This is a genomic window from Mesonia algae, from assembly GCF_003253545.1.
In the GTDB taxonomy this organism is placed as follows: domain Bacteria; phylum Bacteroidota; class Bacteroidia; order Flavobacteriales; family Flavobacteriaceae; genus Mesonia; species Mesonia algae.
The window spans coordinates 1-115,343 of record NZ_QKYV01000007.1 but is presented as its reverse complement, the minus strand read 5'-3'; the positions used below and the strand labels follow the sequence as shown (position 1 = coordinate 115,343).

Annotated in this window: 105 protein-coding genes, 2 tRNA genes, 1 other RNA gene and 1 pseudogene (1 of these 109 running past the window's edge); 49 read left to right on the top strand and 60 right to left on the bottom strand. The window is 33.1% G+C overall.

Going from position 1 to position 115,343, the window contains the following annotated elements:
- The 4 genes from LX95_RS12430 to LX95_RS12415 all read right to left on the bottom strand — a co-directional run.
- A protein-coding gene (locus LX95_RS12430; RefSeq protein WP_111541781.1) for an amino acid carrier protein crosses the window boundary here: on the bottom strand, positions 1–115 show its start. 1,988 nt of this gene lie to the left of the window's left edge; the window shows 115 of its 2,103 coding nt (coding positions 1–115); it begins with the start codon at positions 113–115; its stop codon lies off the left edge, out of view.
- A gap of 69 nt (positions 116–184) precedes the next feature.
- Complete coding sequence (locus tag LX95_RS12425; RefSeq protein WP_111541780.1) at positions 185–1,165, bottom strand: PLP-dependent cysteine synthase family protein; 981 nt, start codon at positions 1,163–1,165, stop codon at positions 185–187.
- A gap of 249 nt (positions 1,166–1,414) precedes the next feature.
- On the bottom strand, positions 1,415–1,798 hold the full coding sequence (locus LX95_RS12420; RefSeq protein WP_111541779.1) for an acyl-CoA thioesterase: 384 nt from the start codon (positions 1,796–1,798) through the stop codon (positions 1,415–1,417).
- Between the two features lie 10 nt (positions 1,799–1,808).
- On the bottom strand, positions 1,809–3,050 hold the full coding sequence (locus LX95_RS12415; protein ID WP_111541828.1) for an ABC transporter permease: 1,242 nt from the start codon (positions 3,048–3,050) through the stop codon (positions 1,809–1,811).
- A 7-nt stretch (positions 3,051–3,057) separates the two neighbouring features.
- Between LX95_RS12415 and LX95_RS12410 the strand changes: the two genes are divergently transcribed.
- Positions 3,058–4,299 carry an exo-beta-N-acetylmuramidase NamZ family protein gene (locus LX95_RS12410; protein ID WP_111541778.1) on the top strand — a complete coding sequence of 414 codons (1,242 nt, stop codon included), beginning with the start codon at positions 3,058–3,060 and terminating at the stop codon, positions 4,297–4,299.
- On the opposite strand, the gene LX95_RS12405 is transcribed toward LX95_RS12410, so the two are convergent.
- Positions 4,296–4,787, bottom strand: coding sequence for a YkgJ family cysteine cluster protein (locus LX95_RS12405; protein ID WP_111541827.1), 492 nt, complete (start codon positions 4,785–4,787; stop codon positions 4,296–4,298). The two genes, LX95_RS12410 and LX95_RS12405, sit on opposite strands and share 4 nt — an antisense overlap.
- Before the next feature lie 33 nt (positions 4,788–4,820).
- Here LX95_RS12405 and LX95_RS12400 point away from each other — a divergent pair, with 33 nt between their 5' ends.
- Positions 4,821–5,528, top strand: coding sequence for a class I SAM-dependent methyltransferase (locus LX95_RS12400; RefSeq protein WP_317047036.1), 708 nt, complete (start codon positions 4,821–4,823; stop codon positions 5,526–5,528).
- Between the two features lie 56 nt (positions 5,529–5,584).
- Positions 5,585–6,358 carry a hypothetical protein gene (locus tag LX95_RS12395; protein WP_111541777.1) on the top strand — a complete coding sequence of 258 codons (774 nt, stop codon included), beginning with the start codon at positions 5,585–5,587 and terminating at the stop codon, positions 6,356–6,358.
- A gap of 128 nt (positions 6,359–6,486) precedes the next feature.
- On the opposite strand, the gene LX95_RS12390 is transcribed toward LX95_RS12395, so the two are convergent.
- Together LX95_RS12390 and LX95_RS12385 are read right to left on the bottom strand one after the other, a co-directional pair.
- Positions 6,487–8,106: an amidohydrolase gene (locus tag LX95_RS12390; RefSeq protein ID WP_111541776.1), complete on the bottom strand. Its 1,620-nt coding sequence runs from the start codon at positions 8,104–8,106 to the stop codon at positions 6,487–6,489.
- A 74-nt stretch (positions 8,107–8,180) separates the two neighbouring features.
- The gene (locus LX95_RS12385) at positions 8,181–12,425 is read right to left on the bottom strand and encodes a BspA family leucine-rich repeat surface protein (protein WP_111541775.1); all 4,245 of its coding nucleotides are present in this window, start codon (positions 12,423–12,425) and stop codon (positions 8,181–8,183) included.
- Between the two features lie 153 nt (positions 12,426–12,578).
- Between LX95_RS12385 and LX95_RS12380 the strand changes: the two genes are divergently transcribed.
- The gene (locus tag LX95_RS12380; protein WP_111541774.1) at positions 12,579–14,507 is read left to right on the top strand and encodes a T9SS type A sorting domain-containing protein; all 1,929 of its coding nucleotides are present in this window, start codon (positions 12,579–12,581) and stop codon (positions 14,505–14,507) included.
- 75 nt (positions 14,508–14,582) lie between these two features.
- Here the strand turns inward: LX95_RS12380 and LX95_RS12375 are convergent, their stop codons facing one another.
- Both LX95_RS12375 and LX95_RS12370 read right to left on the bottom strand, forming a co-directional pair.
- Positions 14,583–16,331 carry a TonB-dependent receptor gene (locus LX95_RS12375; protein WP_111541773.1) on the bottom strand — a complete coding sequence of 583 codons (1,749 nt, stop codon included), beginning with the start codon at positions 16,329–16,331 and terminating at the stop codon, positions 14,583–14,585.
- Positions 16,332–16,358: 27 nt separating this feature from the next.
- Positions 16,359–19,388 carry a tetratricopeptide repeat protein gene (locus LX95_RS12370; protein WP_111541772.1) on the bottom strand — a complete coding sequence of 1,010 codons (3,030 nt, stop codon included), beginning with the start codon at positions 19,386–19,388 and terminating at the stop codon, positions 16,359–16,361.
- Positions 19,389–19,562: 174 nt separating this feature from the next.
- Between LX95_RS12370 and LX95_RS12365 the strand changes: the two genes are divergently transcribed.
- Genes LX95_RS12365 through LX95_RS12355 form a run of 3 tightly spaced genes read left to right on the top strand, consistent with a single transcriptional unit; the run spans position 19,563 to position 22,515 of the window.
- On the top strand, positions 19,563–20,246 hold the full coding sequence (locus tag LX95_RS12365) for a cell division ATP-binding protein FtsE (protein WP_111541771.1): 684 nt from the start codon (positions 19,563–19,565) through the stop codon (positions 20,244–20,246).
- A gap of 6 nt (positions 20,247–20,252) precedes the next feature.
- Positions 20,253–21,572, top strand: a complete 1,320-nt coding sequence (locus LX95_RS12360) for a capsular polysaccharide export protein, LipB/KpsS family (protein WP_111541770.1) — start codon at positions 20,253–20,255, stop codon at positions 21,570–21,572.
- 7 nt (positions 21,573–21,579) lie between these two features.
- Positions 21,580–22,515, top strand: coding sequence for a glycosyltransferase family 2 protein (locus tag LX95_RS12355; RefSeq protein ID WP_111541769.1), 936 nt, complete (start codon positions 21,580–21,582; stop codon positions 22,513–22,515).
- On the opposite strand, the gene LX95_RS12350 is transcribed toward LX95_RS12355, so the two are convergent.
- The 7 genes from LX95_RS12350 to typA all read right to left on the bottom strand — a co-directional run bounded on the left by LX95_RS12350 (position 22,508) and on the right by typA (position 32,509).
- The gene (locus tag LX95_RS12350; protein ID WP_170116616.1) at positions 22,508–23,359 is read right to left on the bottom strand and encodes a glycosyltransferase family A protein; all 852 of its coding nucleotides are present in this window, start codon (positions 23,357–23,359) and stop codon (positions 22,508–22,510) included. The genes LX95_RS12355 and LX95_RS12350 overlap by 8 nt on opposite strands.
- Complete coding sequence (locus LX95_RS12345) at positions 23,349–24,815, bottom strand: sulfatase-like hydrolase/transferase (protein ID WP_170116615.1); 1,467 nt, start codon at positions 24,813–24,815, stop codon at positions 23,349–23,351. The genes LX95_RS12350 and LX95_RS12345 overlap by 11 nt, the downstream gene beginning before the upstream one ends.
- Positions 24,816–24,964: 149 nt before the next feature.
- Positions 24,965–26,254 carry an O-antigen translocase gene (locus LX95_RS12340; protein ID WP_111541766.1) on the bottom strand — a complete coding sequence of 430 codons (1,290 nt, stop codon included), beginning with the start codon at positions 26,252–26,254 and terminating at the stop codon, positions 24,965–24,967.
- 50 nt (positions 26,255–26,304) lie between these two features.
- Positions 26,305–27,624: a hypothetical protein gene (locus LX95_RS12335; protein ID WP_111541765.1), complete on the bottom strand. Its 1,320-nt coding sequence runs from the start codon at positions 27,622–27,624 to the stop codon at positions 26,305–26,307.
- Positions 27,605–28,339, bottom strand: a complete 735-nt coding sequence (locus LX95_RS12330; RefSeq protein ID WP_111541764.1) for a glycosyltransferase — start codon at positions 28,337–28,339, stop codon at positions 27,605–27,607. The genes LX95_RS12335 and LX95_RS12330 overlap by 20 nt, the downstream gene beginning before the upstream one ends.
- 99 nt (positions 28,340–28,438) lie before the next feature.
- Complete coding sequence (locus LX95_RS12325) at positions 28,439–30,598, bottom strand: metallopeptidase domain-containing protein (protein WP_111541763.1); 2,160 nt, start codon at positions 30,596–30,598, stop codon at positions 28,439–28,441.
- A gap of 111 nt (positions 30,599–30,709) precedes the next feature.
- Positions 30,710–32,509 carry a translational GTPase TypA gene (gene typA, locus LX95_RS12320; protein ID WP_111541762.1) on the bottom strand — a complete coding sequence of 600 codons (1,800 nt, stop codon included), beginning with the start codon at positions 32,507–32,509 and terminating at the stop codon, positions 30,710–30,712.
- A 409-nt stretch (positions 32,510–32,918) separates the two neighbouring features.
- Between typA and LX95_RS12315 the strand changes: the two genes are divergently transcribed.
- The 4 genes from LX95_RS12315 to kdsA all read left to right on the top strand — a co-directional run bounded on the left by LX95_RS12315 (position 32,919) and on the right by kdsA (position 37,503).
- Positions 32,919–34,079: a hypothetical protein gene (locus tag LX95_RS12315; protein ID WP_245924776.1), complete on the top strand. Its 1,161-nt coding sequence runs from the start codon at positions 32,919–32,921 to the stop codon at positions 34,077–34,079.
- A 12-nt stretch (positions 34,080–34,091) separates the two neighbouring features.
- The gene (locus LX95_RS12310) at positions 34,092–35,705 is read left to right on the top strand and encodes a BCCT family transporter (protein ID WP_111541761.1); all 1,614 of its coding nucleotides are present in this window, start codon (positions 34,092–34,094) and stop codon (positions 35,703–35,705) included.
- Positions 35,705–36,562, top strand: coding sequence for a universal stress protein (locus LX95_RS12305; RefSeq protein WP_111541760.1), 858 nt, complete (start codon positions 35,705–35,707; stop codon positions 36,560–36,562). The genes LX95_RS12310 and LX95_RS12305 overlap by 1 nt, the downstream gene beginning before the upstream one ends.
- Before the next feature lie 122 nt (positions 36,563–36,684).
- On the top strand, positions 36,685–37,503 hold the full coding sequence (gene kdsA, locus LX95_RS12300; RefSeq protein WP_111541824.1) for a 3-deoxy-8-phosphooctulonate synthase: 819 nt from the start codon (positions 36,685–36,687) through the stop codon (positions 37,501–37,503).
- Between the two features lie 74 nt (positions 37,504–37,577).
- Here kdsA and LX95_RS12295 read toward each other — a convergent pair whose 3' ends face one another.
- Both LX95_RS12295 and LX95_RS12290 read right to left on the bottom strand, forming a co-directional pair.
- A complete protein-coding gene (locus tag LX95_RS12295) occupies positions 37,578–38,432 on the bottom strand; it encodes an endonuclease/exonuclease/phosphatase family protein (RefSeq protein WP_111541759.1) in 855 nt (284 codons plus the stop codon).
- Positions 38,422–39,624: an NAD(P)-dependent oxidoreductase gene (locus tag LX95_RS12290; protein ID WP_111541758.1), complete on the bottom strand. Its 1,203-nt coding sequence runs from the start codon at positions 39,622–39,624 to the stop codon at positions 38,422–38,424. Before LX95_RS12290 ends, LX95_RS12295 begins: the two co-directional genes overlap by 11 nt.
- A gap of 260 nt (positions 39,625–39,884) precedes the next feature.
- On the opposite strand from LX95_RS12290, the gene ssrA reads away from it, so the two are divergent.
- From ssrA to LX95_RS12275, 3 genes are all read left to right on the top strand, one after another.
- Positions 39,885–40,284, top strand: a transfer-messenger RNA (tmRNA) gene (gene ssrA, locus LX95_RS12285).
- Between the two features lie 136 nt (positions 40,285–40,420).
- On the top strand, positions 40,421–41,599 hold the full coding sequence (locus LX95_RS12280) for a glycosyltransferase family protein (protein WP_111541757.1): 1,179 nt from the start codon (positions 40,421–40,423) through the stop codon (positions 41,597–41,599).
- On the top strand, positions 41,571–42,311 hold the full coding sequence (locus tag LX95_RS12275; RefSeq protein WP_111541756.1) for a tetratricopeptide repeat protein: 741 nt from the start codon (positions 41,571–41,573) through the stop codon (positions 42,309–42,311). Before LX95_RS12280 ends, LX95_RS12275 begins: the two co-directional genes overlap by 29 nt.
- Before the next feature lie 2 nt (positions 42,312–42,313).
- Here the strand turns inward: LX95_RS12275 and LX95_RS12270 are convergent, their stop codons facing one another.
- A complete protein-coding gene (locus tag LX95_RS12270) occupies positions 42,314–43,075 on the bottom strand; it encodes an XRE family transcriptional regulator (RefSeq protein ID WP_111541755.1) in 762 nt (253 codons plus the stop codon).
- Positions 43,076–43,172: 97 nt separating this feature from the next.
- Between LX95_RS12270 and LX95_RS12265 the strand changes: the two genes are divergently transcribed.
- From LX95_RS12265 to LX95_RS14815, 3 genes are all read left to right on the top strand, one after another.
- A complete protein-coding gene (locus LX95_RS12265) occupies positions 43,173–44,435 on the top strand; it encodes a putative DNA modification/repair radical SAM protein (protein ID WP_111541754.1) in 1,263 nt (420 codons plus the stop codon).
- A 3-nt stretch (positions 44,436–44,438) separates the two neighbouring features.
- Entirely contained in the window at positions 44,439–45,203 is a 765-nt protein-coding gene (locus tag LX95_RS12260) for a TIGR03915 family putative DNA repair protein (protein WP_111541753.1), read from the top strand.
- A 102-nt stretch (positions 45,204–45,305) separates the two neighbouring features.
- On the top strand, positions 45,306–45,437 hold the full coding sequence (locus tag LX95_RS14815; RefSeq protein ID WP_262509669.1) for a hypothetical protein: 132 nt from the start codon (positions 45,306–45,308) through the stop codon (positions 45,435–45,437).
- Between the two features lie 53 nt (positions 45,438–45,490).
- On the opposite strand, the gene LX95_RS12255 is transcribed toward LX95_RS14815, so the two are convergent.
- The 6 genes from LX95_RS12255 to LX95_RS12230 form a co-directional block, all read right to left on the bottom strand.
- The gene (locus LX95_RS12255) at positions 45,491–45,766 is read right to left on the bottom strand and encodes an ATP-dependent Clp protease adaptor ClpS (protein ID WP_111541752.1); all 276 of its coding nucleotides are present in this window, start codon (positions 45,764–45,766) and stop codon (positions 45,491–45,493) included.
- A 53-nt stretch (positions 45,767–45,819) separates the two neighbouring features.
- Positions 45,820–46,653, bottom strand: a complete 834-nt coding sequence (gene prmA, locus LX95_RS12250) for a 50S ribosomal protein L11 methyltransferase (protein WP_111541751.1) — start codon at positions 46,651–46,653, stop codon at positions 45,820–45,822.
- A gap of 1 nt (position 46,654) precedes the next feature.
- Positions 46,655–47,404, bottom strand: a complete 750-nt coding sequence (tpiA, locus tag LX95_RS12245) for a triose-phosphate isomerase (protein ID WP_111541750.1) — start codon at positions 47,402–47,404, stop codon at positions 46,655–46,657.
- A 10-nt stretch (positions 47,405–47,414) separates the two neighbouring features.
- A complete protein-coding gene (locus LX95_RS12240) occupies positions 47,415–48,491 on the bottom strand; it encodes an ABC transporter permease (RefSeq protein WP_111541749.1) in 1,077 nt (358 codons plus the stop codon).
- A gap of 161 nt (positions 48,492–48,652) precedes the next feature.
- Complete coding sequence (locus LX95_RS12235; protein WP_111541748.1) at positions 48,653–49,750, bottom strand: BT_3928 family protein; 1,098 nt, start codon at positions 49,748–49,750, stop codon at positions 48,653–48,655.
- 15 nt (positions 49,751–49,765) lie between these two features.
- Complete coding sequence (locus LX95_RS12230) at positions 49,766–50,311, bottom strand: DUF1599 domain-containing protein (protein ID WP_111541747.1); 546 nt, start codon at positions 50,309–50,311, stop codon at positions 49,766–49,768.
- A gap of 67 nt (positions 50,312–50,378) precedes the next feature.
- On the opposite strand from LX95_RS12230, the gene folP reads away from it, so the two are divergent.
- Both folP and cdaA read left to right on the top strand, forming a co-directional pair.
- Positions 50,379–51,197, top strand: coding sequence for a dihydropteroate synthase (gene folP, locus LX95_RS12225; protein ID WP_111541746.1), 819 nt, complete (start codon positions 50,379–50,381; stop codon positions 51,195–51,197).
- Between the two features lie 33 nt (positions 51,198–51,230).
- On the top strand, positions 51,231–52,016 hold the full coding sequence (gene cdaA / locus LX95_RS12220; RefSeq protein ID WP_111541745.1) for a diadenylate cyclase CdaA: 786 nt from the start codon (positions 51,231–51,233) through the stop codon (positions 52,014–52,016).
- Between the two features lie 4 nt (positions 52,017–52,020).
- Here the strand turns inward: cdaA and LX95_RS12215 are convergent, their stop codons facing one another.
- Both LX95_RS12215 and truA read right to left on the bottom strand, forming a co-directional pair.
- The gene (locus LX95_RS12215; protein WP_111541744.1) at positions 52,021–53,790 is read right to left on the bottom strand and encodes an ABC transporter ATP-binding protein; all 1,770 of its coding nucleotides are present in this window, start codon (positions 53,788–53,790) and stop codon (positions 52,021–52,023) included.
- A complete protein-coding gene (truA, locus tag LX95_RS12210) occupies positions 53,780–54,535 on the bottom strand; it encodes a tRNA pseudouridine(38-40) synthase TruA (RefSeq protein ID WP_111541743.1) in 756 nt (251 codons plus the stop codon). Before truA ends, LX95_RS12215 begins: the two co-directional genes overlap by 11 nt.
- Before the next feature lie 73 nt (positions 54,536–54,608).
- Here truA and LX95_RS12205 point away from each other — a divergent pair, with 73 nt between their 5' ends.
- Positions 54,609–55,103: a metallophosphoesterase family protein gene (locus LX95_RS12205; protein ID WP_111541742.1), complete on the top strand. Its 495-nt coding sequence runs from the start codon at positions 54,609–54,611 to the stop codon at positions 55,101–55,103.
- Between the two features lie 164 nt (positions 55,104–55,267).
- Here the strand turns inward: LX95_RS12205 and LX95_RS12200 are convergent, their stop codons facing one another.
- A complete protein-coding gene (locus LX95_RS12200; RefSeq protein ID WP_111541741.1) occupies positions 55,268–55,678 on the bottom strand; it encodes a DUF4293 domain-containing protein in 411 nt (136 codons plus the stop codon).
- Positions 55,679–55,886: 208 nt separating this feature from the next.
- Between LX95_RS12200 and rho the strand changes: the two genes are divergently transcribed.
- The gene (gene rho / locus LX95_RS12195; RefSeq protein ID WP_111541740.1) at positions 55,887–57,500 is read left to right on the top strand and encodes a transcription termination factor Rho; all 1,614 of its coding nucleotides are present in this window, start codon (positions 55,887–55,889) and stop codon (positions 57,498–57,500) included.
- A gap of 184 nt (positions 57,501–57,684) precedes the next feature.
- Here the strand turns inward: rho and rpsT are convergent, their stop codons facing one another.
- From rpsT to proS, 4 genes are all read right to left on the bottom strand, one after another.
- Positions 57,685–57,933, bottom strand: a complete 249-nt coding sequence (rpsT, locus tag LX95_RS12190) for a 30S ribosomal protein S20 (RefSeq protein WP_111541739.1) — start codon at positions 57,931–57,933, stop codon at positions 57,685–57,687.
- A 28-nt stretch (positions 57,934–57,961) separates the two neighbouring features.
- A tRNA-Glu gene (locus tag LX95_RS12185) sits at positions 57,962–58,033 on the bottom strand.
- A gap of 43 nt (positions 58,034–58,076) precedes the next feature.
- Positions 58,077–58,148 (bottom strand) — tRNA-Glu (locus LX95_RS12180).
- 80 nt (positions 58,149–58,228) lie between these two features.
- Positions 58,229–59,707 (bottom strand): proline--tRNA ligase, encoded by a 1,479-nt coding sequence (gene proS / locus LX95_RS12175; protein ID WP_111541738.1) that lies wholly within the window; start codon positions 59,705–59,707, stop codon positions 58,229–58,231.
- A gap of 99 nt (positions 59,708–59,806) precedes the next feature.
- Here proS and LX95_RS14550 point away from each other — a divergent pair, with 99 nt between their 5' ends.
- Complete coding sequence (locus tag LX95_RS14550; protein ID WP_146240789.1) at positions 59,807–60,907, top strand: hypothetical protein; 1,101 nt, start codon at positions 59,807–59,809, stop codon at positions 60,905–60,907.
- Between the two features lie 29 nt (positions 60,908–60,936).
- Positions 60,937–62,454: an OmpP1/FadL family transporter gene (locus LX95_RS12160; protein ID WP_111541735.1), complete on the top strand. Its 1,518-nt coding sequence runs from the start codon at positions 60,937–60,939 to the stop codon at positions 62,452–62,454.
- A 6-nt stretch (positions 62,455–62,460) separates the two neighbouring features.
- On the opposite strand, the gene LX95_RS12155 is transcribed toward LX95_RS12160, so the two are convergent.
- Both LX95_RS12155 and LX95_RS12150 read right to left on the bottom strand, forming a co-directional pair.
- Positions 62,461–63,462, bottom strand: a complete 1,002-nt coding sequence (locus LX95_RS12155; RefSeq protein WP_111541734.1) for an FAD:protein FMN transferase — start codon at positions 63,460–63,462, stop codon at positions 62,461–62,463.
- Positions 63,462–63,821 carry a Na(+)-translocating NADH-quinone reductase subunit F gene (locus tag LX95_RS12150; RefSeq protein ID WP_111541733.1) on the bottom strand — a complete coding sequence of 120 codons (360 nt, stop codon included), beginning with the start codon at positions 63,819–63,821 and terminating at the stop codon, positions 63,462–63,464. Before LX95_RS12150 ends, LX95_RS12155 begins: the two co-directional genes overlap by 1 nt.
- 400 nt (positions 63,822–64,221) lie before the next feature.
- Here LX95_RS12150 and LX95_RS14785 point away from each other — a divergent pair, with 400 nt between their 5' ends.
- A complete protein-coding gene (locus LX95_RS14785; protein ID WP_245924775.1) occupies positions 64,222–64,404 on the top strand; it encodes a hypothetical protein in 183 nt (60 codons plus the stop codon).
- A 72-nt stretch (positions 64,405–64,476) separates the two neighbouring features.
- Here LX95_RS14785 and nqrF read toward each other — a convergent pair whose 3' ends face one another.
- The 6 genes from nqrF to LX95_RS12115 are packed head-to-tail and all read right to left on the bottom strand — an operon-like array spanning position 64,477 to position 70,538.
- The gene (gene nqrF / locus LX95_RS12140) at positions 64,477–65,784 is read right to left on the bottom strand and encodes an NADH:ubiquinone reductase (Na(+)-transporting) subunit F (RefSeq protein WP_111541731.1); all 1,308 of its coding nucleotides are present in this window, start codon (positions 65,782–65,784) and stop codon (positions 64,477–64,479) included.
- A gap of 1 nt (position 65,785) precedes the next feature.
- Positions 65,786–66,532 (bottom strand): NADH:ubiquinone reductase (Na(+)-transporting) subunit E, encoded by a 747-nt coding sequence (gene nqrE, locus LX95_RS12135; protein WP_111541730.1) that lies wholly within the window; start codon positions 66,530–66,532, stop codon positions 65,786–65,788.
- Positions 66,533–66,560: 28 nt separating this feature from the next.
- Positions 66,561–67,208, bottom strand: a complete 648-nt coding sequence (locus LX95_RS12130) for an NADH:ubiquinone reductase (Na(+)-transporting) subunit D (protein WP_111541729.1) — start codon at positions 67,206–67,208, stop codon at positions 66,561–66,563.
- A gap of 3 nt (positions 67,209–67,211) precedes the next feature.
- A complete protein-coding gene (locus LX95_RS12125; protein WP_111541728.1) occupies positions 67,212–67,961 on the bottom strand; it encodes a Na(+)-translocating NADH-quinone reductase subunit C in 750 nt (249 codons plus the stop codon).
- Between the two features lie 2 nt (positions 67,962–67,963).
- Complete coding sequence (locus LX95_RS12120) at positions 67,964–69,181, bottom strand: NADH:ubiquinone reductase (Na(+)-transporting) subunit B (RefSeq protein WP_111541727.1); 1,218 nt, start codon at positions 69,179–69,181, stop codon at positions 67,964–67,966.
- Between the two features lie 4 nt (positions 69,182–69,185).
- Positions 69,186–70,538: a Na(+)-translocating NADH-quinone reductase subunit A gene (locus tag LX95_RS12115; RefSeq protein ID WP_111541823.1), complete on the bottom strand. Its 1,353-nt coding sequence runs from the start codon at positions 70,536–70,538 to the stop codon at positions 69,186–69,188.
- A gap of 182 nt (positions 70,539–70,720) precedes the next feature.
- Between LX95_RS12115 and LX95_RS12110 the strand changes: the two genes are divergently transcribed.
- Genes LX95_RS12110 through apaG form a run of 3 tightly spaced genes read left to right on the top strand, consistent with a single transcriptional unit; the run spans position 70,721 to position 73,389 of the window.
- On the top strand, positions 70,721–71,971 hold the full coding sequence (locus LX95_RS12110) for a type IX secretion system plug protein (protein ID WP_111541726.1): 1,251 nt from the start codon (positions 70,721–70,723) through the stop codon (positions 71,969–71,971).
- A gap of 20 nt (positions 71,972–71,991) precedes the next feature.
- A complete protein-coding gene (locus LX95_RS12105; protein ID WP_111541725.1) occupies positions 71,992–72,999 on the top strand; it encodes a DUF3667 domain-containing protein in 1,008 nt (335 codons plus the stop codon).
- A gap of 3 nt (positions 73,000–73,002) precedes the next feature.
- Entirely contained in the window at positions 73,003–73,389 is a 387-nt protein-coding gene (gene apaG, locus LX95_RS12100) for a Co2+/Mg2+ efflux protein ApaG (protein WP_111541724.1), read from the top strand.
- Here apaG and LX95_RS12095 read toward each other — a convergent pair.
- A complete protein-coding gene (locus LX95_RS12095; RefSeq protein WP_111541723.1) occupies positions 73,382–74,080 on the bottom strand; it encodes an NRDE family protein in 699 nt (232 codons plus the stop codon). The two genes, apaG and LX95_RS12095, sit on opposite strands and share 8 nt — an antisense overlap.
- Before the next feature lie 129 nt (positions 74,081–74,209).
- Between LX95_RS12095 and pruA the strand changes: the two genes are divergently transcribed.
- A complete protein-coding gene (gene pruA / locus LX95_RS12090) occupies positions 74,210–75,838 on the top strand; it encodes an L-glutamate gamma-semialdehyde dehydrogenase (RefSeq protein ID WP_111541822.1) in 1,629 nt (542 codons plus the stop codon).
- A 108-nt stretch (positions 75,839–75,946) separates the two neighbouring features.
- On the opposite strand, the gene rsmG is transcribed toward pruA, so the two are convergent.
- Positions 75,947–76,576, bottom strand: a complete 630-nt coding sequence (gene rsmG, locus LX95_RS12085; protein ID WP_111541722.1) for a 16S rRNA (guanine(527)-N(7))-methyltransferase RsmG — start codon at positions 76,574–76,576, stop codon at positions 75,947–75,949.
- 56 nt (positions 76,577–76,632) lie between these two features.
- Positions 76,633–77,361 carry a TrkA C-terminal domain-containing protein gene (locus LX95_RS12080; RefSeq protein ID WP_111541721.1) on the bottom strand — a complete coding sequence of 243 codons (729 nt, stop codon included), beginning with the start codon at positions 77,359–77,361 and terminating at the stop codon, positions 76,633–76,635.
- Positions 77,362–77,550: 189 nt separating this feature from the next.
- Here LX95_RS12080 and LX95_RS12075 point away from each other — a divergent pair, with 189 nt between their 5' ends.
- Both LX95_RS12075 and LX95_RS12070 read left to right on the top strand, forming a co-directional pair.
- Entirely contained in the window at positions 77,551–78,651 is a 1,101-nt protein-coding gene (locus LX95_RS12075; protein WP_111541720.1) for a fatty acid desaturase family protein, read from the top strand.
- Between the two features lie 14 nt (positions 78,652–78,665).
- A complete protein-coding gene (locus LX95_RS12070; RefSeq protein WP_111541719.1) occupies positions 78,666–79,853 on the top strand; it encodes a pyridoxal phosphate-dependent aminotransferase in 1,188 nt (395 codons plus the stop codon).
- A gap of 80 nt (positions 79,854–79,933) precedes the next feature.
- Here LX95_RS12070 and LX95_RS12065 read toward each other — a convergent pair whose 3' ends face one another.
- From LX95_RS12065 to trkA, 3 genes are all read right to left on the bottom strand, one after another.
- Positions 79,934–80,896, bottom strand: a complete 963-nt coding sequence (locus tag LX95_RS12065; RefSeq protein WP_111541718.1) for a T9SS type A sorting domain-containing protein — start codon at positions 80,894–80,896, stop codon at positions 79,934–79,936.
- 88 nt (positions 80,897–80,984) lie between these two features.
- On the bottom strand, positions 80,985–82,481 hold the full coding sequence (locus LX95_RS12060) for a TrkH family potassium uptake protein (protein ID WP_111541717.1): 1,497 nt from the start codon (positions 82,479–82,481) through the stop codon (positions 80,985–80,987).
- Positions 82,481–83,830: a Trk system potassium transporter TrkA gene (gene trkA, locus LX95_RS12055; RefSeq protein WP_111541716.1), complete on the bottom strand. Its 1,350-nt coding sequence runs from the start codon at positions 83,828–83,830 to the stop codon at positions 82,481–82,483. The genes LX95_RS12060 and trkA overlap by 1 nt, the downstream gene beginning before the upstream one ends.
- Positions 83,831–83,959: 129 nt before the next feature.
- Here trkA and ubiE point away from each other — a divergent pair, with 129 nt between their 5' ends.
- The 3 genes from ubiE (at position 83,960) to LX95_RS12040 (ending at position 86,210) form a co-directional block, all read left to right on the top strand.
- Positions 83,960–84,688: a bifunctional demethylmenaquinone methyltransferase/2-methoxy-6-polyprenyl-1,4-benzoquinol methylase UbiE gene (gene ubiE / locus LX95_RS12050; RefSeq protein ID WP_111541715.1), complete on the top strand. Its 729-nt coding sequence runs from the start codon at positions 83,960–83,962 to the stop codon at positions 84,686–84,688.
- 4 nt (positions 84,689–84,692) lie between these two features.
- A complete protein-coding gene (gene porT, locus LX95_RS12045; RefSeq protein WP_111541714.1) occupies positions 84,693–85,385 on the top strand; it encodes a type IX secretion/gliding motility protein PorT/SprT in 693 nt (230 codons plus the stop codon).
- Between the two features lie 66 nt (positions 85,386–85,451).
- Positions 85,452–86,210, top strand: a complete 759-nt coding sequence (locus LX95_RS12040) for a carboxypeptidase-like regulatory domain-containing protein (RefSeq protein ID WP_146240788.1) — start codon at positions 85,452–85,454, stop codon at positions 86,208–86,210.
- A gap of 14 nt (positions 86,211–86,224) precedes the next feature.
- On the opposite strand, the gene LX95_RS12035 is transcribed toward LX95_RS12040, so the two are convergent.
- Positions 86,225–86,947, bottom strand: coding sequence for a TrmH family RNA methyltransferase (locus LX95_RS12035; RefSeq protein ID WP_111541821.1), 723 nt, complete (start codon positions 86,945–86,947; stop codon positions 86,225–86,227).
- A 34-nt stretch (positions 86,948–86,981) separates the two neighbouring features.
- Between LX95_RS12035 and tamL the strand changes: the two genes are divergently transcribed.
- The 3 genes from tamL to accD are packed head-to-tail and all read left to right on the top strand — an operon-like array spanning position 86,982 to position 91,568.
- Positions 86,982–89,549 (top strand): translocation and assembly module lipoprotein TamL, encoded by a 2,568-nt coding sequence (gene tamL / locus LX95_RS12030; protein ID WP_111541712.1) that lies wholly within the window; start codon positions 86,982–86,984, stop codon positions 89,547–89,549.
- A 54-nt stretch (positions 89,550–89,603) separates the two neighbouring features.
- Complete coding sequence (gene fbaA, locus LX95_RS12025) at positions 89,604–90,677, top strand: class II fructose-bisphosphate aldolase (RefSeq protein WP_111541711.1); 1,074 nt, start codon at positions 89,604–89,606, stop codon at positions 90,675–90,677.
- Positions 90,678–90,710: 33 nt separating this feature from the next.
- Positions 90,711–91,568, top strand: a complete 858-nt coding sequence (accD, locus tag LX95_RS12020) for an acetyl-CoA carboxylase, carboxyltransferase subunit beta (RefSeq protein WP_111541710.1) — start codon at positions 90,711–90,713, stop codon at positions 91,566–91,568.
- 57 nt (positions 91,569–91,625) lie between these two features.
- On the opposite strand, the gene LX95_RS12015 is transcribed toward accD, so the two are convergent.
- The 3 genes from LX95_RS12015 to LX95_RS12005 all read right to left on the bottom strand — a co-directional run bounded on the left by LX95_RS12015 (position 91,626) and on the right by LX95_RS12005 (position 94,862).
- Positions 91,626–91,991, bottom strand: a complete 366-nt coding sequence (locus tag LX95_RS12015; RefSeq protein WP_111541709.1) for a heavy-metal-associated domain-containing protein — start codon at positions 91,989–91,991, stop codon at positions 91,626–91,628.
- Positions 91,992–92,011: 20 nt separating this feature from the next.
- Positions 92,012–94,258: a TonB-dependent receptor gene (locus tag LX95_RS12010; protein ID WP_111541708.1), complete on the bottom strand. Its 2,247-nt coding sequence runs from the start codon at positions 94,256–94,258 to the stop codon at positions 92,012–92,014.
- A gap of 184 nt (positions 94,259–94,442) precedes the next feature.
- A complete protein-coding gene (locus tag LX95_RS12005) occupies positions 94,443–94,862 on the bottom strand; it encodes an HYC_CC_PP family protein (protein ID WP_245924774.1) in 420 nt (139 codons plus the stop codon).
- Positions 94,863–94,981: 119 nt separating this feature from the next.
- On the opposite strand from LX95_RS12005, the gene LX95_RS12000 reads away from it, so the two are divergent.
- The 8 genes from LX95_RS12000 (at position 94,982) to LX95_RS11965 (ending at position 103,705) form a co-directional block, all read left to right on the top strand.
- Positions 94,982–95,950: a LamG-like jellyroll fold domain-containing protein gene (locus LX95_RS12000; RefSeq protein WP_111541707.1), complete on the top strand. Its 969-nt coding sequence runs from the start codon at positions 94,982–94,984 to the stop codon at positions 95,948–95,950.
- Between the two features lie 84 nt (positions 95,951–96,034).
- On the top strand, positions 96,035–96,304 hold the full coding sequence (gene rpsO, locus LX95_RS11995) for a 30S ribosomal protein S15 (protein WP_111541706.1): 270 nt from the start codon (positions 96,035–96,037) through the stop codon (positions 96,302–96,304).
- Between the two features lie 175 nt (positions 96,305–96,479).
- Positions 96,480–98,645, top strand: coding sequence for a polyribonucleotide nucleotidyltransferase (locus tag LX95_RS11990; protein ID WP_111541705.1), 2,166 nt, complete (start codon positions 96,480–96,482; stop codon positions 98,643–98,645).
- A gap of 164 nt (positions 98,646–98,809) precedes the next feature.
- A complete protein-coding gene (locus LX95_RS11985; protein ID WP_111541704.1) occupies positions 98,810–99,520 on the top strand; it encodes a VWA domain-containing protein in 711 nt (236 codons plus the stop codon).
- A gap of 309 nt (positions 99,521–99,829) precedes the next feature.
- Entirely contained in the window at positions 99,830–100,639 is an 810-nt protein-coding gene (proC, locus tag LX95_RS11980) for a pyrroline-5-carboxylate reductase (protein ID WP_111541703.1), read from the top strand.
- A gap of 19 nt (positions 100,640–100,658) precedes the next feature.
- The gene (gene proB / locus LX95_RS11975) at positions 100,659–101,438 is read left to right on the top strand and encodes a glutamate 5-kinase (protein WP_111541702.1); all 780 of its coding nucleotides are present in this window, start codon (positions 100,659–100,661) and stop codon (positions 101,436–101,438) included.
- Positions 101,439–101,483: 45 nt separating this feature from the next.
- Positions 101,484–102,683: a glutamate-5-semialdehyde dehydrogenase gene (locus LX95_RS11970; protein WP_111541701.1), complete on the top strand. Its 1,200-nt coding sequence runs from the start codon at positions 101,484–101,486 to the stop codon at positions 102,681–102,683.
- 158 nt (positions 102,684–102,841) lie between these two features.
- Entirely contained in the window at positions 102,842–103,705 is an 864-nt protein-coding gene (locus tag LX95_RS11965) for a sigma-70 family RNA polymerase sigma factor (protein ID WP_111541700.1), read from the top strand.
- An 89-nt stretch (positions 103,706–103,794) separates the two neighbouring features.
- On the opposite strand, the gene LX95_RS11960 is transcribed toward LX95_RS11965, so the two are convergent.
- Positions 103,795–104,838, bottom strand: coding sequence for a lipoate--protein ligase (locus tag LX95_RS11960; protein ID WP_317047034.1), 1,044 nt, complete (start codon positions 104,836–104,838; stop codon positions 103,795–103,797).
- 103 nt (positions 104,839–104,941) lie between these two features.
- On the opposite strand from LX95_RS11960, the gene rpe reads away from it, so the two are divergent.
- Genes rpe through LX95_RS11945 form a run of 3 tightly spaced genes read left to right on the top strand, consistent with a single transcriptional unit; the run spans position 104,942 to position 107,339 of the window.
- On the top strand, positions 104,942–105,607 hold the full coding sequence (gene rpe / locus LX95_RS11955) for a ribulose-phosphate 3-epimerase (protein WP_111541699.1): 666 nt from the start codon (positions 104,942–104,944) through the stop codon (positions 105,605–105,607).
- 1 nt (position 105,608) lies between these two features.
- Entirely contained in the window at positions 105,609–106,580 is a 972-nt protein-coding gene (locus LX95_RS11950; protein ID WP_111541698.1) for a YpdA family putative bacillithiol disulfide reductase, read from the top strand.
- 30 nt (positions 106,581–106,610) lie between these two features.
- Positions 106,611–107,339, top strand: coding sequence for an NYN domain-containing protein (locus tag LX95_RS11945; RefSeq protein WP_111541697.1), 729 nt, complete (start codon positions 106,611–106,613; stop codon positions 107,337–107,339).
- A gap of 105 nt (positions 107,340–107,444) precedes the next feature.
- Here the strand turns inward: LX95_RS11945 and LX95_RS11940 are convergent, their stop codons facing one another.
- The gene (locus LX95_RS11940) at positions 107,445–108,188 is read right to left on the bottom strand and encodes a zinc-dependent peptidase (RefSeq protein WP_245924773.1); all 744 of its coding nucleotides are present in this window, start codon (positions 108,186–108,188) and stop codon (positions 107,445–107,447) included.
- A gap of 288 nt (positions 108,189–108,476) precedes the next feature.
- Between LX95_RS11940 and LX95_RS11935 the strand changes: the two genes are divergently transcribed.
- On the top strand, positions 108,477–109,517 hold the full coding sequence (locus LX95_RS11935; protein WP_111541696.1) for a flavin-containing monooxygenase: 1,041 nt from the start codon (positions 108,477–108,479) through the stop codon (positions 109,515–109,517).
- A 4-nt stretch (positions 109,518–109,521) separates the two neighbouring features.
- On the opposite strand, the gene LX95_RS11930 is transcribed toward LX95_RS11935, so the two are convergent.
- The 7 genes from LX95_RS11930 to LX95_RS11900 all read right to left on the bottom strand — a co-directional run bounded on the left by LX95_RS11930 (position 109,522) and on the right by LX95_RS11900 (position 114,381).
- The gene (locus LX95_RS11930) at positions 109,522–109,935 is read right to left on the bottom strand and encodes a DoxX family protein (RefSeq protein WP_111541695.1); all 414 of its coding nucleotides are present in this window, start codon (positions 109,933–109,935) and stop codon (positions 109,522–109,524) included.
- Between the two features lie 34 nt (positions 109,936–109,969).
- Complete coding sequence (locus LX95_RS11925) at positions 109,970–110,413, bottom strand: hypothetical protein (RefSeq protein ID WP_111541694.1); 444 nt, start codon at positions 110,411–110,413, stop codon at positions 109,970–109,972.
- Positions 110,414–110,454: 41 nt separating this feature from the next.
- Positions 110,455–111,801: an alpha/beta hydrolase family protein gene (locus LX95_RS11920; protein WP_111541693.1), complete on the bottom strand. Its 1,347-nt coding sequence runs from the start codon at positions 111,799–111,801 to the stop codon at positions 110,455–110,457.
- Between the two features lie 5 nt (positions 111,802–111,806).
- Positions 111,807–112,385, bottom strand: a complete 579-nt coding sequence (locus LX95_RS11915) for a hypothetical protein (RefSeq protein WP_111541692.1) — start codon at positions 112,383–112,385, stop codon at positions 111,807–111,809.
- Positions 112,375–112,650, bottom strand: coding sequence for a DUF2089 family protein (locus LX95_RS11910; protein WP_111541691.1), 276 nt, complete (start codon positions 112,648–112,650; stop codon positions 112,375–112,377). The genes LX95_RS11915 and LX95_RS11910 overlap by 11 nt, the downstream gene beginning before the upstream one ends.
- A gap of 72 nt (positions 112,651–112,722) precedes the next feature.
- Positions 112,723–113,415, bottom strand: coding sequence for a nitroreductase family protein (locus LX95_RS11905; RefSeq protein WP_111541690.1), 693 nt, complete (start codon positions 113,413–113,415; stop codon positions 112,723–112,725).
- Positions 113,416–113,430: 15 nt separating this feature from the next.
- Positions 113,431–114,381 (bottom strand): endonuclease/exonuclease/phosphatase family protein, encoded by a 951-nt coding sequence (locus tag LX95_RS11900; RefSeq protein ID WP_111541689.1) that lies wholly within the window; start codon positions 114,379–114,381, stop codon positions 113,431–113,433.
- Between the two features lie 174 nt (positions 114,382–114,555).
- Here LX95_RS11900 and LX95_RS11895 point away from each other — a divergent pair, with 174 nt between their 5' ends.
- Entirely contained in the window at positions 114,556–115,047 is a 492-nt protein-coding gene (locus LX95_RS11895) for a hypothetical protein (protein ID WP_146240787.1), read from the top strand.
- A 124-nt stretch (positions 115,048–115,171) separates the two neighbouring features.
- On the opposite strand, the pseudogene LX95_RS14780 reads toward LX95_RS11895, so the two are convergent.
- Positions 115,172–115,343 (bottom strand): annotated as a pseudogene (locus LX95_RS14780) (IS110 family transposase); the annotation flags it as partial.

Genomic DNA, 115,343 nt, shown 5'->3' with positions numbered 1-115,343 from the left:
TATTTAATTCTATCTCTATGCGTAAATCCTTAGAGGTTGACGAATCATTATTTTGAGCATTAACAGATATTGAAAACCCTATTAAACAACAGATAACAAGTAATATATTTCTCATATAAATTTTATTTCTTTTAATATATAGCAAAAAAAATCCTGCTTTAAGAGCAGGATTTTTATATTTTTTTTAGTCTATGAAACCTTGAGATTTCATCCAATCATCATTATACATTTTACCAACATAGCGACTTCCATGATCATGAAACAACACCACCACTACATCATCTTTTGTAAAGTGCTCTTTTAATTGCAAGAGACCTTTCATTGCGGCTCCAGCAGAATTCCCTAAAAACATACCTTCTTCTTTAGAGAGTTTTTGAGTATATACTGCAGCATCTTTATCTGTTACTTTGGTAAAACCATCAATGATACTAAAATCTACATTTTTAGGTAAAATATCTTCTCCAATTCCTTCTGTAATATAAGGATAAATTTCTTTTTCATCAAATTCTCCTGTCTCGTGATATTTTTTAAATACCGAACCGTAGGTATCAATTCCCCAAACTTTCACATCTGGATTTTGTTCTTTTAAATATTTCCCTACCCCAGAAATAGTTCCTCCTGTACCTACTCCTACAACAAAGTGAGTAACTTTACCATCTGTTTGTTTCCAAATTTCTGGACCAGTACTTTCATAATGCGCTTTAGCATTAGAAGGATTATCATATTGATTAACATACCAAGAGTTTGGTGTTTCTTCAGCTAATCGTTTAGAAGTGGAGTAATAAGAACGAGGATCTTCTGGCTCAACATCTGTTGGGCAAACCACTACTTCACTTCCTACTGCTCTAAGAATATCTATTTTTTCCTTACTCTGCTTATCGGCGATAACGCAAACCATTTTGTAACCTTTCACAATTGCTGCTAAAGCAAGTCCCATTCCTGTATTCCCTGAAGTTCCTTCAATAATTGTTCCTCCTGGTTTTATTAACCCTTGCTCTTCTGCATCTTCCAACATTTTCACCGCCATTCTATCTTTAACAGAATTTCCCGGATTAAAAGTTTCGTATTTAGCTAAAACCAAGGCAGGAATTTCTTCGGCTAACTTATTTATTTTAACCAATGGGGTGTTCCCAATTGTTCCTAATATATTTTCCTTATAATCCATTTTCTATTTTTTTAATGCGCAAAGGTAAGAAAGAATTTTACACTACTAAAATTGAATAATTATAGAAAATATACCTTAAATTGGGTATTGATAATCAGATGAGTAAAATTTAATTTAGTTTTCTTAATCAAGTATTTTCAATGACTAAAAGGAATAAACACCAATCTATTTATTCACTTTCATAAGAGTTTCTTTTTTCTAAAACAACTCTTTTTATCTGAAGAGATAAGAGTAATAAAAATTAAACACCTATAAAATTTGAGTGGGTTTTTTATTTTCATCTATTGCTACAAATGTAAACTCCCCCGAAACAGCTTTCTCACGCCTATCTTCATACATTTGTTCAATAAATATATCTACGCGTACTTTAATACTTGTATTGCCTAAGTAAGTTACACGACCAGCCAACTCTACAATTGTTCCTGCGGGAATTGGCTTTTTAAAGTCTATACGATCACTGCTAACCGTTACCATTGGCTGCCTACTAAATCTTGTTGCAGTAATGAATGCTGTTTCATCCATCAATTGCATTGCAGTACCACCAAACAGAGTATCATAATGATTGGTTGTATTAGGAAAAACAGCTTTAAAAATAGTTGTTTTAGAGTTATTTATTTTTTCTTCTAATGTCATCTTTTAGGTTTTACTCAAACTTAATTGCTCTACTAGGGTTAATTCTTGTAATTAAATATGATGGAACCAATAGCATCAATAAACATAAAGCTAAAGTTCCTATATTTATTAAAAGCACATATTCCCAATTAATATTCACTGGTGCTTCGGTCACATAATATGTCTCTGGATTTAGCTTCATGATCTTTCCATATTTTTGCAGAAACAATAAGCCTAGACCTATTAAATTCCCCCAGAATAGTCCTTTTATAATAAGATATGCTCCATTATACAAGAATATTTTTCTTACACTCCAATCGTTACTTCCCAAAGCTTTTAACATCCCTATCATAGGGGTTCTTTCTAAAATAAGAACCAATAAAGCTGTAATCATATTAATCCCTGAAACAATTATCATAATACCTATGATCAAGGCTACATTAAAATCAAACAACGACAACCATTCAAATATAGAATTATAAGATTGCTGTATAGTTTTGGCCTCTAAGAATGTATTGATATGTTCATTTACTTCTCCTCCTTTTTCTTCAATTTGATTAAAATCATCTACAAAAACCTCAAAGTTTCCTATTTGATCTTCTCCCCATTTATTTAAACGCTGAACTTGAGTGATATCGGCTATTAAAAAAGTTTCATCAAACTCTTGAAAACCCGAATCGTAAATTCCAACAATTTCAAAAGCAGTAAGTCTTGCTCTTTCTTGATTAGCATCATTCAAAAAATAGATCACCACCTGATCATTTAGCTCAAATCCTAATCGGTTAGCCATATAAGCAGATAGTAAGATCTCTTTACTGTATTTTTTTTCTTTCGTATAGGTAGGTATTCTTCCTTCGACCAAATACTCTTTTAGATAATCCCAACGATAATCTACACCTACACCTTTTACAACAATACCTTCAAAATCGGTTTCGGTTCTAATCACTCCGTATTTTGTAGCTACTACCTGTATATGATCAATGCCTTCTACCTCATCAAAATCTGGATAAAAATCTTGTTGTGAAGAAATGGGTTTAATCGAAATTTGAGAATTATTATTATTTAAATTCCCAATCGTAATATGGCCATTAAAAGCTGCAATTTTATCTCTAATTTTTTGTTGTAAACCTGTGCTTGTCGCCACCGAAACCAACATCATAATCACTCCAATAGCAATAGCTGCCACCGCAATTTTTATAATTGGTGCCGATATGCTACTTTTATAATCTTTAGCGCTTATTAAACGTTTAGAAATAAAGAATTCAAAATTCAAGCCTCGTATGTTTTTACATTTTTTCAAAAATACATTTTTTATCGGTGTCATTGCTATTGTTTCTTGCATTAGTCCATCATCAAAAAAATCTCCTGTTCACGCTTCCGCGGAAGCAAAAACAACTAATCCTCTTAATAAAGAACAAAAATTGGTTATAGGAGCCAATCAAACCGAAGCTTACTTACCACTTTTAAAAGGAAAAAAAGTAGGCATTGTAGGCAACCAAACATCGGTAGTATTTAAAGGTAATGGAGGTTACACGCATTTGGTAGATTCTTTAGTTTCCTTAAATATTGATGTCGTAAAAGCTTTTTCTCCCGAACATGGGTTTAGAGGAAAAGCCGATGCTGGCGAAAAAGTGGTGGATGGAGTAGACGAAAAAACGGGAATCTCTATCGTTTCTCTTTACGGAAGCAATAAAAAACCAACTCAAAAGCAGTTGGAAGGTTTAGACATTTTAGTCTTTGATATTCAAGATGTAGGCGTTCGATTTTACACCTATATTTCTACCTTACATTATGTAATGGAAGCTGCTGCAGAAAAAGGTTTAACGGTTTTAATTTTAGATCGTCCCAACCCAAACGGACATTATATAGACGGACCTATTTTAGAAAAGGAGCACCAGAGTTTTGTGGGCATGCATCCTATTCCCATCGTCCACGGAATGACGATTGGAGAATATGCTCAAATGATCAATGGGGAAAAATGGTTACAAAACAATCTCATTTGTGATCTTATGGTCATTAAAATGAAAAACTACTCTAAAAAAGATCATTATTCATTGCCTATAAAACCATCACCTAACCTACCCAACGATAAATCTATTAACCTCTATCCTAGTTTATGTTTTTTTGAGGGCACTCCCGTAAATGCAGGACGTGGAACTTCTAAACAGTTTCAAGTTTTTGGATCTCCAGCCTTAGACTCCAATTATTTTGATTATAAATATACTCCGCAACCCAACGACGGAGCCAAACATCCAAAGAATCAAGGAAAAATCTGCTACGGTAAAGATTTAAGTGGAGAACCTCTACTTTCAACCATTGAATTAAAATGGTTGTTAGAAGCTTATGAAAAATCAGAAAACAAGAATGATTTCTTCACTCCGTTTTTTAGCAAACTAGCAGGAACCAAAAAATTACAACAACAAATTGAACAAGGTTGGGATTCCTATAAAATTAAAGCGAGTTGGAAAAAAGGTATAGAAAATTATAGCAGAATGAGACAGCCTTATCTATTATACCATTAAGGTAGTCGCTTTTTCATTTCTTCTACAATATTATAAGCCGCAGGACAAATTGCTACATTTTTTAAGGTTAAATGGGCAATTTGCTGAAATTTCCTGCGATCGGTATGAGGAAATTCCGCGCAAGCTTTAGGTCTCACATCGTAAATAGAACACATATTATCAGCTCCTAAAAATGTACAAGGCACTTGTTGTAACACATAATCATTTTCTTCATCTACCCTTAAATAAGCGTCTATAAACGCCTGTGGTTTCATTTTAAAAAACTTAGAAATACGCTCCACATCCTTATTGGTAAATAAAGGACCTGTAGTTTTACAACAATTTGCACACGTAAGACAATCTGTTTTTTCAAACTCATCATCGTGTAATTCTTGCATTAAAAGATCTAAATGCTTTGGTGGCTTTTTTTTAAGTTTAGCAAAAAGCTTTTTATTCTCCTTATGTTTATCTTTGGCTTGCTTTGGCAAGTTTTTTAAAACCTCATCCATAGCTGCAAATATAAACATCTAAAAATATTACTTTTGATTGTACCAGACATTTTTGGCCAAGCTGTATTAGACCATTATCATCATAATGATTCAGAAAACATTAAAGTTCTCTCTGAAGATTTTGACGAAGACGAAATCCCAACCGATTATCTTTTTAGAGAACTAAAAGAAATGCCCCCCATAGAACAAAAGGCATTACAATTGACTAAAGGAAAAACTTTAGATGTGGGTTGTTGTGCGGGAAGTCACGCCTTAGCATTGCAAGGAAAAGGAATAGAAGTTAAAGCAATAGATATTTCTCAAGGCGCCATAAAAGTTGCTCGCTTACGCGGAATTAAAAATGCTGTGGTACAAGATTTCTTCCAAGAAAGAGAAAAGTTTGATACCATTTTAATGCTGATGAATGGGATAGGTATTGTTGGTAAACTTAAAAATCTCACTCAATTTTTTCAGCACTTAAAAACCATTTTAAACCCTGATGGTAAAGTTTTGTTAGACTCATCAGATCTACAATATTTATTCGATAAAGAAGAAAATGGTTCTATTTGGGTAGACCCTACTCAATATTACGGTGAACTTCACTACCAAATCAAATATAAGAATGAAATTTCTGCAATTTTTGATTGGCTCTATGTAGACTTTAATTCTTTGCAATTAGCTGCAGAAAGCAACGGATTCTCTTGTAAATTGATTCAAGAAGGCGAACATTATGATTATTTAGCAGAATTAAAATTATCTTAAAGCCTCTGTAATTTGAAGAAGAGCTACTTATATTTCAAAAAAATAAATATCTATTTATGAAGAAAATTAGCGTATTCTCCTTATTGTTTACATTATTATTTATTGTTGGCTGTAGCAAAGATGATTCTAAAGATAACGGAGATTCTCCTTCTAGTATTCCTGGTAATAACCTTAACCTTGGAGCTTCTGCAGAAGATTTATTAGGAAATGATATTTTTCAGAATTTAGAAGTTGAGGTGGTTTACCCAGATGGTTTTCAGCCACAAGCCCAAAGTTTAGAAAATTTAAAAAGTTTTATACAAGCAAGAACTTTCAAAACCAAGGTAAGCATTACTCAAAGGGAAATCCCCGCTCCAAATAGCGCTCCTTTCTCTATTGAAGAAATAAGAGAGATCGAAGAAAATAACCGAACTGCATTTAATGATGAGACTACGATCAAAATTTTTGTGTTCTTTGCTAACGGTAATAGTGCTAATGACGAAGGAAATCAATTCACATTAGGTACTGCTTATCAAAATACTTCGGCGGTTATCTATCAAAAAACTATTCAAGAAACCACATCTGGTCTAACGGCACCAAATATTGTAGATGTAGAAACTACCGTTTTAAAACATGAATTTGCTCATTTATTAGGTCTTGTAGATGTGGGGACACCGCTACAAAGCGACCATAAAGATCCAGAATCTGACGGGCATTGTATTACAGAAAATTGTTTAATGCGAGCTCAAGCGGAATTTGCTTCGGGAATGATTGGAATGTTAGAGCAAGGAGAAACACCTAACTTAGGTGCCGCTTGCAATGCCGATTTACAAGCAAATGGCGGCAGGTAAATTTTAAAACCAACTTATTTATCACATTAATCGGCAAACTTGAGAAACTCATTCTGGCGGAATGCCGGTAGTTTAAAAATTTTCAAACCGTATTATTCTCAACTCCGCTCCAATTGATATTCAAACAATTATTTTACTCGTTCTCCTCCCACAAATGTAGCCATTACCTTTGTTTTAGGTATTAATTTTGAATCTACTTGCATTATATCTTGATCCAACACAATAAAATCGGCTACTTTTCCCTTTTCTATACTTCCTTTTTCTTTTTCCTCAAAGTTAGCGTAAGCCGCCCAAATGGTCATACCTCGTAAGGTCTCTTCTCTAGATAAAGCATTTTCTTTTTGAAATCCTCCTTTGGGATATTGGTGAACATCTTGTCTAGCTACTGCTGCATAAAAAGTTAAAAACGGACTTACTTTTTCAACAGGAAAATCGGTTCCCAAAGCAATTTTTCCGGTTTGCTCCAAAAGCTTTTTATAAGCATAAGCATTTTTTAATCGTTTCTCTCCTATTCGTTCTTTAGCCCAATACATGTCACTCGTCGCGTGTGTAGGTTGAACTGATGGTAAAATATTTCCGCCAAAGTATTTAAAATCTTTTTCGTCTATAATCTGGGCGTGTTCTACTCTCCAGCGCTTATTATTTTCGTGTTTTAAAATAGAATCATAAGTTCTTAATACAACAACATTGGCAGAATCTCCAATGGCGTGCGTATTCATTTGATATTCGGTATTACTTATTTTAGCCGCCAGTTTTTTAAACTCATCTATACCAATCACCATAGCTCCAAAATGTTTTTTCTTATCGGAATATGGTTTTTTCAAGGCTGCTCCTCGTGATCCTAAGGCTCCATCGGCATAAACTTTGACAGATCTAACGTGAAGCCTATCTGTTTTCATAATTCCTTTATTCAGAAAATAATCTACGTCCTCTTCTTGATTTTGAACCATAGCATAGAGACGCATTTTTAAATCTCCAGATTTTTGTAAACTATCGATAAGCATTATACTTTCTCTATTTAAACCTGCATCATCTATAGTTGTAAGCCCCAAATTGAAAGCAATTTTTTGAGCTTCTAATAAGCCTTTGATTGCTTGTTCTTTGCTGACTTTTGGAATAATATTATCAACCAAGCTCATAGGGTTATCTATTAAAATTCCTGTCAGTTTTCCTCGCTTTAATTCTACTTCTCCACCTTCTACTTTAGTGTATCTATTAATCCCTGCTAGTTCTAAAGCTTTTTTATTCACTAACATCGCATGACCGTCAATTCGGGTAACTGCAATAGGAATGTTAGGAAATAATTTATCTAAGGTATCTCTTGTGGGGAAATTTTTATCCTCCCAATCGTTTTGATCCCATCCTCTTCCCGTGATAAAACTAACTTGATTCTTTTCTTGAAATTTTATAATACGTTCTACAACCTCATCATAACTTTTAGTATTGGTTAAATCTACTTTTTGAAGTTGTAAACCTAGACCGTAAAAATGTGCATGGGCATCTATAAACCCAGGATAAACCGTACGTCCTTTAGCATCATAAACCTCTTTCCCTTTATATTTTAATTGTAATTCTTCTGCATCGGCTACTTCTATAATTTTCCCATTATTTACAGCAAAACCTTTGGCAATATTAAATTTTCCATCTACAGTGTAGACTTTTGCATTTCTAACAATTAAATCTACTTGTTGCTTCTTTTGACAAGCTTGTAGACTTATTAATACAAAGAGGAATAATATTTTCTTCATGGAAGTTTTTTTTTACAAAAATAAAAAGCGTTTGTCAATGACAAACGCTTTTTAAATCAATATATTCTATTTAACTATTTTTTAATGATTTTATAGGTATCTTCTAAACCATTACCAATTACCCTTACAAAATAAACCCCCGAAGAAAGACTTGAAACATTTAAACTGACCTTTCTTTTTTTATTCCCCTCAACATTGGAAGAAATTAGAGTTTTCCCTTGAAGATTATATACATTTACTTGATTTAAGGGAAGATTAGAATCAATATATAGCTTAGCATCTGTAGGGTTAGGATAAATATTCAATTGAACAATTGTAACATCTTCCTCAACAATCATCTCACAATCATTGTGGAAGCTGTCTCCCATAATTGTCCAGCCTAAATTGTTGGTAAGTTCGTTATGCGCAATTTCATCACAATAAAACAGTTCGTGAGCCCCTAAAACTTTATTGGTAATCCCCAATTGAACAAAGCGCTGCAATACTGCATCGTAATTTTGGATATTTAAACCGCTATTACTAAAGGTTTCACCAAAGTGATCTATATTACTGTTAAAATTCCAAGAAGAAATATCTTGGTTAAAAGAAACTGCTCCCCCAAACATTACCATCATATCTAAAACATTTGAAACATTCCAGTTATCAAGGGGTTGGTTAAAGCTAATTGCTCCTGCAAACATCTCATACATATCGGTTACGTTAGAAACGTTCCAAGTATCAATGGGTTGATTAAATGAATCTGCTCCAGTAAACATATTTGCCATGTTGGTAACGTTGGAAACATCCCAATTGTTGAGGGGGTGGTTAAAAGAACCTGTTCCGGCAAACATACCTCCCATATTCGATACATTTGAAACACCCCAATTAGTTAAGGATTGATTAAACGAGTCTGCTCCCATAAATAATCCTTGCATATTCATTACACTCGAAACGTCCCAACTGTTTAGCGATTGATTAAATGCATCTGCTAAACTAAACATACGACTCATATTGATAACATTCGAAACATCCCAATTATTAAGTGGCTGATTAAAAGTAGTAACACCATCAAACAGAGAGGACATGTTGGTAACGTTGGAAACATCCCAGTGGTTAAGCGGTTGATTAAGGTTTTCGCACTGTGAGAACATCCTGCTCATATCGGTTACCTGGCTTAAATCGGGGACATCAGTTGCGTTAATGATCAGTGGCGCACATCCGTTAAATGCATTTTCCATCGACTGCCATTCAATAATTCCCCATTGCTCAATAGTTTTTAATTTTTCTTCCATACCCGAATTGTAAAAATGTATTCTCGGAAAATCTCCTGTAATACGAACCGTATATGTACCGGGATTCATATACGTGTGGTTGGCATCACCGGTTTGATTACCTAAAGCTGTTCCGTCACCAAAGTCTATGGCATATTGATAACCTGTTCCTGTTGTTGGAATGCTAATATTGAGACCAATGGCATTATCAACTTCCCAAGTGGTAATAAAAGCATCAGGACTAAACAAATTACAATCTACAAATAGTGAATCATCCTCAATTGTCCAGTTTAAATTGGTAATCAATTGATTTCGGGTATTGGTATCGCAATACTCCATTCCATCGGCTCCTAAACTTTTATTAGTTAGGTTTAACGAAACGAATTGTGCTAATAATGAATCATAATTGTAAGTATCTAATCCGCAGCTATCAAGAAAGCCGAGATCATAGGAATTGAACAGTACATTTTGATTGAAATTCCATGAAGATAAGTCTTGATTAAAATCTGTTGCATACCTAAACATGGCTCGCATCAGTTCAACATTAGAAACATCCCAATTATTTATAGCTTGATTAAAAGAAGAAGCCCCATAGAACATCTTATTCATATGAGTTACACTAGAAACATTCCAAGTGTTTAAAGGTTGATTAAAAATATTAGCTCCGTGAAACATATCGCTCATATCGCTAACGCTAGAAACATTCCAATTATCAATGGTTTGGTTAAAAGCGTTTGCATTCTTAAACATAGTAGACATGTTGGTCACACTGGAAACATCCCAATTGCTTAAGGCTTGATTAAAAGAATGTGCTTCCTCAAACATAGCCTGTACATCTGTAACATTAGAAACATCCCAGTTGTTTAAAGCTTGATCAAATAGATATGCTTCTTTAAAAAGTTGGCTCATGTTGGTAATCGTGGAAACATCCCAGCTGTTAAGGTTACCACTATTAAAGCCCGATGCTTCAGCAAACATTCTGGTCATATCGGTAACCAGGCTTAAATCTGGAGTGTCAGTAGCATTTAGAAATAGATAACCACAACCTTTAAATGCCCCTGCCATGGAATGCCATTGAATATCACCCCATTGTTCTACGCTTCTAAGTTTTGCTTGCATACCGAAATTACTGGAAAAATTGATTCGTGGGAAATCACCGGTAATGCTTACGGTGTACGTACCGGGGTTAGCGTATGTATGGCTGGCATCGCTAGTTTGGTTGGTTAGTACGGTGCTATCGCCAAAATCAACTTTATAGTTATAATAGCCACTGCTGTTATTTGTAGGAATGGTGATGCTTAAATCTCCTGCGGTAACTTCCCAGGTAGTAATAAAGGGATCTATTGGAGTGGTGCAGCCTGCGGATGGTGTATCTCCGTTAATAACCCAACCTAAATTGGTAATCAATTGATTTCTTGAAGTAGTATCGCAATATTCCAAGCCATCTGCTCCTAATGCTTTATCATTTAGGTTTAAGGATGCAAATTGTGCTAAGAGCAAATCGTAGTTTTGTACGTCTAAGCCGCTATTTTCAAGAAAACCGACATCATTATAAACATCAAATGAGAGATTTGTATGAAATACCCATGTAGAAATATCTTGATTAAATGCGGAAGCATCGGCAAACATTCCGCCCATAAATTCTACATTGACCACATCCCAACCGGAAATATCCTGGTTAAACGCCGTAGCTTCCAAAAACATTCTGGTCATGTCGGTAACGCTGGAAACATCCCAATTGAATAAACTTTGATTAAAAGCAGGATTCCCACCAAACATATTGCTCATGTTGGTAACGTTGGAAACGTCCCAGATATTTATAGGTTGATTAAAACTTATGGCTAAATTGAACATTCTAGTCATGGTTGTAGCGCTGGAAACATCCCAACTGGATAGGTCTTGATTAAATGCATCAGCGGAAGCGAACATAGATCCAAAATTTTGAACATTAGAAACATCCCAACCAGATATATCTTGATTAAAAACTTCAGCATGCTCAAACATTCCCCCATCACCTACAAAAATTGAATTACCACCCATTTTTACAATGCTCGATACATCCCAATTATTAAGTGGCTGATTAAATGATTGTGTCATGGAAAACATACCCGACATGTCAGTAACGTTTGAAACATCCCAATTATTTATATTTTGATTAAAGCTATATGCTGAAGAAAACATACTCTTCATATTGGTAACACCAGAAACATCCCAGTTATTAAGTGGTTGGTCGAAATCTGTTACATATTCAAACATAAATTCCATATTAATTACATTAGAGACATCCCAATTATTAAGTGGTTGATTAAATAACGATAATTGGCGAAACATAGAACTCATATCGGTAACATTAGAAACATCCCAATTATTAAGCGGCTGGTTAAAATTAGAAGGATAAAATAAACTAGCAAACATAGAACTCATATTAGTAACATTAGAAACATCCCAATTATTAATATTTTGGTTAAAATCGTTAGCATCACGAAACATAGTACTCATATTAGTAACATTAGAAACATCCCAGTTATTTAAAGGCTGATTAAAATCCCATGCACCATCAAACATAGAAGTCATATTGATAATATTAGAAACATCCCAATGGTTGATAGATTGATTAAAAATTCTGCATCCCGCGAACATTTCACTCAAATTTATCACTTGGCTTAAATCGGGAGCATCTGTTGCATTTATCATAAGACTTGGACAATATGAGAACGCAGATTCCATCGATTGCCATTGTATATCTCCCCATTGTTCTACACTTGCAAGTTTTTGACCACTACCATAATTATTGAAAAAATAAATTCTTGGAAAGTCTCCTGTAATACTTACCGTATAAATACCAGCAGTATTGTAAGTGTGAGCTGCATCTCCTGTTTGGTTGTTTAAAACGGTACCATCACCAAAGTCTACGGTATAATTATAATCGAGAGTTACTGATTGATATACTGGAATAGTAATTTCTAAGTCATTGTTAGTTACCTCCCAAGTGGTAATAAAAGCTTGGTTTTGGGCACTTACAAAAGAAACTGAAAGTAATAGAAATAGTGTGATGTAAAAATATTTCATAAACAGATAAGTTAAATGACTGAGATTGAGATAGCAATATAACTATATTTTCTATATTGTATTTAATTAACATAAATCATATTAGATTTGTTAAAACCGGACTAGTACAAAATTTACTTATTTTAATTTTAGATACTTACCAAAATTTCAACTATGAAGACTTCAAAAATTTTCAATAAACTTATATCCCTTTTAGTGGTAGTTATTTTTATTCCTGAACAAGTCTCTGCTCAGCAAAACGATTATGACTGGTCATGGGCAGTACGTGGCGGAGGAAAGCGAGATATGGCTCCCAACAACGGGAACAGTTTTAGTTTTGATAATTCTCAAAAAGTAAGACATATCGCCATAGATAAGGACAATAATTATTATTTTGTTGCCGATGTAGGCAGTGAGACCACTCCGGGAAGCGAACCTACCTTTGGGAACATACCCAATGACACCATCCCTATTGCCACGTACAATGAATCCAATGGAATGTTATCGAGTTACAATGCTAGGGATACTTATTTGGTTTCCACTACCTGCGATGGAACCTTTAGGTGGCAAAAAACCATTGGAGGAGGTGGACAAATATTTGCAAATGGCTTGGCCACCGACGAAGAAGGAGGCGTTTATATTGCTGGGTATATTTTACAGCCACCAAGTGCTACTGTACCTATCCATTATGATCAAGATAGTATAAAAACATCGGTTAACCTTGACAAGCATGTGTACTTAATGAAATATGATACCCAAGGAAATTTTCAATGGCTTAAGGAACCACAACCCGATCCAACAGATCCCACATGGGGAGCTGTTTCGGGAGGAGAACTTGAGGTTGAGGATGACGGTACCATCCATTGGAGAATTACATTAGATCCTGGGGCATCGTTTGAAAATGGAAGTATTATTGCGGAAGACCATTATTTTGCTCCCTTGAATATGCAAGTGGGAGATACAGGAGTGGTACGTTATGATAAAAATGGAACTTTTCTTGGTTATACCCGTTTTGATGCAAAGGGATTTTTACATTTCGGTTGGGTTCAATCTAGTAGAACAAGATTTGCTTATGATCCTTCCAATAACAGATATTATATGGTGGCTCGTGGTTGGGCGGGGTCATCCCCCGTACATCCCATTATAATCAATGGAGTGGAGCTAACTGGAGCGTATTATATCGCTGCTTTTGATGCAACCGATGGTAGTTCCATTTGGTGGCACGAATATAGTGCAAACTCTGGTGGAACTTGGCTCAGGATAAGTGATGTAGCATTAGATGATCAAGGTAATGTTTATTTAACAGGAACTTTTAGGGGTGCCATGTTTAACGACCCAGACCATTCTTTCGCAGGATATGTTTTTAGTAATTTGTTGTCAGAGCCATATTGTATGAAACTAGACAGTAACGGTCAACATGTATGGACGAGTATGCCCGACGGCGCTGCACGGGCACCAGACCGTGTAATCGTTAGTGGAGATGAGGTTTTTTTAGGTCAAGGCTATGTTTCCTTTGGAGGTGGTGGTCACTACTGGGATAATGCTTATTTTGAGCGTCCTTCGGGACATGGTACCGATCCCGTGGTTATTCGTTTAGATAAAACCACAGGAGAGGGAATAGAAATCCACGATATTATGAGTTCTGGTTTTGGGCACGATGACGTAATAACAGCCCTTGAAGTAGATAAATTGGGAAATATTGTAGTAGGTGGTTATATGCAAAGTGACTGGCTCTTTGATGCTCATCCTACCGTGCCACGAATGTATAAGAAAAATGGCAACGATCATGACTTCTTTCTCGCGCAACTGGCCAAAGATGGTGTAAACTGTAGTGATTTTGTATTAAACACAGCGGTAAACGTATTGCCTAAGGTAGAATTATGGCCTAATCCAACTACAGGAAGGGTTCATTTAAAATCAAGAGAAGGTTTTGAAAATATAAAAGTATTTGATGTATTGGGGCGTTTAGCTCTCCCCAACAATAGCCTTACAAAAAACCAAAAATCGATAAGCCTAGATTTAAATTCTTTACCTACTGGAGTTTATTTTATACAGGTTTCTATGAAAGGACAAAGGCAAACTTTTAAAGTGATTAAGAAATAATTTTCTTTCAATATGAAATAACAACCCCTGAAGTTTTAGACTTCAGGGGTTGTCACAGACCTTAAAATACTTCTCCTACCAATCAAATTGATAACTAGCTCCTGCCATAACTTGTAAACCTTGTGTTGGGTAACCTAACCAAGGTCTGTAGTTTTCGGTTAATAAGTTATTCCCACGAGCAAATAAAGAAAGTCGGTCGTTTAATTTGTAGCCTACTCGCAAGTTGGCATCTAAGTAAGCATCCATTGTTCCTTTGGTTTGGTAAGTGCTTTGTAAACCTTGAAAGTCTAAATAAACATTACGTTCTCCTACGGCAAACATACTCGCACCTGCAAACCACTTTTCGGTAATTTGATAATCTAAAGCTAACGAACCTTCAAACTCAGGTAAATTCCAAACCTCATCTTGTGTATCTGCGCTATAGTTATTATAAGTTCCGTTAAGTCTCACATTAAAATCATCACTTAATGCAAATTGCAGTTCTCCAAAAAAGGAAACCGTCGTGACGTCATCATAAACCACTCCGAATGAATTGAAATTTTCGTAACCTTCCTTTGGAGTATTTCCTGTTGCTACATAAGGATTGTGAATAAACATAGGTTTATTGACTTCAGACTTATAGCTTCCGCGGATGTTATAACTTATTTGATCTGTAAATTTCCCTTTTCCTCCAAGGTAAATATCATATTGCTTATCGGTTGGGGCTACTAGTAAGGTTGGAGAAACAAACGGATTTTCTTGTACGAATTCATAATATGTATTTTGCTTTAATTCTCCTTCCGCTCCAGCGTAAGCGATAAAATAATCTCCCGCTACACGGTAACTCCCTGTCACTTTTGGATACAAATACAGGTTATTGTCTTCATTTTCTATATCCATAGAATACACCAACTGAGCTCCTAAGTTTACAGAAAGGTCTTCATTTTGTATTTGAATGCTTGGTGCTACACCTAAATTAAAGAAACCGTATTGATTGCTTACGGGAAGGTTTTCATAGCTTTCATCAAAGTTTCCATTTACAAAGTCAAAAGAAAGCTCTGTCCCAATAAGTTGTTCTACAACCGGAAATTCTAACTTCGGAGTCCATTTTACATGGTTTTCACCGCTTCCAAAATTATCACCAAATCTTCTGTATTTAAACTTAGCTTCATCAAAAATCCCTTGTTCCATATCTATATTTGCGCCAAATGTCGCAGCATAATAAGAATGTTGAGGATCGATTCCTGCTAATTCAATCTCTGTGGGTTGGAAATAATCTGGAATTCCATACCAGTTATAAACTTGGTGCTGAAAACCAGCATCTACTCCCCAAGTAAAATTACGTTGTTGAGCTTTATAACCTATTTCTAAGCCAGTATCATAAAACTTATCATCTAGACGAGCTTCATCTATTCCTCCTTGAGAAGAGTTATGCACCAAACCAATAGAAACTTCTTTTCCTCTATCTAAGTTAATGGTGCTGTAAAACTCTGCCGCAATGTTAGAGTAATTACCAAAGCCTAAAGAAGCATAATTATCATAGAGTCGTGGCATAGATTTTCTAGTGACTCCAGCAGCTGTACCTTTTGCAGGTGTAAAAGTTGAAGCTACAGGGAACGAAAAAATATCGTAAGAAACTTGTTTCTTTTTGTTTTCTGTAGAGTCATTTATTACTGGAGTTTGCTTTACCTTAAACGCGTCACTTACGGTAGGCGAATACGGTTTTACAATAATGAGCCTTTCGGTATCGATATCGCCTTCCTCATCTTCTTGAGCAAAAACTACTCCTGTGAATAAAAAAGTGATACTGTATAAAAATACTTTACTTAATGAAATGCGTTGCATATAAGAAAGATTAGTTTGTGTTTAAAATTAGTTTTGCTCTGTTTCTGTTTCTACAGAAGAATTGGTTTTAGCTTCTTCGGTTTTAATACGAATCAATTCTGCTTTAGCTTCTTCTACCACTTCTGGAAAAGCTTCAAAATTATTGATAACATTTTCTAAAATATAGGTGGCTTGATAAGCATCTTCAAGATCATAAAAGTTTTTAGCCATAATTACTAGACCTTTTGCTCCATACATTTTATAGCCTGAAAAATCTTTTGCCAACACCTGAACGGCAGCATTTGATTCTTTAAATTTAGAATCTTTTCTTAAGAAATAAGCCTCGTAATATTGTGCTTCGGCTGCTAGTTCACCTTTGGCAATTTTTTGAACTTCTTGGTAAGCGCTTTTAGCTCGAGTTTCATCTCCCGTCTTAATCGCAGATCTTGCAATAAACACTTGCGCATCACTTTTTACTTGATTTTCTATCTTTCCATTTTGTAAAACACGCTCTGCATATACAATGGTTTGTGCATAATCTTCTTGTTGATAGTAAGATTTCATTAGATTAGATTGTGCAAATGTGATGTTTTGAGGAAAATCTGCCTCAGTTTCTAAACGTTTTAAAACTGGAATTGCTTTTTGATAATTTTTTTGCTCTAAATAAATCTGTGATAATCTTGCCAAAGCTTGCTCTGTAAACTCACTTCTTGGTTGCTGAATCACATAATTGTAATGCGGCGCAGCTTCTGCTTTCTTATCGGTTTTAAATTGCAATTGAGCTAAGTAAAAGTTGGCCGAAGTTGCGTGAAGTCCGTTAGGGAATTCTTGTAAATACTTATCAAAACCTTTTATGGCAGGATTAGTATTGTTTTGAATAAACTGTTGCTCTGCCGCCTCGTAAGTAGCATTATCGATATCAGAATCGGCTACCTCAACAAAATCTAAATTCTGCACCCAACTAGCATATTCATCGGTTCTACCTAAGTCTACATAAATACCTCGCGCCGTTTTTACCGCTTGTACCGCTTCATTGGTGTTTGGATAATCTGCAACTACTTTTTTGAATTTAGTTAAGGCTTTATCGCTTTCATTTCCGTTATAGAAAATTAATCCTTGTTTCAATAATGATTTAGAAACAAAAGAACTAGATGGGGTTTCACTTTGTAATCTATCGTACGCTTTTAACGCTGCCGCGGAATTTTCTTCAGCCACGTAGGTGTTTCCTAATTCGTAAAGAGCGTCATCTTTGTAAATACTCTTTGGATATTTTGAAACAAAGCTTTCTAGATCTCTAATTTTATCTTGGTTTTTATTTACAAAACCATAACTGATGGCTTTTTGGAAATAAGCATAGTCAGAATCAATTCCTTTTAAAGCAATCGATTTGTTGTAAGCTTCCATCGCTGGCCAATAATTACTCGTTACAAAATGACTGTCTCCCAATCTTAGGTAAGCATCATTTTTTTGAGTTAACGGAATATTGTTTTTTTCCGCGTAAGCGTTAAAATGACTAATCGCATTCGCATATTCTTTCTTTTTAAAATACACATACCCAATGTTATAATCTATAGCTTTAAACTCTTCAGTTGGTTTGGCTGCGGTCATTCCCATAAACTCCTTGTAGCCAATTAATGCCGACTGGTAATTTTCTAAATTATAATCACTTTCTGCTTTCCAATAGGTGGCTTTTGCCGTAAAAGCGGCATCGTTTCTTTCTTTAAGCGATTTATTAAAATGTACTAAAGCCGCCGAATAATTTCCTTCATTATACAACTCTGTTCCTCTATAATAAGCTACTTTTTGATAAACCAACTTGTCGTTATACTTGTTACTTCCTTCTAAAATGCTAAGTGCTTTTTGGTAGTTTTTAGAAGTGATGTAAGAATCTATTAATAGTTTTTCTATTTCCGTCGTAGCGGAATTATTAGGGTATTTTTCTAAAAAAGCGGTAAGTACTTCTGGAATACTTTTGTAGTTATTCCCAATCTCGTAGCTCAATTTAGCATAATTTAAAGCAGCATCTTCCTGAATTTTTTCATCAAAATTCATTTCCGAAGCATTCTTAAACGCATTTAATGCTTGTTGCTTTTGGTTTAACTCTACATAAGATTCTGCTAGATGGTAATAGGCGTTTTGTGCCACGTGATTTTGGCCATCAATAATTTTATTAAACTCATTGATCGCATTTTGATATTCTCCTTGTTTATAATAAGCATACCCTAATTGGTAATAATCGGTATTATTCCATTTACCGCGCTTACCTTGATATTCTTTTAAATAAGGAATAGCCTGGTCGTATTGTTCTAAATTAAAATAACTTTCTCCAATAATTTTATTAAGTTCAGATTTTTCTTGACGGTTAGAACGATCTAATTGAGCTTTCCCTAATTCTATCGCTTTCTCGAATTTTCCTAGCTTAAAGTTCATATCACTCTGAAAGTAAGAAAGAGATTTATCTAACCTCCCATCCCCTTTTACCTCCTCAAACATATCGTTTGCCTCTTGGTAATCGTCGCCTTCATAAGCAATAAACCCAAGGTAATATTTAGCTTGAGAACCATATTCCTTACTGTCTCTTACTCTATTAAAGTACGTCTTAGCTTCTTTTTTTCTCCCTGCTTTAAAATAAGCATAACCGTTATTAAAATTAAATTCTTGCTGCTCTGCTCTAGAAAGACCTGCAGTATCTACTTTTTCATACCATTGTCTTGCTCTATTATAATCGCCATTATTAAAATAATAATTTGCTACATTTATATAAGCAGAATTACGCTTGGTGCTCGTAGGATGTTCATTTACAAAATCCTCCATCAAAGCATCGGCATTAGATTGGTTTAATCTTACGGCACAAATAGCAACGTAATAAGCACAATCGGCTTTGAGCTCTAAGCTACTTACTTCTTGCTCTACTTTTTGAAATAAAGTTTGAGCTGCTTTGTACTGGTTGTTTTCAAAAAGCACCATAGCTCTATTGTAATCTGCAAAATCGTTCGTGTATATGGCGGTTTGCTGACTCATTACTGGTACCGAAACACTTGCCGTTAAGGCCAAACAAAGACTTATTTTCTTTAACATGCAGCTAAATTTAATTATTATTTAATGGATCAAATATAGTGGAATTGCTATTTTGATAACGAAACTTTGTTGTGATAATTATGTTAATGTTAAACAAATCTTCTTAGATAGATTTTTAAGCCTTGTTTTTTCTTTACAAATATTCAATTACCTTTAAGCCTTAAAACTTTTAGTATGTCAAACCCTATTTTAGAACTCAAGAATGCTGCGGTTTACCAAAGAGAAAACCTTATTCTTTCTGATGTGAACGTAGAAATTAATAAAGGTGATTTTGTTTACCTTATCGGAAAAACAGGTACTGGTAAAAGTAGTTTTATGAAAACGCTTTACGGAGATATTCCGCTAAAAGAGGGAGAAGGGAGTATCGTAGGCTTTGATTTAAGACAACTAAAAGAAAAAAACATTCCGTTTTTAAGAAGAAAATTGGGTGTAGTCTTTCAAGATTTCAAATTATTGAATGATCGCACGATTAAAGACAATCTTATGTTTGTTTTAAAAGCTACGGGTTGGAAGGAGAAAAAAGCGATGGAAAGCAAAATCGATCAGGTTTTAGATAAAGTGGGAATGAAAACTAAAAACTTTAAATACCCTTATCAGCTTTCTGGTGGTGAGCAACAACGTATTGCCATAGCGCGTGCGTTATTAAATGACCCTGAGTTAATTTTAGCCGATGAGCCTACAGGAAATTTAGATCCGCAAACTTCTGTTGAAGTCATGGAAGTTTTACAAGAAATTAACCGTAACGGTAACACCATACTTATGGCTACACACGATTATGCACTTCTCTTGAAATACCCATCAAAAACATTGAAATGCGACGGACAAAAAGTATTTGAAGTAGTACAGAAAACTGCATAATTTATAATGAAAGTTTTATGTATAAGCTATTATGATAAATTTTCTCGTTTTTTTATAGGCATAGAAAAAGAGTTAAAAAAAACAACTCCATCTACTCAGTTTGAAATATTAAGCCTTTACCCTAGTGGGTATTTTTACAGTTTATTTAGAGGAGTTACCTCTACACTAGCTTCTTTTAAATGTTGGCTTAGTGCTCATAAAAACAGAAGAAAATATGCTTCAATACTTTCGCAAAAAAAACCAGTTTATAGAGAATTTGATTTAGATAGGTTAATCGAATATCAAATTAAATTAAACAAGAATATAAAAAGAGAATCACTTCTCCTGCAGGCGATAGAATATATTAATTTTATTGATAAAAAAACAACTACCTCCCCAGATGTAATTCTTCTTATAGGTGATTCTAGATTACTTATAGACATTACCAAAATCATTGCCAAAAGAAAAGACATCAAGACTTACTTTATAGAACAAGGTCCGTACAAGACTACTTTTTTTGATACTAAAGGCGTTAATGCAAATGCTTCAATTGCTGGTTACCAGCCTGAAATTACAGAAAATCGTAGTTTTAAGAAGGAAAAAATAAATCAGTTTATAAATAGAATAAAAGATAAAAAGTACAACCGGCTCCCATTCTACAGAGGATTAGATCATATATTAGAGTTTTTGATTCAACATACCGTTTTATTGCCTCCAGACTTAAAAAATCCTACGACAAAAACATATAAAAAAGCACATTTATTAAAAGACCTCAAACTTGTTGAGAAAGAAAAAAATGTATTTCTATTAATTTGTCAAGTTCCTTTTGATGTTAACCTTACGCACCACAGTCCGTTTTACAGCAGTCACACTCAAATTTTAAAAGACGTTTATACACATCTCCCTGAAGACAGTGTTTTGATAGTTAGGGAGCATCCTTTATATAAGAAAAAATATGCAAAAGAGTTTTATGAATTCATATCTACGAGATCTGGTATTTATATTGACACCAACAAAAGTTTTGACGAAGTTTTAGAAAAAACCCATGCGGTTATTGTAAATAATTCAACTGTAGGATTAGAAGCTATAATAAAAGGTAAACCTGTACTTGCCTTGGGAAACTCTTATTACGATCGAAGCGGAATGTGTTTAAAGCTTCAACATAAAAATGAATTAAAAGAATTATTAAAAGAAGTACTTCACTTTTCCGCAGAAGAAAACAAAATAGATAATTATCTTTATGAACTCTTTACGAATCACTTAATTAAAGGACATATTATTGATAAAAACCTAAATGCAGCAAAGCAAATTGCTCATCAATTAAAAACTTTAACCCTTTCTAAATAAATTAAGTATGGCTTTTTTCTCTGTCGTTATTCCTTTATATAATAAAGAAGATCAAGTCAAAAAAACTTTGGAAAGTGTTCTATCTCAAAATTTTGAAGATTTCGAAGTGATTATTGTGGATGACGGTTCTACAGATGCTAGCTTCTCTGTAGTTAAAAGCTTCACTGACCCAAGAATTAAGTTATTTCAGCAAAAAAACAACGGGGCATCTTCAGCGAGAAATTTTGGAATTAGTAAATCTAATAGCGAATATATTGCACTAATTGACGCTGATGATACTTGGAATAATAATCATTTAGAAGAGTTCTATAAAAGTATAAAGCTATTTCCTCAAGCTTCATTTTTTTGTAATGCATATCAGTTAAAATTACGAGAAAATTACACACATAACGCCACATATAATTTACAAGAACAACATAAAATCCAAATTGTTGAAGATTACTTTAAAGCAAGTATAATTCATCCGTTGGCAATGACTTCGGGCGTAGCTTTCACAAAACAATCTTTCTTAGATATTGGTAGTTTTAATACCACGATTTCTTCTGGACAAGATATTGATTTGTGGATTAGATTTGCTTTGCAAAAGACGATAGTTTTTAATCCTGCTGTTACAGCATGTTATGATAAAACGGTACCTAACAGCCTATCTAAAAAACAGCTAAGAAAGGTTAAGTATGAATTTCTAAATTCATATAAAGAAGCTGAACACACAAATGCTTCTTTTAAAAAATACCTAGACCTAAATCGATATGCTGTAGCAATACATTGTAAATATCATAATGATACTGAGGTTTTAAATAAGTTTTTAAAAGTAATTGACCCCGAATCTCTCAACGCCAAACAACGTTTCTTATTAAAGCTTCCTAATTTTACATTAATAGGCTTAAAAAAGTTTCAATTATTACTTATTAGAAAAGGTATTTATTTAACAGCTTTTAGGTAGAAGAATTACTCATTTTCTTAACATCGATAATTGCCTGATATCCTAACCTATATTTTTCAATTATAGAAGAGGCTTTAATATGTTTTTTTCTAATCAAAAAAAATAAAAATTTTAGCATCCAAAGTAAACTCAAATTACCGTATTCGACATATTTCGCAGCAGCACGTGCACGTATAAATCGGTTAGATGCGGGGTTTGATGTTGAGCTTTCATCAGCATGACTTACTATGAATTTTGGAATGTGAAAAGCTATAATTTGTTTTGACAGGAGTTCTTTTAAAAACAAATCTTCTTCTCCAGATTCAAAATAAGAACCTAAACCAAACAGTTCATTAAAAAAAATTGTGTTCTCCACTATAATTTCTCTTTTTAATGTAACTTCTATGGAAGAAAGTGGTGTTTCTTTTCTCTTTTTAATAATTTCTCTTTCTTGGTTATTATAGGTCTTGTAAGGTTTGTCACTAAAATTTTTTGCTTGAAAAGAAATTAAACCTGCTGCAGGGTATTTACAATGACCTTGGGCTACAGTATTAACAAAACCTTTTAAATAAACCACGTCATCATCTGCTATAACACAAATTGGTTTTATAGCATTTTTTATAGCAAGGTTTCTACTTTTTGATAAACCTTTTTCCTCACTATTTATAACTCGTATATTAGAAAGATTAGAGGTTAATTGATGGTGAGCATCGGTTTGGTTAATAATTAAAATATGAAGTTTGCTAATATCATTATTAATAAACATAGCTTCTAAAAAACTAAATGAAGTTCTTTTCATGGTAGAAACTAAAACTTCTACATCATCTACATTATATGTAGATATTTTTATTGAATTATTCCTCATTACTTTCCCAATCATAATTATCAAAATCTAAATTCTCACCTATAATTCTTGTTTTGGGTATAAATTTTTCAGAAAAAATACTTTTGTCATTTTTTTTTCCTGTGAAATCTATTTGAGATAAATCTGCCAAACTATGAATAAAGTCATCTAACACATAAGGTCTTTTCAAATCTATATGCAATTTATTCTCTGCTTTAAATTTATCTGATTGCCATAATAAAAATGGAATTTCAAACATTCCTTTTGTAGGATTGTCATCTAAATGCCCTGCAAAATCTCTTACTTCATACATTTCTTCCCCATGGTCAGCAAAGTAAAAAACATAACTTGATTCATTCTTTTGTTCTACCTTTTTTATTACTTGTTCTATAATATAATCATTGTATAAAATAGCATTATCATAATCATTTCTTCTAGATAAAGCTAAAGCGGAATTAAACTTACTCTTAGGTTTTTTGGTGAATTTTTTAAATTTTTCGGGAAAGCGATCTTTATATTTTAAGTGCGTTCCAAGAATATGCAATACAACAAATTTTTTGGGTGCTGGGTCCCTTAGAGCTTTCTCTAAATATGGCAATAACACTTCGTCATAAGGTGTTGTAGAACCCGAAATAGCAGAATTTGTATAGTTATAAACGTTTGAAGCTTTAGAAATTTTTGTAACTAAGCTCTCAAAAGGACCAATTGGTCGTTGATTAGATAACCAAAATGTTTTAAAGCCTGCTTGATTCATCAATTGTATTATTGAAGCTTCTTCTTGTTTTTTAAAATTATTTAGGGTCAATGCTTCTTTTAAAGAACCTATAGTATAAGCGTGGGAACTTATAACATTATCATAAATTAATATATCTTTTCTTCGTTTCTCTATATTAGGGGTGGTTTGACGATAGTATCCGTAGACTCCTAAGTGATTTTTATTCGTAGATTCCCCAATTATCAATACATAAGTTGCCTGTTTATTTTTTGTTTTATGTTCTACATTAACAAAACTACCTACTGGTTTATCTATATGAAAAGCCTGCATTTTTTTTTGCTCATCATAGTATTCGTAAGAAGCTTTAAATAATAAATATGGGAAATTTGGCACAATAAGTTTAGTCACTTTTAAAGTGACCAGAATAACAATGAAAAACCCTCCAGCTAAAAATTTCTTCTTTTTACTTAAAAGGATTAAATTGAAAAAACTAGACTTATTTCTAAAAAATAGAAATAAGCAACACGTTAAACTTCCAAAAAATAAAATTATTGGAGTGTCTATATAAAATTGTAAAAACTCTTTAGCTTCAGCAATATTCGTTTCTAAAGCAATAAAAATAGCTGATGCACTGAATTGAGTTTTAAAAAGGCTATAAAATGCAGTTTCAAAAAAAAGACATATCAGGAAGACTACATAATAAATAGACTGTAATATATATTGAATTTTTACTGAGTTAAACCATAATACTGTCAGTAGCATAGCAATTGCGAACAGAATATTTTCAAAAAAATTTTCTAGTCTTGAAAAATTAAATTCAGTAAAAAAAAATTCATAAAAAAATGTAATCAAAACAGGAAGTAACCAAATGATTATAAACCGATATTTTGTATTCCTTAGATTCATTTTCATTATTTTGATTGGTTAAAAAGTGGTTTTCTAAAGATAAATAAAACGAGTAAAAAGTATAAAAAATTGATAGATGCATGTGCATACATCACCCCTTTTAATCCAAAAATATCTAATAAGTAAATACTAAATACATACAAACCTATAGCTAAAAATAAATCGGTTACAAGAAACCTTTTTACTTGTCTTTTGGCGTGCATTTGATAGGTCATGACCAATGCCAAAATATAAAAAAAATCTCCTATTAACTGACCTAAAAACAAACCTTGAATAGGTAAAAATTCTTGAGAATAGACTATTCTTATGATATAATATCTCAGCGCATAAATAATAATTAAACCTACTCCATAAAATGGAATAATTAATTTATAAAATTCTAATACTGTTTCTTTAAAGCTATTTTGATTATTTGCAGAAGATAATTTGGGTAATACGTATAAGTTAATTATAGAAACCATAAGGAGTATATAGTGAGAGGATAATCTACTCATGGCTTCCCAATAACCAGCATCAGTATTGGACAATCCTACCATAATTTCTCTTCTAATACCTAAGTAAACTAATGGAAACGTAATACTAGAAATTAAAGTCATTAACCCATATTTAGACAAGCTAAAAACTATCTTTTTAGGAAAATAAAAAAGCTTTAAATTTCTAAAAAGGTAATAATAAGGTTTAGCGTAATAAAGTGTGATTATAAATTGAATAGTTGATAGTAAAATAACGGTTACAAACGCACCTTCTAATTCTAAAAAATATAATAATACAGAGAATAAAGCTAAATTAAAAATACTCGTAATTATATTAATAGAAATCACTTTTTTAAAGTCTGATAGACCTTGAAGTATAGATAAAATAAAAAGGTTAAGTGTATTTATAGGAAGACTAAATGCTATTAGATTTATTATCCAGATATACGAATTGGTTTGAAAGATGTAGAACGAAACCTCATTACTAAATAATAATAAAAATACACTAACAACTACACTCACTAATAAACCTAAACTAAAAAAAGTATTGGTTAGAATTTGCAATAGCTTCTTCTTTTCTTTTCCGTTCGCAGTAAGGCTTACAACTCCTTTTTGGATTCCTGAAGAAGCTATAGTGTTAATTACACTTTGACCATTTCTTAAGTTTCCTATGAGTGCAATACCTACTGGTCCTAAAAAATAGGCTGTAAGCTTAGAGATGATTAAACCTGTAATCATTTTAACTAAAATAGCTCCACTATTTAGTGAAGTCACTTTTAGTAAAGGATTTTCTTTTATAAAGTTTATAAACTTTGGGTACATCTAACTAAATTAAGACGCTTATCAACATCAGTTAAATAAAGGTTATTAGACTATCTATAATTTACTATTTTATCTTTTAAAACCGTAAACCAAGAAAAATGCCTAGCAAAAAAATAAGTAACACTAATAAGCATAATAAATTCAAAAGGGAAGCTATATCTACTATTTGAGCCATAAGTTACCATAGCCTGAAGCACAGAAGCTGAAAAAACTACAAAAAACAATAGAGTACCTTTTTTTACTTTCTTATCTACAATAAACTTATATATGTAATAAGGTATTAGACCAATAAAGATAATTCTATAAAAATACAGAACAGATTTTTGTACATACCATAGTATTAGAAAAAATTTCTTTCCAAATTGTATTTCATCATATTTCCAAAAAATACCTGGTTCCCAAAAGTTTAACCAAGAGGTAAAAACTACCTGCTTTAAATAATCTCCTGGGTTATTAAAAATTGTTGCTTTAGCATATTTCCCAAACTCATTAGATAAATCAGGAAAACTCAAGTTTGTATCTTTAAACGCACCTTGATGATATGCATACCAAATAGACATAGCTACATCTCTATTCTCTTCTATTGATTTTTCACGATACTCTACATAAGGCTCAATAATCCAGTTATATTCTTTGGGGCCCTTTTCTGCAAAATAAACACAATTTTGAGCCATATTTAACCCTAAAAATGTAGTAGAAACAAAATAACCAGTATGTAGTTTATTAGCATAAGACCAACCAAAATAAACGAACAATGGTAATATAAAAACAAGTAATAGTTTTACTATATTTTTTCTCCCCTGAAAACCTTTAAGCAACCACATCCCAAAAATTAAAAACGGTAAATAGATATAAAAAGGTTTTATAGCCACTAATATTGCTAATACAGCACTTAAATAAAGTCCTGTTACAAAGGTTAACTTATACATTGAATATTTACTGAGTAAATACACTACCCAAGATAAAAAAAACAAGGTTATAGATTCTGTTAAAATAGCCGATTCATAAAATATAACGTGAAGAAAAGTTGTCATTAAAAGAGTAGTATAAAAACTAATCTTTCTAGGTACTTTCAAATTAATTAAGGTTTTATACCACAGTGCAAGAGCGATAATCCCAAGTATATTTTGAAAAACAATAATCCACCTTAATTTTCCTCCTCCTAACAAAAGAAACAAAGAATACCCAGGACTTCTCCATCCGTTATATCCTTCTAAACTAAATTTCTGAATATGTTCTGCAAGAATATAATAATCTGAACTATCAGGATATTCTGCAATATGATTATAAAATAAAGTGAATATAATCAATCTAAGCAGTACTCCTAATGCTACTATATAGTATATATTTCTATCTTTGATAGTTAACATATAATTTTATTATTTGAAAAGGAATCAAAAAGAAATCATATGCTTTAATTTTTGAGTTTCCTTTTTCTTCCCAAACATTTAAAGGAATTTCCACAATTTTATTAGCAAATTGGATATCTTTTTTTTGAAAACGAAGTAAAAGTTCTACATCAAATAGCCATTTAGTATAAAAAGGATCTTTAAATAATTTTTTAGCTAAATCCACTTCTAATATTTTTGCCCCGCACTGAGTATCGTAAACTGGAGTCTTTAAGACAATTTGACTTACAATAGTAGCGAAAATCCTCCCAAAATAATGTCTCGATAACGAGCGATTTACCTTATTCCCTATAAGTTTTATACGTGCTCCCATTACGATTTTTTTATGGGGATTCTCCGTTGCATAATTTAAAAGCCTTACCATTTCTTTAAAAGGAGTAGCTAAATCTGCGTCTAAATATCCTACATAAATATAAGTATCAGATAAAAATTCTAAAACTCCTTTTCTTATGCTTTCTGCTTTCCCTTTATTAATATTATTTTTTATACAAAATACATTTGGATATACATTTGCTAAACCTTCAATAATTTCTTGCGTTTTATCAGTACTGGCATCGTTTATAAAAACGAAGTCAATATTTTTATAGAAAACAAAAGCTTGTTGATAAGCCCCTACCGCAATTCTCTTTGCTTCGTTGTATACAGGAATAATAAATAAAACTTTCTGTTGAGGCATAAGGTAAATTTATACCCAAAGATACATGAGCATGGTATAAGTGTAAGCAAAAAGTATTAATTTTTAAATTATAACGGTATAATTATAATAAAACTGCGGTCATATTTTTATAAGATTACGAATGCTGTCTGGTATATCTATAAATCCATCAAATATTGAAATTTCAACTTTCTTATCAATATCAAAAAGAACACCTTCTTCTATTTTTAAAGTTGCTCCGTTTTTCACAATAATTTTTACTCCTTTTTCTAAAATAAGGTGACTTCCTTTCTTAAAAATTAAAGAAGAATTTTCATTTAAAATAATGGTTGATTTTTTATTAAATTGAAAAGTACCTTCATTTTCTACTAAAAAATTTGTGTTTTTTATAAAACTTCCATTTATAGATTTTGAAGAATTATAAGTTTTACTCTTATTTATTTTAAGTTTCTTTTTTTTCTCTAGGATAATTTTTACACCAGCAGGGAGAACAATATTACCAGTCATCCTAAAATCATTATCTATTTTTCCATCTTCATAATTTATTGAAATTCGGTAAATTCCGTTGTTCATTTTCTTAGGATGTATAGATAATGAATGTAAAATGACAGGAGCCATTTTGTCTTTACGCCAGTCAAACTTTTGAAAATTTGTTAATGGTGGATTACTAAATGCGCTCAGTTTTTTGTTAGGCAGAGTTAAATTTGGACCTACATATCCCCAAATAGGCTTTCCATCTACTTCTATAATATTATACCCATCAATATAATTTCCCCTTGCTCCATTTGCAGATTTAGCATGTTCTATTTTATCATTGTCATTAAAATCATATCTAAAAAAACTAGCCTCATGTTGTCCTCCGTAAGCGTTTACATCTTCTTTTTTAACATCTAAAATCTCTGAACCCCAGGCATAAGCTTCTTCTTTTAATTCTTTAAAAGTATAGTCATAATTTCCCTTCCCATATATAATCTTAATTCCGTTAGTTCCTCTCGAAAAAGGATACAGCTCTTCTCTGCTCGGCGCAATTTTTTCAATAAACCCAACTAATCCTTTTTGTTTTGTTATAATAGAATCGCCAAATGCATCTACTAGTAAATCTGGTCTTTTGTAATAAGGATTATTTAATTGATGATTTTCTAACCAAATATATTCATTTTCCGTATTTGGTAGTTTTATACGCATAGTTTGTCCAAATTCTAAATAATCTTTTAATAGGTATTGTTTCTTTTTTACGTAATTTTTTTCGTTAATATCATGGGTTATATTTATCCATCCGGCGTACCAACGTTCCCACGAATTTGCTAGTGGCATAAAATTGCTAAAAGAATCCATTAATCCCCAACCGTAATTATAGTAGTAATAATCACCTGAAGCTTTGTTGGCCATAACAGTATGTGGATTATTCATAAAAGTATGAGCCATTTCGTGAATAATAAGTTCAATTCTTTCATAGATTTTCCCTTGAGAAAAAAATATTCTTATTCCACTTTTTCCTCCAATTTTTATATCCCCGCGACTATTTCTTCCAATTGTTTTTTCGATTCCTGCTCCTGCAATTGCCTTAGGCCAATTTGATTTTATTTGTCCGTTTGGATGTGGTGACCAACGATTATCATTTCTGAAATTTAGAATAACATAATCAATTTTGTTATCAGGTTGAGGATTATCGAAGCTTACTGAACTATTAAATTCAAAACTTGGATTGTTTTGAATATTATCGAATCTTGACCAATCATAATCCTGTGGGAAAATTTCAGCAATTTTATGATATACTTTTTCCACAATTTCACCATAACTCGTAATTCCTTTTGGATTTATATTTATATCAATAGGCTTATTGGTTATAGGGTCTTTTAGAACCTCAGCATAGAAACGAAATTTCCCCTGAGACATAGCATAGTAGAATTCTGAAAGATTTAAGTAAATATCGTTATTGAAATAAGTTTTAGTTTGGAAATCTGAGGGATCTTGATGAGCCCATATAAGTTTTCCTGTTCTTTCATCAACTACAGATTTCCCATAATAAACAGGAAATTTAGAACCAATTGGCCAGTGGGTCATTTCATGTCTTTCTGAATTTAAAGCTGGTTCTTTAAAATTTACATAAATTACAAGAGCTCTTAAATCGCCTTTTGGCGTAAAAGAATCGCCATATATAGAAGATTTATTATTATTAAAATCAGTCTGTTGAGCAAAAAAAAAGGCAGGAAATGAAAGAAATAAAAGTGCAATTATATATTTAATAAGGGGATAAATAAATTCGTCTATTTTTTCCACAAAAACACTTTTTAGCAAAGTTAATATTATTTAAACTTTATAAAGATACTATTTTAGATTAACTGAACTAAAAAAAAATGGCTGTCGAAAAGACAGCCATTTTTTAAATTTTTATATAATCTTATTACGTTTACGCTCATTTTCCGTTAAGTAAATTTTTCTTAACCTTAAGTGGTTAGGCGTTACCTCTACGTATTCATCTTTTTGTATGTATTCTAATGCTTCTTCTAAGCTAAACTTAATTGCAGGAACAATTTTCGCTTTATCATCTGCTCCAGAAGAACGTACGTTAGAAAGTTTCTTAGTTTTAGTAATATTCACTGCCATATCATCTTGGCGAGAGTTTTCACCAATAACCTGACCTTCATAAATATCTTCACCTGGATCTACAAAGAACTTCCCTCTATCTTGTAACTTATCAATAGAATAAGGAATTGCCGAACCTTTTTCCATAGAAACCAAAGAACCATTTAAACGTTCTGGAATTCCTCCTTTTAAAGGTTGGTATTCTTTATAACGGTGAGCCATAATAGCTTCTCCAGCAGTAGCGGTTAATAATTGGTTACGTAAGCCAATAATCCCTCTTGACGGAATAATAAATTCACAAACCATACGTTCACCTTTAGCTTCCATGCTCAACATCTCTCCTTTTCTCATGGTCACCATCTCTACAGCTTTACCTGAAACAGATTCTGGTAAATCTATAGTCAACTCTTCAACTGGTTCACACTTTACACCATCAATTTCCTTGATGATTACTTGTGGCTGACCAATTTGAAGTTCATAACCTTCTCTTCTCATCGTTTCAATTAAAACTGATAAGTGAAGTACTCCACGACCGTAAACTAAAAATTTATCGGCACTATCTGTTTCGTTTACACGAAGTGCTAAATTCTTTTCTAATTCTTTATTTAAACGGTCTTTAATATGTCTAGAAGTAACAAACTTTCCATCTTTTCCGAAGAAAGGTGAATCGTTAATAGTAAATAACATACTCATTGTAGGCTCATCGATCGCAATGGTCTTTAGAGCTTCAGGATTTTCAATATCGGCAACAGTATCACCAATCTCAAAACCTTCTAATCCTACAATTGCACAAATATCACCTGCTTGTACTTCTTCTACTTTTCTTCTTCCTAGACCTTCAAAAGTATGAAGTTCTTTAATTTTAGTTTTTACAATGCTTCCATCTCTTTTCACCAAAGAAACTTGCATTCCTTCTTTTAAACTTCCTCTTTGTAAACGTCCAATAGCAATTCTACCCGTAAATGAAGAGAAATCTAAAGAAGTAATTAACATTTGAGTCGTACCTTCTTCAATTTTAGGAGAAGGAATATGATCCATTACCATATCAAGTAAAGGCTCAATATTTTCTGTTTCATTTCTCCAATCATCACTCATCCAATTATTTTTAGCTGAACCGTAAACTGATGGGAAATCTAACTGCCATTCTTCTGCTCCTAACTCAAACATTAAGTCAAAAACTTTTTCATGTACCTCGTCTGGAGTACAGTTTTCTTTATCAACTTTATTGATAACCACACAAGGCTTAAGACCTAAGTCAATCGCTTTTTGCAATACAAAACGAGTTTGTGGCATAGGACCTTCAAAAGCATCTACTAACAATAGAACACCATCGGCCATATTTAAAACACGCTCTACCTCTCCACCAAAATCGGCGTGACCAGGAGTATCAATAATATTAATTTTTGTATCCTTATATACTACAGATACGTTTTTAGAGGTAATAGTAATACCACGTTCTCTTTCAAGATCATTATTATCTAAAATAAGATCGCCTGTATTCTCGTTTTCACGGAATAAACGGCAGTGGTACATAATTTTATCAACCAAAGTAGTTTTACCGTGGTCAACGTGTGCAATAATTGCAATGTTTTTGATTGCTGTCATAAAAAGCCCTTTTTAAAAGGCTGCAAATGTACGTTTAATTTTCTGATAATAAAGCTATAACCCAAAAATATAATGCTACGGTAATATAAACGTAAAGTTTTACCATTAAAACCTTATGTATTAGATAAATTAGGTTTTGAATGAGATATCTTCATTTGCTTCAACATAGACCCTCCTCCTTCATTCTTATTTAAATTTTTAAATAGAAAATGTCACTTTTCGGTTAAATAAATAAGGAAGCGAAACAACAAATTAAGTAACAAAAAAATTCAACAATATTATCGTACGGTGATTATAAACATAAGTATAAATAAATTCTAAATTAATATTAAACTTTAGCCAAATATTGCAGCTTTTATAATTTTCGACTTAATTTTCGAGATAACCTATCTGAAAAATCAATTATAGCATGTCAAAAATTACTCATCTCTTATCTTTTTCATTAGGTATTATTTTGTTTGCAGCCCCTCTTTTAAGCTTGGGTCAAGACAAAGTTGAAGAGGAAAAAGAAAAACCCAAATTAGAACTTCATGGCGCTGTACGTTTTAATTACATCAACTCTTCTTGGAAAGCCGAACAAAAAGCTAAAGGTGGAGAGTTTGGTTATGATATGATTGCCATAAAACCTAAAGCTTCCTATAAAAAATTGTCCCTAAATGCAGAATACAGATTTTATTCTGAAGCTTTTGGAGGTAGTTTTTTAAAAAGTGGATGGATCGCTTACCATTTTAATCCTAAAGATCAAATACAAGCCGGATTGGTTTACGTCCCTTTCGGAATTCAGCAATACAATTCTAACAACTGGTTTTTTAATATTACGTATTACGTAGGTTTAGAGGACGATCATGATATGGGATTAAAGTATGTTCATGAAGATGAAACTTTTGAATATGCTTTCGCATTTTTCAAAAATGCAGAGGAAATGCAATTTGTTGGCGGTGAAGAACACGATTCTAGCAGATATTCATATGATGTGGTGGGTAGAAATAAGGAAACTAATCAACTAAATGGTAATTTTGTATGGAAATTTGGCGGTCATGTAGACCACCGACTAGGTATTTCTGCGCAAGCTGGACAACTTTATAATTTAGATACTAAAGAAAATGGAAACCATTATGCTTTCGCTCTTCATTATGAAGTTTATTACCACGAATGGAATTTTAAAATAAGTCTCAACAATGTAGCACATAACCCTAAAAATGGGGAGGGTTTACCTAACGATAGAATACAAATGGGCGCATATGGAGTACCCTACGAAGTCGCCACCAATTTTAATATCTACACCTTATCTGCTTCTAGAAAATTTGATATTAACTGGGGGCCTTTTGAAAAAATTGAAGCTTATAATGATTTTGGATGGATGCAAAAACAGAAGAAAGAATTTGACTCTTCTATAATGAATGTAGTTGGTTTTAAGATTACCGCCGGAAATTTACTTACTTTTGTTGATTATGCCGCAGGGTATAATCACTCTTGGCTGGGGGGCAATTTTGTAGACGACTTTTCTACAGGAACCCCAGGAGCAAAATGGGAAGCTCGATTCAATATAAATGTAGGATACTACTTTTAATCAAATTATTTTATGGCTAAAAAAGTTACGCGAAGCGACGAAAAAAAATCAATTTTTGGATTAGATGTAAATGGACCCGTTTTTTTCTCGTCGGTTATTTTCATAGTTGTCAGTATTACTCTTACAATAATTTTCGAAAAAAAAGCAGAAACGGCTTTTGTTAATATTCAACATGCGGTGGCTGAAAACGCAGACTGGTTTTTTATACTAACCATCAACTTGTTTCTAATATTTTTAGTTTATCTCGCATTAGGTAAATTCGGGAAACTCAGGATTGGCGGTCAAAATGCAAAACCAGAATTTAAAAACTTGTCTTGGTTCGCTATGCTTTTTAGTGCTGGTATGGGAATTGGATTACTTTTCTTTGGTGTTGCAGAACCTGTAAAACACCTTGTGCATCCACCAACAGCCGAACCTAATACCGTAGCAGCCGCACAAGAAGCAATGAATTTTACCTTTTTACACTGGGGTTTTCATGCTTGGGCTGTTTACGCATTAGTTGGATTAGCTCTATCTTATTTTACTTATTCTCGAGGACTTCCTCTTACTATACGATCTATCTTTTACCCTTTTTTAGGTGATAAAATTCACGGAAGAATTGGAGACATCATTGATATTTTTGCTGTTTTAGCTACTCTCTTTGGTTTAGCTACCTCATTAGGATTTGGTGTTCAACAAATAGCTAGTGGATTAAATCATGTGTTTGGGGTTTCCGATGGCACCTTAACTCAAGTTTTATTAATTGCCGGGGTAACTTTAATTGCTACCACATCTGTAGTTTTAGGAGTCGATAAGGGGGTGAAAATTTTGAGCGAATGGAACATGAGAATAGCCGTTGTGCTTTTACTATTAGCATTAGTTTTAGGACCTACTTTATTTATTTTTAGATCTTTTGTAGAGAACACGGGAAGTTATTTCTTCAATTTCTTAAAAATTTCCACTTGGAGTGAAACTTACAGTGGTACAAGTTGGCAAAATGATTGGACAGTATTTTACTGGGGTTGGTGGATTGGCTGGTCTCCATTTGTGGGAATGTTTATTGCCCGAATCTCTAAAGGTAGAACAATTAGAGAATTTATTCTTGGAGTCTTACTCGTACCATCACTAGTTACTTTCTTTTGGATGTCTGCTTTTGGAAGTGTTTCTATACAACAAGCATTAGGAGGTGACTCAAATATTGTCATGGCTGTACAAGATGATATAGCTACAGCTTTATTTGTTTTTTTTGAAGATTATCCATTTTCAATGATTATTAACATAGTTGCAATTGTTCTTATTGCTGGTTTCTTTATCACTTCTTCAGATTCAGGTTCATTAGTTATAGACAGTTTAACATCTGGAGGTAAGATAGATGCACCAGTGGGTCAACGTATATTTTGGGCAGTTACCGAAGGTGCAGTTGCTGCAGTTCTACTTATTGGAGGCGGTCTTGAGGCTTTGCAAACCGCAACCATTGTAACTGGTTTGCCCTTTGCCCTCATACTTCTAGTAATGTGCTACTCACTTTATAAAGGTTTGAAAGAAGATTATATTAAATTAGAAAAGAAGAAATCTGAAAAGCAAATGGATGACTATGAAGGAGTAGTAAAAGAGATTGTTGAACGAAGAAATAAAAAAGAATCGTAATGGAAAGTGTTAAAAATATTTTAGTAGCCTTAGACTTATCTTCCATTGATAATCATTTAATAGAATACAGCGCTTTTTTGGCTGAAAAATTAGAAGTCAGCAAAGTTTATTTTGTGCATAACATTAAAAAATATGAAATCTCAGAATTATTCGAAAAAGAGCTCGGCGAAATAAATTTAGATCAACTTATTGGAGATGAACTGAATGAAAAAATTGAAGAAAAATTTAAAGCTGATATAAGTTGGGAGGTATTAATTTCTGAAGATTCTAATACAGAATCTTTGATTGATTATGTGGTAAATAAATATCAAATCCACCTTACCATTATAGGAAACAAAGTTGCAAAAGAAGGTACCGGAGTAGTTTCTGCAAAACTTCTTAGATTGCTTAAATGCAATATTCTTTCAGTGCCAAAATCTGCACAATTAGAATTGAAAAATATATGGGTAGGAACAGACTTTTCAGGGCATTCTAAAAAATCCTTTCAGTTCGTTGAACAATATAGAGGTAAATTCGATATTTATTTAAAATCTATACACGTCTTTCACGTACCTATGCAGTTCTCTCCTTACATTCAAACCAATACGGCGATTGAGAAAATTGAAAAGCACCTTCAGCAAAAGTCAGACAGGTTTTTCAAGAAAGTGATACTTACTCCACCAGAAGAAAGGCAATTGATTTTTGCAAAAGATAAGACTGTAAGCGAAAAATTCGCTGCAGAAATTGAAAATAATCATCCCGACTTAGTAATCATTTCAGATAAAGGAGGAAATAATATTTCTTCACTTTTAATAGGAAGTCTCACCGAAGAACTATTTGATGAAAGTTTAAAAAGCCCTTTACTTATTGTTAAATAAAAAAGTTAAGCTTCTAAATTATTTAAATGTTAGACAAATTATCTGTTTTAAATTTAATCCAGTTTGTAACTCCCGTGTACAGCAAATAATTTCATTATCTTTGACTTTATAAATTTTTAATGATGAAACTTGATAAAATACCGCAGATAAAATATACCAATTCAGATAACTTCTTTTTGCTCTCAGGTCCGTGTGCCATCGAAAGCGAAGAAATGGCCTTAAGAATTGCAGAACAAATAATTACGATTACCGATAAACTTGAAATTCCTTACGTTTTTAAAGGAAGTTTTAAAAAAGCCAATCGTAGTCGCATAGATAGTTTTACAGGTATTGGTGATGAAAAAGCGTTGAAAATACTCCGTAAAGTTTCAGAAACATTTCATGTCCCTACAGTAACCGATATTCACGAAGTAAGTGACGCGGCAATGGCTGCAGAATATGTAGATATATTGCAAATCCCAGCTTTTTTGGTACGCCAAACCGATTTGGTTGTCGCTGCTGCGGAAACAGGTAAAGTAGTAAACCTTAAAAAAGGACAGTTTATGAGTCCTGAAAGTATGAAACACGCGGTAACAAAAGTAACCGATTGCAATAATGAACAAGTCATGGTAACGGATCGTGGAACTATGTTTGGTTACCAAGATATGATTGTAGATTTTAGAGGAATTCCTACTATGAGAGAATTTGCTCCTACGGTTTTAGATATAACCCATTCTCTACAACAACCCAACCAAACCAGCGGTGTCACTGGAGGAAGACCAGATATGATTGAAACTATTGCAAGAGCTGGAGTAGTAAACCATGTAGATGGTTTATTTATTGAAACTCATTTTGATCCTGCTAGCGCTAAAAGTGATGGCGCCAACATGTTAAATATTAAATATCTTGAAAAGTTACTTACCAACTTGGTAAGCATTAGAAAAACGATAAATAATTTTTAAGATTAAGAATTAAAACCTCTTTAATAAAAATTAAGGTTCACAAAAGAAAGCTCGACATTTGCCGAGCTTTTTTATTACGGAAGAGTTAATTCAACAAAAACTGGGTAATGATCTGAGGGGTACATTTCTCCATACTTATCTTGAAGCACTTCATAAGAATTTACCTTTACACTCTCATTTACAAAAATGTAATCTAATCTATACTTATGACTTTCGGTTCGATTATTAAAATAATTAAATGTCCCTAAGGGTCCTTTAGGGGAGGTCATACTTGCTATTTTAGCATCATTGTAATAATCACTAAACCAAACAATAGGTTCTGAATTTTCTTTGGAGTTAAAGTCACCACCAATAATAACCGGGTAATTATGAATATTGACTTTTTGTATCCATTCATTAATTAACTGCACTCCTTTTATTTTTGATTTTGATCCTTCTCGATCTAGATGAACATTAAAAACATAAAATTTACTCTTGGTTAACTTATTCTCTAACAAAACGTAAGTCACTATCCTTACCCTAGATGCATCCCAGCCTTTAGATTCCAACAAAGGAGTTTCAGAAACCCAAAAGGTTTTCTCTTCTTTTACCTCTAATTTTTCAGCATTATATAATACGGCATTATAAGTAGCTAAATATTGATTATCAATTCTTGGAATTCCTACTAAATTGTATTTTTTCAAATAAGACAAGATATCATCTATTTGATGTTTTAAGGGTTCTTGCAGTAAATAAACATCTGTCTCTTTTTCTTTCATCTGTTTAATCACATGATTGCTACGATTAGTCCAACTTTTAAGCCCACTATCTCCCGACATTTTTATATTATATGTCATTACAGCAATGTTCTTTGCATTTTCTTTATCTTTTAAAGAAACACATGAGGAAAGAGTAAACAACAAAAGGAGACAAACGTAGCTACTTTTCATTTACGAAATCTTTTAAATAAGAATATCGAGAAGTAAGTTCGCCTTTAAAAGTCATTCTAGCTCGGTTTAAAATACCATTCTCATCATCATTAAAAAAAGCAGGTATCACATGTTTTAAGAACATATCTCCAAAGCCCTCGCTAGCATCCTTAGGTAACTCACAAGGTAAATTATCTACTGCCATCACCGTTATTGCATTTTCTGCATCAAACTCAACCTCACTTTCAGTTTGAGGATCATATCCATAAAAAGGATCAGCTATGGTTGATGGCCTAAGGGTTGAAGCTATAGGACCATCTATATCACAGCTAACATCAGCGATAAGATTGATCTTAAATTCTTTCTTTTTAACGTCTTCTTTTGTAAAGAAATAAGGAGCGCTGTCCCCATAAAAATGTCCTGCTATAAAATAGTCGGTAACTTTTGCAAAACGCATAAAGTCTGATTCGTAGGCTTCTGGAAAATTATAAAAATCATGCTTATCTAACTGCTTACCATCTTTTCTCTTATTGTAGTCCAGCACATCTATCATAGCGTAAACTGGTTCTTCAAATGATTTGGTTAAATAATCATGAATATTTACTTTCTTGATATGGAGATGGTCCAAAATCTCTTTAGCACCATAGGCTACTTTGCCAGAACCACTCAATGCTATTTTTATGGAAGGGATTTTTATTTGCTGAAGATTCTCCACGACTGCCTCATAATCTGGCAAACTTTCAACTTTTGGTAAATTAAATAACTTATCGCGAAGTCCTAATGCTCTAAAACCGTTATAGGCTCCTACAATACCTGCATATCTACCAAAACCAATTAAACGACTATTATTCTCATCAACAATTACTTCATGGTCGTATAATTCTATATTTTTTTCTAATACCGCTTGTAAAAGTGATCGATTATAAGGCTGCTTTTTGATGGTATGGGAAAAGAAAAAGTATTTTTTATGAGGGATAAGAGAATCAATCGGGACTTCTTTGACACCTAAGAGAATATCACAATTACTTAAATCTTCTGAAATTTGAAACCCTAATTTTTCATATTCTTCATCTGGGAATATTCTAATGTTAGAAGACTCCACAAAAAGTTCGCAATTAGGAAATTGTTTTTTAAGCAGTGATAGTTTTTGAGGTGAGAAAACAACTCTACGATCTGGTGGTGTTTTTCTTTCTTTAATAATTCCTATCTTCATAGACTGGTATAGCTTTTGTTGTTATAACTTGCATAAAATTGATGTGTAAATATATGATTTTATTGTATATTTGCCAGCCTTACTTTGTAGGTAGTTCTTTGAATTTTATTATTGCGTTAGGGATAGAAGCGGCATCCTTTTTAAAATTTTGCCCTTAGGCAGAAATTTAAAAAGATATAGCAGATAGCCCGCCGATAGCTTTTTTGAGCTAGAGGAACGCCCACGATATTATTCTTTTTTTCGTTTACACGGAATTTTTTGGGGTCGATTTGGTTTTGACAGTGAGTCTAATTGAATGGTAAGCACGTCGAGCGCTGGGATACAGCTCGTAAATCTCATATTTCACACTTTTTTAAACGGCGAGAATAACTACGCCTTGGCTGCGTAATCCGAATTATAGTAGGATACCTTAGTCCCTGTTAGACAGGGAGCCAAGATGTCTCGTGGCAGCCTTGATTTACGGCGACCACAATTGAGGCACCGATAAAGTAACTCTAGAAACTGTAGGGTCTTGATACAGTTTTGAAATTTAATTGAGAATAAGTATGTAGTTGGTGGCTTTCGGCCGGCTGCATATCGAAAAACAAACGAGAGATAAGCGTGTAGAAAGCTATTGAATTGCTTGTTTGGACGGGAGTTCGAGTCTCCCCGACTCCACAAATTTAACTGAAACCCGTTTTTTATAAACGGGTTTTTTTGTTTTTAAGCTACTTTTTATGATTAAAAATTCATTAAATATTACTATATTATTTTTTGATTCTCATCCCCCAGTAATTTTTAATGCAAAGTTGAATAGATGAAGTTAGTAATCGTTTCCATTTTTTCTAAAAGACAAAACCCAATTTCAAAAAAATTTGGAGAAAGTATCATCCATCATTTTCAAAATGCGAGCGATGTAAAAGAAACGGTTGTTATTACTAATTCTAAATTTCCTATAAGTTTATCTGAAAACAACTTAAAAATTATACCTAAAGCTAGTTTTCAAGGTTTCAAAAATTCTTATAAAGTTTTAAAAATGATTTATAAAGAAAAGCCCGATGCTATTTTCTTTAATGTTGACTTTACTGATAAATCTAAAAAAAGTGGGGTTTCTCTTTTTAAATTTTTAATTCCTAGTTTCTTTTCGTTAAGAAAAACACCCTCCATTTTATTCTTAAATAATTATCTTGATAAGCTAGAGCTAAATCGCACAACATTTTCTGGTGATTATTTTAATAATAAGGTTTTTAAAGTAAAAAAATATATCATCTTTAAAATCTTACCAAAGTTTAACCTAGTTACTTTACCTAACTTTAAAGACTTTAAAAGTTTTAACAAAGAATACCCTAAGTATCCTGCAAAACATTCACCTTACGTAAGGACGGAAAGAGTTAGCCAGCCTAACTTTTTAAATGAAAATAGAGATTTGTTAAAAATAAATACATATTTAGGTTCGAATCCTAATCAAGAGCTTTCATTTTTACTTCGTACTGTAAAAAAAATCCATGAAGAAAGTATTGAAATCGCACTAAATGCGAATCCAGATTATTTTGATCTTGAAGAATTCATAAATTTAAATGATATCCCCCCACATATAAAGTTTGTCAATTATTTTACTAGCAATTATTTTGAATACATTAAAAATGGAAGTATGACTTTATTCACTACTTCAGATATTTTGAATGATAAAGATATATTACAAAATGCAAGTCTAATTGGTAAACCTATAATTGTTCCTAATGAAAATAATATAAGCTCTAAAATTAGAGAAGAAGGCTATGCTGCTCATTTTTTCTCCCCAAAAAACGAAATCTCTTTAGGCAAGGGAATTTCTACTATTTACAATAGTGAAAGTTACACCCTAAAACTTGCCAAAAAGAATTATGCAACAGCCTCACAAAATACTCTTGAAAGCATCACCTCTGCTTATATTAATTTATTTACAAATTATATAAACAAGAAAAAATATGCAAACTGGAAAACTTTTCACGCATAGAAATTATAAGAATTTCTTTTTTATAATTCTTACAATTTTCTCTTTTGGGAGTCAAGCTCAACCTGCTATTGATTATTATAATGAGGGACTAAAAGCATACCAACAAAAAAATATCATTTTAGCTATTTCATCTTACACTCAATCTATACAGGCAGATCCCTATATAAAGGAAACGTATAACCAAAGAGCTGTTGCATATAATGAACAAAAAGAGTATCATAAAGCTATAAAAGATTACAACCAAGCCATATTATTAGATTCATCTTACGCTATTGCATATTTAAATAGAGCTAATGTAAAATTCAAAATTGGAGATATATTTGGTGCAATGAAAGACTATAATAAAAGTATTTCTCTAGATAATACATCTTACATTGCCTATCATAATAGAGGTTATTTAAAAGAAAAGTTGGAAGATTATAGAGGCGCAATAAATGATTACGATGCTTCAATTCTTTTAAACAAATCTTTTATAAGAAATTATATTGACAAGGGATATTGCCAAAGAATGCTTTCTAGATTTAAAGAATCAATAGAGGATTACAATCAAGCTTTACTTATAGATCCAGAAAATCCTGAGGTTTATAGCAAAAGAGGATTTTCTTATCTAATGTTAAATAAAAGAAATGATGCGTGTAAAGATTGGAGTAAATCTGGTGAACTAGGAGATCTAGATGCTTACGACGCTATTAAAAAGTTTTGTAATAATTAATTTTATCTTTTAAGTTGCCCCAATTGTCGTTTTAGATCATCCATAGATTCTTGCAGTTGTCTTAACATGCTATTTTCTGAATTTTCATCTAGACTAAAGGTTAATTTACTATTCACTTGCCATAGTTCTTGAATATCTGAAATTAGCACATCAAAGGGAGGATATTCTTTATTCAAAGAAACTAATCTAATTTTGGAAGGATCCCCCAATTTATGTAGCTTTTTCACTACTACGGTATCATACATTACTACCACATATATTTTATGGTCACTCGCTTCGGTAATGCTAGAAATGGCTTTTGCTAATACCCATTCTTCTGGTCTCAAGTTTGGTAACATACTATCTCCTTCAACCTGAAAACCTCTATAAGTGGCATTTCTAAATTGTGGTAAAGGAAGATCAAAGGCTGGTAAATTTCTATACCAATCTACATCTTGCACGTTTTGAGGGTAACCTGCTGCAGCTTTCTGATTAACCATGAGAATATTTTCATGCTCTTCAGAATTTAATGTAATTACTTTAGGCATAGTATCGACTTGGTGTAAAGGGAGTAATTTTTGATTACTCTCACCAAATAACCAAAGGGGATTAATCCCAAAATGCTTCAGTAACTCCATTACAACTGTTCCTGAAAGTTTAGTTCTCCCACGTTCAATATCTGCTGTAGAGCTTTTTACACCTAAAAGCTCCGCAAACTCGGTTTGAGTATATTGGTTCTCCTCTCTAACCTCTTTAAATCTTTTTATCTCGATAGCTGTTTCCATACTCAAATATAGAAACATTTTAGGATATTATCCAATTTTAAATGGTATTATTTCCTAAATATTAGAATATCTCCATATTTTTGTAAAAATTCCTAGAATGAATTATGAGAGAATTAAAGAGAAGTTAAACATTCTTGCTGATGCTGCAAAATATGATGTTTCTTGCTCAAGTAGTGGTAGCAATAGAAAAAATAAAACCAATGGCCTAGGAAATGCTGAAGGCATAGGGATTTGCCATAGTTACACTCCAGATGGTCGCTGTGTTTCACTGCTTAAAATACTACTGACCAATTATTGTATTTATGATTGTGCCTACTGTGTTACGCGTATAAGTAATGACATTAAGAGAGCAGCTTTTAAAGTGCAAGAAGTGGTTGATCTTACCATCAATTTTTATCGCAGAAATTACATTGAAGGTCTGTTTTTAAGTTCCGGGATTTTCAAAAGCCCAGATCACACTATGGAACGCCTTATTCAAGTAGCGAAGAAGCTTCGTCTTGAAGAAAATTTTAATGGATATATCCACTTAAAATCTATTCCTGGCGCAAGTGATGAGCTTATGTACGAAGCTGGATTATATGCCGATAGGCTTTCCGTAAATATTGAAATTCCAACTAAAGAGGGATTAAAACTCTTAGCTCCCGATAAGAATAGAAAGGATTTCTTACAACCTATGAATAAGGTGAAAAATGAAATTCAGAAATATAAATCTGAACGAAAGTTAATAAAATCGACTCCTAAATATGCTCCCGCAGGACAAAGCACACAAATGATCGTTGGTGCAACCAATGAAACCGATGCAGAGGTTATGTATACGGCCACATACTTATATAAAAAATATAATATGAAACGAGTGTATTATTCTGGCTATATTCCAATTTCTTATGATTCTCGACTTCCTGCAATTGGAACAGAAGTCCCTATGTTGCGCGAAAATAGACTTTATCAAACCGATTGGCTATTGCGGTTTTATGGTTTTTCAATCGAAGAATTATTAAATAAAAATCATCCTAATTTAGATAGTGATATTGATCCTAAACTAAGTTGGGCTTTACGAAATTTACATCATTTCCCTATAGACATTAATAAGTCAGATAAGCAACTTCTAGCTAGAGTACCTGGCCTGGGGATGAAATCGGTTTATAAAATCCTTCACGGAAGGAAATATAGAAAGCTTAATTGGGAACATCTTCAAAAAATGGGCGTAGCACTTAACCGTGCCAAATACTTTATTACTTGCGATTCTAGAAATTTTGAAACTAAAGATTACACGCCTGCACAAATTAAATATAAAATCTTATCGACCAGTCAGACAAAATATAAAAATACGCTGTCTCAACAACTTAATTTATTTGGATAAAAGATGACTTATTTTTTATACGATGGTTCTTTTGAAGGTTTACTCACCAGTATTTTTGAAATTTATGAATATAAACTTGATAAGGTTTCTATTTGTAAAATCTCAACCTATGAAAAAGGCTTTTTCAATAAAGAAATTGAAGTGATTACCCAACAAGAGAAATCTACAAGATTACAGAAGGGAATTATAAAAATGGGCTCAGCTTTAGACTTTTCGCAAATTTATCGTGCATTCTTAAGTGAATTGAAAGGTGTGGAGGATTTGATTCTCAATTATACTCAATATCTCTTTACGGAAAAAAGAAGTGTAGCTAAAGATTATGCTAATAAGCATGTATTAGAAATCTCTCAAATCGTAAAAAAAATTGGCAGAGAAAAACACCGGATGGATGCTTTTGTTCGATTTAGGCTTACAAAAGATAATATTTACTTTGCGACAGTAGCGCCAGATTTTAATGTACTTCCTTTAAATGAAGTGCATTTTAGAAAACGTTATGCCGATCAAAAATGGTGTATTTACGATTTAAAAAGAAATTATGGTATTTTTTATGATCTTCATAAAACAGAAATTATAAGTTTAGATTTACCTACTAATATCCTCTCTTCTTCTGAAGAATTTTTCAAACCTGAGGAATTACACTTTCAACAGCTTTGGAAAAACTACTTTAAAAGCACTACCATTAGCTCTAGAATTAATAAAAAATTACACCAGCAACACGTTCCCAAACGTTATTGGAAATATTTAAGTGAAAAGTATTTACAAGTGTAACAGTGTTAAAATATGTTAAAAGCTACTTTGTTTTACATAGTACTGTAACAAAAGTATCAATAGTGCGTCTATTAGGTATATCAATCTTTTAAAACGAACATCATGAAAACAGTAGTAAACGCATTAGACAAATTAAGTTCAAGCACTTTAAATCATCACGAAGAAAAGAAAAACACCTCCGCTTTTAGTCGAAAAAAATTATGGAATAGTAAACGTAGGTATTTGATTAGCTAAACCAAAAAAGGTTGACTTTACAGTCAACCTTTTTTATTTCATTTATAACTTAATTATTGTATTTCTGCACTTATACCAGCGTCTAGCAACTTGCTACATCTCGGTTTTAAATCGTCATAATCTCCCGTTTTCACTTCACACTTACCTTTATAATGTATGAGCATTGTACATTGTTCTGCTTGTATGGGATCGTGGTCACAAGTCGCAATTAACATGTCTATTACGTGATCAAATGTATTTACATCATCGTTAAAAACAATAATCTGATTTTGTTTATTTACCCTTTCTTTGGTCTTAACTTCTTCTAAAACTTCTTCTTGTACACTCATCATATGCAATTTTCTACATTACAAAATTAAAGATATTTAGCTAGCCCGATAAATTATTTAACAAATTTTACAGCAACCCAATTTTCTCGAACCAAATGATTGTCGAGTTTTAAGCCTAAACTTTCACATTTTTCTGTAATAATAGGTAAATCCTCTTCGTAAAATCCGCTTAAATAAATCTCGCCATTTTCCGTCAAGCAATCCGTGTAAACGGGCAAATCGTTTAATAAAATATTACGATTAATATTTGCAATAATAATATCGTAACTTCTCCCAGGGAGTAAAGAAGCTTCCCCCTCTTCTACTTTTATAGTTGAGCAATTGTTACGCTCGACATTTTCTAAAGTATTTAAGTAGCACCAATTATCGATATCTATAGCTTCAACTGGAGTGGCTCCTTTCATTGATGCTAGAATTGCTAAAACTCCTGTACCGCAACCCATATCTAGTACACTTTTTTCTCGCATATCATCTTTCAAGATGTGCTGAATCATCATATGCGTAGTGGCGTGATGTCCCGTACCAAAAGACATTTTAGGTTCGATAACAATATCATACTCCGTTTCCTTTTTTGGATGAAATGGAGCTCTTACCTGACAAACATCATCAACCAAAATAGGAGAGAAATTCTTTTCCCATTCTTCATTCCAATTCACTTGTTCAAACTCTTGAATGGTGTAACTAATCTTAAAATTTTCATTCTCTAAGATTGAAACTTCCTTTACCAAAGCTTCTTGGTGCTGGTCTTTAATAATGTAAGCTTCAATACCTTCTTCGGTTTCTACAAAGCTATCAAATCCTAATTCTCCCAACTCTGCAATTAAAATATCTGAAGCTGGTTGAAGTGGTTCTACTTTAAAAAAATAACCAATATATACAGGTGTCATATTAAAAGGAATTAATAATTTGTGTAAAATCTTCGGCTTTAAGCGCCGCTCCGCCAATAAGTCCGCCGTCGACATCTTGCATGGCAAAAATTTCTTTAGCGTTGTTGGGTTTTACGCTTCCGCCGTAAAGAATAGAAACTTTTTCCGCAGTAGCGGAAGAATAAGTATCTGCTATCATTTTTCTAATCCCGGTGTGCATATCTTGTGCTTGCTGCGGACTAGCAGTTTCTCCTGTTCCAATGGCCCAAACTGGCTCATATGCTAAAGTGATAGACTTCCATTCCTCTTCCGTTAAGGTAAAAACGCTATCGCTTAATTGTTTTTTAACCACCTCTACGTGTTTATTATTTTTTCTAGCTTCTAATTCCTCTCCTATACAAAATATTATTTTTAAGCCTTTCGCTAAAGCGGATTTAACTTTAGAAGCTAACAACTCGTTACTTTCATTAAAAATACTTCTACGTTCGCTATGACCTAAAATCACAGTTTTTACCTGAAGACTGGTTAACATAGGAGCAGAAATCTCTCCTGTATAAGCACCGTTTTCTGCTTCGTGCATATTCTGCGCAGCGACTTCTATGTTAGTATCATTTAAAATTTCTTTAGCTAAATATAGATTGGTGAAGGAAGGTGCAACCATTACTTTTACTCCATCATTAAAATCTTTCTCTTTTAAATCATTCAGTAAAGTTTTCATTTCCTGTATATCACAGTTCATTTTCCAATTTCCTGCTACTATTTTTTCTCTCATAATTTCTTTTTTAAGTGTTGGCGATTTTTGGGTCTAACCAACCATAAATAATATCTACAAAAATATTAATAAGTATAAACATAAGCGCAATAATTAAAACCGATCCCATAATTATAGGTAGATCTAAGGTATTAAGCGCATTTACAATTTCTTTCCCCAAACCATTCCAGCCAAAAATATATTCTACAAATACAGCTCCTGCCAACATAGAAGCAAACCAACCAGAAATCGCTGTAATTACGGGATTTAACGCGTTTTTTAATGCGTGCTTACGAATGATGATGGGCATTGACAAACCTTTTGCTTTGGCTGTTCGTATATAATCCTGCTGTAAAACTTCTAATAAAGAATTTCTCATAAGCTGTATTACAACTGCCAAAGGTCGAATCCCTAAAACGATGGCTGGTAAAATAAGGTTTTTGAGCATTAGATGATTTTTCTCTCCAAAATCATCTAACTCATATAAACTTCCGGTGGTGTTTAAATGCGTATATTCTCCCAAAACGTATGCAAAAAACCAAGCAAATAATATAGCGCTAAAAAATGAAGGAACACTCATTCCTACCGTACTCAAAACTTGTATGGTTTTATCGAGCCATGAATCCTTTTGTAATGCTGATATGATCCCAAAGAAAATTCCGACAAGTAAAGCAATTGTAATAGCGGTAAAAGCGAGCACAAATGTATTAGGTAAAGTTTCTGAAATAACTGTTGATACCTTCTTTCCGTTTTTCTGAAAAGATTCTCTTAAATAAGGTGTTTTTAACGCTAAACTTGTTCCTGAAATAGTAAACAGCTTTACTGCATTATACTTGTTGTCATCCAAATACGTATAATCATTTCGCTTTACGGAATGAAACGAAACTGGCGACAAATCATTAATATAATACAAATACTGAACAGAAATAGGCTGATCAAATCCATATTTTGCTCTTACTGCTTCTAATTGCTCTTCACTTTCATTTTGGCCTAACATCATTTGTGCAGGGTCTCCAGGAAGTACAGTAAATAAGAAAAAGATGATACTTACCACACCAAACAGTGTGAGCAAAGCGTAGCCTATTTTATAGATGATATATTTTAGCAACCTAAATCATTTTAAAAATTCAAAATCTTTGGCAACAAAAAAATTCGATTGTATAGATTTCACTTATAATTATAAAAATCACTAATTACAAAAGAATACGTGAACATAAGTCAATTGGTACACAGACCAACTTTATCCTTCACTTTGCCAAAGTATCTAGATTACTTGATCTTTAGATCTTCAGCATCATTCCAATGTAACTTTTGCATAATAGTACCTTTTTCTAAAGTTACTAAACCAGGATTAGAACGTACTATTGTTTTAATAGCCGTTTCATCTGCAAAATAAAATGGAATATCTATACCATAAATATCTTTAATCTTACTAATTTCATTAGGTCCAGAAGCAGACAAACCTATAACACGGTATCCTTTTTGTTGAGCTGCTGCAATTTCATCTTTAATAGCACTCCATCCTGCTTTTTCACTTTTAGACAAATTATAGGCAGATACCATAAGCACTTTAGGCGTACTTAAAATTTCTTCAGTAAAATCTTCTCCTCCTTGTTGTAAAGAAAAATCGTGAATTGGCGGTTCATAACCTTCTTCAACAACTTCTGTATTAACTTCTATAAATTCTCCATCGACAGATGGATAAGCACCTTGAGTGGTCACTATTTTTTCTTGTCCGCCTACGTTAAATTTCCAGTTATAATCATACACTGCTTGCTTAGCATCGGCTGGCATTTTCATTCCTTCAGAAATATTTGCTCCAACTTTATAGGCTCTAAAATCTATTGCAGGTAAATGCATTAAAACCTGATAAGCAAAACCTAAACATCCTATAAACACTACAAATACAATCCACTTATGGGAAGCAGATTTAAATATAGGATTAATGTATTTTTGATTAAAGAATAAAATTAATATCAATACACTTAAAATAACATCCTTATAAAAAGATTGCCAAGGCGTTAAAGGAATAGCATCACCAAAACAACCACAATCGGTAACTTTATTAAAATAAGCAGAATAAAATGTTAGAAAAGTAAAAAAGGCAATCATTAGCAGTAAACTCCAAACAGTAAACTTTTTCAAATACCCTAAAAGTAAAGTTACTCCTAGCATTACTTCGGCAATTACTAAAATTACAGCCAAGGCTAAAGCAACAGGAATTAAGAAAGGAATATCTAAAACTCCCGGACTAAAATACTCTTGAAGTTTATATGAAAAACCAACGGGATCATTGAGTTTTACAAAACCACTAAAAATGAAAAGTATACCTACAAATACTCTAGCAAAGCCAACTAATGCTTTCATAACAATTATTATTTTTTAAGATTCGTGGAAGTTAAGAAGAATAAGGGCGAATACGGAATAATTAATCATATCTTGATAATTTGCATCGATCCCCTCACTCACGGTTGTTTTTCCTTTATTATTTTCTATTTGTTTTACGCGAAGTAGTTTTTGTAAAATTAAATCGGTTAATGAACTCACTCGCATTTCTCGCCAAGCTTCTCCATAATCATGGTTTTTATTTTCCATCAATTGTTTGGTGACACTTACTTGACGATCATAATGTTCTAACGCTTTCTCTAGAGAAAAATCGGGTTGCTCTGCCACCCCATTTTCTTGCTGAATTAAAGCCATAATGCAATAATTAATAACTCCTATAAATTCTGGTATTTCTCCCTCATCAACTTTCTGCTCAGCATTTTGCTGTAAGCCTCTAATGCGTTGTGCTTTTATGAAAATTTGATCGGTTAGCGACGGCAAACGTAAAATTCGCCAAGCGCTACCATAATCTTTCATTTTATGTTGAAACAATTCTCGGCATTTAGAAATGACCGAATCATATTGTAAAGAAGTATTTTGCATGAAAACGCTGTATTTTGCGTAAATTTCGGAGAAATATTTCAACTATTCAAAGTTATTTTATCTTTATATGACAATTAATTGCAACGGAAAGCTTATTTCGCTAGAAACTCCCAAAATCATGGGGATTCTTAACCTTACACCCGACTCATTTTATGATGGTGGATCTTATAAAAATGAACAAGAAATTCTTCAGCAAACCGAAAAAATGCTTGCCGATGGAGCGTTTTGTATTGACGTTGGCGCATATAGCTCTCGTCCCAATGCTAAAGACGTTTCCACGAAAGAAGAACTGCAACGTCTAATGCCGGTAATTGAACTCTTACAAAAAGAATTTCCAGATATTATTTTATCTATCGATACCTTTAGAAGTGAAATTGCTAGAAAAGCTATTGATAATGGAGCGGCTATTATTAATGACATTTCCGGCGGAAGCCTAGACGAATTAATGATGAAGACTGTAGGTGAATTAAAAGTTCCCTATATTTTAATGCACATGCGCGGTACGCCAAAAACGATGCAATCATTAACTCAGTATGATGATCTTTTACAGGATATGATTTATTATTTTTCTAATAAAGTAACTGAAGCTAGAAGTTTTGGGATTCACGATATCATCCTAGATCCAGGTTTTGGATTTGCTAAAACTACTTCGCAAAATTTTGAATTACTCAAAAATCTTTCTCTATTAAACATGTTAGAACTTCCTGTCCTCGCAGGACTTTCCAGAAAATCTATGGTCTACAAAACTTTAGAAATTTCAGCTAATGAAGCTCTTAACGGAACAAGTGTTTTGAATACTTTAGCTCTACAACAAGGTGCTAAATTATTAAGGGTTCACGATGTAAAAGAAGCCAAAGAATGTATTGACTTGGTGGCTCAACTTTAGGATTAAATTTATAAATTTACAAAAAAGCAATATTTGGAAACCTTCAATTTTCTAGACTTACGCATTCTCGATATCATTGATATTTTATTGGTAGCTATACTTCTATATTATATTTATAAATTAGTAAAAGGGAGTGCTGCAATTAATATCTTTATAGGAATCGTAATTGTTTACTTAGCGTGGAAACTAACTCAGGTTTTACAAATGGAAATGCTAAGCAGCATCTTAGGTCAATTTATTGGAGTAGGAATGTTTGCCCTTATTGTAGTCTTTCAGCAGGAAATTAGGAAGTTTTTATTAATGGTAGGTTCTACCAATTTTGGAAACAAGAGAAAGCTCATTAAACACCTTCGCTTTTTAAGGGATGACGAAAAAGAACTAACTACCGATGTTACATCAATTATTAAAGCTTGTGAGAGTATGGGGAAAACTTCTACTGGAGCTTTAATAGTTCTCAAGCGAAGCACAAGTTTAGATTTTATAAAAAATTCGGGGGACATTATGGATATTGAATTGAATCAACCCATTTTAGAATCTATATTTTATAAAAACAGTACTTTGCACGATGGCGCTCTAATCATTGAAGAGAATAAAATAACGGCCACTCGGGTAATTTTACCAGTAAGTAACGATAGAAGTATCCCACTACGTTTTGGATTAAGACACCGCGCCGCAGTTGGCATAACCGAAAAAACAGATGCTTTAGCTTTAGTAGTAAGTGAGGAAACTGGACAGACCTCTTATATTAAAAATGGTTCGTTTGAGATGTTCGAATCTTATGAAGAATTAGGTAATAAGTTAAGAGAAGATTTAGAGTAAAACACTACTCCCCTATTTCTTCTTCCATAAATTGCACTTCATAAAGATTTCTATAATAGCCTTTTTCTCGCTGAAGTAATTGTTGATGTGTTCCTATTTCTACAATCTCCCCTGCATCCATTACTATGATTTTATCAGCTTTTTTTATGGTTGCCAGACGATGAGCAATTACAATTGATGTTCGTCCTTTTGTTACTTTATCTGTAGCTTCTTGCATAAGTTGCTCACTATAACTATCTACAGAAGAGGTAGCTTCATCTAACACTAAAATAGATGGGTTACTCACGTAAGCTCTTAAAAATGCTATTAATTGACGCTGACCGCTAGATAACATTACTCCGCGTTCTTTCACATTATAATGATAACCGTTAGGGAGGGTTGCTATAAAATTATGAACCCCTATTTGTTTGGCTGCATCTATTACCTCTTCTTCGGTAATTTCAGGGTTACCTAAAGTGATGTTTTTCATAATAGTATCTGCAAACAAAAATACATCTTGTAGCACCACTGCAATCTCATTCCGTAAAGAACGAAGTGTAAATTTTTTAATATTGGTATTATCTATTGAAATTTCACCGCTATCAGTTTCATAAAATCTACTTAATAAATTAATAATGGTACTTTTCCCTGCTCCAGTAGCCCCCACAATTGCAACAGTTTCACCTGCGTGAACTTCCAGAGAAATACCTTTTACTACTTCTTCTCCTTCAATATAGCTAAAGCGGACATCTTTAAACTTGATCTCTCCGGTTAAATTTTCCGCGGTAAGCGTACCAGTATTTTCTATTTTAGATTTGGTATCTAAGATTGCAAATACCCTATTAGCGGCTACCATACCCATTTGTAAAGTATTAAATTTATCGGCTATTTGTCTTAACGGACGAAATAACATTTGGATAAGCTGAATAAACATTACGATAATCCCCAGGTCTAATGTATCTCCGCTAGTAATTTGTAAACCTCCAAACCAAACGACTAAACCAATAGCAATAGAACTAGACATTTCAGCAATTGGAAAGAAAATAGAGTTATACCACACTGTCTTAATCCACGCTTTTTTGTGCTTGTGGTTTATATCTTTAAAACGTTCGTATTCTATAGCTTCTCTTCCAAAAATATGTAGGATTTTCATTCCCGTAATTCGTTCCTGAACAAAAGAATTGAGGTTAGAAACTTGTGTTCTCACCTCTTCAAAAGCAATTTTCATTTTTTGCTGAAATACTCGCGTAGCATATAATATAAATGGAAGTACTGCTAAAACTAAACAGGTTAGTTTCCAATCTTGAAAAAACATAAAGACCAAAACCACTAACATTTTTAGCAAGTCACTTATAATCATAAATAAACCCTGACTAAAAATACTCGCTATCGTTTCTATATCACTTACCGCTCTAGTTACCAAACGTCCTACAGCAGACTGATCATAATATTGCTTTTTAAATTGCAACATATGATCGAAGAGGTTAACACGTATATCTCTAATTACTTCTTGTCCTAACCAATTGGCGAAATAAATAAAACAAAACTGAAAAATTACTTCTAAAACAAGCACCCCTAGCATTAAAGCTACATAAAATATAAGGTTATCATTATCTTTAGGAACAATGCTGTCGTTAATTGTAATTTTAGTTAAATAAGGACGTAAAACACCTAGCAGTGAAAGTAATACTGCAGCAAAAGCGACAAAATAAAATGTCCATTTATAAGGATTGGTATATTTAAGCAATCTTCTAAACAAACCAAAATCAAAAGCATTTCCTGTTTTATTCGCCATTTTTTAAATATATTGAATTTGGGTATTCTACTTGTGTTAAAAATAAACCTTTAGCATCTACTGATTTTCCCGCTAATGAACGATTCTTGCTTTGAATAACGTAATGCAAGTCTTCTATATTTCTTTTACCCACGCCTATTTCTAATAAAGTTCCTACAATTGCTCGAACCATATTTCGTAAAAATCGATCGGCTTTAATGGTAAATATCAATTGATGCTCTTTCTTCTCCCAGTGCGCATAAGAAATCTTACAATTATACGTAAACACATCGGTTTTCACTTTAGAGAAACATTGAAAGTCTTTATAATCCAATAAGATTTTTGCAGCTTCATTCATCGCTACCACATCAATATTTTTTTTGATATAGTAAGCGGTTGCGTTACTAAAAGGATTTTTTTGAGTATCTACGTAATATTTGTATTCTCTGGCAATGGCATCAAATCTTGCATGAGCATTAGGCTGCACTGCAAATAACCTATTTACCGAAATACTAGGTGGCAACATCGTGTTTAACTTAAATATAAACTCATGAACAACAAAATTTTTTTGTGTTTCAAAATGAGCTAAAATTTGTTTGGCATGAACTCCCGTATCGGTTCTTCCAGCACCTACAATTTCAACATTTTCTTGCAAAGCGATGCTCAACTTATCTTCAATTACTTCTTGTACAGTGATAACATTGGGTTGTCGTTGCCATCCAAAAAAGTCTTTTCCGTTAAAAGATAAATCAATAAAATACTTCAATCTTAATTCTTATTTTTACCGTGCAAAGATACTTAAACATATTTTTCTACACCTTAGAAAACCCATATCCATTTTGAAAAAGATTTTACTTTTAAGCGACACCCACAGTTATATAGATGATAGAATTTTAACGTATGCCCGTCAAGCGGATGAAGTTTGGCATGCGGGAGATATTGGAGATCTTAATGTAACCGATAAATTAAAAGAAATAAAACCTTTACGTGCAGTTTTTGGAAATATTGATAACCACGAAGCTCGAAAAGAATTTCCGCTGAATAATAGGTTTATGTGTGAAGGTGTTGATGTTTGGATTACACACATAGGTGGGTATCCCAATAAATATTCACCTGCAATAAAAGAAAAAATTAAAGAAAATCCGCCTAAACTCTTTATCTCTGGACATTCTCACATTTTAAAAGTAATGCCAGACAAAAAGTTAGGTTTATTACATATGAATCCTGGAGCTTGTGGAAAACACGGTTTTCATCAAGTAAGAACTATGCTTCGGTTTGAAATTGAACAGACTGAGATTAAAAACTTAGAAGTAATCGAATTGGGAACACGATAATTTTTTTTTGCAAAAGAGATAGCAGCGGCAGCCTTTTATGACGCTTTCGCGGAATAAAAGCTATAGCGAATAGCCCGACCCAAAGGGTTTTGCCCTAATAACTAAAAAACCCAGAAGAAAAATCTCCTGGGTTCTTACGCACTAATACTACTAAGATGTTAGGTTTATCGTAAACGGTCTACAGATTTTACAAGCGCTTCGTCCTTCTTAATGGCTTTATTAGCCATTACAAGTAAAACGATAGAAATAATAGGAAGAAACATCCCAATACCTTTCTCTGAAATTTGCATTTCTCCAGGTATGATTAGCGACCAGTAAACAAAAAATCCTAGTAAAATAAAGTTTAATATGATGTTCAATCTGTTCATTACAAATTGAAGTTTTCTATTGTTAAAAAGAAATATAGTAAATAAAGCCAGTAAAGCACTTAATACGAATGCACCCATTACTATAGGCTTATCTATAGCATAAATACTTTCTTCGCTCTCATTAACCCAAAGGCTTAAAAAATAAGATCCTAAAGCAGCTACTAATAAAGCTAGAAATAAGTAAATGGTTTGTATTCTCTGAATCATGTTTTCTATAATCTCTACAGCACAAAAATATAATATTAATTGTATTCTAAAAGTTTAAATTTAAAAATAAAGTTGTATAATTGCATAAACTAGTCGTAACCACTTCAATAAAGGTTACTTATAACTTCAAATTTTTTTCAAAAAAATCTACTTTGAAATTTTAGAAACTTTATTCTAAGAAAATATTATTATTATACCTCTTTATTAAATGTTAGAAATATCTGAATTAAAAGCAAAAAAGCTTCCTGAGCTTCAAGAAATTGCAAAATCACTTAATGTACCTAAGTACAGAACCCAAAAAAAATTAGATTTAGTTTATCAAATTTTAGATTATCAAGCTGCCAACCCTAATAAGGTAAAAGAAGCTTTAAAAGATGATACTGCAGAAAATAAGCCTGCTCCTACTAAAAAAACACCGGTTAAGAGAGAGCGTAAGCCCGCTCCTAAGCAAAATAAAGAAGAGAAAACTTCTCCCGTAGATAAGAAAGCTCCTGCTAAAAAACCTACTCATAAAGAAGAGAAGAAAGATGAATCTAAAAATTCATCTAAAAACACTCCTTCTAAAGAGCAGGATAGAAAAACTCCTCAGCATAAGTCTAATAAAGATAATAATACACGAGGAAAAAAAGAAAATCCTAAATCTAACCACCCAAAGAATAACGGGAATAGAGATAAAAGAAATCGTTACCGTGAGCCAGATTACGAATTTGATGCCATTATAGAAAGTGAAGGTGTCTTAGACATCATGCAAGATGGGTATGGTTTTTTAAGATCTTCTGATTATAATTATCTATCATCTCCTGATGATATTTATGTATCTCAATCTCAAATTAGACTTTTTGGTTTAAAAACTGGAGATACTGTTTTAGGACAAATAAGACCACCAAAAGAAGGGGAGAAATATTTTCCTCTTATTAAAATCAATAAAATTAACGGCTTAGACCCTCAAGTAGTAAGAGATCGTGTATCTTTTGAACACTTAACTCCGCTATTCCCTGAGGAAAAGTTCAATATCGCCGAAAAGCAAAGTACAGTTTCAACGAGAATCATCGATTTATTTTCTCCTATTGGAAAAGGACAAAGAGGAATGATTGTTTCTCAACCTAAAACAGGTAAAACAATGCTTCTTAAGGATATTGCAAATGCTATCGCTGCCAATCATCCTGAAGTTTACCAAATTGTACTTTTAATAGATGAACGCCCAGAAGAGGTTACCGATATGCAACGTAACGTTAGCGGAGAGGTAGTTGCTTCTACTTTTGATAAAGAAGCTCACGAACACGTAAAAGTAGCTAATATCGTTCTTGAAAAAGCAAAGAGACTAGTTGAATGCGGGCACGATGTTGTTATTCTTTTAGATTCGATTACCCGTTTAGCAAGAGCATACAATACAGTACAACCTGCTAGTGGAAAAATACTAAGTGGAGGTGTAGATGCCAATGCATTACACAAGCCTAAGCGTTTCTTTGGTGCCGCTAGAAATATTGAAGGCGGTGGATCTTTATCTATTATTGCTACAGCGCTTACCGAGACTGGCTCAAAAATGGACGAAGTGATATTTGAAGAATTTAAAGGTACGGGTAATATGGAACTTCAATTAGATAGAAAAATATCTAACAGAAGAATTTTCCCAGCTATCGATCTTACTTCTTCAAGCACAAGAAGAGACGACATTCTATTAGATGAAGCCACCATACAGCGTATGTGGGTGCTTAGAAAATACTTAGCAGACATGAACCCTATAGAAGCAATGGAGTTCATTAACGACAAAGTTAAACAAACTAGAAATAACGAAGAGTTTTTAATCTCTATGAATGGATAGCAATCCATTTTACAATAACTAACAAAAAAGCCCTAACGAATTCGTTAGGGCTTTTTTATTTAGCCTTAAGGCAGAAGATAATTTACTTAGCTAAAAAGATAATGATAATCTCAATAAAAAATTCTACCAAAAAAAGCCCCTTAATAAGGAGCTTTTATATATTGTAAGTATAAATTATAATAATTTATAGAGCTGCTACGTGCTTTGCTAATTTTGATTTTAAGTTAGCCGCTTTGTTAGAATGAATCACATTACGTTTTGCTAATTTATCAATCATTGCAACCACAGAAGGAAATAATGCCTCAGCCTCTTTCTTATCTGCACCCTTCAACTTCTTTATGGCATTACGTGTAGTTTTATGTTGGTAACGGTTTCTTAAACGCTTTACCTCACTATTACGTATTCTCTTTAATGCCGACTTATGATTTGCCATAACTCTTTGGTTTATTTATTTTTGATTGTAGTCCGTAGGGGAATCGAACCCCTGTTACATGGATGAAAACCATGCGTCCTAACCCCTAGACGAACGGACCATTAATTATTAATATTTCAATTGAGCAATATGCTCTACTCTTGTAGTCCGTAGGGGAATCGAACCCCTGTTACATGGATGAAAACCATGCGTCCTAACCCCTAGACGAACGGACCGTTATTATTTCAATGCGGATGCAAAAATAATACTTATTTCCAATGTACCAAAACTTAAGTAAAAAAATTTTAAAAAAATTTTAATAAGCCTTAGCAAAAAGAACTCTTTGACTAGAAGGATTGCCCGAAAATACACATTTACCATCCTCTTTATCAGCCTCTAAAGGAATACACCTAATCGTTGCTTTAGTAAGTTCTTTTATTTTAGTCTCTGTCTCTATAGTTCCGTCCCAATGAGCCGAAATAAAGCCTCCTTTAGTCTTTAAAACATTTTTAAACTCTTCAAACGTATCTACTTTGGTGGTATGCTCACTTCTATAATCTAAAGCTTTTTGAAACAAAGTATCTTGAATTTCTACCATTAAGCCTTTAACTTTCCCAACAATTTCTGATTGATTGACGAATTCTTTCGTCAACGTATCTCTTCTTGCAAGTTCAACAGTGCCCTTTTCTAAATCTTTAGGACCAATAGCTATTCTTAACGGAACTCCTTGCAATTCATATTGAGCAAACTTCCATCCAGGTTTATGAGTATCACGGTTATCATATTTAACTGAAATACCAGCTTCTCGAAGCTCTGCCGCTAATTCATTTGCGGTTTCTGAAATTTCCATAAGTTGTTCTTCTCCTTTGTAAATAGGCACAATTACAACTTGATGAGGCGCTAATTTTGGAGGTAAAACCAACCCTTTATCATCACTATGAGTCATAATTAAAGCTCCCATAAGCCTTGTAGAAACACCCCAGCTTGTAGCCCATACGTGCTCTAATTTTCCTTCTTTGCTAGCATATTTCACATCAAAAGCTTTGGCAAAATTTTGACCTAAAAAATGAGAAGTTCCTGCCTGTAAAGCCTTTCCATCTTGCATTAGAGCTTCAATACAAAAAGTTTCTTCCGCACCAGCGAAACGCTCACTTTCTGACTTTAATCCTTGTACTACAGGAATAGCCATAAAGTTCTCTAAAAAATTAGCGTAAATATTATTCATCTGCTTAGCTTCCGCCAAGGCTTCACCTTTACTTGCGTGCGCTGTATGTCCTTCTTGCCATAAAAACTCTGCAGTTCTCAAAAATAAACGTGTTCTCATTTCCCAACGCACTACATTAGCCCATTGATTGATAAGAATTGGTAAATCTCTATAAGACTGAATCCAACCTTTGTAGGTATTCCAAATAATAGCCTCAGAAGTTGGTCTAACTACTAGCTCTTCCTCTAGTTTAGCTTCAGGATCTACAATTAATTTTGACTTATCTTCTGGATCGGTTTTAAGTCTATAATGAGTAACCACCGCACATTCTTTAGCAAAACCTTCTGCATTTTTTTCTTCTGCTTCAAATAAACTTTTAGGCACAAATAAAGGGAAATAAGCATTTTGATGCCCTGTCTCTTTAAACTTAGCATCTAGTTCTGCCTGCATTTTTTCCCAAATTGCATACCCATATGGTTTTATAACCATACAGCCTCTAACAGCCGAATTTTCAGCAAGATCTGCTTGCACTACTAATTCGTTATACCATTTAGAATAATCTTTGTTTCTTTCAGTTAGCTTATTACCCATATATAAGATTTGGCACAAATGTTGTGTTTATGTTAATGAATTGTTAGTTCGCACAAAACTAATTAAATTTGATATGTTCAACAATTAAAACCGTAAGATATGCTATATCATCACATAAATATTAAAAAAATCACTCAACTGCCAATGTATTTATTCGCAGTTGCTACTCTAATTTCTTGCGGCTCATACGATAATTCTACTTATGAAGAAGATGGAATTTATGCCAGCAACAATAGAGTTATTAAAAATGAAACTTCTCAAACCACAAAACCAGATAATTATTACGAAAATTACTTTGCTGAACAAAGCAATAAAATAAATGAAGCTCAGCAATACAATAAAGAAACAGCTGTATTTACAGACGTTGATTCGTATTCTTCAAACAACAATCCCAATACTCAAAATATAAATAATGAAGAATATTATGATGAAGGAAATTATAAAAACAGCGAGGGAGGCTGGGGTTCTAATTCTTCAAATGTAACGATTAATTATTATGACAATAATCCATATATGTATGGCGGTTTTTATGACCCCTATTACGCATCTTGGGGTTATGGTGGAGGTTTTTATAACGGTTGGAATATAGGTTTCTCCTCGTGGGGATGGGGTGGCTACTATAGACCTTGGGGTTATTACGGATATGGCGGAGGTTATGGTTATTATGGCTACGGCGGATACTATGGAGGGGGATATTATAATAATCCCTACTACTATGGAAACTACGGCTATGCTTATCATAACAACGGTAGAAACAACAGAGGTCGATATGTTGCAAAAAGCGATTATAGAAGAAATGCTGCAGCTACCTCTAGCAGAAATTCAAGCTATACAAGACGTGATGCTTCTACTGCAAGAAGAAATACTAACGTTAGGAATTCTAGCAATATAAATGCACGAAGAAGTTCTAATAGCCGATACAATAGCAACTCTAGAACAAGAACTACCACAAGAAGTAGTTCTACACGTTCAAATAACAGAAGAAATAGTTATTACAATAACAGCTCTAGAACCACTAGATCTTCCTCTCCTACTTATAATAATTCGAGAACCAGATCTTCTAACACTAGATCTACTAGAAGTACACCAACAACTAGATCTTCCTCATCTTCAACAAGAAGTAGTAGCTCAGGATCATCTACAAGAAGTTCTAGAAGCAGTGGAAGTTCTTCAAGCGGAAGAACATCTAGAAGAAGATAAAATTGCACCTAAACCCATTTTAGAAGATTATGAAATTTAACCTTGCTATAATATTCAGTTTTATATTTACTTGGAGCAACTATGCTCAATCTAGTAATGATGCTTTATTGTTTTCTTCTGAAGACTTGTCGGGTACTGCTAGATTTGTTGCTATGGGAGGGGCTTTTGGAGCCCTAGGAGGAGATATATCTTCTTTAAAGGTGAATCCCGCTGGTTCGTCTGTTTTCTTACATAATTTCGCTTCATTTTCATTAGCGAATGAATCTTATGAAAATGATGTCCTATACCAAAGTAGCACTTCCAATAGAAGTAATAATAATTTTTTCATTCCACAAGCTGGTGCCGTTTTTGTTTTCAATAATAGTAATCCAGACGCCAATGTATCAAAATTTACTATTGGTATTACTTACGACCAGAAGAAGTCTTTAGATAATCGATTTAACGCTATAGGAAATAACGAAAGTTCTATTGGAGACTATTTTGTTGATCTTGCTAACGGTGTTCCTCTAGACCTCTTAAATTCATTTTCATTACAAGATAGATACATTTTTTTAGGAGAGGGAAATTTTAATAATGAAGGTTTTTCGAATACAGATTTGCAAAATGCCTTCCTTGGGTATAATGCTTTTCTTTTTGATCCTGTAAGTGATGATTCAGATAACACTTCTTATACCTCTAATGTAAATAGTAATTCTGTTTTTCAAGATTACAATTACCGTTCAACAGGTCTAAATGGGAAGTTTTCCGTAAACGGATCTATGCAATTTTTTGATGATTTTTACGCAGGAATAAATTTAAACACTCATTTTATCAACTACGAAAGATCCACTTCGTACTATGAAAGCATTGGAGGTTCTAGTGAAATTAACGAAATTGTTTTTCAAAATAATTTAAGTACTATTGGTATTGGTTTTTCTTTTCAAGTAGGTGCGATTGCCAAAGTAAATGAATTTGTAAGATTAGGTGCTAGTTACGAATCTCCTACTTGGTATACTATATCTGATGAAACTTCCCAATATCTTTATTCTTATAGCAATGAGTTTGGAGGCCAAGAAGTAGACCCGTTTGTCACTAATATATTCCCTAATTACAGGTTAAGAACTCCAGGAAAACTTGTAGGTAGTTTGGGGTTAGTATTTGGAAAAACAGGGATCCTAAGTTTTGATTATAGTTATAAAGACTACTCAAACATGCAATTAAGCCCTGGTTACGATAACAATACTGATTACCGTATACAAAATCAAAATTTTGAAAATAATTTTGATGCTGCTTCCACATATAGACTTGGCGGAGAATACAGGATACAACGATGGAGTTTACGAGGCGGTTATCGCTATGAAGAAAGTCCGAATTCTAATACCATGAGCGAACTTAATGGTTACTCTGGTGGATTGGGGTACGATTTTGGAAAATTACGCTTAGATTTCGCGTATGACTACTCTTCCCAAGATTATAACACCAACCTTTTACAAACCGGAATTCAAGAACAAGCTTCAGTAGATTTTAGCAGATCAAATTATATTTTGACTTTAGCAATAGATATGTAGAGTTTTTTATTCTACAATTCTATTTTCAAATCCAACAGACATAAACTCTTGAGCCTCATTTTTATCATCCAAATACGTATAGTAAACTTCAATATCTTGAACGCGATTTAAAAACACTTGGGTTTTCTCATGTCCCATAGACATAATCGTGGTGGCATAAGCATCAGCTTCAGCACAAGTTTTTGCAATTACCGAAGCACTTGTAATATCACTTTGCTCTGCTTTTCCTGTTAAAGGATTAATAGTATGCACGTATTTATTTCCGCTAAGGCTGTCAACTCTAAATTTTCTATAATTCCCGCTTGAAGCCAAAGCCTCATCTTTCAACTTTAAAGTATGGGTATAACTACGATCTTCTAATTGAGATTGTATTCCTTCAATCCCCACTAGCCAAGCTTTATTTTTTAAAATATTTTTTCCTTTAACTCTTATCTCTCCCCCCAATTCTACAATATAATTTTCTATTCCCTTAGATTCTAAAAATTGACCGATGATATCTATACCATAACCTTTAGCTATCGCATTAAAATCTAAATAGATATTTTTATTTTCTTTACGGATTAGATTTGTTTCCGTCAAGCGGATTTTAGAAAAACCTACCATTTGTCGTAAGGAATCTAAAATCACACTATCTATGACCTTTAAAGGTTTATCTTCTCCAAAACCATAGGCATTGCGTAAAACACCAACCGTAGGGTCAAAATAACCTTTACTCTCATTATAAATACGTTGAGAAATCCTAAAAACTTCTTGAAATGAATCATCTATTTCAATTGTTGAATCTCCCGAATTAATATTTGAAATATCACTTGTAGGCAAATAAGTGCTTAGCGATTGATTGAATTGATTTACAATAGAATCTATTTGATTTTCGTAATTCTCTTCTTGAAAATATTTGATATGATACTCTGTACCAAAAGCATTTCCAACAAGAAATGTTTCTTTATCTTTTTCATCTTGGCAAGATATTAATAGCCAGACACAACATAAACTTAATAGGTATTTCATTATACGAGTTTTAATCCAGGATATAATTGGGTGTAATCTTCATCTTTAAGAACTGGTTTTTCAAAATCTTTACCGTGTCCCAATCCTACTGCAGCGTAATAGGTAGTAGCATCAAATTTTTCTCCATGATTTTTTACTTTTTGCACAAGTGTCTTATCCATATCTGCTACTTTTTGAGGATGACAAATAGCTTTAACCACTACAAAACTCATTTGCTTTCCCTTTTGAACTACAAACTGAGGATTCCTTTTGAGTTTAGAATTTACAGCTAAAAATTCAAAGCCTTGTTTTTCTAAGTCCTCCCCTACAATATTCATTGCAAGGTTATGTAGTTCTTGTTCTGTTAATTTCTCATTCATTTTACAAATATAAGAAGCATTTTATATTAAAATAAACCGAACGTATTAAACTGTTAATCTAAAGTCTAATTATGTGGTTTTGCTGATTTTTAATTAACTTTAGTTAAAACTAAAGCTTATAAGAGCCCTAACACCTCGTTTTGACCATGCTATCAGCCAACTTTATAAAGCTTTTCACAGTAATCAATTAAATCCAGAATGCCATTCCCAGTGCGCTGTTGGAAATATATGCAATAATTCAACTGCCTGGCAATATTTAACAGATCATCACGGCTCTGGGAAGCTAAGTTATGTTGGTCTTATACATCAACGCTTTGGAAGAAAATTTTACGGTTTTCAACCTATAGAATTACTAGAGATCGAACAAACTTTCTTAAAGGGATGCGGCTATAAAACGCCATTGATTCATTATAAAAAGAAAGGAAAAAACACCAATGATGATTTATTTAATGGACTAACAGAAGTCATTAGCTACTTATGTCAATTAGAAAAAATAGATAATATTATGGACTGTTCTCAGATCTTCAATTACAAGATAAATCTTACTCCCGAAAAAGAATTATCAATCCTAGAAAAACTTTAGAACTAGATAGAGATTTTAGGTAAAAAAATATATAAAATAAAAAAGCCGCTTTTAAAAAGCGGCTTTTTTATTTTATCCTCCGAAATCATCAAATCGGATGTTCTCATCTGGGATACCAAAATCTTCACCCATTTTCTGAACAGCTTTGTTCATTAATGGTGGTCCACAGAAGTATAATTCAATTTCTTCTGGTTCTTCATGTTTAGATAAGTATTGATCTATTACCACCTGGTGAATAAACCCTACAAAACCGTCTCCTTCTGCATGAATATCATCTTTTACTTTCCAGTTATCTTCCTCTGCTGGTTCCGATAAGGCCAAGTAAAATTTGAAATTATCAAATTCTCTTTCTAATTCTCTAAAGTGTTCAATATAGAACAATTCTCTCTTAGAACGACCTCCATACCAATAGGTAACAGTTCTTCCAGTTCTAAGCGTTTTGAATAGGTGATAAAGGTGTGAACGCATTGGCGCCATTCCAGCTCCCCCACCTACATACAGCATTTCTGCTTCTGACTCGTTGATAAAGAATTCTCCATAAGGGCCAGAAATAGTTACCTTATCTCCCTCCTTACAGTTAAAAATATAACTTGAAGCCACACCAGGATTTACAGACATCCAATCGTTTTTAGCGCGATCAAATGGAGGCGTAGCAATACGAACATTTAACATCACTTCTCTTCCCTCTGCAGGATAAGAAGCCATAGAGTATGCACGCTCTACAGTCTCTGTATTTTTCATTACTAGTGGCCATAATTTAAATTTATCCCACTCATCTTGAAATTTATCTGGAGTTTCATGCTCTTCTGGGTGAGCAGTAATATCCATATCTTCAAACTTTACTTCACAAGGAGGGATTTCAATTTGAATATAACCTCCCGCTTTGTAATTCATATCTTCAGGAATTTCTACTACAAATTCCTTAATAAAAGAGGCTACGTTGTAATTACGAACAACAGTTGCTTCCCATTTCTTAATCCCGAAAACTTCTTCTGGAATATGAATATTCATATCTTGCTTCACTTTTACCTGACAAGATAAACGAGCACCTTCTTTTAATTCTTTTCTAGAAAAGTGAGGAGTTTCAGTTGGAAGAGCTTCTCCTCCACCTTCTAAAACGTGACACTCACATTGAATACAAGTACCCCCACCACCACAAGCTGATGGTAAAAATATCTTTTGATTTCCTAAAGTAGAAAGAAGAGTTCCTCCAGAGTCTACTTCAATTTTCTTCTCATCATTGATAGTAATAGTTACAGGTCCTGATGGTGAAAGTTTTTGTTTTGTAAACAATAGTAAAGCAACTAATAATAAAGTAAGAACCAAAAAGGCTAAAACTGTTGCAATTACTACTCCTAATGTGCTTGCTGCTAAAAACATATTATTGATTTGTATTGTGTTCTGAAACTACAAAAGTAGTTCCTGAAGATTGTACATCGCTCTCTTCTATGGTTTCTTCATTAAAACCAACATTTTCTGGATTACCATCTAAAGAAGGTTTCTTTTCTTCTCCACCAGTTAACATTCCTCCAAAACTCATAAACCCGATCGCCATTAATCCTGTAATAATAAATGTAATTCCTAAACCTCTTAGTGGAGCAGGCACATTACTATAACGTATTTTTTCTCTAATTGCTGCGATAGCTACGATGGCTAAGAACCAACCTATACCAGATCCAAAACCATAATTAAGCGCTAAGCCTAAAGTTCCTATGTCTCTAGATTGCATAAATAATGAACCTCCTAAGATGGCACAGTTTACAGCAATAAGAGGTAAGAATATACCTAATGAGTTATACAATGAAGGTGAAAATTTCTCTACAATAATCTCTACTAATTGCACCATTGTAGCAATGGTTGCAATAAATAAAATAAAAGAAAGGAAACTTAAATCATAGTCTGCATATTCTGCTCCTAACCATACTAATGCTCCTTCTCTTAAGATATATTGATCCAATAACCAGTTTAAAGGTACAGTTACTGTTAATACAAAGATTACAGCAGCTCCTAACCCTACAGCGGTACTTACTTTTTTAGATACAGCTAAATAAGAACACATTCCTAAGAAATATGCAAATACCATGTTATCTACAAAAATGGATTTAAAAAATAATTCTAAATGTTCCATATGATTTTATTTTATAGCGTTTTTGCTATTAATTTTCTTCAATTAGTTCTTTGTTCTTACTTCTTTGTACCCAAATGATAATACCTACCACTATAAGAGCCATTGGAGGCAATACCATAAAACCGTTATTTTCATAACCTATAGCATATAGTCCTGTTTTTTCTACAGAATCTCCTAATACTTTAAATCCGAATAAAGTTCCTGAACCTAAAAGCTCTCTAAAGAAACCTACAATGATTAAGATTAAACCATAACCTGCTGCATTTCCTATTCCGTCAAGGAAAGATTTCCAAGGACCGTTACCTAAAGCGAATGCTTCAAAACGTCCCATAATAATACAGTTGGTAATAATTAATCCAATAAATACGGAAAGTTCTTTACTGAGTGAATAAGCAAAAGCTTTTAAAACTTGGTCTACAATAATAACCAATGTCGCCACTACTACTAATTGAACGATAATTCTAATTTTTGAAGGAATAATGTTTCTCATTAAAGAAATCACTACGTTTCCTACTCCCAATACAAACACTACCGAAATAGCCATTACAATTGACGGTTTTAATTGTGCCGTAATTGCTAATGCAGAACAGATACCTAATACCTGAATAGTAATTGGGTTGTTATCTGCTAATGGGTCTGTGATTAATTTTGAATCTTTTTTTGATAATAGTCCCATGGCTTATTTATTTAATGATTGAAAATAAGGTACATACATTTTAACATCTTTCTTTAGCATCGTAGCTACACCAGTACCAGTAATGGTTGCTCCAGCTAAAGCATCTACTTGATTATCTGAAGTATCTGTATTCTTAGGATCATTGTTGCTTTTTGAAACATCAATACCTTTAAATGCATCTCCATTAAGAAACTTTTCTCCTGTGAAATCATCCATAAAGTAACGTTGCTTAATTTCCGCACCAAGACCTGGAGTTTCTCCTTTATGATCGTAATAAACTCCTTGAATTGTCATAGACTTATCTACAGCCACAAATCCCCAAATAGCATCCCAAAGACCTTTACCTCTTACAGGCATAATGTAAATCTCTTTACCATCTTTTTCTGCTACAAACAAAGGAAGTCTTCTCTCGTAAGAATCATCTTTTGCTTTGGTTTCTTCTTTTTTCAAATCTATTAAGTAAGCCTCATCATCTTCGGTTACTTTATCTCCTTGAATTACCAATTGTTTCTTGATGTAGGTATTAAACTCTGCCTCTACTTTATCTGTAGAAATAAACTCTACATCGTTAGCCCCTTGATTATTATTTACACCCATAGCGTAAAGAATATTCTGTTGCTTTTCGTATTTCTCGTTAGCTTTAATCATAGGCTTTAATCCGCTAGCGAATCCTGCCAGTAGAGAACCTACAACCACCACCATAATGATAGCAAAAATGACGGTATAGCTATTTTTATCTGTATTAATTGCCATGGTTATGCTGTTTTAACTTTTAAACGTTTTTGTCTTCTCTTAATATTCCCTTGAAGAACATAATGATCTATGGTTGGAGCAAAAACATTCATTAATAAAATTGCTAAGAAAACTCCTTCAGGATAAGCTGGATTAAATACTCTAATCATAATAGAGATAAATCCGATAAGGAAACCGTAAATCCATTTTCCTTTATTAGTTTGTGAAGCTGTAACTGGATCTGTCGCCATATAAACTGCTCCAAACAACAAACCTCCCACTAATAAGTGTTCCCAGAAAGGTAAACTCATTAATCCGTAAAACTTAGAAGTATTCTCTATCCATCCTGCATCTACAACACCATTAAATATAAGTCCCATAACTAAAGCTCCTACAAGTGTACTTAAAATAATTCTCCAACTTCCAACTTTAGTAAAGATTAAAAATAAAGCACCTATAATAATTAAGAGTTTTGAAGTCTCTCCTACAGATCCTGGAATAAAACCAAAGAACATATCTTGTAAACTATACATTACTTCTTGGTTTTGCGCATAGCTACCCAAAATAGTTTCTCCTGAAATTGCATCTAAATTGGCTCCTCCAGCTATTTCTTTAGAACGCTCTACTGCTCCGTGTACCCAAACTTTATCTCCACTCATCCAAGTTGGATATGCGAAGAATAAGAAAGCACGAATGGTTAGTGCTGGGTTAAGAATATTCATCCCTGTTCCTCCAAACACTTCTTTACCTATAACTACTCCAAAAATAACCGCCACAGCAAGCATCCATAATGGAATATCAACTGGTACGATAAGTGGAACTAACATCCCTGTTACTAAGTAGCCTTCTTCAACTTCGTGTCCTTTAATTACAGCAAACAAAAACTCTACTGCAAGACCTACTCCGTAAGAAACAATTACTAATGGTAAAATCGTAAGACATCCCATTAAGAAATTATCCATCGTAAAAAAGTTCTCTAAAGGTGCAGCTCTTAAAGTTTCATCTATAGCTGCATAATGCTGGTATCCTGCATTGAACATCCCAAATAACAAACAAGGAACCAAGGCCACAATAACCGTATTCATGGTTCTCTTTAAATCATCTGCTGCACGAACGTGTGAACCAGAATGAGTAGTTTCATTTGGCAGGTATAAAAAAGTATGCAATGCATTAAATGCTGGGGCCATTTTTTTACCCTCATACTTTTTCTTTAGCTTATGTAAATTTTCTTTCAATCCCATAATACTATCCTATTTCTTTATACATTAAATCTAATCCTTTTCTAATAATCTCTTGGTGCGGTTGCTTAGATACACATATAAATTCTGTCAAAGCAAAATCTTCTGGAGCAACTTCATACATTCCAAGCACTTCCATTTGATCTAAATCTTGCACCATACAAGCTTTAAGAGTTTGTAACGGATAAATATCTAAAGGAAAAACTTCTTCATAATTTCCTGTAAGTACAAAAGCCCTATGTTCACCATTTGTATTTGTGTTTAGCTCATATTTCTTATTAGGTGATAACCAAGAAAAAGTTAATGCTCTAGAAGTAGATACTTTATTGAAAATTGGCTTATTCCATCCAAAAAATTCATAATCATCTCCTTCAGGAATTATGGTTACCATATTTGCATTGTAACCTAAAAATCCATCTTTAGCTTCTTTCTTACCTGTAAGAACATCACCACTAATTACACGCACATTGTCTTCATTAAGACCTGCATCGCTAACTATTCCGTTAAGATTACTACCTAAAACAGTACGGTAATATTTAGGAGCTTTAACACTAGAACCTGCAACTGCAATTGTTCTTTCTGGATTAAATTTACCAGTAAGTAATAACTCACCTATAGTCACCAAGTTTTGAGCATCGAGTGTCCAAACTGTCTCCCCTTTATTTACCGGAGCAATCATTGCAATTTGAGTACCTACATTCCCTGCTGGATGTGGTCCTTCTACTGAATGTAACTCTATATTTTTTAAAGAAGAAAACACAGAAGACTTTTTGTCTCTTACTCCTACGTGTACTTTACCTTCTGTCATTTTAGACAAAGCGGTTAACGCAGCCTGAAGTTCTTTTTCTTTTCCGTTTAGCACGAAATCATAATCTGGTGCTAATGGAGCTGATGAAAATCCCGAAATAAAAATATCTCTTGGCATTGTTTCTGCCTCAGCGATCACGTCATAAGGACGTTGCTTTATAAATGGCCAACAACCACCTTCTAAAAGTCTCGACTTAAGCACCTCTGCACCTGAGCTCTCAACATTTAAAGAACCTAAATCCTTTACTTCCTGCTGAGCATCAGCTTCGATAATGATACTTAAAATCACCCTTTTAGCACCTCTCTCTATAGCGGTTAACGTACCACTAACAGGTGAAACAATTTTAATATCTTTATTGTCTTTGGAATAAAAAATGGGGTCTCCCACTTTCACTTTCGCTCCTTCTTTGACCATCATTTTAGGAACAACTAAGTGAAATTCTGATGGTTTTATTGCAAAAGTCTTAGATTTTGGAGCGTTAGAGATGGTTTTTTCAGCCTCCCCTTTTAAGCGCAAATCTAGACCTTTCCTAACTTTAATGTCTTTTGACATAATCTTGTATAAGTTAATATTCGCGGTTGCAAATTTAATAATTAAATCCTCTTCTAGCTTCAAACTTAATTACAAGTTGCTTATTTATATAAATTCTAAATAAACTAGTTTTACAAAGTAGATTTACTTCCGTGAAAACGGCACATTTTATGTATATTTAACCGCAATTATTTTGTTGATTTATGAAACACTATTCGTTAGCCATCGTATTTTTATTTTTTAACCTCTTATTGATAGGACAAGAACTAGAAACTACTCCACCAGAGTACATAAGAACTATTCAGTTTAAGGGCGAACAAGAGTTTGCAGGCACCCCTATTATATCCTTAGGACAACCCGTAGTATTAGAGTTTGACGACCTTATAGGAGATGAAGCTGATTATTTTTACACTATCGAACATTATAATTTTGACTGGACTCCTTCCAATTTATCAAAGAATGAGTTTATGACTGGGTTTGACGATGTGCGAATTTTAAATTATGAAAACTCTTTTAATACGCTACAAATTTACTCTCACTATAATCTAACCATCCCAAATAAAAATACTCGCAACCTTAAAGTGAGCGGCAATTATATGATTAAGGTATGGGATGAAAATAGAGATTTGGTTTTTTCTAGAAAATTTATGGTGTATGAAGATCTTGCCATTATTAAAGTACAAGTAAAACGTTCTAGAGATTTAAAGTTTATCAACACCAAGCAGGTAGTAAATTTCTCTGTAAATGGTGGAGAAAATATTTTAATAAGAAATCCCGATCAAAACCTAAAAACACTTATTATTCCTAATAATAACCTTCAAAAATCTATTTACAACCTTAAACCGCAATACTCTGTAGGCAATGAGTTAATTTACAGGTATGACCAAGAAGCTTCATTTTGGGGAGGGAATGAATTTATATTTTTTGATAATAAAGATGTTCGCGCGTCTACATTAAACATTAGATCTATTCAACTTATAAATATCTACAACACCTATTTGTATGCCGACAAAGTAAGAAAATTTGACCCTTATACCTACAACCCAGACATTAACGGGAATTTTGTTGTCAACACCATACAAGGAGACGATGCTACTATACAGTCTGAATATACTTGGGTTCATTTCTACTTAAGCAATTACGAACGTTTAAATGGTGGAGAAATTCATATTTACGGAAATTTCAACAATTACACTTTAAACGATTCTACAAAACTCACCTATAATACTAAAAAAGACCTTTACGAAACTAAACGTCTTTTTAAACAAGGTTTCTACAACTATAAATATGTATTATTAGAAAAAGACGGAACCATTAATGAAGGTTATTTTTCTGGTGATTTTGACGAAACCGAAAATCAGTACAACGTGCTAGCATACTATAGAGAACTTGGCGGAAGATATGACAGGATTATTGGCGTAGGAAGCGCGAATAGCAGAAATATTACCAACTAATTTAATAACCATAAGCCTCTATGAAAAACTCTAGGTTTTCTTATAAATATAGAGGCTCTCAATGCTTAAATTGTGATGCTCTATTAGATAAAAGCGATCGTTTTTGCCACTATTGCGGACAATTAAACTCTACAAAAAAACTCAGTTTCAAGGATTTTGCATCAGAGTTTTTTGGAGGTTTATTCGCCTACGATTCTAGAGTTTATAAGACCTTAAGGAAGTTACTTTTTTCTCCAGGAAGACTTTCAAAAGAGTATGTCTCTGGGAAAAGAAACACTTATGTAAACCCTTTTAGATTTTTTCTTAGCCTCGCTTTGATCATCTTTATCCTTTACGGAATAAAACTTTCCTATCAGAACGAAACCGAGAATGCTTTTAAAGATATCATTACAAATACCGAAAGTGAATGTACATCTATAGAAAACTTTAAAAATTCGACTGCCTATTATTCCGAAGAGGAGTTAAAGAAACTTTCCTTTCTTAATTCATCTTCTAAACGAATTGGTATTTATAACGAATATTATAAGATAAAAAAAGAACCTTCATCTCTAGTAGCTTTAAAAGAACTAAATCATACCCACACGCGACTAAATTCTTATTACTATAAAAAAACATTACAAGTAAAAGAAGTCATGAAAGACCCGTCTAGCTTTATATCGTATATGGTTAGTAAGCTTCCTTTTATAATATTTTGCTTTATCCCCATCTCAGCTCTTTTTGTTTGGTTAAGCTTCGGGAGAACCTCTTATAATTACATGGAGCATTTAGTGTTTACTTTCAATAATCAATCTTTTTTCTTTTTCACTTACGCGATAGCACTTACAATTAAAGACATCACAGGCTTTAGTAGTATCTATTTCTTATTATTCATCGTCTATAATATTCATTTTTATTTAGCGCTAAAGAGATTTTATGAGCAAAAAACTTGGAAAACAATTGTTAAGTTTGTGTTTTTAAATACTATATTTATTACCTTAGCATTGTTTGCTACAATAATTTCATTTTTTGGGACGTTTGCAATCTATTAGATTATGATTCAACAAGTAACACGAGGCATCAAGATTTCTGTAAAGACTAGTTTTCAAGGCACTTTCTTGAAGAACTACAAAATTCACTTTGCTTTTTCTTACCGTATTACTATTGAAAATCAAAGTAATGATTCAGTACAACTCACTTCCCGTTTTTGGAAAATTAAAGATGCTTTAAGCAGAAGTGAAATTGTTCAAGGCGAAGGTGTTATTGGTAAAAAACCTGTTATTAAACCTGGTGAATCCCACACTTATAGTAGCGGTTGCCTTATCACTTCTCCTTTTGGGTCTATGAGTGGACATTACAATATGGTCAACTTTACATCTACAAGAAAGTTTAAGGTCTTAATCCCTTCTTTTAAATTAAGTGCTCCATTTGCTCTTAACTAATTTCTAGTTTAGATATTTCATTATTTTTTAGATCCTCAAACTTAATAAGCTTTTGATTAGGTTTGATTACTACTTGCGTAATACTTGTTGTTTTTAATATTCCTCTATCAATAATTAAATCTCCTTCTTTTTGATGATGAAAATTTAAAATTTCTTTTTCAGAAACATCGTCATGAGATTTTAAGAATTCTTGCCAATATTTTTCTCGTGATTTTCGCTGAATTTGATCATAAGTCATAGAAGCCGACCAAATTTGAGGTTTTACCTGTTCATTAAATAGGTGTTTTTGCTCTCCATCCCAAACCCATTTGAAGATTCTCAAATCACTTTTAAATTCTATATTGATAAGTGTAAAAGGTTCCACTTCAGTTAAATTAAAATTTTCAAAAAAATGTTCAATATTTTCAGTTTTTAAAGCTTCTTTTACCACAACTCCTCTACTCATATTGTATTGTGATTTACGTTGGTGTGCTTCAAAACCTCCATTCATTAAACACACTAAGCGTTGCCGAGAACTAACCCCAACCCAAGTTCCTCCAGCAATTTCATCTTTTGGGAACCATAAATCTATCTCATCTTCCATATAATGTTTAGGCGCTAAAGTTGGTCTATTTATAGATTCATCTCTATTAGAGGTAAATACAAAGGAGTGATCTTCCGCTTTAAGCGGAAAAAAGGTTAGAGTACACATAATTTTAGAAATCTTAAATTTACTTAACACAACTTAAGAAAACCTTAGCTTGAAACCAAAATCATGTTGGCATATTTTACTTATATTTATGCCGAAAATAATTTACGAAACAAAAAAACAAAAAATATTATGGGGAAAGGATTTTTTCACGTTCCGCCGGCAGAAAACGAGCCAATTAAAAGTTACGCTCCGGGTACTCCGGAAAGAGAAGAAGTATTACTCACTTACAAAGATTTATACAACCAAAAAGTAGATGTACCTCTTTATATTGGTGATAAAGAAGTTAGAACTAACAATACATCTAGCATACACCCGCCACACGATCACCAACATAATTTGGGAGTATATCATTTAGCTGAGAAAAAAAATATAGAAGATTCTATTGAAGCTGCATTAGAAGCTCGTAAAGAGTGGGCTAATCTACCTTGGGAACAACGTGCTGCCGTGTTTTTAAAAGCTGCCGAATTAATTGCTGGTCCATACCGTCAAAAAATGAATGCGGCCACCATGATTGGTCAATCTAAAAATATTTTTCAAGCTGAAATTGATTCTGCCTGTGAAATTGTAGATTTTATACGTTTTAACGTAGAGTACATGACGCAAATCTATGATGAGCAACCAGAATCTGATTCTTCTGCTTGGAACCGTGTTGAACACAGACCATTAGAAGGATTTGTTTATGCTATTACTCCGTTTAATTTTACAGCTATCGCTGGTAACCTTCCTGCAAGTGCTGCATTAATGGGTAACGTAACAATCTGGAAGCCAAGTGATAGCCAAATGTTATCTGCAAAAGTATTGATGAATGTTTTCCAAGAAGCTGGCGTACCTGCAGGGGTAATTAATATGGTTATGGGAGATCCTGAAATGATTACTGATACTGTATTAGCTAGTCCAGATTTTGCTGGAATACACTTTACTGGAAGCACAACAGTATTTAAAAATATTTGGGCAAAAATTGGAGCTAACATTCACAATTATAAAACTTACCCAAGAATAGTTGGAGAAACTGGAGGTAAAGATTTTATTATGGCACACCCTTCTGCAAATCCTAAAGAAGTTTCTACTGCAATTGCTAGAGGAGCGTTTGAGTTTCAGGGGCAAAAATGTAGTGCTGCATCACGTTGTTACATGCCAAAAAGTCTTTGGCCAGAAATCAAAGAACAATTGGTTGCCGATGTAAAATCGTTTAAAATGGGTTCTCCTGAAAATATGGAAAACTTCATTAATGCAGTTATTCACGAAGGTTCTTTTGATAAGTTAGCGAAGTATATAGACCAAGCTAAAAAAGACAAAGATGCAGAGATTATCGTAGGAGGTAATTATGATAAATCTAAAGGTTATTTTGTAGAGCCTACGGTTATTGTAACTACCGATCCTAAGTACACCACTATGGAAACTGAACTTTTTGGACCTGTAGTGACTATTTATGTATACGAAGATGATAAGTACGAAGAAACTCTACACGTTGTAGACAATACAAGTGCTTACGCATTAACAGGTGCTATTTTCTCTAAAGATCGTTATGCAGCAAGTCTAGCAACCGATATTTTACAAAATGCAGCTGGTAACTTCTACATTAATGATAAATGTACTGGTGCCGTTGTAGGAAGACAACCATTTGGTGGTGCAAGAAATAGTGGAACTAACGATAAAGCAGGTTCTAAGCTTAATTTATTACGTTGGGTTTCTCCACGTTTAATTAAAGAAACTTTTGTTCCTGCAACAGATTATAGATATCCATTTATGGGTGAGTAATCTTAATAAAGATTCAGATAAAAAAAACCTGCTTTAGAGCAGGTTTTTTATTTAATATACTTTAAGCTATAAGTCGAAATCTATAATGACTTGAACTTTTTAAATATTTTAACCTTTATATTTCATAGGAAGATGTACCACACTTTTGGTTTCAAAAAAATCTTCTTTAAAATAATCACTTAACGGATATATTTTTGCAGTTTTATATTTGCCAAGCTCTTCGCTTAAATCGCCGCCTTTTAAATATAGAATTCCGTTTTTAAGTTCGTGATTACTTTTTTTGGCTACCTTTCCTTTTACCCAGCGTACGAAGGTTTCCATTTGAGCAACGGCTCTACTTACAATAAAATCGTACTGTTCATCAACCTCCTCTACGCGACAGTTCGAGGTTTTTACGTTTTCTAAACCCAAACCTTCAGCTACTTCATTTACTACTTTTATCTTTTTCCCAATACTATCTACCAAATGAAACTGTACTTCAGGAAATAAGATAGCGAGAGGAATTCCGGGAAAACCGCCACCTGTACCTACATCCATTACCTTGCTGCCTGGTAAAAATGATTGAACTTTAGCAATTCCTAAAGAATGCAATACATGTCTGGTATAAATTTCATCAATATCCTTTCTAGAAACCACATTGATTTTAAGATTCCAGTCTTTATATAAATCTTTAAGGCGTTCAAATTTGTCTTTTTGATCTTCCGTTAAGTCAGGGAAATAAGTTGTAATTTCTTTCAAAATATAATTTTTTGCAAATATACTATCCTTTACTAAAAACTTAGGTATTAAAAATACTAAGAATCATTTTCAACAGCTTTTTGATGCTCAATATCACCTTTCCAATTACGCTTACGCTGATTTAAATTTTGAAAAGACTCTGCTTTACCATACATCGTAATTAAATCTTCAGGCCTAACCAAAGAGTCTCCATTCGGAGAACCTACGTATTCTCCCTCAACAGGTTGAATACCCAAAACAATTACCCCTTCTCTACGTAAATCTAAATCCTTCAATTTTTTATTGGCTAGCCAACTTTCATGATCCACCCTTAATTCAGTAATTTGAAAATTATCTGCCAAATGTAAAATTGATGCGTAATCTTTCACATCTATATTTGTATATTTTTTTAAAGCTTTCCCAATAACCTTCGACAACCATCGATCTACAATAGAGCTCCGTATTGCCCACCCAAGTAAACTCAAACCAACTATGATAATTAATAATCCATATAATAGCGAACTCGTTTTATTAGGAAGTACAAAAGCTAAAATTAAGGTCGACATAGTGGTTACAACTCCAGCATTCCCAACCAACATGAGCATATAAATTATCTTTCTTCTCACGGGAAAATTCATTATTTTCTCAGATTCTCCTGTTGTAAACCCTGTTCCCGTATAAGCCGATCTTGCTTGAAATCTAGCACTTTCTGTAGATAATCCTGTATGCGCTAAAGCTATAGCTGCTACTCTTGTAATTAGAGCTGATAAACTTACAATTACAAACAAAGAAATGGCTGGTATCATATTTTTTCTTATTTTAAATGCTTTATTCTATATAAAAATAAATAATATTCTTAATTTAAATAAAGATAAAACCTCTAAGAAACAATTAAAAAACAAATATTTAATTATAGCTTAAACTATACTTTATGACTCTAAATGCTTTAAAGAGCATATTAATTCATAAATTTGAAACTTCTTATTTTAAGATTAATGAAAGATCAAGTTGTAAAATTTTCTCGAATAGATTCCGCAAAGTTTTTTAGAACTTTAAATAAACGCGTAAATAACTATTTCAAAGAAAACGAAATCTCAAAAACAGGAAATTGGAAACTTCACCTTAAAACAATCGTGATGTTCTCTTTATTTCTTACACCCTATTTTTTAATGTTAACTTTAGACATCTCTCAATGGTGGATGCTCGTACTTACCATTGTTATGGGAGTTGGTATGGCTGGCGTTGGTATGAATGTCATGCATGATGCTAATCACGGTTCCTATTCTTCCAAAAAATGGGTGAACAAAGTGATGGGAAGCAGTATGTACATCCTTGCCGGAAATGTTTATAATTGGCAAGTGCAACACAATGTTTTGCACCACACGTACACAAATATTCATGGACATGATGAAGATTTAGATGCCGGTAGAGTTATCCGCTTTAGCGAACATTCTAAATGGCATAAATTCCATAAATTTCAACATTACTACTCAGTTTTCCTTTACGGATTATTAACTTTTAACTGGGTTCTAACTACAGATTTTAAACAAACACACCGTTATTTAAAAAGAAAGCTATCATACGGTAAATTACCTAGTCCGTTAAAGCAATGGAGTACAATTGCGGTGACTAAAACACTTTATATTGCGATTTGGATTGTTATTCCTATGCTTATTATGAGCATCGCTTGGTGGAAAATTTTACTCGGGTTTTTTATTATGCATTATACTGCTGGGATCATTTTAAGTGTAGTTTTTCAATTAGCACACGTGGTAGAAAATACACAAATGCCGCTACCTGACGATAAAGGTTCTATGAAAAACACATGGGCTATTCATCAACTATTTACTACCGTGAATTTTTCTACGAAAAATAAAGTCGTAAACTGGTTTACAGGAGGTTTAAATCATCAAGTAGAGCACCATATTTTTCCAAACATTAGTCACGTTCATTATACAAAAATTTCTAAAATCGTAAAGGAAACTGCTAAAGAATGCAACCTTCCTTACCACGAATATAAAACTACCAGAGCAGCAATTATTGCCCACTTTAAACACCTTAAAGAAATGGGAACTAACCCTGCTTTAACTGCTTAAACCTACCAAACTTTATGCAAAATCAATTATCTGATAGAATCAACAAATTAGAAACTTCGGCTACATTAGCTATGGCTGCAAAAACACGCGAGCTAAAAGCTGAAGGTAAAAATATCATAGGCCTTAGCTTAGGTGAACCCGATTTTAACACACCAGATTTTATTAAAGAGGCTGCCATTCAAGCCATTAATGACAACTATAATTCATATACTCCAGTAGATGGATACGATGAATTAAAGCAAGCTATTATCAACAAATTTAAAAGAGATAATAGACTTACTTACGATAAGTCTCAAATTGTCGTTTCTACGGGAGCTAAACAATGTTTAGCCAATGTTGCTATGGTTTGCATTAACCCCGGTGACGAAGTAATTTTACCTTGCCCATATTGGGTAAGTTATAATGATATTGTAAAAATTGCAGAAGGTGTGCCGGTAGAAGTCCCTACTACCATCGAGACCGATTTTAAAATGACACCCGATCAATTAGAAGCGGCGATTACTCCAAAAACAAAAATGCTTTGGTTTAGTTCTCCTTGTAATCCAAGCGGAATGTTATACAACAAAGAAGAACTAAGAGCTTTAGCTGATGTTTTAAAGAAATATCCAGATATTATTGTAGTAAGTGATGAGATCTATGAGCACATTAATTTTGTAGGAGGTCACGTTTCTATAGCAGAATTTGAAGATATGTACGACCGTACAGTCACTGTTAACGGAGTCTCTAAGGCATTTGCCATGACAGGTTGGCGTATTGGTTATATTGGAGCTCCTACGCACATTGCAAGAGCTTGTAACAAAATTCAAGGTCAATTTACTAGCGGAGCTAATTGCATTGCTCAACGTGCTACTATTGCAGCACTAGAAGCGCCTGTTAGTAAAATTTCTTTTATGATCGATACATTTAAAGAACGTAGAAAACTCATTTTAGATTTACTAAGTGAAGTTCCTGGTTTTAAATGTAATGCTCCCCAAGGTGCTTTTTATGTTTTTCCCGATGTCTCGGAATTATTTGGAAAAAGCTTCCGCGGAAAAACTATTAAGAACGCTACAGATTTGAGCATGTATCTTTTAGAAGAAGCCGAAGTTGCCACCGTAACAGGTGAAGCTTTTGGAGATGCTAACTGTATTCGTCTTTCTTATGCCGCGAGCGAAAAAGAAATTACACAGGCTATACAACAAATTAAAGCTGCTTTAAGTTAAGCTTTAAAGCTACTTATTTTATAATTAGAAAAATGCTTCCTTAAAACAAGGAAGCATTTTTTTTGAAAAGGTCATACATTTTATCGCTTAACTATTCGCTGAATAGCTTCTCCTTGATTGCTTTGTATTTTTACAAAATACATTCCGGTTGGAAGTTGCGAAATATCATACTTTGACTGTGAGCCAAAATAAGTAACTTTTTTCCCTTCATTAGAAAATATTTGTACACGCTCTATTTCTTCTGAAGTTTTTATTTGGAAACTGTTTTGCACAGGGTTAGGGAATAAAGTAACTTCTATTTTGCTTGACTTATTTAATGATAACATACATTCACCTTGATCATAATAGCTCGCACTACCATAAACTATCCACGTGTTATAAGGAGACATATTAGCTGTTGCAGCTGAAGCATCATCTACTTCGGCACAAAATGCGTCAAGAGAAGTATCTTGTGGTTCTGGACCTGCAATAAATGCTGTTAATTCAAAATTAGTCATGTTGTGATTGTTACCATTTTTGAGATTAATTTTATCTATAAAGCAATTAATTAAAGTAAGTGACTTTATATTACTATTTGTACTTAAATCAACCTCGTCTAACATCATAACAGGCGGTGCATCAGACACGTCAGAAACACTAAGTTCTTCTAAATTTATTAATCCTGTTATATCTAAGTTAGTTAAGCCCGCAAATTTTATAATTATAATTTTTTCTAAATTGCTATTACTTGTTAAGTCAATATCTAAATTAACATTAGGTTGACCACCATTGCTTATTCTAACTTCTTCTAAAGCAATAAAATTTTCTAGACCCGTTAAATCATTTATATTAACTAAATTTAATGTTAGCACAGAAGCAATATCACTTGTTAATACTTGCCCATTAATAGTACCGTCGCTATCAATTCCTTCATCAATGAGGTATTGTTCGAAATTTTGATCAGGGATACTGGTGGTTTGCGCGGTGATTTCTAAACCTATAAACAGACTTATAAGTAATAAAATTGGTTTAATTGAGATGGATTGTTGGTAAAGCTGCTTCATAATAACTTACTAGAAATAAATTACTTACCTCTAAAGATATAAAAAATAATTATGCTTTTACCTCAACTTTTTAACTGTAACTAATTTTTTAGCGGTTTCTCCAGAAGAAAGGAGTTAAAATAATAAGCACCGTAAACAGCTCTAAACGACCAATAAGCATAAGAAAAGCACACCACCATTTTCCTGCAGAAGGTAAAACATCAAAATTATTTACTGGACTTAAAGCTCCAAACGCAGGACCTATATTTCCTAAGGAAGATGCAGCTCCACCAATAGCCGTAGAAAAATCTAAACCTAAAGATGCCAAGCCTATGGCCCCAATAATAAATGCTAACATATAGAGAATAAAAAAGCCTAGAATGTTAAATACAATTTCTCCACGAATACTTTTACCATTATAACGAACAGGTAAAATTGCATTTGGGTGCAGAGTTCTTTTAAATTCTGTAATTCCATTACGAATCATAATAATATGCCGAACCACTTTAACTCCACCCGAAGTAGATCCTGCAGATCCTCCCAAGAAAAACAATCCGAAGAAGAAAATGGTTAAAAATGGTGTCCAAATACTAAAATCTGCGCTTACAAAACCTGTCGTTGTAATTACAGATAAAACTTGAAATAAAGCATGTCTAAAAGCACTCTCTGCCTCTCCCCAAACCATAGGATGCTCAATAGAAGATAAGCCTACATCGGCATAAAAGTAAATGAGAAAAGCTGCTATAATTGTAAATGAAGTAATAAAAATAACGTACCACTTAAACTCTTCATCTCTTAAAATACGCTGCACTCTACCTTTAAAAGCAAAATAACTCATTACAAAGTTCATTCCTGCTAAGAACATAAACAAAATAATAATATACTGTATGATAGGTTTATGATTCCAATAAGCAACACTGGCATTTTTTGTAGAGAAGCCTCCCGTAGAAAGCGTACTCAGGGCATGGTTAGCCGCATCGAACATTCCCATCCCAGCGACTTTAAGTAAAATCATTTCGGCTACAGTATAGCCCACGTAAATAAACCACAAACGCTTGGCTGTATCAGTAATACGAGGTTTTAGTTTATCTGCACTAGGTCCTGGTGCTTCAGCAGCAAAAAGTTGCATCCCTCCGATTCCTAAAAGTGGCAGGATAGCAACGGCAAGTACTATTATTCCCATTCCACCAATCCAATGTGTTAAACTCCTCCAAAGTAAAATCCCTTCAGGAATAACTTCTATATCATTTAATATAGTAGCACCTGTTGTGGTATAACCAGACATGGTTTCAAAAAAAGCGTTTGTAATTGTTGGAATAGATTCAGTAAACAAATAAGGTAACATTCCGCTAAAGGCCATAAAAATCCAACCAAAAGTTACAATAATATAACCTTCACGTTGTTTCATTTCTTTACGATGTTCTCTTGTAAAAAACATCAATAAAACCCCTATGAACATGGTGGTGATTGAAGCTCCTGCAATCTGAACAGTTACTCCATCTTTATAAAACCAACTTACAAGAGTGGCTATAATCATAAAACCGCCGTTGCATAGCAACAGAAGCCCCATAATATGTAGAATGATTTTATAATTAAGTTTTGGCATTATAAAAAGAGTTTTTCTACCTTATGTATAGATCTAGGCAAAGAACACACTACGACTCTGTCTCCTTCTTTTATTAAAAAGTCTCCCAAGGCTATTATTCCCTCTCCTTGTCTTACTACTCCTCCAATAATTGCTGAGCGAGGCAAATCTATATCTGCAATCTTCTTATTACAAACTTTAGAATTATGATTTACAATAAACTCTAGCAACTCTGCATTCATATTATTGAGTTTAGTCATAGCGACCACTTCTCCTTTTCTTACGTATCTAAATATATTATTTGCAGCAAGAAGCTTCTTATTAATAAGCGTATTAATTCCTATAGAGTGACTGAGCTGAAAATAGTCCATATTCTCCACCAAAGAAATTGTTTTTTTAACACTCTTAGATTTTGCCACTAAGCATGACATAATATTAGTTTCAGAATTTCCAGTAACAGCGATAAAGGCATCCATGTCATGGATATTTTCTTCTTCTAGAAGCCCTACATTTCTACCGTCTCCTTTAATTACTAAAACCCTAGACATTTCATCGGCTAGTTCGAACGCTTTATCATGATCTTTCTCTACTAGCTTTACATTGAATTTAGCTGCACTTAATACCATTGCAGTATGTCTTCCAATTTTACTTCCGCCAAGGATCATTACATTTTTAATCTCTTGTTTTACTTTTCCAGTAAGCTTATAAAGTTCTTGTACACCATCTTCGGTAGTGATAAAATATACTTGATCTCCTTCTCTAAATTGAGTATCTCCTCTTGGTATAAGAGTATATTGTGTACCAAATCGCTGAATGGCTATAGGAATAAAATGAAGTTTAGGAAAAATACTAGCAGCTTCTTTTACACTTTTTCCTACAAACGGAGCATTTTTAGATAACTTAAAACCAACCATAGTTAATTTACCATCATCAAATTGGAAGGTGTCATTAAACGCGGACTGATTAATAAGTAATTCTATCTCTTTTGCAGCAAGAGATTCTGGTGAAATAAGTTCATCTATACCAAACTTTACAAACCCAAGTTCATCTTTATTTTCAATAAACTCTGTGTTCGATATTCTTGCAATGGTTCTATTTGCCCCTAACTGTTTTGCTAAAACGCAAATGGTAATATTGGTAGTTTCACTACTGGTGACACTCACCACCAAATCGGCTCCTTTTATTTGGGCATCGTTAAGAACCTTTATAGAGGTCGCATCTCCTTTAACTGTTCTAATGTCTAAATGGGTATCTGCATACTCAAGATTGACTTTGTTGTTATCTATTAAAGTGATGTCCTGCGATTCAAAAGAAAGTAGTTTTGCTAAATGAAAACCAACTTCTCCCGCTCCGGCAATAATAATCTTCATATAAAATGAAATTTTAGCAGAACAAAGATAAGCCTTTTAAAAGGATTTGCTAAAATCCTCTCAAGCAATTTTTTAAACCTTTAAAAGCAATATTAAAGCATAAAACTTATCTTTGCCAAAAAAATAAAGATGTCTAAGAAAGTTACACCCTACAAAGATTCTCAGCTTGGCAAGAAAAAGCAAGTAGAACAAATGTTTGATACTATTTCTGAAAATTATGACGGGCTTAACCGTGTAATTTCGTTTGGGATTGATACTTCTTGGAGAAAAAAAGTGATTGATTTGGTAAAACAAACCAATCCTAAAAACGCTTTAGATATTGCTACAGGAACTGGGGATTTAGCTATTAGCTTAGCGGAAGCAGGAGTTCCCAAAGTTGTGGGCTTAGATTTATCTGAAGGAATGTTGAGTGTAGGTAGAAAAAAAATTACAGAAAAAAAATTAGACCACATCATTGAAATGACTCAAGGTGACTCTGAAGCTTTACCATTTGAAAATGATTCTTTTGATGCGATAACTGTAGCCTTTGGGGTAAGAAATTTTGAAACCTTAGAAAACGGATTAAAAGAAATCTTACGCGTATTAAAACCTGGAGGTATATTTGTGGTTTTAGAAACCTCGGTTCCCACCAAATTCCCTTTTAAACAAGGTTATCGTTTTCATTGTAGGTTTATTTTACCTACTGTGGGTAAATTATTTTCTAAAGATAAAGTTGCTTATAAATATTTAAGTGATAGCGCGGCTGTTTTTCCATTTGGAGAAAAGTTCAACAATATTTTAGCAAAAGTTGGGTTTACACAAGTGAAACATCTTCCACAAACTATGGGAGTGGCAACGATATATACGGCATCAAAATAAGTTTATGAAGAAAATATTTTTTCTATTTATCTTTTTTATCGCATTTCAAACTACAGAAGCTCAATGGCTTTTTAGTAAAGAAAAAATTAAAAACAAAGAGAACTTTGACAAACAACGTTGGTCTTGGGGTTATTTTTTAGGTTTCAATTCTTACGATTTTAAGTTTGAATACGAAGGTCAGGCTCAAGATGTGATTGTCGAAAAAAGCTTAGGCTTCAATGTGGGACTTTTAGGAAACTTAAGGATTAACGATTATATAGATTTAAGATTAGAGCCTGGAGTAGTTTTTTCTGGTAGAAATTTAACCTTTCCAGATATTCCCGAAGATAACTTTAGAGAAGTAAAATCTACCTATGTTCACATTCCGCTACTGGTGAAGTTCTCAACCAAACGAATCAATAATTTTAAGCCTTTTGTGGTTGCAGGAGTTTCTACTTCGATTAATTTATCAAGTAATGAAAACAATCCCGATGATAATAGTGCTGGAGAATTTAGAATGATAAATAACACCAATTATTACGAAGTTGGTTTTGGTATAGATTTATACTTACCTTATTTTAAATTTACTCCATCTATACGCGGTATTTTTGCGATGACCGATGAACTTAAAAGAGATGAAGATCCCAACAGCCCATATACTGGAAACATTGACAGTATGAGTACGCGAGGTATTTTTATTAATTTTACTTTTCAATAACCAAATAACTTTTTAGTTGATTCATATTTAATTCTTTATCTTTAAGATGAATTAAATATTGTGTTTTTGAAATATACCATAGACATTCCTAAACCATGTAACGAAGGCTGGCAAAACATGACTCCTAGCCAAAAAGGGAGGTTTTGTGCCAGTTGCCAGAAAGAGGTGATTGATTTTACACAACTTTCCTCTTCTGACATTACTCGAAAAATAAAAAGCAGTAAGAATTTATGTGGCAGATTTACTAAAGACCAACTTCAACAAAATTATACAATCTCTTCCCATAACAACCTAAGTCGTTTAGGAATTGCTTTAGGTTTAGGTTCTATTATTGCCGTAGCTCAACCTAGTTTTGCTCAAGAAAAAAGATCTCGTCAATATTCAGTTCTAGATTTCAAAACACATAATAAAAAAGAGAAACAGAATGAAGAAAATACTACTCAAGTATTAAAAAACTCAGCACCTTTTTGTGAACTTATAAAATTTATAAGCATAAACGGCACAGTTACTGACAACTTTGATTTACCTGTTCCTAATGTAAGTATTACCCAACAAAACACTTCTAATGCCACACAGACAGATTTAGATGGTAATTATTTAATACAAATACCTAAAAAAGATCTTAATGAGGAAGTAAGTTTAGAATTTACTTACATTGGCTTCGACACTCAAAAAGTGATAATTAATAAGGAGAGCAAAAAAATAGATATAGTCTTAACTACAAACGAAAATACATTAGAAGGGTTTATAACGGTACAAAGGCCCAACATCTTCCAACAATTCTTAAATCTTTTTAGAAGTAAAGAAAATAGACGACATTTTTAAATTGCACTAATTAATTACCCTCTTCTCCACTCACTTAGCAAAATAGCAGTAGCAGTAGCTACATTTAAACTTTCGGTAGATTGATTTTCACCAAATTGGGGAATACTTATTTTTTGACTTGCTAGAGTTTCGATAGAGGAAGAAATGCCGTTGGCTTCATTGCCTAAGATTAAAATTCCGCTTGACGGTAATTGAGTTTTATATACATTTTCACCATCCATAAAAGTTCCTAATAGGGGTAAATCGGTGTTTTTTAAGGTTTCATATAAATCCGCGTAAGCGATATGAACTCTAGTAAGAGAACCCATCGTGGCCTGTACTACTTTTTCATTGTAACAATCTACTGTATCATTTGAGCATAAAAGTTGTTTTACGCCAAACCAATCACAAAGCCTAATGATGGTTCCTAAATTTCCTGGATCTCGCACTCCGTCTAAAGCTACCACCAAATCTTGAAGTGGTTTTTCTTCCATTTCTGGGATTTTAAACAAGGCTAAAGCAGTTTGAGCTGTGCTTAGTTTAGTAATCTTTTTAAGTTCTTGCGGTGTTACTAGAGTAAATTTATCTTTAGGAACAAAAAACAAATCGACTTCGGCAAAAAGCATTTCTAGTTCATAAGAAGAATTAAGGAGTTCTTTAATGACTTTTATTCCTTCTGCTACAAACAATCTGTTTTTATTTCGGTATTTTTTTTGTGATAGACTGTTTATTAACTTTATTTGGCTTTTGCTAAGCATAAATTGATGTATTTTTGAACCTAAATTATTTTTTTTGAAAGCTGTACCTGCAAAAATAACATTCTTACTTTTGGTACTTTTTATCTCGAGTTGCAACCCTGTAAAACGTGTAAAAGACAACCAGCATTTACTTACCAAAAATAATATTTTAGTAAATGATGAGCGTATTTCTACTCGGCAAATATACAACCAGTTGTACCAAGAGCCTAATGTAAAACTTTTAAGCTTTCCGTTAAGGTTACATATTTATAATTTAGCAGACCCTACTCCAGATACCAGTTTTACCCATTGGTTAGATAAAAAAGAAAAAAGAAGAGCGCGTTTAAAGAGTATTTATTCTGATAAGCAAGTAAAAAGAATACGCAGAGCTTACATTTCTTTTAATGAGTTTTTAGAAGAAACAGGGGAAGCGCCCACCATTGTAAGTGAAGAAAAAACCAAAAAATCTGCCAATAGACTCAAAGCTTGGTACTGGAATCACGGTTGGTTTAATGTAGAAACTGATTATGAAATTACTAAAAACGATAATCAGCGTGCGCAAGTAGATTATATTATTAAACCTCACCAACCCTACTTTGTAGATTCTATTACAAAAAGAATTAAATCTCCAGTTGCAGATTCTTTATACCGTGAAAAAGAGAGTGAAGCCACCGTTAAAGAGGGAAATCAATTTAACACAGATGATTTTGAAGCAGAGCGTGAGCGTATCACCTCCCAGTTTAGAAATAGTGGCTTATTTCATTTTGAAAAAGAATACATTTCTTTTGATGCCGATACTATAAATACGAATCATAAAGCCAATATAGATCTAGTAATTGCAAATAGAGAAATCACAAAGCTAGATTCTACTTACACCGTTCCTTATAAAATTCATTACATAAGTAAAGTAAATATTTTTCCCGATTACGCTTATGAGAATAAGAGTAAACCTGTTACAGATTCTACAAGTTACAAAGGCTATGATATTTATAGTTTTGAAAAACTAAAATACAAGCCTAAGGCAATTTCTGATGCTGTTTTTATAAAAAAAGGAGAAGTTTACAAAGACATAGATCGTTCTTTAACTTTTAAAAGAATGAATGAGTTAGGACAATTTAAATATCCTAACATCCAATATGTGCCCGATCCAGAAGATTCTACAGGAACTCAACTTATATCGAATGTATTTTTAACCCCGAAACCTAAATTTGGTGTTACCTATAATTTTGATGTTTCCCGAAGTAACATTCAAGATTTTGGGATAGGATTTGGAGGTTCATTATTAATAAGAAATATCTTTAAAGGTGCCGAAAATTTAGAAATTTCGGGACGAGGAAGTATTGGTTCTTCTAAAGACGCGGCAGAAAGTGAGGACCGCTTTTTTAATATTTCAGAAATTGGTGGAGACTTAAGCCTTACTTTCCCTAAAATTGCCTTTCCATTTATTAACACCGAGAATATTATACCTAAATCTATGTCGCCTTTTACTACGTTAAGTATAGGTGCGAGCACTCAGCAAAACATAGGATTAGACAAACAAAACGTAACAAGCAAATATTCATACCGTTGGTACCCTAATACAGAGCTTACTCATAAACTTAATCTTTTAGATTTACAGTATGTAAGAAATCTTAACACCAGTAACTATTTTAATGTTTATAGAAACTCTTTTAGTCGTCTCAATGAAATTGCTCAAGAAAATATAAGCAATGTTAACCCAAATTATTTTGAAGAATTACCCGAGGGAGACACCGGTGCCCCGGATTTAATTATTCCTAGTGGAGTTAATAGATTTATAAACGACATTAATTCAAATGATGTTTCACTCCCCTCTGATGAATTAAGAGAAGCGAAAAATATCATTGAAAGAAAAGAACGTTTAACAGAAGACAACCTTATCCTTGCCACTAGTTTCAATTACATTAAAAATACTAGAGAAAATATATACGATAATGAATTTACTCAGTTTAGATTTAAAATTGAAGCTTCAGGAAATACCTTGGCACTCGCTGCTAATTTGCTAAATCTTAAATCTAACAAATCTGATAATTTTGATTTATTCGGAGTTCAATTTTCTCAGTACTTAAAGGGCGAAATCGATTTTATAAAACATTGGGATTTAGGCAATAAAAATATTATCGCAGCTAGAGCACTAGGAGGTTTGGCGGTACCTTATGGAAACTCAAACAGCATTCCATTTGCACGAAGTTTCTTTGCAGGTGGAGCAAATGATAATAGAGGGTGGCAAGCTTACGATTTAGGCCCTGGTAGCACTGGTGGTGTAAATGAGTTTAATGAAGCTAACATGAAAATTACTTTTAATCTAGAATACCGTTTTAATCTTTTTGGCGCACTAAACAGTGCATTATTTGTAGATGTAGGAAACATCTGGAATGTTTTAGATAATGTAGAAGATGAAGCTGCACAATTTAATACCATTAAAGATTTAGAAGAGCTTTCGGTAAGTTCTGGTTTAGGGCTAAGATACGATTTAGATTTTTTCGTCATTCGTTTTGACGTTGGTTTTAAAACGTACAATCCCGCGGCAAACCAAGAAAAATGGTTTAGAGATTATAATTTTTCAAATGCTGTTTATAATGTTGGTATTAATTATCCTTTCTAAGCGGTTTTATTTTATTAATTTTGCATCATCAATTATTTAACGCATATCAAATCTATGAGTCATAATATAAAATCAGGAGTAGCTACTGGTAAAGAAGTTCAAGAAATTTTTAACCACGCAAAAAAACATGGTTATGCTTTACCAGCTGTAAACGTGGTAGGTTCTAACACTGTAAATACTGTTTTAGAAACTGCGGCAGAGCTTAACTCCCCAGTGATTATTCAGTTCTCTAATGGAGGAGCTACTTTTAATGCAGGAAAAGGTCTTTCTAACGAAAATCACCAAGCAGCTATTTTAGGTGGTGTTACTGGAGCTAAGCACGTGCATGATTTAGCAAAAGCTTATGGAGCTACGGTTATCTTACACACCGATCATTGTGCGAAAAAATTATTGCCTTGGATTGACGGCCTTTTAGATGCTGGAGAAGAATTTTATAAAGTTCATGGAAAACCGCTTTATAGTTCTCATATGATAGATTTGAGCGAAGAACCTATTGAAGAAAATATTGAGGTCTGTAAAGAATATCTTGCCAGGATGAGTAAGATGGGAATGACCTTAGAAATTGAACTTGGTATTACTGGAGGAGAAGAAGACGGCGTTGATAATACAGATGTTGATTCTTCTAAACTTTACACTCAACCAGAAGAAGTAGCCTATGCTTACGAAGAATTAAGTAAAATTAGTGACCAATTTACAATTGCTGCTGCTTTTGGAAACGTTCATGGTGTTTACAAACCAGGAAATGTAAAGTTAACACCAAAAATTCTTAAAAACTCACAAGAACATATTTCCGATAAGTATAATGTAGAGAATAATCACATAGATTTCGTTTTTCACGGAGGGAGTGGATCTACCTTAGAGGAAATTAGAGAAGCTATTGGTTATGGTGTTATTAAAATGAATATTGATACCGATTTGCAATATGCCTTTACGGAAGGTGCTCGCGATTATATCTTATCAAAACAAGAATACTTAAAAGCTCAAATAGGAAATCCTGATGGGGACGACCTTCCTAACAAAAAATATTACGATCCGAGAAAATGGTTAAGAGAAGGTGAAATCACTTTTAAAAACCGACTTAAAAAAGCATTTGAAGATTTAAATAACGTTAATTCGTTAAGCAAATAAACTTAACTTTTACAAAACCTAATTTAGCACCCTATGGCTTGGTTTAAAAGAACAAAAAAAGGAATCCAAACGGCAACAGAAGATAAGAAAGATGTTCCTAAAGGATTATGGTATAAATCTCCAACAGGTAAAATTGTTGATGCAGAACAACTAGAGAAAAACTTTTACGTAAGTCCAGAAGATGGTTATCACGTAAGAATAGGAAGTAAAGAATATTTCGAGATTTTATTTGATGACAATAAATATAAAGAGCTAGATAAAAATTTAACTTCGAAAGATCCTTTACAATTTGAGGACAAGAAAAAGTACCCAGATCGCATTAAGGAAGCAGAGGCTAAAACCAATCTTAAAGACGCTATTCGTATTGGAGTAGGAAAGTCTAAAGGAAATGATTTAGTTGTAGCTTGTATGGATTTCAGTTTTATTGGAGGATCTATGGGATCTGTTGTAGGAGAGAAAATTGCCCGTGCTGCAGATCATTCTTTAAAAAATAATATTCCTCTATTAATTGTTTCTAAGTCTGGTGGGGCAAGGATGCAAGAAGCAGTTTTATCTTTAATGCAATTAGCAAAGACTTCTGTAAAGTTAGCTCAATTAGCTGAAGCTAAAATTCCTTATATTTCCCTTTGTACAGACCCTACAACAGGAGGAACTACGGCATCTTATGCGATGCTAGGTGATATCAACATCTCTGAACCTGGAGCTTTAATTGGTTTTGCTGGTCCTCGTGTAGTAAGAGACACTACAGGAAAAGAATTACCTGAAGGTTTTCAAACAGCAGAATTTTTAAAAGAACATGGTTTCTTAGATTTTATAACTCCAAGAAAAGAGCTCAAAAATAAAGTCAATTTGTATTTAGATTTAATTCTAAATCAACAAGTAAGAGCATAAAAAAAAGCCTCTAAGATTTTAAATCTTAGAGGCTTTTACTTTTACACAAAGTAAAGCTTATTTATCCTTGTCGTCTTTATGGTCATCTTTTACCACTTCATCACGATATCTACAGCAAAGATGAACGCTATTATACGCCTCTTCTGTTGCTGTTGCATTTACTAGATCGTGCCCAACTTCTAAAATCCCTTTTTTTATCTCGTTTAAATTGGTTTTCGTTTCATTATAAATTAAATCTAATTGATGTGTATTAACATCCCAATTAGCGCTTTTTACGCCTTTGGTTTTAATACAGGCAGTTTCAATTCGCTCTTTACACATATTACACACTCCGTCTACTTCAAAAGAAGCCTTCGCATTCCTATTTTGAGCAAAAACCATAGTAGTCATTAATAACAACACTATACTTAATAATTTTTTCATCTTTTCTTATTTTAATTATTTTACTTAATTCTATATCTTAAACCTGCATAATATAAACTTCCAAAAACAGGTCCGTATACAAATGTACTATCAAAGTTTGATCCAAATGGATTCTCAGGATCTAAAATAGGGTTATCTTGTCTTACATTAGTAATATTTTCTCCTCCTACGTAAATTTCAAATCTAGGTGAAAAAACCTTTGTCACCTGCGCATTAATTGTAGAAACAGTTGGTGAATATTCTGGTAATTGAAACTCTGCTGGATTAGCTACGGTAGATGGAAAACGCTGTTTCCCTAGCCAATTGTAAGTGACATCAAACTTCCACTTGCTATTATTTTTAATAGGAGTTTCATAAGACGCATTCGCGAAAAAACGATGTTGCGCTGTTAATGGCTTCATCTTTTCACCTGTTTGGTATTTAGTTTTTACGTCATAATACTTATAGGCTAAGCGTGTATCTAAACCTTCAAATAAGTTATAATTAAACTCTGCCTGAAAGCTATTGGCATAACTATCATTTTCTAAGTTATAAAAACTAATCTCTCTTGGATTTTCCCAGTCCACCACCACTTGGTTTTGAAAATCGGTTCTATAAAAATCAAAAGTTACATCTGCTTTGTTTCCAAAAAGATTAAATCCTTGCAAATAAGAAACTCCGTAGTTCCAAGCTATTTCTGGATCTAAACCATAAATATTTCCTTCCGCGGAAGCGTTTATATTAATATTCCTAGAGGTAGCAAATAGGTTTTGATTTTCTGCAAAGATATTGGCCAAACGTTTTCCTCTCCCTACTGAAGCTCTAAACGCAGATTTTTCCCAAGGAGTATATCTTGCGTGAACTCTAGGTGTTACAAAAAAACCAAGCCTATTGTGATTATCAACCCGCATTCCTGCAGTAAAATTAAGATCGTCTAAATTGTCAAAATTATATTCAAAAAATGCCCCAACAGAATTATCGATTCGTTCGAAAGAAGTTGTTTCTACCAACTCATCATATTTATCATATGTGAAATCAAATCCTGTTTTAATTTTATGACGAGAATCACTAATGATTGAGTTATAGATAAAATTTGAATAGATACTGTTATGTTCTATGTCATATCTACGTAAACCAAAATAAGAGTCTTGTTGATGATTGCTTACCGCAAATTGTAAACCTGCACTTTGCCATGGCAATTCTGGATTCACATAGCCCAATTTACCTGAAAAATCGTAGCGAGTGGTATTGATCTCACTTCCCCAAGCATTGGTGGTTAGTTTATCGGTATCTGGATCAAAATTAATTTCTCCAGTTTGCTTTTCATCATTAAGGTACCTTATATTAAAAAACCCTACAAAACCATTTTCTGTATCGGTATATTGCCAGCGGTTCATGACATTTACTTGATGATATTGTGGCATATCTAAGAAGTTATCATGATTTACATCGTGCTTTTCTTGATGTGTATTGCCATGTAAATATAGACCTGTACTCCACTTTTCACTTACCTGAGTATTAAAGTGTGTATTTAACTCCATTCGTTGACTACTTGCTCCGTACAAATTCACAAATAGCTTATCGTCTTTTGTTGGTTTTTGCAGTTCGGCATTAATTTGCCCAGCGATACTTTCATAGCCATTTACTACACTACCTGCTCCTTTGGTGATTTGTATACTTTCTACCCACGTTCCAGGAGTAAAACTTAAACCGTAAGCTTGTGCAGCTCCTCTTACCGTAGGAATATTTTCCATGGCAATAAGAATATACGGACTTGTTAAGCCCAACATTTTAATTTGCCTGGTTCCTGAAATTGCATCAGCAAAATTAACATCAATAGAAGGATTCGTTTCAAAGCTCTCTGACAAATTGCAACAAGCAGCTTTCAACAATTCGTCGCTGCTTACATTAATTACATTTTTGGCTTCAATATAAGAACGAGAAGTTGCTTTTTTTCTTGAAACAACTGTTACCTCATCTAAATTACCTTTAGAAATCAAGGAACTTTTAATTTGCTTGTTGGGATTTTTCACTTGAATGGTATCACTTTTAAACCCAATATAACTAACGACTAACTGCGAATAGCTTTCTTTATACGGAATAGAAAATTTACCATCAAAATCGGTTACCGTACCTACTTCGGTATTTAACCAGTATACATTTGCTCCTAATAAAGGAGTCTTTTTTGTGTCTGAATTTTCTTCATAAATAATCCCTTCTACTTTCTCTTGAGAGAATATGCTTAACGGAAATAAAATGAGAAAAAACACATAAATTAATTTTTTCATTTTTTAAGATTATCTACTTAAAGTTTATTCAAATGGCTCTGAATAATATCTTTAGATAGTATTTTTAAATTTAGATTTGAAATATAAAAATGAATAGTTTCCTTTTAGATATGCTTCCGCGGATAACAAAACATATAAAATTGACGCTGTTATGCGGACTGTCAAGAAAACCTCTTAAAAAATTCTAAATCAAGAAAACTTGATGACATACCTGAATGTCTGCCACTAATCTGGGAGGAGAGTAATATTGATGCGGAATATAATATTCCGATAAGGGTTGAAATAAATCAATATAAGAAATAGAGAATGCCAACAAGAACACTTGCTGTGTATACTCTAAATCATCAAAATTTTTAGTTATAAGAACATCTTGCCCCTGTACTACATCTGCTACATCATTACAACAATCGGGGGATGTAAAGTTATTACTATCATCACGATTAGAGCAAGACTCTTTACTGCACTTTTCTACAGCTGTGAACACCGCAGAATCTATTAAAAAATCACCACAAAAATGTTTTTGAATGGTAAAAGAAGTGGTTGACAGCACTATTAAAATAGCTAACAACGACAAAAGTATTTTATGGAGATTATTGTTTTTCACCAGACAAAATTAAGAAAATATTACTTAAACCCAACATATAATTATTTAAAATTAAAAGTAGGATAACTTAAGACTTGCTTGTTAAATATATAGAAACTAACAATTTAAAATCAAATATTATGAATTTAAAACTACTCTTTTTTTTAACTTCTTTATTAATCACCTCACAGGTTAAGCCTCAAGATCTAACAAGTAACTTAATTCTCGATATGGCGTTTAGCAATGAAGTTACTGACTTAACTAATAATAGTTCACCTATATTATCAGGATTTGAAACCTATACTACAGATCGAGGAGGAAATTTTAATTGTGCAGTAACATTTAATGGACAAAATAATGAATTTATCGAAATTCCTCACAATAACTCGAATAGTTTGATAAATGGTGATGACTTTACCGTAAGCCTATGGTTTAAAATGAATAATAATATTGCGGGAGACTTAGAAACTCTTTTTTTAAAAAATAATGTGAATCAATCCAATAGTTTTTTCATAGGGGTATATGACTTAAACACTCCTTTAATTAATGATTCAGGCAGTGAAAATATTTGGGACAATGATTGGAACCAAGAAGTTGATGTTGTTTGGGATAATACAGATTGGCACCACCTAGTTATGGTTATAAGCAATAATGAAGTTAAATTATATAGAGACAATATACTTAGAGGACAAATTAACAATAACAATTTTAACATTGGAAATATTTCCCAAAATTATAAAATAGGAAAAAACCTCAATGGAGTTATTGATGATTTAAAAGTATATCGTCGTGCTCTTAATGCTAATGAAGTTGATGCTCTATATAATCTTTCAACAAATTGCCAATCACTATCAGTTAGTGAAAGTGAAATTTCAAGCATTAAAGTCATTAATATTTCAGATAAAATAATTGGTTTAGCAAACCTCAGCAATGCTATTTATATGGGAGAAATATATAATACAACAGGAAAATCTATACAAAAAAAGCAAAATATTTCGTCAAGAAACAATTTAATAAATTTAACAAATCTTCCTGCAGGAATATATTTTTTAAACCTTAAGAATAAAGTTTCAATGCAAACTCAAAATATAAAATTTATCATCAGGTAACCTATTATAAATAAAATATAGTGTTATATTTGCCGCTTGATAGAAAAACTATCTGTACATAATAATCATTGAAATAATATTGGAATGTATTTAACAAAAGAAGAGAAACAAGGTTTATTTGAAAAGCACGGTAAAGGAAAAAACGATACCGGTTCAACTGAAGGGCAAATTGCTTTATTTACAAAGAGAATTGCACATATTTCAAGTCACCTTAAGACAAACAAGAAGGATTACAATTCAGAGCGTTCATTAGTAATGCTAGTAGGTAAAAGAAGAAGCTTACTAGATTACCTAATGAAAAAAGATATCGTTAGATATCGTGAAATCGTGAAAGAATTAGGATTAAGAAAATAATTTGAAAGGGGCTTTACGCCCCTTTTTTTATACTGTTTTTTCCTAGCAATAGGTTTTTCTAGAGAAAAAGAAAAAGCTACTATATTAGTTTTTCATTGGTCACAACAACACCACACACACAACCCAGACCGTCATGGCAAGACGGAGACCATTGTTAACTTAGAATAAAAAAATTATGATTCCACAAGTTTTTAAAGAGGTAATCGATTTAGGAGATGGAAGAGAAATCTCAATCGAAACCGGAAAATTAGCAAAACAAGCCCACGGATCTGTGGTTGTTCAATCAGGAAACTGTATGTTACTTTGTACGGTAGTATCTAACTACAAACAAAGCGATGTTGACTTTTTACCACTTACGGTAGATTACAGAGAAAAGTTTGCTGCAGCAGGACGTTACCCTGGTGGTTTCTTTAAAAGAGAAGCAAGACCTAGTGACGGAGAAGTATTAACTATGCGTTTAGTAGACCGTGTGTTAAGACCTCTTTTCCCTAAAGATTATCACGCAGAAACGCAAGTGATGATTCAATTAATGTCTCACGATGAAAATGTAATGCCAGATGCTATGGCAGGATTAGCGGCTTCTGCTGCTATTCAACTTTCAGATGCTCCATTTGAATGCCCTATTTCTGAAGCAAGAGTAGCTCGTGTAAATGGTGAGTTTATCATTAACCCTACTCGCGCACAGTTAGAGGAGTCTGATATCGATATGATGATTGGAGCTTCTGCAGATTCTGTGATGATGGTAGAAGGTGAAATGGATGAGATTTCTGAAGAAGAAATGACTGAAGCGATTAAGTTTGCGCACGAAGCAATTAAAAAGCAATGTGAAGCACAAGTAAAATTAGCTGAGGCTTTTGGAAAGAAAGAAACTCGTGAATATGACGGAGAAAGAGAAGATGAAGCTTTAGAGAAGAAAATTCACGAAATGGCATACGATAAAGTATATGCTATTGCAAAAGCAGGTTCTGCAAAACATGAGCGCACTGCCTCTTTTGGAGAAATAAAAGAAGAAATTAAAGCTAGTTTTAGTGACGAGGAAAGAGAAGACTACGGTAATCTTATTTCTAAATATTACGCTAAAGCGGAAAAAGCAGCAGTTAGAGATTTAACCCTAGAAGAAGGTTTACGTCTTGACGGAAGAAAAACAGATGAGATCAGACCTATATGGTGTGAGGTAGATTATCTTCCTTCAACTCACGGTTCTGCCATTTTTACAAGAGGAGAAACTCAAGCTTTGGCTACAGTAACTTTAGGTACTTCTAGAGAAGCTAGTCAAATAGATATGCCAAGTTACGAAGGTGAGGAAACATTTTATTTACATTATAACTTCCCACCTTTCTCTACAGGAGAAGCAAGACCAATTAGAGGTACATCTCGTAGAGAAGTAGGTCACGGTAACTTAGCTCAACGAGCTTTAAAAGGAATGATTCCTGCAGATTGTCCTTACACAGTACGTGTAGTATCTGAAGTTTTAGAATCTAACGGTTCTTCTTCTATGGCTACAGTATGTGCAGGTACTATGTCTTTAATGGACGCAGGAGTTCAATTAAAAAAACCCGTATCTGGTATTGCAATGGGATTAATTTCTGATACTGAATCAGGAAAATATGCCGTACTTTCAGATATATTAGGTGATGAAGATCATTTAGGTGATATGGACTTTAAAGTTACAGGAACAGCTGATGGTATTACAGCTTGTCAAATGGATATTAAAGTAAAAGGATTAAGTTATGACATTTTAGTAAAAGCTTTAAAGCAAGCTAGAGATGGAAGACTTCATATTCTTGAAAAATTAACCAATACTATTGAAGCTCCTCGTACTGATGTTAAGGGACATGCTCCTAAAATGATCACACGTCGAATTCCTAATGAATTTATCGGAGCAATGATTGGTCCTGGAGGAAAAGTAATTCAAGAACTTCAAAAAGAAACAGGAACTACCATTGTAATTAATGAAGACCCTGTAACCGAAGAAGGAATTATTGAAATTTTAGGAACCAACCAAGAAGGTATTGACAAGGTTATCGCTAAAATTGATTCGGTAACATTTAAGCCAGTTAAAGGAAGTGTTTATGAGGTTAAAGTCATTAAGCTTTTAGATTTTGGTGCTGTTGTAGAATATGTAGATGCTCCAGGAAATGAAGTATTATTACATATTTCTGAACTTGCTTGGGAACGTACCAATAATGTTACAGATGTTGTTAACATGGGAGATGTATTAGATGTTAAATACTTTGGTGTAGATCCCAAAACTAGAAAAGAGAAAGTTTCTAGAAAAGCACTTTTACCTAGACCTCTAAGAGAAGACAAAAAAGAATCTTCTAATAAAAAGGAAGAATAAAATCTTTTTTCATTTATAAACAAATCCTATAATTTATTTTATAGGATTTTTTTATAGAACCTTCTGAAATGATATAGTGACTATCGATAAAATTTTACATTTGCAGCTTAGGTTCAAATAAAGTCATTTGTACCACAAAAACTAAATAACCAAACTTATCAAAAATGAAATTACAAAAAACATTTACAGTTTTAATTCTCATTACTTCTTTCACCCTATTACAGTCTTGTTATGTAACAAAAAAAACAAGTGATTTTTTCGGAATAGAAACTTCAAACTTAAACACCTTATATCTTATAGACATATCTGGAAGCATGGAGGGTATTGATGAAGGCTCAGTAAAAGATCAAGTAATGAGAGAAGCGGGAAATACAGCAGGAAATAAAGTTAGCGATGCTATTGGCGGAAAAATTGGAAGCATTTTAGGCAAGCAGGTTACTAAAGAAGCTACCAAATTAGGAGCTGTAAAACGCAAGTTGATTCCAGCAATAAAAGGATTAACAGATGGAAAAAAGTTTGTAATCTATACTTTTAATGATAATGTCACTAAACAGGCTGAAGAATTTAAAGAAGCAAACAATACCACTAGAACTTCCTCTAATATTTTTGTTCAAAACTTAAAAGCTACTGGAGGCACAAATACTCTAGAAGGTCTTTTAGAAGCATTATCATCCATAAAAGAAATTCAAGAAATTGTACTAATGAGTGATGGGTTACCTAATAGTGACCCACAAGCCATTTTAGATGAAATTAGAGAAGTAAACACCAACGACGTAATTATTCATACCATCGCATTTGGAGAAGATGCAGATCTTGATTTTATGAAGAAATTAGCTGAAGAAAACAATGGTAAATTTATTACCTCTAAAATGTAACACCCTCTTTACAATTAATATTTATAGAAGCAAAAGCTCAAGTTAATTCTTGAGCTTTTGCTTTTTTTAAGATTTTTTTAACTGACAGGCTTTCACCTTTTCGACTACTTGGCAGATTTCGTGAAATCAGGAAAATTACATTAATCTACATTTTAATCAATTTAATATTAAAATAATGCAAAATTGAACGCAATTAGCTCTAATTATTAGTATTTTGATAAAAATAATATATTTTAACATTTATTAGGACGTTCCGTATAGATGTTGCAGCTTATTATGTCATATATAAAATTAACCTAAAACAATCACATGAAATTATTAGTAATAGGAGCAGGAAATATGGGATTAACCTATTCCGAAGGAATGGCAAAATCTCCTTTATTGAGCAAAAAGAAGCTTCAAATATTTGACACTGACCCTACCAAAATTGCAAGCTTAAAAACAACTGGCATTTTTGATGTTTACGAAAATTTAGAAGACTGCCTTCCCGAAGCAGATATGGTTTTCATTGCTGTAAAACCTTACCACGCAGATGATCTTTTCGAAAAGATGAAACCTATGATTAACGATGGTCAAATTTTTGTTTCTCTTATGGCTGGTGTAACCATTGGGAGTATTCAAGAGAGTTTGGGAGTAAAAAAAGTGGTTAGAACCATGCCTAACTTACCAGCACAAGTAGGTAAAGGAGTCACCTCTTACACCGAATCTGAAGAAGTTTCAAGAATCGAACTTCTTATGATAAGAAACCTATTAGACACAACAGGCGCCTCTATTCACGTAGAAACCGAAAACTTTATCGATGCATCGACAGGAATTTCTGGAAGTGGACCAGCATATGTATTCTATTTTATGCAATCTATGTTAGAAGCTGCTATGAAAATGGGCTTCTCAGATTACGATTCCAAAGTACTGGTAAGTAACACCTTTGAAGGCGCTGTAGAATTATTTAATAGATCAGATATTTCTCCACAATTATGGATGGATCGTGTAGCTTCTAAGGGAGGTACTACGAGAGCTGCCCTAGATTCTATGGAAGATAACAATGTTAATGAACTAATTAAAGATGCTGCCTACGCTGCTTTTGACAGAGCAGTAGAATTAGGTGAAGCAGGTAAATAAAAATAAATAAGAAATTATTATGAGTAAGAAAAGAGTTGTAGTAAAAGTTGGAACAAATGTAATGACCAACAAAGACAACCGTATTCTAGGACCTATATTAAAAGAGTTGGTAAGACAAATCTCTGTTCTGTATGAGCAAGATATTATGGTGGTGTTAGTATCATCGGGTTCTGCCATTGCAGGAAAAGAAGTTTTGGGGAAATGCGATATCGAAGATCCTTCAACTAGACGCCAAGTATACTCTTCTGTAGGCCAACCAAGAATGATGAGACATTACTATAGTATTTTCCATGATTATGGGATGCGTTGTGCACAAGTATTAGCAACCAAAAGAGATTTCGACCCTGGTAAATATAGAGAAAACATGATTAATTGTTATGAGGGCTTACTTTCTCAAGGAGTCATCCCAATTGCTAATGAAGATGATGCCGTATCGCTAACTATGTCTATGTTTTCTGATAATGATGAATTAGCAAGTTTAGTTGCCGAACTTGTGGGAGCAGATAAGCTTATTATTCTTACCGATACAGATGGTCTCTATACGGGCCACCCAGATGACGATGAATCGGAAAAATTAGATCAAGTAACCACCGATCAAAATGTAGAGAAATACGTACAAGCTTCAGAAAAAGGAGAAGGCGAAGGTCGAGGTGGTATGCAAAGCAAATTAAAAATTGCTAAGCAGACAGCACTTAAAGATATTCCTACTTACATAGCAAATGGAAAACGACCTAATGTAATTGTAGATATTGTAGAAGGAAAAGATGTAGGAACAGAATTTATTTCTTCTGAAGATTAAATTTAAAGATTGTAGAACGAAAGAAATTTATAAAAAAAATAAAGAATGGAACTTTTAAATTCAGACAAAAAAAATAATGTACTTCAATCGATGATGAATATTATCGATGCAAAAAGAAAAGATATCATTGCCGAAAATAAGAAAGACCTCGAAGCATTTAAAAGAGATGATCAAGCTCTTTATGATAGATTGGTAGTTAATGAAGCTAAGGTCGACGGAATGATCCAAGCCATTAAAGAAGTAAAAGATCAAGAAGATCCTGTTGGGCAAACGATCTCTAATCGTACACTAGATAGCGGTTTAAATATTGTAAACAAAACCGCTCCATTTGGCACTATCATGATTATTTATGAATCTAGACCCGATGTAACTATTGAGGCGGCAGTCCTTGCTTTTAAAGCCAATAACAAAATTTTATTAAAAGGTGGTAAAGAAGCTTATCACAGTAATGTCATTTTAGAAAAATGTTGGCACGAAGCTTTAGCTGAAAACGACTTAGAAAAATCTTGGATTCGTTTAATGCATATTAATAGAGAAGAAACTCAGGAATTTCTTAGAAACCCTTCTGAGCAATTAGATTTAATTGTACCTCGTGGTGGAGAACGTTTAATTGGCTTCGTTAAAGAACACGCTAAATGCGCAGTTCTAATTAGTGGTCGAGGGAACAACTTTTTATATGTTTCTAAAAACGCCGATTGGGAAAAAACAATCAAAGTAATTGTAAATGCAAAAACCGATAAAATTTCAGGTTGTAATGCATTAGATAAAGTACTTATCGATAAGAATATATCTAATTACGAGTCTAAAGTAAAAGAATTAGCATCAGTTTTAGAAGATAAAAACGTTGAGATCATTGTAGATAATGGAATTAAAAGTATTCTCAGCAACAAAGAAGAAATTTCTGGTAAAGATGTATGGCACGAAGAGTTTTTAGCATTAAAAATTCTCATAGCAGAAGTAGATGGATTAGATCAAGTTATTGAAATGATCAATGATTACTCCGGTGGTCATTCTGCTTCAATTATGACTACAGATAACGCTGAGGCGGAAAAATTTATGCAACAAGTTGATAGTGCTGCAGTGTATCATAATGCATCTACTCGTTTTACAGACGGAGGTCAAATGGGAGTTGGAGCAGAGTTAGCGATTAGCACCGACAAGCTTCACCACAGAGGTCCTTTAGGCTTAAAACAATTAGTAACTAATAAATATTATGTCTTTGGTGATGGTCACGTAAGGGTATAATATAAATTATATATTAAATAAAAAGCCTTGCTTAGAAAGCAAGGCTTTTTCATACCCTGTATTCAAATAATAAATATTTTTTTTAAGTTTTTTGTAACATTTTTTTAAAAGTACTCGTATAAGATTATATAACCCATATTTAATTTTAGGAAGATTACATGAGACAACTCAAAATCACCAAACAGGTTACTAATAGAGAAACCGCATCTTTAGACAAGTATTTACAGGAAATAGGTAAAGTAGATTTAATTACCGCCGAAGAAGAAGTAGAATTAGCACAACGTATTAAAGCAGGAGACGACAGAGCTTTAGAAAAGTTGACTAATGCCAATTTAAGATTCGTTGTTTCTGTTGCAAAACAATATCAAAATCAAGGTTTAACTCTTCCCGATTTAATTAACGAAGGAAACTTAGGGCTTATAAAAGCTGCAAAAAGATTTGATGAAACTAGAGGTTTTAAGTTTATCTCTTATGCGGTATGGTGGATTCGTCAGTCTATTTTACAAGCATTAGCAGAGCAGTCTAGAATTGTTAGACTACCTTTAAACAAAATTGGTTCTATTAATAAAATCAATAAGACATTTGCTTTCTTAGAGCAATCTCATGAAAGACCTCCTAGTCCAGAAGAAATTGCAAAAGAGTTAGACATGACTATTAACGACGTTAAAGAGTCTATGAAAAACTCTGGTCGTCATATATCTATGGATGCTCCTTTAATTGAGGGTGAAGATTCTAACCTATACGATGTCTTACGTTCTGGGGAGTCTCCAAATCCTGATAGAGAACTTTTACACGATTCACTTAAAACAGAAATCGAAAGAGCTTTAGAAACATTAACTCCACGTGAGGCAGATGTGGTTAGACTTTATTTTGGATTAGGAAATCAAAGTCCGATGACTTTAGAGGAGATTGGAGAAACATTTGATTTGACTAGAGAAAGAGTTAGACAAATTAAAGAAAAGGCTATAAGAAGATTAAAACATACTTCTAGAAGTAAAATTCTAAAAACTTATTTAGGTTAATATTTTATTATATTTGCCTTCAACAAGCAGTATGATAACTGTTCGTTTTTTGATTGATGAATGAACCCCGGAGTGATGACCGGGGTTTTTTATATCTCATCTGGACCATAAAGTAGATTAACAAATTCTTGTTTATCTACATTCCCAAAATACTCATGTACATCTACAGGTTCTAGTGCTTTTTTTATCTCTATCAAGTCATATCGTTTTCCTGTTAAAATACCTTCTATAGTACCTACTGGTTCTTTTCCGAAGAAATCTCCGTAAAATTTTATACTTTCTATATATCCCTTTTCTACAAAGATTCGAATATCAATTTCGCCAATAGAAAAACGCTTCACTCTGTGAATATTAAATTTTGGAGACTTACCATAGTTCCAATCCCATTGTCCGTATTTCTCCTCCTTTAATTTTTTTACTCCCTCCCACTCTTCTGCAGTGAGGTAATAACTCCTAAAGTGCTCCTGTTCATCGTAAATTTCTTCAATAATCTTTTCTCTAAACGATTGTATGTCCATAGGAATATGCAAAAACTCAGAAATATTAGCCACCCTACTTCTTACCGATTTATGACCTTTAGATTGGATTTTACTCATCTTTACATTTAACGATTTTCCGACTTCTTCTAGGTTACAATCAAAAAGCAACGTCCCATGACTAAACATTCTTTTTACGCTAGAAAATTGAGCATTACCAGATATTTTTTTATCATTCACTAAAATATCATTTCTCCCTTTCAACTCAGCTTTTACCCCTAAATTATTCAAAGTATTAATTACAGGTCTGGTAAAATCTCTAAAATTGTTGAGTTTAGTATTGTCATAATCTGTTATAAAACTAAAGTTCAAATTTCCCAAATCGTGATACACTGCTCCTCCTCCAGAAATTCTCCTTACTACGTGAACTCCGTTTTCATCAATATAAGATTGGTTAATTTCCTCTAAGGTGTTTTGATTTCTACCAATAATGATGGAGGGTTCATTAATGTAAAACAAAAGGTAATCTTCTCCTCTGTCAAAATTTCTTAAAATGTATTCTTCTAAAGCTAAATTAAGGTGAGGATCATTAATCCCCTCATTTTCAATAAAAATCATGGCTATACTAATATTTGCTAATAAGATAAGGAAAAGCATTTTTCTAAAAAAATAAAAGAAACTACTTTTTATGTTTTTAGAAAATTAAAAACCAGACTCATATTAAATCTTTATTTTTGCAGCACAACATAACAAAACTCCTATGAAGAATAATAAATTAATTGCTCCTTCTATTCTAGCTGCAGATTTTGCTAACTTACAGAGAGATATAGAGATGGTGAATTCAAGTAAAGCAGACTGGTTTCATATTGATATTATGGATGGTGTCTTTGTACCTAACATAAGTTTTGGAATGCCTGTTTTAGATGCTATCAATAAACACGCAAAAAAGACAATAGATGTACATTTAATGATCGTAGACCCCGATCGTTATATAAATACATTTGCTGATCTAGGTGCTGATGTCCTAACCGTTCACTACGAAGCTTGTACACATTTACATAGGACTTTGCAAGCTATAAAAGCTGCAGGAATGAAAGCTGGTGTAGCCTTAAATCCCCATACTAACGTTTCGCTTTTAGAGGATGTCATACAGGACATAGACCTAATTTGTGTGATGAGTGTTAACCCTGGTTTTGGTGGACAAAGCTTTATTGAAAACACCTATAGAAAAGTTGGGCAATTAAAAGAGATGATACTCAATAAAAATGCTTCAACTCTAATTGAAATTGATGGAGGAGTAACCGATAAAAATGCTCACGAACTTGTTAAAGCTGGTGCAGATGTATTAGTGGCAGGAAGTTTTGTTTTTAAATCTAATGATCCTTTAAGTACCATTGAGGACCTAAAAAATTTAGCGAACAATTAATATGTCTCAACCCATAGATGTGATAATTATTGGCGCAGGTCCTATTGGAATTGCTTGCGGTTTAGAAGCAAAAAAAAGAAACCTTAACTATCTTATTATTGAAAAAGGTCCCTTGGTAAATTCTCTTTACCACTACCCGACAAATATGACTTTTTTTTCTACTTCAGAAAAATTAGAAATAGATAAGATTCCTTTTATAAGCAACAGCCCCAAACCTACCAAAAGAGAAGCTTTGGAGTATTACAGGAGAATTGCGACTTCTAATAATCTTCATATCAACCTTTTTGAAAAGGTAGAAAAAGTTGAAAAACAAAACAATAACTATCAAATCACATCTTCAAAAAGCACCTACACGTGCAAAAACATTATTGTAGCTACAGGTTTTTATGACATTCCAAATAAACTTAATATTGTAGGAGAAGAATTGACTAAAGTAAGCCATTACTATCACGACCCTCATTATTATTCTGGGCAAAATGTAGCTATCGTTGGCGCTAGTAATTCATCGGTAGATGCTGCTTTAGAAATTTTCCGAAAAGGCGGAAATGTAACTATGATCGTTAGAGGAAAAGAAATTGGTGACCGAGTAAAATATTGGGTGAGACCCGATATCGTTAATCGTATCGAAGAAGGTAGCATTAAGGCTTATTTTGAATCGGAGTTGAAAGAAATCCGTGAAAACGAAATTGATATTGCTACTGCATCTGGTAATCTTACGCTTAAAAATGATTTTGTTTTAGCTTTAACGGGTTACCAACCCAATTTTGCTTTTTTAAATTCTATGGGAATAACTTTAAGTGATAAAGAAAGAAAGATTCCTACCTATGATTCTCAAAATATGGAAACTAACCAAAAGGGAATTTACTTAGCTGGGGTGATTTGCGGAGGATTGGAAACTCATAAATGGTTTATTGAAAACTCTAGAATCCATGCCAAAATGATTATGGAGAATATTGATACTTTACACAATTAGATTAACTTTAAGAAAATAAAAAATTGCCTTATGGAAATTAACCTTGCTGTTTTGATTGATGGAGACAACATCACCTCTGCCTATGTAAAAGAGATGATGGAAGAAATTGCCAAATACGGTAACCCTACCATTAAACGTATCTATGGAGATTGGACACAACCACATTTGGCAAAATGGAAAAAAGTCCTCTTAGAAAACGCTATTAATCCCATCCAACAATATGGATACACGCAAGGGAAAAATGCAACAGACTCTGCGATGATTATCGATGCGATGGATATTCTTTACAGCGACAAAGTAGATGGTTTTTGCTTGGTGTCTAGCGATAGTGATTTTACTCGTTTAGCAACAAGGTTAAGAGAAGCTGGTAAAAATGTTATTGGGATTGGCGAAAAGAAAACGCCAGAACCCTTTATTGTGGCTTGTGATAAGTTTATATATATAGAAATTTTAAAGAATAAATCTAAGCAGGATAATATCTCTAAAGAGAAAAATACCAAGAACGATGTAGATAAAATTACTCCAAAAGTAATTGCTTTGATCGCTTCTACCATTTCTGATGTGGCCGATGAAGACGGTTGGGCTTTCTTGGGAGACGTAGGTAGTTTATTACAAAAAAAACAACCTAATTTTGATAGTCGTAATTACGGGTTTCAAAAGCTTACTCCTATGATTAACTCCATCAACCAATTTGAGATTGAATCTAGAGATAACCAAAAAGGTAGACTTAAGCTTATTTACGTGAAAAATAAAGAATAATAATTAGGGCGCTACCCAAATAAATTTGGGTCGGGCTATTCGCTATATCTTTTTCTGCTTTTAAAAAGCAAAAAAAGGATGCCGCTACTATCCCTAGCGCAAATACTAATACCCTGCAAAATTATAATTAAGCATCTCCTTTATTTTCTTATAAAATTCGGGGAAGTTTTGTTTAAAAAGCAATGGTGATTCTATAAAAGATTCAACTAATACTGCCAAAAACTCAAACCTATTGGTAAAAGCATAATCTCTAAAATACCGAGAATCTACCAACTTATTTCTAAGATGATCTTGTTTTAATAAATCTTCAAGTTCTTTATTAGCATCTCTAAATATGACCGCACTTATATTTTTATGATTATAAGTATTAAGATGAATCACGTGCATAAATTCATGAATGCCTAAATTTAGATTATCATTTGCAGTTTCATAACCTTGTAGAAAGTCTTTCCAAGAAAAAACTAAAGCTTTTAATTGCGGATTAAATTCTCCTTTATGATGTACTTCATTGATGGTGGAATAATAAATATCTGGATAAATAATTATTTTACTTAAACGTTTCAGTAAAAAATTACGCATTCCAAAAGTGAGCATTACTGCTGTAGCACCAATATATATTTTAACCTCATCGGTAACTTCAAACTCATCTCTACCTTCAAAACTTTTATGAGCTATAAAGGTGACCAACCTGTGCTGAAAAAAGGATTGCTGTCTCCTATTTAACCGATTGTAAAACGGAAACCTTTGTTTTATAAATTCTTGGTGCTGTGGAGAGATTTTTTTTAACCTAAAGTAAAGATGAGTGTAAAGCGGTTTTTTATAAAAATAGCTATAGATGTATTCTATCAACGTAATAGATTTTACAACTATAATAACTATTAAGGAGATTAAGAGTATTCCCAATACTATCACAACAAACACAAAACTAAATTCTTCCTCGCCCAATCGTTTTTTTTTATAAAGCTACTAAAACTTTTCTTAAAAAATCCAAATAAATAAATCGCTAGAAACAAGATTTAAAAACGAATTTATATTGGTGATAAAAAAATTAAATTTTAGGTGCTTTTGAAAAGATTAAAACATCCTTAAACTTGTTTATAAAACCTAAATATTGTATTATACCCAAAACAAAATAAAATGCTAGATTTTATAGTAGTTGGAGCTGCACAAGCCGGTTTATCTATATCATATTACCTACAGAAACTTGGTAAAAACTTTATCATAGTAGATAAAGAAGATGAAGTGGGAGCTTCTTGGCTTAATCGATGGGATTCTCTCACGCTCTTTACGCCTACAGAATTTAACCATTTGCCAGGATTAAAATTCCCTGCTCCTAAAGGACATTATCCTAATAAATATGAAGTAGCAGATTATTTTAAACTTTACGCTAAAGAGTTTAATCTACCCATAAAATTAAACACCTTTATCGAAAAAATTGAAAAAAAAGAAGGTCGGTTTATCATTACACATAAAAATGGGAGCTACGAAGCTAAAAATGTAGTGATTGCAACAGGGCCATTCCACATACCCTATACACCACCTTGCTCTGAAGATATTACAGATGATATTTTCCAAATACACAGTAATTATTATAAAAATCCTTCTCAATTAAATCCTGGACCTGCAATGGTTGTAGGTGCGGGGGATAGTGGTTTTCAAATCCTTGATGAGGTTTCTTCCGATAAGAAAAGAAAAACCTATTACTCGGGTGAAACTAATATTGCTACTTTACCTCAAGAAATTTTGGGTAAAACTTTATGGTGGTGGTTTACCAAAACAGGATTTTTAAGTTTTAGTAAAAACTCATTTATAGGAAAAAAGATAAATCACTCAAGGCAACCAGTGATTGGCACCGATGTAAAAGAGATTTTAAATAGAAATAATGTAATCCCTGTAGGCAGAACTAATGATGCTCACCAAGAACAAATAGAAACCGAAAAGGAAACGATTAATGATATTAAAAATATCGTTTGGGCAACGGGCTACCGACCTAATTTTTCTTGGATAAAAGGTTTAGAATTAACCCCAGAAGGTTATCCTAATCATAAAAGAGGTATTAGTTCTATGAAAGGGCTTTATTTTATAGGCTTGCCTTGGTTACACACTAGAGGATCTGCTACCCTTGGCGGAATTAAAAAAGATGCCAAATACTTGAAAAAATATATAGCTAAAAATTAATTTCTTACTTTCTCGTGAAAATATAATCTAGAGAATATTTTCCGCTACCTGTATAAAAAAGTACCAAATAGCAAATTAAGTACAATAGACCTAGTTCTTGCGCTTGAAACCCGTCTGTCGCATGCACAACAAGAATTGCTACCGCCATCGTAACTATTAATGGAATAACAGCTAAACGTGTACCCAGACCCAGAATAATAAGAACCGAACAAATCACTTCAGCAAACACTGCTAAAGCTAAACTTGCCGTATCTCCAATCATAAGCGGATTGGCAAATACTATTTCTTCTCCACTAAAAAGTTGTAATAATTTAGGAATACCGTGTACTAGCATCATTCCCCCAATCGCTAACCTAAAAAGCAATAAAGCAAAGTCTGTTTTGGGTAGATTGAGATTGGTAAAGTAAGAACCTTTCATATCGAAATATTTTTAAGTGGAGAAGATACAATAATTACTTTTCTCCTAAAATCTTTTTAGCTTTAGCTACACTTTCAAAAACATCATCACGCATTTCTTTAGCTGAAGAAATTTCTGGCTGAAGTCTTTCATTTTCTTCTGCCCATTGCTCATTATTAAAGTCTCTAGCTTTATGAACATCTGGATAGTTTTCTGAAAAGTCTTTCATCCAAGCCATCATATGATCATGTGCTTGCTCTAAACGCTCTTTAGCCATCACTAATTCTTCTTTAGGTGGATTAGAATCCGAATCTGATGCAATTTGCACTTCTAATTTTGCTATTAAGTCGGCTATCTCACCCATTTTAGGCATAGCTTCATCATGATAGTCAAACACCTCCTTAAGAGTATCATTATACTCTTTCTCTGCTGGAGAGGTTTCATTTTGACAACTAACTAATACTGCAAATACAGAAAATAATACGATAATTTTTTTCATCTCAAGTTTTTAGTAAAAATAAACACTTTTAATTGATTTAGCTAAAAATTTAGGTCTATCCAATTTTTTATGATTTCTAACACTTCCGGAGACATTGTTTCTTCTATTTGAGCGTACTCATTAGGCATGCCTGTGACAGCTTTTTGAAATAGATGATTTAAGCCTTCCATTTCTTTAATCGTTACGTTTTTATTTCCGCCTTGAGCGAGATTATTTTTAATAGCCGTTAAATTTTGATCGCCATTTACTTGCATATCTTTACTACCATTTATCGCTAAAACCGGACAAGAAACTTGTTGTAATATTTCTTTAGGGTCGTAAGTAATAAAAGAATAAAACCACCTGTCACTAACACTTTCAATTTGTTGGGTTATCTCTATGTTAGACATCGATTTTGATTGGCCATATTTTAGAAATTCTTTATTGATTTGACTTTTATCTACGGTATTGACAATGTCATAAAAGCCTTTATTTAAGCTAATGATAGAATCTACAGTAGCCTTAGGCATACCCGATCTACTATAAATGTCTTTTTGTTGTTGCAGCAATACTTTATCTAAGCGTTCTCCTGGTCCAGCTAACGTGATGATCCCAGCTATTGTTTTATCCTTAGATGCCACTAATGGAGCTACCATTCCGCCTTCGCTATGACCTAAAAGAATAATCTTGTTTTTATCAATGTCTTTTCTATTTTTTAAATAGTTAACAGCTGCTTTGGTGTCTTCTGCAAAATCGTAAATTGTAGAAGTATCAAACCTTCCTGTAGATACTCCCACGCCGCGATCGTCATATCTTAACACCGCAATTCCGTTACGGGTTAAATAATCTGCTAACACTAAAAATGGTTGGTGGCCCATTAACTCTTCATTTCGGTTTTGAGGTCCACTACCACTTATAAGAATCACTGTAGGGAAGTTTTTAACGTTTTTAGGTTTTGTCAAAGTCCCCGCTAGGGTTACCGTATCATTCGTATTTTCAAAAGTTATTTCTTCTTCCATATACGGGTAAGGTTTAGTGGGAGTCTGTGGTCGATTAAGCTTTGTTTCTTTTTGTGTTAACCTTAGCGGAAGTTGTAACCCACCTTGCTGAAATGTTCCTTTAATCTCTTCATTATTCAATACTCCTGTAAACTTCATCATTAGATTGGGAGCAGAAATTTCTAAGGTATCGTGTGTAAAAATTGTGTTTCCCATGGGAATACCTTTTGCTCCTTGATCGGGACTATCCATCGTACTTTTAAAGTTCGCACCCTCTTCTTCTACGTGAAAAACAATACGCAGTTTTTGCCCTTGAACCTCTAAAGATCCATACCAGCTTCCTGTAACTTCTTGAGATTTTACCGAAAAGCAGATCAGTAAAAAAGTAAAGCTTAAAAGTAAATTTTTCATAAGATTTAGTAGTTAATTAATAATTTCGATAAAATTTCTGAAGCAATTATGGCTAGCACAAAAAGGAGCGTAAACATAACGCCTTTTCCGTTTGAAGCTACCTTTATTCCTTTATATAAAAGTACTAGCTGCCATACAATTGCTAGAAGAGAAAGCCCCGAAAAAACAAGTAAAATTAAAAGTTGAGGTATAGCAATTCCGCCAGACATTATTGCTGTAGGATCTTTTAAAATCTCCTCTGAAATATTTACCATAAAGTCATTTACATTAAATAAGCTAAATGGGTAGTACGGTATTCTTGCTATTAAGGAAACCGCCAGAACATCTACAATTCGTGTTCTTTTGTTTGTCAGTAAACTTAACGCTCCTAAGCAAATCATCAAACACGCTATATTTATTAAGTTATCTAAAAAAGGATGCCACAGCTCTATATTCGGAACAAAATGTAAATCTAAAACTCCGTCAAAACGAGCATTAAAAAGGTAAGCTAAACCCGAACCTACGCATAGAGCCACCAACCCTAGACGAAGCAAAAAACGCTCTTGATAACGTTCAAAAGGATTGAAAAATAGTTTATAATTCATTTTTAATAAGATTTAATTTTTCAATCACCTCATCGAGCATATTTCTCACGGTAGGATAGCTTTTTTTCAATTGGGTTGCCATTTTTTTAAGGCTTCCTCCAGAAAGCACAAAATCTAAAATAAATTGCTGATCTTCTCTTGGCAAATTCATCATCACTGGTAAATCATAACTACCAGAAATTAGAGTTTCGCAATTTTCACAAGAAAGCTGACTTACTTTTAGCGTTTCTGAACAACTAGGACAATGAACAGGTAGTTTTTTCATTTTACATAATTAATTTAAATAAAGTTAATCTATTATTTAATATTGTTAAAATTAAATTTGATTTTATTTAAACTACAAATAAAAATCGCTCACCTTCTTTAAATCTTTTCGATGAATATCTGGCACATAAACGGGATTTTGCGGGTATCCCACAGGAAGCAATAAATAAGGCCTCTCGTTAGCCGGACGCTTTAACACTTTGCTCAAAAAATTCATAGGACTTGGCGTATGCGTAAGGGTTACCAACCCTGCTTTATGAATGGCCGTAATAAGCATTCCGCAGGCGATCCCAACTGATTCGTTTACATAATAATTATTTTGCTTCTCCCCTTTCTCTTTGATATCGTAAGCTTTCTTCATTACTACAATAAGCCAAGGTGCATTCTCTAAAAAGGGCTTATCCGCATCGGTAGCTAAAACTTCTAAATCTTCTTTCCAACGCTCACTCATCCTAGAAGTGTAATTTTCTCTTTCTTCTGCTTCTGCGGCAATTCTTATTTGTTTTTTTATGTTAGAATTAGAAACCGCACAAAATACCCAAGGTTGTTTATGAGCTCCAGAAGGAGCTGTAGAAGCCGTTTGAATAATATTTTCGATGACTTCTTTTTCTACCGGTTGGGTTGAAAATTCTCTAACCGACCTTCTGTGGTTCATTTCCTTATAAAAATTTGCACTTCTTAAAATGCTCTCTTCTTGACTCACCGACTCTACATCGTATTTAATATGTCGATGTCCTTTTATACTCTTTTCCTTAGGTATTTTCATAAGTGAAATTTAAAATTATGGTAAACTGATTTCTAAATATATAGGTAAATGATCGGAGCCTATATGCTCACCTACTTCTCTTCTAAGCATGCTTACATCCTCACTTACCAAAGCATGGTCTAAAGTGGTTTGAAGAAGAAAAACATTGGCAGGCCAAGACGGTAAAATACCAAACCCCTCCCGACTATCTTTTAAAGAAGCTTTCTCTTTAAAAAGTTGAAAATTCTTAGAAAAAGACGAGGTGTTGAGGTCTCCTATCACTGCCACGTTGCCGTAGTTTTCTCGAGATATAAAAGCTGCCAGGTGAGTTAAATGTTTATTTCTTACTTCAAATTGACGTTGACCTACCGGCGGAAAAGGATGTGTAGCAATTACTGAGAATGACTTTTTAACTCCCTCAGTTTGTAGAAGAATGGAAGGCAATTCTAATTCATTAAAGTACAGCGTTTGCATGCTTGCTGGAAATTTACTCCAAACACCTATCCCAAAATTGTCCTCTCTTAAAACTTTATGGGTATAAGAGAATGTCTCTAAAACTTCTACAAGTTGTTTATCCCAATAAGAGTTGAATTCTGATAGTACTAAAATATCAGGATTTTTGTTTTCTACATAGTCGATTACAGCTGTAGCATTTCTATTGGTGGAAAGCAAATTAATACTCATCATCGAAATAGGTTTTACATCTTCTATTCTCGCTTCCGCGGAAGTATTAACATACAAGGGAAAAATTTGAGAGCAACTAAAGACAATTCCTATCCCCAGAAAGAATACCCACTTCCATTTCCTTATAAAGACAAACGGGAGGATTAAAAAAGACAGTAATACCCCATACTGCACCTGAAAGTTAGAGAAAATATCTATCCACCAAATGTGGTAAATAAAATATGGAAGTACACTTAACCCGATGATTGTTATAGCTAATAATTGGAGTAAGCTTTTTAATAATTGTTTTTTCTTCGCGCTCATAGTTTCTAAAAATAGCTATTAAAAACAAAAAGTCTCATTTAAATACTGGACTTTTTATAACACTCCAACAAATGAATCAATTAAGGAATCATACATATAATAAAGTGACGATATCCTGAAATCTTTTGTTTTAAAAGTTTATTTTTGAGTTGATATAACCAGTTGTAAACAATTATGAAAAACGTACTTCTGACATTAATATTGACATTCGGAATTTTGATTTGTAACGCTCAAAATCAACGTGAAAAGGAAGAAAAAATCCGTTCGGAAATTAACACAGAGTTTGAAGAAAATAAAGGGGAATGTTATGCTGGAGTTGATGCTGTATCTGATTTTAATGGAAAAACTGAATTTTGGAATATTTGCAAATTAAAAAACGGAAATCGAATTATAACAATTGATTCCTATAAAAAAGACATATATTATCAAGAAATTTACTTTGAGAAAAATGGAGAATTGATTTACGCAAAAGAAACGGAAAATTATATGCCGAAAAATCATTTTACGCAGATGAGTTGGAATTGCGAATTTTATGCAAAAAAAGGAGAATTGATAGCTCTAATGTCACTTGGACACGGAAAAACGGAAGACGATAAATGGAATCCTAATGTGATTTTTGAGATGTATAAAAACAGACTAACTGAATTAAAACGAATAAAAAAATAACTGTTTACAACAAAGAACTGAGGTAAAAACCAACTCTTTTCTACATTAAATTTGAGACATACATTACCTGTGTCAAAATCTTTATAAACAGATTTTAACTCTACATTTATTCCTCTTTTTTGATCTACCCTTTTGCTAGAACTAATACATAGTTTTCATCGTAGGGCAATCCAGATTTAGCTATGGCAAAGGCTTGTTTTAAAAGCTTGTTAGCTACCGCTATCAAGGCCAGTTTTTTGCTTTTACCCTTCGCTACGATTCGTTCATAGATTTCCTTGCAAGCCTTATTGTGTTTG

What these genes read in the sequence shown, in the direction of transcription:
- LX95_RS12425 (WP_111541780.1), bottom strand. Translation starts at nt 1,165, where the DNA reads ATGGATTATAAGGAAAATATATTAGGAACAATTGGGAACACCCCATTG.
- LX95_RS12420 (WP_111541779.1), bottom strand. Translation starts at nt 1,798, where the DNA reads ATGACATTAGAAGAAAAAATAAATAACTCTAAAACAACTATTTTTAAA.
- LX95_RS12410 (WP_111541778.1), top strand. Translation starts at nt 3,058, where the DNA reads ATGTTTTTACATTTTTTCAAAAATACATTTTTTATCGGTGTCATTGCT.
- LX95_RS12405 (WP_111541827.1), bottom strand. Translation starts at nt 4,787, where the DNA reads ATGGATGAGGTTTTAAAAAACTTGCCAAAGCAAGCCAAAGATAAACAT.
- LX95_RS12395 (WP_111541777.1), top strand. Translation starts at nt 5,585, where the DNA reads ATGAAGAAAATTAGCGTATTCTCCTTATTGTTTACATTATTATTTATT.
- LX95_RS12390 (WP_111541776.1), bottom strand. Translation starts at nt 8,106, where the DNA reads ATGAAGAAAATATTATTCCTCTTTGTATTAATAAGTCTACAAGCTTGT.
- LX95_RS12385 (WP_111541775.1), bottom strand. Translation starts at nt 12,425, where the DNA reads ATGAAATATTTTTACATCACACTATTTCTATTACTTTCAGTTTCTTTT.
- LX95_RS12380 (WP_111541774.1), top strand. Translation starts at nt 12,579, where the DNA reads ATGAAGACTTCAAAAATTTTCAATAAACTTATATCCCTTTTAGTGGTA.
- LX95_RS12375 (WP_111541773.1), bottom strand. Translation starts at nt 16,331, where the DNA reads ATGCAACGCATTTCATTAAGTAAAGTATTTTTATACAGTATCACTTTT.
- LX95_RS12370 (WP_111541772.1), bottom strand. Translation starts at nt 19,388, where the DNA reads ATGTTAAAGAAAATAAGTCTTTGTTTGGCCTTAACGGCAAGTGTTTCG.
- LX95_RS12365 (WP_111541771.1), top strand. Translation starts at nt 19,563, where the DNA reads ATGTCAAACCCTATTTTAGAACTCAAGAATGCTGCGGTTTACCAAAGA.
- LX95_RS12360 (WP_111541770.1), top strand. Translation starts at nt 20,253, where the DNA reads ATGAAAGTTTTATGTATAAGCTATTATGATAAATTTTCTCGTTTTTTT.
- LX95_RS12355 (WP_111541769.1), top strand. Translation starts at nt 21,580, where the DNA reads ATGGCTTTTTTCTCTGTCGTTATTCCTTTATATAATAAAGAAGATCAA.
- LX95_RS12350 (WP_170116616.1), bottom strand. Translation starts at nt 23,359, where the DNA reads ATGAGGAATAATTCAATAAAAATATCTACATATAATGTAGATGATGTA.
- LX95_RS12345 (WP_170116615.1), bottom strand. Translation starts at nt 24,815, where the DNA reads ATGCTACTGACAGTATTATGGTTTAACTCAGTAAAAATTCAATATATA.
- LX95_RS12340 (WP_111541766.1), bottom strand. Translation starts at nt 26,254, where the DNA reads ATGTACCCAAAGTTTATAAACTTTATAAAAGAAAATCCTTTACTAAAA.
- LX95_RS12335 (WP_111541765.1), bottom strand. Translation starts at nt 27,624, where the DNA reads ATGTTAACTATCAAAGATAGAAATATATACTATATAGTAGCATTAGGA.
- LX95_RS12330 (WP_111541764.1), bottom strand. Translation starts at nt 28,339, where the DNA reads ATGCCTCAACAGAAAGTTTTATTTATTATTCCTGTATACAACGAAGCA.
- typA (WP_111541762.1), bottom strand. Translation starts at nt 32,509, where the DNA reads ATGACAGCAATCAAAAACATTGCAATTATTGCACACGTTGACCACGGT.
- LX95_RS12315 (WP_245924776.1), top strand. Translation starts at nt 32,919, where the DNA reads ATGTCAAAAATTACTCATCTCTTATCTTTTTCATTAGGTATTATTTTG.
- LX95_RS12310 (WP_111541761.1), top strand. Translation starts at nt 34,092, where the DNA reads ATGGCTAAAAAAGTTACGCGAAGCGACGAAAAAAAATCAATTTTTGGA.
- LX95_RS12305 (WP_111541760.1), top strand. Translation starts at nt 35,705, where the DNA reads ATGGAAAGTGTTAAAAATATTTTAGTAGCCTTAGACTTATCTTCCATT.
- kdsA (WP_111541824.1), top strand. Translation starts at nt 36,685, where the DNA reads ATGAAACTTGATAAAATACCGCAGATAAAATATACCAATTCAGATAAC.
- LX95_RS12295 (WP_111541759.1), bottom strand. Translation starts at nt 38,432, where the DNA reads ATGAAAAGTAGCTACGTTTGTCTCCTTTTGTTGTTTACTCTTTCCTCA.
- LX95_RS12290 (WP_111541758.1), bottom strand. Translation starts at nt 39,624, where the DNA reads ATGAAGATAGGAATTATTAAAGAAAGAAAAACACCACCAGATCGTAGA.
- LX95_RS12280 (WP_111541757.1), top strand. Translation starts at nt 40,421, where the DNA reads ATGAAGTTAGTAATCGTTTCCATTTTTTCTAAAAGACAAAACCCAATT.
- LX95_RS12275 (WP_111541756.1), top strand. Translation starts at nt 41,571, where the DNA reads ATGCAAACTGGAAAACTTTTCACGCATAGAAATTATAAGAATTTCTTT.
- LX95_RS12270 (WP_111541755.1), bottom strand. Translation starts at nt 43,075, where the DNA reads ATGGAAACAGCTATCGAGATAAAAAGATTTAAAGAGGTTAGAGAGGAG.
- LX95_RS12265 (WP_111541754.1), top strand. Translation starts at nt 43,173, where the DNA reads ATGAATTATGAGAGAATTAAAGAGAAGTTAAACATTCTTGCTGATGCT.
- LX95_RS12260 (WP_111541753.1), top strand. Translation starts at nt 44,439, where the DNA reads ATGACTTATTTTTTATACGATGGTTCTTTTGAAGGTTTACTCACCAGT.
- LX95_RS14815 (WP_262509669.1), top strand. Translation starts at nt 45,306, where the DNA reads ATGAAAACAGTAGTAAACGCATTAGACAAATTAAGTTCAAGCACTTTA.
- LX95_RS12255 (WP_111541752.1), bottom strand. Translation starts at nt 45,766, where the DNA reads ATGAGTGTACAAGAAGAAGTTTTAGAAGAAGTTAAGACCAAAGAAAGG.
- prmA (WP_111541751.1), bottom strand. Translation starts at nt 46,653, where the DNA reads ATGACACCTGTATATATTGGTTATTTTTTTAAAGTAGAACCACTTCAA.
- tpiA (WP_111541750.1), bottom strand. Translation starts at nt 47,404, where the DNA reads ATGAGAGAAAAAATAGTAGCAGGAAATTGGAAAATGAACTGTGATATA.
- LX95_RS12235 (WP_111541748.1), bottom strand. Translation starts at nt 49,750, where the DNA reads ATGAAAGCATTAGTTGGCTTTGCTAGAGTATTTGTAGGTATACTTTTC.
- LX95_RS12230 (WP_111541747.1), bottom strand. Translation starts at nt 50,311, where the DNA reads ATGCAAAATACTTCTTTACAATATGATTCGGTCATTTCTAAATGCCGA.
- folP (WP_111541746.1), top strand. Translation starts at nt 50,379, where the DNA reads ATGACAATTAATTGCAACGGAAAGCTTATTTCGCTAGAAACTCCCAAA.
- LX95_RS12215 (WP_111541744.1), bottom strand. Translation starts at nt 53,790, where the DNA reads ATGGCGAATAAAACAGGAAATGCTTTTGATTTTGGTTTGTTTAGAAGA.
- LX95_RS12200 (WP_111541741.1), bottom strand. Translation starts at nt 55,678, where the DNA reads ATGATTCAGAGAATACAAACCATTTACTTATTTCTAGCTTTATTAGTA.
- rho (WP_111541740.1), top strand. Translation starts at nt 55,887, where the DNA reads ATGTTAGAAATATCTGAATTAAAAGCAAAAAAGCTTCCTGAGCTTCAA.
- rpsT (WP_111541739.1), bottom strand. Translation starts at nt 57,933, where the DNA reads ATGGCAAATCATAAGTCGGCATTAAAGAGAATACGTAATAGTGAGGTA.
- proS (WP_111541738.1), bottom strand. Translation starts at nt 59,707, where the DNA reads ATGGGTAATAAGCTAACTGAAAGAAACAAAGATTATTCTAAATGGTAT.
- LX95_RS14550 (WP_146240789.1), top strand. Translation starts at nt 59,807, where the DNA reads ATGCTATATCATCACATAAATATTAAAAAAATCACTCAACTGCCAATG.
- LX95_RS12160 (WP_111541735.1), top strand. Translation starts at nt 60,937, where the DNA reads ATGAAATTTAACCTTGCTATAATATTCAGTTTTATATTTACTTGGAGC.
- LX95_RS12155 (WP_111541734.1), bottom strand. Translation starts at nt 63,462, where the DNA reads ATGAAATACCTATTAAGTTTATGTTGTGTCTGGCTATTAATATCTTGC.
- LX95_RS12150 (WP_111541733.1), bottom strand. Translation starts at nt 63,821, where the DNA reads ATGAATGAGAAATTAACAGAACAAGAACTACATAACCTTGCAATGAAT.
- nqrF (WP_111541731.1), bottom strand. Translation starts at nt 65,784, where the DNA reads ATGTTTTTAGCAGCAAGCACATTAGGAGTAGTAATTGCAACAGTTTTA.
- nqrE (WP_111541730.1), bottom strand. Translation starts at nt 66,532, where the DNA reads ATGGAACATTTAGAATTATTTTTTAAATCCATTTTTGTAGATAACATG.
- LX95_RS12130 (WP_111541729.1), bottom strand. Translation starts at nt 67,208, where the DNA reads ATGGGACTATTATCAAAAAAAGATTCAAAATTAATCACAGACCCATTA.
- LX95_RS12125 (WP_111541728.1), bottom strand. Translation starts at nt 67,961, where the DNA reads ATGGCAATTAATACAGATAAAAATAGCTATACCGTCATTTTTGCTATC.
- LX95_RS12120 (WP_111541727.1), bottom strand. Translation starts at nt 69,181, where the DNA reads ATGGGATTGAAAGAAAATTTACATAAGCTAAAGAAAAAGTATGAGGGT.
- LX95_RS12115 (WP_111541823.1), bottom strand. Translation starts at nt 70,538, where the DNA reads ATGTCAAAAGACATTAAAGTTAGGAAAGGTCTAGATTTGCGCTTAAAA.
- LX95_RS12110 (WP_111541726.1), top strand. Translation starts at nt 70,721, where the DNA reads ATGAAACACTATTCGTTAGCCATCGTATTTTTATTTTTTAACCTCTTA.
- LX95_RS12105 (WP_111541725.1), top strand. Translation starts at nt 71,992, where the DNA reads ATGAAAAACTCTAGGTTTTCTTATAAATATAGAGGCTCTCAATGCTTA.
- apaG (WP_111541724.1), top strand. Translation starts at nt 73,003, where the DNA reads ATGATTCAACAAGTAACACGAGGCATCAAGATTTCTGTAAAGACTAGT.
- LX95_RS12095 (WP_111541723.1), bottom strand. Translation starts at nt 74,080, where the DNA reads ATGTGTACTCTAACCTTTTTTCCGCTTAAAGCGGAAGATCACTCCTTT.
- pruA (WP_111541822.1), top strand. Translation starts at nt 74,210, where the DNA reads ATGGGGAAAGGATTTTTTCACGTTCCGCCGGCAGAAAACGAGCCAATT.
- LX95_RS12080 (WP_111541721.1), bottom strand. Translation starts at nt 77,361, where the DNA reads ATGATACCAGCCATTTCTTTGTTTGTAATTGTAAGTTTATCAGCTCTA.
- LX95_RS12075 (WP_111541720.1), top strand. Translation starts at nt 77,551, where the DNA reads ATGAAAGATCAAGTTGTAAAATTTTCTCGAATAGATTCCGCAAAGTTT.
- LX95_RS12070 (WP_111541719.1), top strand. Translation starts at nt 78,666, where the DNA reads ATGCAAAATCAATTATCTGATAGAATCAACAAATTAGAAACTTCGGCT.
- LX95_RS12065 (WP_111541718.1), bottom strand. Translation starts at nt 80,896, where the DNA reads ATGAAGCAGCTTTACCAACAATCCATCTCAATTAAACCAATTTTATTA.
- LX95_RS12060 (WP_111541717.1), bottom strand. Translation starts at nt 82,481, where the DNA reads ATGCCAAAACTTAATTATAAAATCATTCTACATATTATGGGGCTTCTG.
- trkA (WP_111541716.1), bottom strand. Translation starts at nt 83,830, where the DNA reads ATGAAGATTATTATTGCCGGAGCGGGAGAAGTTGGTTTTCATTTAGCA.
- ubiE (WP_111541715.1), top strand. Translation starts at nt 83,960, where the DNA reads ATGTCTAAGAAAGTTACACCCTACAAAGATTCTCAGCTTGGCAAGAAA.
- porT (WP_111541714.1), top strand. Translation starts at nt 84,693, where the DNA reads ATGAAGAAAATATTTTTTCTATTTATCTTTTTTATCGCATTTCAAACT.
- LX95_RS12035 (WP_111541821.1), bottom strand. Translation starts at nt 86,947, where the DNA reads ATGCTTAGCAAAAGCCAAATAAAGTTAATAAACAGTCTATCACAAAAA.
- fbaA (WP_111541711.1), top strand. Translation starts at nt 89,604, where the DNA reads ATGAGTCATAATATAAAATCAGGAGTAGCTACTGGTAAAGAAGTTCAA.
- accD (WP_111541710.1), top strand. Translation starts at nt 90,711, where the DNA reads ATGGCTTGGTTTAAAAGAACAAAAAAAGGAATCCAAACGGCAACAGAA.
- LX95_RS12015 (WP_111541709.1), bottom strand. Translation starts at nt 91,991, where the DNA reads ATGAAAAAATTATTAAGTATAGTGTTGTTATTAATGACTACTATGGTT.
- LX95_RS12010 (WP_111541708.1), bottom strand. Translation starts at nt 94,258, where the DNA reads ATGAAAAAATTAATTTATGTGTTTTTTCTCATTTTATTTCCGTTAAGC.
- LX95_RS12000 (WP_111541707.1), top strand. Translation starts at nt 94,982, where the DNA reads ATGAATTTAAAACTACTCTTTTTTTTAACTTCTTTATTAATCACCTCA.
- rpsO (WP_111541706.1), top strand. Translation starts at nt 96,035, where the DNA reads ATGTATTTAACAAAAGAAGAGAAACAAGGTTTATTTGAAAAGCACGGT.
- LX95_RS11990 (WP_111541705.1), top strand. Translation starts at nt 96,480, where the DNA reads ATGATTCCACAAGTTTTTAAAGAGGTAATCGATTTAGGAGATGGAAGA.
- LX95_RS11985 (WP_111541704.1), top strand. Translation starts at nt 98,810, where the DNA reads ATGAAATTACAAAAAACATTTACAGTTTTAATTCTCATTACTTCTTTC.
- proC (WP_111541703.1), top strand. Translation starts at nt 99,830, where the DNA reads ATGAAATTATTAGTAATAGGAGCAGGAAATATGGGATTAACCTATTCC.
- proB (WP_111541702.1), top strand. Translation starts at nt 100,659, where the DNA reads ATGAGTAAGAAAAGAGTTGTAGTAAAAGTTGGAACAAATGTAATGACC.
- LX95_RS11970 (WP_111541701.1), top strand. Translation starts at nt 101,484, where the DNA reads ATGGAACTTTTAAATTCAGACAAAAAAAATAATGTACTTCAATCGATG.
- LX95_RS11965 (WP_111541700.1), top strand. Translation starts at nt 102,842, where the DNA reads ATGAGACAACTCAAAATCACCAAACAGGTTACTAATAGAGAAACCGCA.
- LX95_RS11960 (WP_317047034.1), bottom strand. Translation starts at nt 104,838, where the DNA reads ATGCTTTTCCTTATCTTATTAGCAAATATTAGTATAGCCATGATTTTT.
- rpe (WP_111541699.1), top strand. Translation starts at nt 104,942, where the DNA reads ATGAAGAATAATAAATTAATTGCTCCTTCTATTCTAGCTGCAGATTTT.
- LX95_RS11950 (WP_111541698.1), top strand. Translation starts at nt 105,609, where the DNA reads ATGTCTCAACCCATAGATGTGATAATTATTGGCGCAGGTCCTATTGGA.
- LX95_RS11945 (WP_111541697.1), top strand. Translation starts at nt 106,611, where the DNA reads ATGGAAATTAACCTTGCTGTTTTGATTGATGGAGACAACATCACCTCT.
- LX95_RS11935 (WP_111541696.1), top strand. Translation starts at nt 108,477, where the DNA reads ATGCTAGATTTTATAGTAGTTGGAGCTGCACAAGCCGGTTTATCTATA.
- LX95_RS11930 (WP_111541695.1), bottom strand. Translation starts at nt 109,935, where the DNA reads ATGAAAGGTTCTTACTTTACCAATCTCAATCTACCCAAAACAGACTTT.
- LX95_RS11925 (WP_111541694.1), bottom strand. Translation starts at nt 110,413, where the DNA reads ATGAAAAAAATTATCGTATTATTTTCTGTATTTGCAGTATTAGTTAGT.
- LX95_RS11920 (WP_111541693.1), bottom strand. Translation starts at nt 111,801, where the DNA reads ATGAAAAATTTACTTTTAAGCTTTACTTTTTTACTGATCTGCTTTTCG.
- LX95_RS11915 (WP_111541692.1), bottom strand. Translation starts at nt 112,385, where the DNA reads ATGAATTATAAACTATTTTTCAATCCTTTTGAACGTTATCAAGAGCGT.
- LX95_RS11910 (WP_111541691.1), bottom strand. Translation starts at nt 112,650, where the DNA reads ATGAAAAAACTACCTGTTCATTGTCCTAGTTGTTCAGAAACGCTAAAA.
- LX95_RS11905 (WP_111541690.1), bottom strand. Translation starts at nt 113,415, where the DNA reads ATGAAAATACCTAAGGAAAAGAGTATAAAAGGACATCGACATATTAAA.
- LX95_RS11900 (WP_111541689.1), bottom strand. Translation starts at nt 114,381, where the DNA reads ATGAGCGCGAAGAAAAAACAATTATTAAAAAGCTTACTCCAATTATTA.
- LX95_RS11895 (WP_146240787.1), top strand. Translation starts at nt 114,556, where the DNA reads ATGAAAAACGTACTTCTGACATTAATATTGACATTCGGAATTTTGATT.